Source organism: Microbacterium sp. MPR-TSA4 (assembly GCF_058792815.1).
In genome coordinates this window covers 23167-135023 of sequence record NZ_JBXAFF010000002.1, presented here as the reverse complement: position 1 = coordinate 135023, position 111857 = coordinate 23167, and the positions used below count along the sequence as shown (strand labels likewise).

The following is a 111857-nucleotide window of genomic DNA, read 5'->3' as shown; positions in this document are numbered from 1 at the left end:
CAAGTCGCTCGGCGGTATCCGCAACCTGCAGAAGACGCCGTCGGCCATCTGGGTCGTCGACGCCAAGCGCGAGCACCTCGCGATCGACGAGGCCAAGAAGCTCGGCATCCCCGTGATCGGCATCCTCGACACGAACGCCGACCCCGACGAGTTCCAGTTCCCGATCCCGGGCAACGACGACGCGATCCGCTCGGTGGGCCTGCTCACCCGCATCATCGCCGACGCCGCCGCGGAGGGCCTCATCCAGCGTCACCAGCCGACCGACGAGTCCGCCGACGCCGAGCCCCTCGCCGACTGGGAGCGCGAGCTGCTCGAGACGCCCGTCGTCACCGACGTGGCCGAGGTCGAGACCATCGCCACCGAGTCGGCCGCCGACGTCGAGGGCGCCGAGGCCAAGGCCGAGGGCGACGCCGCGGCGACTGCTGCCGAGTAAGACCACTTTCGCGCCGGTGCGAAGCCGCTCCTGAGGGACGGCTTCGCACCGGCATCCCACGAGAACTCACGACACGCAAGGAGCCACCACCCATGGCAAACTTCACCATCGCCGACATCAAGGCCCTGCGCGAGCAGCTCGGCACGGGCATGGTCGACACCAAGAAGGCGCTCGAGGAGGCCGACGGCGACCTCGAGAAGGCCGTCGAGATCCTCCGCCTCAAGGGCGCGAAGGGCAACGCGAAGCGTGCCGACCGCTCCACCAGCGAAGGCCTCGTCACCGCCGCGCTGAACGACGGCAAGGTCACCATCCTCGAGCTGAACACCGAGACCGACTTCGTCGCCAAGAACGAGCGCTTCATCGCCCTCGCCGACAAGGTGCTCGCCGCGGCCGCCGCCGTCGGCGCCGACTCCGTCGAGGCCGCGCTGGCCGCGGATGCCGACGGCACGTCCGTCGCCGACCTCATCTCCGACGAGGCCGCGATCATCGGCGAGAAGGTCGAACTGCGCCGCGTGCGCACGCTCTCGGGCGACAAGTTCGAGATCTACCTGCACAAGACGAGCAAGGACCTCCCCCCGCAGGTCGGCGTGGTGCTCGCCTACAGCGGTGACGACGCGGAGACCGCGCGCTCCATCGCGCAGCACATCTCGTTCGCCAACCCGACCTACCTCACGCGCGACGACGTCCCCGCCGACGAGGTCGAGAAGGAGCGCGAGATCGTCACCGAGATCTCCCGCAACGAGGGCAAGCCGGAGGCGGCCCTTCCGAAGATCGTCGAGGGCCGCGTGAACGCGTTCTTCAAGCAGGTCGCCCTGCTCGACCAGGACTACGCGAAGGACAACAAGCTGTCCGTCGCCAAGGTCGCCGGCGACGCCGGGATCACGATCACCGACTTCGCCCGCTTCAAGGTCGGCGCGTAAGTCGTTCGAAGGGGTCCGCATTCATCGAATGCGGACCCCTTTTCCATGCCCTGCCTTCGATAGTCTGCAACTCGACGAGAGGAACCCCCTGTGATCGATGAGAACACCGGACGCCGCCGCGTCCTCCTGAAGCTGTCCGGCGAAGCGTTCGGAGGGGGCCAGCTCGGCGTCAACCCCGACGTGGTCGGTCAGATCGCGCGTGAGATCGCCGCCGCCGTGGATCGTGTCGAGATCTCCATCGTCGTGGGCGGTGGCAACTTCTTCCGCGGAGCCGAGCTCAGCCAGCGGGGGATGGACCGCGGCCGCGCGGACTACATGGGCATGCTGGGAACGGTCATGAACGCCCTGGCGCTGCAGGACTTCCTCGAGCAGGCGGGGGCCGCCACGCGCGTCCAGTCGGCCATCTCCATGACCCAGGTCGCCGAGCCCTACATCCCGCGTCGCGCCGAGCGCCACATGGAGAAGGGTCGCGTCGTCATCTTCGGTGCCGGCGCCGGCCTGCCCTACTTCTCGACCGACACGGTCGCCGCCCAGCGCGCGCTGGAGATCGGCGCCGATGAGGTGCTCGTCGCCAAGAACGGCGTCGACGGCGTCTACACGGCCGACCCCAAGACGAACCCGGATGCCGAGCGCATCGACACGATCACGTACCGCGACGCGCTCCAGCGCGGGCTCAAGGTCGTCGACTCCACGGCGTTCAGCCTCTGCATGGACAACGGCATCGACATGCGCGTGTTCGGCATGGAGCCGGCCGGCAACGTCACGCGCGCGCTGCTGGGCGAATCGATCGGAACGCTCGTCACCGTCTGAGTCGGACGACGCCCCGCACTAGACTTTCCCTGACGTACCGAATGAATGGAGTGACCGTGATCGCCGAGATCCTGGCCGACACGTCCGCCCGCATGGACCGCGCCGTCGAGGCCGCGAAGGACGACTTCGCGACCGTGCGCACGGGCCGCGCGAACCCCCAGCTCTTCCAGAAGATCCTGGTCGACTACTACGGCTCCCCGACGCCGCTCGCGCAGCTCGCGTCGCTGAACACGCCCGAGGCCCGCACGCTCGTCGTGACGCCGTACGACAAGTCGGCGCTGAAGGCCATCGAGCAGGCGATCCGCGACATGCCGAACCTCGGCGCCAACCCGTCGAACGACGGCAACATCGTGCGCGTCTCGATGCCCGAGCTCACCGCCGAGCGCCGCAAGGAGTACGTCAAGCTCGTGCGCACCAAGGGCGAGGACGCGAAGGTGCACCTGCGCGGCATCCGTCGGAAGGCGAAGGACGAGCTGGATGCGCTCAAGAGCGAGGTCGGCGAAGACGATCTCGTGCGCGCTGAGAAGGAACTCGACGCCGTCACGCGCAGCCATGTCGACGACATCGACGAGGCCCTCAAGCGCAAAGAGGCCGAGCTTCTCGAGGTCTGAGGACGTGCCGACCACCGACTCCCCGGGGGATGCCGGGCCCGGAGGCGTTCCGGGGCCGGAGGGCGAGCGCGCCCGCCCCGGGACCTCGGCCGGTTTCCAGGCCCACGTGCGTGCGGCACGCAGCGAGTTCGAGCATCAGATCGATCGCGCGCGCGCCGATTTCGAAGAGGTCAACGACCGCATCAACGCGCGGACGGGGCGCAACCTGCTGATGGCGACCCTCATCGGGCTCGCCGTGGGCGCCGTCGTGCTGGGGTCGCTGCTGTTCATCAAGTGGCTGTTCCTGGTCTTCGCGATCCCGGTGTGCCTGCTGGGGGTCTTCGAGTTCAGCCGTGCCCTCCAGACCGCCGGTCGGCGCGTCGACGTCTGGCCGCAGGTCGTGGCCGGTGCCGTGATCATGCTGTCCGCCTTCTTCGCGGGACACCTCACGCATTGGGCGCTCACCTTCGGCGCCGTCGCCGCCGTCATCGTGTGGCGGCTGCTCGCCCAGATGATCGCCAGTGACGGTCGCCGCTACGGAGACGTGCTCGGCGACGTCTTGATCGCCGGCTTCCTGCCCCTCTACGTGCCCTTCCTCGCCAGCCTGGCGCTCGTGCTGCTGCGTCAGGAGCAGGGCGAGTACTGGGTGCTCGGCATGCTCATCGCCGTCGTCGCCGCCGACACCGGCGCGTACGCCTCCGGCCTCGCGTTCGGCGCGCACCCGATGGCGCCGCGGATCAGTCCGAAGAAGACCTGGGAGGGCTTCGCGGGCGGCGCCGTGGCCACGGTGATCGCGGCCGTGCTGTGGGGCATCTTCGCCCTCCACGTGCCGTGGTGGGCCGGAGCGGTGTTCGGCCTCCTGATCCTGGGCTGCGCCACGGTGGGCGACCTCGGCGAGTCGATGATCAAGCGCGACCTCGGCATTAAGGACATGAGCTCCTGGCTGCCGGGTCACGGCGGTGTGCTGGACCGGCTGGATTCGATCCTGCCGTCCGCGGCTGCCGCCCTCGCCCTCTACTTCCTCTTCTTCCCCCTGGTGACCCTATGAGCGACGTTTCCGAGACCCACGCCCCGGCGTTCCCCCACACGTCAGGCCGCACGCGCGGCTACCGGCCCGACGCGGTCGACGCGTTCCTCGCGCGGGCGCGCACAGCCTTCGAGGACGGTGAGGCGACCGACATCGACTCGACCGTCGTCCGCACGGCCGCCTTCCCGCTCGTGCGGCACGGCTATCAGGTGTCGGCCGTGGATGCGGCGTTGAGCCGGATCGAGGATGCCTTCGCCGCCCGCGAGCGCGAGCAGGCGCTGTCGCGACGGGGTGCGCGCGCCTGGGTCGGGCAGTCGCGCCAGCTCGCCCAGGAGGTGCTGGACCGCCTCACCCGTCCGCGGGGCCACCGGTTCCGCCGGGTGGGCGCCCTCCGCTTCGGCTACCGCGTCGACGAGGTCGACCTCGTCGCCGACAAGATCGCGCGGTTCCTCGAGAGCGGCGAGCCCGTCACGGTGGATCAGGTGCGGTCGGTCGCCTTCCGCATGCAGCGTCGCGGTTACAGCGAGGCGCAGGTGGACGCGGTGCTCGATGCGACCGTCGAGGTGATGCTGGCGGTCGTGTGACCGCCACTCGTGTGGGCGTCGCCGTCGCGAGGCTAGAATCGGAGCACTGTGACTTCTGACGCCGAGCTCACCGCCGCTCCCGCCGCCGCACCGGCGACCCGGGTCGATGGGCGTGCGGCTGCGAGATCCGGAGCGGGGCGACGCCCGGCGAAGGCCGCCCCCGTCAAGTGGACGCGGCGTCGCGGGGCGATGAGCGTGTTCGCGGTCGTCGCGGTGCTCGGCTTCGGCGTGGTGTACATCGCGCCGTTGACGGCCTCGACCCCCGAGGCGCACGCCGCGGAAGTCGCCCCCATCTCTCTCTACGCCTCGACCATCGCCGACGCACAGGCGTACCTCGCCGCATCCGATCAGACCACCGGGCTCGGCCGCGACGGCGTCGTCTACAGCGTGTACGTCACGCCGAAGCCCACGCCCACGCCCACGGCGACGGCGACCGGCACCTCGTCGTCGTCTGCCGCGTGGTCGCCGCCCTTCGTGGCCCCGGATCCCGGTACCGCGCAGGCGATCGCCTACTCGATGGTGCAGCAGCGCGGATGGGGCGACGACGAGTTCGCCTGTCTCGTCGCGCTGTGGAACAAGGAGTCGGGCTGGCGCGTCGGCGCCTACAACGCCGGAAGCGGCGCGTACGGCATCCCGCAGGCGCTCCCCGGAAGCAAGATGGCCTCCGCCGGTGCCGACTGGGAGACCAACCCGGCGACGCAGATCGCCTGGGGGCTCGGCTACATCGGCGGCCGCTACAGCACGCCGTGCGGTGCCTGGTCGCACTCGCAGTCCACGGGGTGGTACTGATCCGATGCCGCGCGCGAACCGACGGCAGCCGCAACCCGCCGACGATTCGTTCGATCGGCTCCTGAGCGGGTGGAAGCGCTCCGAGCACCGACGCGGCTCGGAGTGGACGGTGCAGCCGGTCAGCGCCGCGCAGGCGCAGAAGAGCTACACCTGTCCGGGGTGCTCTCGTGCGATCACGCCCGGCACCGCGCACCTCGTGGTCTGGCGCGCGGACGGCGTCCTGGGCGACGCGGCGGACCTCGCGGCTCGCAGACATTGGCACACGGCCTGTTGGAGGATTGCCTGACATGGAGATTCGCGGACCCGTCCAGCTTCCCGCGCGGCGCGAGGAGATCGAGCTCACGACACTCGACGGACTCACGCTGGTCGGGGAGTTGGCGCTGCCCGAGCATCGGGAGCCGGTCGCGACCCTGGTGACGCTGCATCCGCTTCCGACCGCGGGCGGCTTCATGGACTCGCACATCCTCCGGAAGGCCGCGGGGCGGCTGCCGGCGCTGGCCGATCTCGCCGTGCTCCGCTTCAACACGCGGGGCACGAGCTCGCCCCGTGGGACCAGTGAGGGCGCCTTCGACGGCGGACGCGCGGAGGCGTTCGACGTCGCGGCGGCGATGGACTTCGTCACCGCTCGAGGCCTCCCGCACCCCTGGTTGGTCGGCTGGTCGTTCGGCACGGAGCTCGCCCTCAAGTACGGCCGCGACCACGCCGTCGACGGCGTGATCCTGCTCTCGCCACCGCTGCACCGTGCCGGAGCCGACGAGATCGCGGCCTGGCGGGGCGATCCCCGTGCGGTGATCGTGCTCGTGCCGGAGTTCGACGACTACCTGCGACCGGACGAGGCGCGCGAGCGGTTCGCGCCGATCGCGCACGCCGAGCTGATCGCCGTCGAGGGCGGCAAGCACCTGTGGGTGGGGGAGAACCAGACCCGCCGTGTGCTCACCGAGATCGTGGCCGCGGTCAATCCCGACGCGCTGCCGCTGCCCACGCAGTGGGACGGCGACTGACGGCATCCGCCGCGCAGCGCGTCCCCGCCGCTCAGCGCTCGTTCTGCCGCGGAATGATCACCTGGCGGTAGATGATCAGCACGCTCGCCGCGACCGGGATGGCGATGAGCGCGCCGAGCAGGCCGAGGAGCGATCCGCCGGCCAGGGCGGCGATCACCACGACGGCGCCGGGCACGGAGACGGCGCGGTTCATGATGCGCGGCGACAGGACGTAGGCCTCCACCTGCATGTAGATCGCGTACCAGATGAGCGCGACGATCGCCGTCAGGGGCGAGCTGAGCCCGGGGATCAGGCAGGTCAGCACGATGATCGCCGAGCCGGTGAGCGTACCGACGAGCGGGATGAGCGAGAAGAAGAAGGCGACCACGGCCAGCACGGCGGGAAACGGTGCGCCGATGATCGACAGGAACACGGCGCTGAGCACACCGTTGATCGCGCCGAGCGTGACCTGCCCCATGACGTAGTGGCCCACGGATGCCGTGATCTGCTCCGACAGGTCGACGAACCGCGCGCGCTTCGAGGCCGGCACGAGCTGGGCGACCGACGCCTTCAGCGACGGCGTGGAGGCCGTGAAGTAGATCGTGAGGATCAGGATGATGATGGCCCCGGTGACCCCGGAGATGATCCCCGCGCCGATGCCGAGGATCACGTTGCCGGCGGAGGTGCCGATCTGACCGAAGTCGAGCGTGTTGAACCAGTCCGACACGTACGCGAACGCCTTGTCGACGTCGAGCGCCGGGAAGTTGCTGTGCAGCCACGCCGACAGGTCGTCGACGGGGTTCCAGGCGCCGTCCACGGCGCTCTGGATGAGCTGCTGGATCTGCGTCACCAGCTGCGCGATCTGCCCGACCAGGACGGGGATCACGATCAGGACGATGCCCGTGAACACCGCGAGCACGGCGGCGAAGGTGATCAGCAGCGCGGCCCAGCGGGGCAGCTTCCGCCGCTCCAGCCAGCTGACCAGCGGGTCGAGGCCGAGCGCGAGGAACAGTGCGGTGCCCACGTAGAGCAGGATCGTCGACAGGGTCTGCACGCTGGTGATGAGCAGGATGCCGACGCCGACGCCGAGGGTGGCGACGAGGGCCGTGCGGAACGGATGCTGGAGCTTCATGGTGTTGTCAGAATACGCACCGCGTCGGCGTTCCCGTGTCGACACGGCCGAAGCCCGTTCGACCCTCCCGGGCGACGCACAGCCGGATGTCGCTAGTCTGGAATGTCGATTGCGCGCCGTCATCCCGTCTTCGGTGCGCAGGGAGGTGTCTTTCGTGCGTTTCGTCTGGGCTGTAACGGCCTTCGTGCTGGCTGCCCTCATGATCGGGGCGGGGATCGCTCAGCGGACGGTCCTGCAAGGGCCGCGCACGGAGAGCCAGACCATCTCGGTGTCCGGGGATGCCCCCTACGTGTTGATCGACGGCGGCGTCCTCAACAGCCACACCGGCTCGCAGACCCTGCGCGTGAAGGAATCCGGCACGATCTTCGCCTCCTACGGCCGCACCGCCGATCTCGAGGCCTGGCTGACGCCGTCGTCGTACACCCACGTCACCCTGGACGGCGACGAGCTCGCCACCACCGCCGTCGCCGCGAAGACCCCGCCCGCGGAGGGGAGCGCCGCGATCACTCCCGTCGGCTCGGACCTCTGGCTCGACGAGTTCCAGCAGGACGATCTGCTGGTCACCCCCCTTCAGCTGCCGGCGGACATGAGCCTGCTCGTGGCGACCGACGGCATCAAGCCGGCACCGTCGAGCATGACCGTCACGTGGCCGACCGGCGCGACGACCCCCTGGGCCGGTCCGCTCATCGTCGGCGGCAGCATCCTGCTCCTCATCGGTCTCGTGCTGTACGTCCTGGGCGTCCGCCATGCCCGCCGGTCGCGGGGGCCCCGTCGCAAGGGGCTGCCCATGCCCGTCACCGAGCCGATCGATGTCGCGGTGGAGGGCGCCGACAAGGGAGTGATCAGCTCCACGCCGACACGTCGTCAGCTCAGCCGGGGAAAGCGCGTCCTGCTGGCCGCACCCGCCGTGGGCCTGTCAGCCCTCCTGTTCACCGGCTGCACCGCCGATGCGTGGCCTCAGCTGGCCGGCACCCCGACCCCCACGGCATCGGAGAGCGTCGTCGTGCCGCAGGACCAGGGCCGCCCCGCCGTCACGCAGGCCCAGGCCGAGCGCATCCTCACCCGGATCTCCGAGCAGGTGGCGAAGGCGGATGCCGCGAAGGATCCCGCCGCCGCCGCCGAGCGGCTCACCGACTCGGCACTGGCCGCACGCGAGACCGACTATCGCCTGCGCGACGTCGCCGGGCACACGGCACTGGGTGCCCTGCCCGACAAGCCGGTCAAGGTCATCCTGCCGGAGGCCTACGACGGGTGGCCGCGGACGTTCTTCGCCGTCATCGAGACCGGCGACGTCATCCTCAGCGTGACCCAGGAAGACCCGTGGTCGCCCTACAAGGTGACCAACCAGGCCGAGCTGGTGTCGCAGGCGAGCCTCAACCTCGCTCCCGCGTACGTGGGCGCCATCGCGATCGACCCCGACTCGCCGTTCCTCGCGCTCGCTCCGAACAAGGTCGCCGCCGCCTACGCGGACATCCTGACCAACGGCGACAGCAGCCCGTTCGCGGGACAGTTCGACGCCACGAACGATCCGTTCCGCAAGCTCGTCGCCGACAACCGCGCCGCGCGGCTGGAGTCGTTCAACCAGACCGGCGCCCAGACGGGCACGCTCAGCTTCGCCGCCTCGGCGGGGCCCGACGAGCCGATCTCCCTCGCGACACTCGACTCGGGGGCGATCGTCGCGGTCACGGTGCACGAGAGCGACACGGTGAAGCCCACGAACACCGACGCCGTCATCAAGCTCGACAACAACCCGATCGTGCAGACGCTCACCGGCGTGAACCAGTCCTCCAGCGGCTTCACGACGACCTTCGTCGATCAGCTGTTCTTCTTCGTGCCGTCGCAGAGCTCGAACAAGCGCATCCAGCTGCTGGGCTATTCCACCTCCATCCTCGACGCGAAAGTGGTCTCATAAGTGAGCGATCCCACCTCGGGCGCCGTGCTGCGCGGTGCCGTCGACCTGTCCTCTCTCCGATCGCGTGCCGCCGCGCCGGCCGGTGCGGCTGCCGCCGCGGGCGCGCCGACGGCCACGCCGCTCGTCTTCGACGCGACCGACGCGACCTTCGGCGAGGTCCTCGAGCTCTCGCGATCCGTGCCGGTCGTGGTGGACCTCTGGGCCGAATGGTGCGGCCCCTGCACGCAGCTCAGCCCGATCCTGGAGAAGGTCGTCGTCGAGCTCGGCGGACGCCTCGTGCTCGCCAAGGTCGACGTCGACGCGAACCCCCAGCTCGCCCAGGGGTTCCGCGCGCAGTCCATCCCGATGGTCGTGGCGCTCGTCGCGGGGCAGCCGGTGCCGCTGTTCACCGGCGCCGTCCCCGAGCAGCAGGTGCGCGAGGTGTTCGCCCAGCTCCTGCAGCTCGCGGCCCAGAACGGCGTGACCGGCACCGTGCCCGTGGACGGCGCCGGCGCGGATGCCGCCGATGATGCCGAGCCCGCTCTTCCGCCCCTCCATCAGGAGGCCTTCGACGCGATCGAGGCCGGCGACTACGGGCGTGCGGTCTCCGCTTACGAGGCCGCCCTGTCCGAGAACCCCCGCGACGAGCAGGCGCGCGCCGGTCTCGGTCAGGTGCGACTGCTTCAGCGCGTCCAGAGCCTCGATCTCGCCCAGGCCCGCGCCGCCGCGGCGGAGGCTCCCCGCGACATCGAGGCGCAGTTCGCCGTCGCCGACCTCGACATCGCCGGCGGGCACGTCGACGACGCCTTCGGCCGCCTGCTCGACCTCTTCGCCGCGCTGCCGTCGGACGAACGGGCGCCGGTGCGGGAGCGGCTCGTCGAGCTGTTCGCGCTCGTCGGCGACGGCGACGCGCGCGTCATCCGCGCCCGCGGACGGCTGACCTCACTGCTGTTCTGACCCCGCGTCCCGGCGCCGGCCCCGCCATACCGCCGCTCTAGGCGGATCGGCCGAGCCAGAGCACGCCCAGCGGCGGCAGCACGAGGGTCGCGCGCCCGTTGCCGTCGGCGTGCACCGTTCCGAGGTTGCCGACGCCGGAGCCGCCGTACGCCTCTGCATCCGAGTTGAGCAGCTCGGTCCACTCGCCGCCGGCAGGAAGATCCAGCGCGTAGTCGTGCAGCGGCACGCCGGAGAAGTTGCACACCACGGCGACGGCGTTGCCCTCGTGGTCGTACCGCGTGAAGGCGATCACGTTCGGGTTCCAGGTCGGGGCGCCGATGCGCGAGAACGCCGAGCCGTCGCTGTCGCGGGCCCACAGGGGGGGATTCTCCCGATAGACGCGGTTCAGCGCGCCGACGAAGTCCAGCAGTCGGCGGTGCGGCGGCTGATCGAGCATCCACCAGTCGAGGCCGCGTCCCTCCGACCACTCGGAGAGCTGGCCGAAATCCTGGCCCATGAACAGCAGCTGCTTACCCGGGTGTCCCCACATGTAGGCGAGGAAGGCGCGGGTGTTCGCCAGTTTCTGCCAGTGATCGCCCGGCATCCGGGTGAACAGCGTGCCCTTGCCGTGCACGACCTCGTCGTGGCTGATGGGCAGGATGAAGTGCTCGCTGAACGCGTAGACGAACGAGAACGACAGCTCGCCCTCGTGATGCGCGCGGTACATGGGGTCGCGCTTGATGTACTCCAGGGAGTCGTTCATCCAGCCCATGTTCCACTTGAAGCCGAAACCGAGCCCTCCGGCGCTGGTCGGGGCCGTCACGCCCGGGTAGCTCGTGGACTCCTCCGCGATCATCGCGATGCCCGGGTAGCGCTTGTAGGCCGTCGCGTTCACCTCTTGCAGGAACCGGATGGCCTCCAGGTTCTCCCGGCCGCCGTAGATGTTCGGCTCCCACTGGCCTTCCTCGCGCGAGTAGTCGAGGTAGAGCATGGAGGCCACGGCATCCACGCGGAGACCGTCGACGTGGAACTCCTCCAACCAGTACAGCGCGTTCGCGACGAGGAAGTTGCGCACCTCGTTGCGGCCGTAGTCGAAGATCAGCGTGCCCCAGTCCTTGTGCTCGCCACGCCGCGGGTCCGGGTGCTCGTAGAGGGGGTCGCCGTCGAAGCGGGCGAGGGCGAAGGCGTCCTTGGGGAAGTGTCCCGGCACCCAGTCCATGATCACGCCGAAGCCGGCCTGGTGCAGACGGTCGATCAGGTAGCGGAGGTCGTCGGGGCTTCCGAAGCGGCTGGTGGGCGCGTAGTAGCCGCTCACCTGGTAGCCCCAGGACCCGCCGAACGGGTGCTCCGCCAGCGGCAGGAACTCGACGTGCGTGTAGCCGACCTCCGTGAGGTAGTCGATCAGCGGCTCCGCCGCGTCGCGGTAGCCGAGACCGGGCCGCCACGATCCGAGGTGCAGCTCGTAGGTGGACATCGGCTGCGCGAGGACGTCGCGCTCGGCGCGGGCGCTCATCCATGCGCCGTCGCCCCACGTGTGCGCGCTCTCGGTGACGATCGACCCCGTCGCCGGCGGGACCTCCGCGCGTTGCGCCATCGGGTCGGCCTTCAGGATCCAGCCGCCGTGCCGCGTCAGGATCTCGTACTTGTACACCGTGCCGGCGCCGAGTCCCGGCACGAACAGCTCCCAGACACCGCTCGATCCCAGGCTGCGCAGCGCGTGGCCCTGACCGTCCCACGCGTTGAAGTCTCCGACGACGCGGACTGCGCGCGCGTTGGGCGCCCAGACGGCGAAGGACACGCCGGCGACGCCGTCGTAGTGGCGGACGTGGGCACCGAGCGCCTGCCAGAGCTGTTCGTGTCGGCCTTCCGCGATGAGGTGGCGATCGACGTCGCCGAGGGTGGGGAGGTGGCGATAGGGGTCGTCGGCGCGGAAGTCCGGCGCACCGTCGTACGCGGCGACGATCTCGTAGGCCCGCGGCTGCTCCGCGGCGGAGCCTTCCCAGATGCCGGAGCGCACATGGTCCAGGGGGATGCGGACGCCCTCGTCGGTGACCGCCGTGACCGACGACGCCATCGGGCGCCGGGCGCGGATCACCCAGGTGCCGTCGGCGCGGCGGTGCGGGCCCAGGACGTCGTGCGGTGCGTGGTAGGAGCCGGTGGCGACGGTGTCGAGCACCTCGTCGGATACGTCGCTCATCGGGACTCCTTCACGTGCAGGATGTGGACGGGTTCGTCGAACGCGTCCAGTCGGACGAAGTTGTCGCGGTTCCACGTCCAGGCGGCGCCCGTGATGAGGTCCTCCACGACGTAGTCGCTGCCGGGCGTCACCCCGAAGACGGAACTGTCGATGTGGACGGTCGTCTGCCGCGTGGAGTGCGGATCGACGTTGGCCACGACGATGATCGTGTCGGCCCGTCCGGTCTCGCTCAGGGCGGCGGGCAGGTGCTTGACGTACACCAGGATGGCGTCGTCGTCGCTCCAGTGGATGCTGAGGTCGCGCAGCTGACGAAGCGACGGGTGCGCCCTGCGGATCTCGTTGAGCCGCGTGAGGTAGGGAGCGATCGAGACCCCGGCGGATGCCGCGGCATCCCAGTCGCGCAGCTTGTACTCGTACTTCTCGTTGTCGATGTTCTCCTCGGACCCCGGCCGCGCGACGTTCTCGATGAGCTCGTAGCCGGCGTACACCCCGTACGAGGCGCCGGCCGTGGCGGCCAGGGCCGCACGGATCTTGTACGCCGGCCGGCCGCCGTACTGGAGGTACTCGGTGAGGATGTCGGGCGTGTTGACGAACAGGTTGGGACGCATGAAGTCCGCCGTGTCCTGCGAGATCCAGCGGAAGAACTCCTCGAGCTCGGCCTTGGTGTTGCGCCACGTGAAGTAGGAGTAGCTCTGCTGGAAACCCGCCTGCGCGAGGGCCTGCAGCGGGGCCGGCCGGGTGAACGCCTCGGCGAGGAAGACGACGTCGGGGTGCTCCGCGTTGACCGTCGCGATGAGCCATTCCCAGAACTGCAACGGCTTGGTGTGGGGGTTGTCGACGCGGAAGATCTTCACGCCCTGCGCGATCCAGTGCCGGACGATGCGCAGCACCTCGGCGCGGATGCCCTCGGGGTCGTTGTCGAAGTTGATCGGGTAGATGTCCTGATACTTCTTCGGCGGGTTCTCGGCGTACGCGATCGAGCCGTCGGGCAGGGTCGTGAACCACTCGGGGTGAGCGGCCACCCACGGGTGGTCGGGAGCGGCCTGCAGCGCGAGGTCGAGGGCGATCTCCAGGCCCTCCGCACGCGCGGCACGGACGAAGGCGCGGAAATCGGCGAGGGTGCCGAGATCGGGGTGCACGGTGTCGTGCCCGCCCGCCGCGGATCCGATCGCCCAGGGCGAGCCGGGGTCTCCCGGGCCGGCCGTGAGCGTGTTGTTGGGGCCCTTGCGGTTCCTCTCGCCGATCGGGTGGATCGGGGGGAGGTAGAGCACGTCGAAGCCCATCGCGGAGACCGCGGGGAGCCGCTTGGCGGCCGTGCGGAAGGTGCCGCTGCGGATCGTGCCGTCCTTGAGCCGCTTGGCGCCCTCCGAGCGCGGGAAGAACTCGTACCAGGCGCCCACACCGGCGCGCTCCCGCTCCACGAGGAGCTCCTGCTCGGCCCCCACCGTGAGGAGGGACTGCACGGGTCGTGCGCGGAAGAAGGACGCGAGCGCCGGATCGCGCACCACGACGAGAGCCGACTCGTCCGTGACGTCCCCGTCGCGCAGCGCCGCGGCCGCCGCCGTCAGCGCGCGCCGCTCCGCCGCCGGACGGTCCTTCTCCGCGGCGGCGGAGGTGAGCAGACGCGCGCCCGCCTCGCGCATGAGCGGGGCATCGACACCCGCCGCGATCTTCAGGGCGGCGGCGTGCTCCCACGTCGCGAAGTCGTCCGCGAACGCTTCGAACCGGAACCGCCACACCCCCTCCTCGACGGGCGCGAGCTGCACGCTCCAGCGGTCGAAGCCGTCGCCCACGGGCTCCAGCCGGTGCAGCGACTCGTCGCCCGCGGGGGAGAAGAGCCGCACGTGGACGCCGATGAGATCGTGCCCCTCGCGGAAGGCGGTGACCACGAACGGCACCGCCTCGCCCGCGAAGGCGGACGGCCGGAAGAGACCATCGGGGACGGACGGGTGGGCGCCGCCCATCGGGATGCGTCCGGTGCGCGTGTCGGCGACGGCGCGCCACGGCACGGCCGGGCGGACCGGCAGGGGCGCCGCGCTGCGCAGGGGCGCCGTGCGCGGGGGCGGCGTCGTCGCGCGGGGGAGGTCGGAAGGAACGGAGCGCGTCGTCGATGCCACGTCTCGAACCTACCGCCGAAGCGCAGCGGCGGACACCATCTGCCCGCGGGTCCGGCTCATCGTGCGCGGAACAGGTGCAGTGCCGTGCCGGGCAGCGTCACGACGTCGCCCGGCGCGAACACCGGCTCCGTCGTGTCGGGACGGTCGGGCACGCTCGACCACAGCGACACGTACCCCGTGATCCCGTCGATGCGGGGCAGGGTGACGTCGATGGGGCGTTCGGTGCCGTGCACGACGAGCAGGATGCGGTTGGGCGCCTCCTCCTCCGGCGTCGAGGCGGCGTCGTACTGCAGGGTGCGGTGCGCCGGGTCGGTCCACCGCTCGATCGACATGGTCTCGCCGTTCTCGTCGTACCAGTCGATGACCGATGCGCTGGGCACCACGTGCGCGTCGCGCGCGAAGCGGCGCGGACGCAGGGCCGGGTTCTCCCGTCGCAGGTGTACCAGTCGTCGTACATGGGCGAGGAGATCCTCCTGCCACGCGGCGTGCTCCCAGTTCAGCCAGGTCAGGGGCGAGTCGTGGCAGTAGGCGTTGTTGTTGCCGCGCTGGGAGCGCCCGAACTCGTCGCCGGCGGTGATCATGGGCACGCCGGCCGACAGCAGGAGCGTCCCGATCAGGTTGCGCATCGCCTTCCGGCGCGTCGCGAGGATGGCCTCGTCGTCGGTCGGTCCCTCCGCACCGTGGTTGAAGGACCGGTTGGTGTCGGCGCCGTCGCGGTTCTGCTCGCCGTTGCCGAGATTGTGCTTGACGTCGTACGAGACGAGATCGCGGAGGGTGAATCCGTCGTGGGCGGTCACGAAGTTCACGCTCGCCAGCGGCCCGCGCTCCGCGCTGAAGGTGTTGGACGATCCCGCCAGCCGCGTCGCGAACCCTCCCACGCCGACCGGCGAGATCGCGGCCCGGCGCGCGTAGTCGACGTCGCTGAGCCAGAAGTTGCGCACCCGGTCGCGGTAGCGGTCGTTCCACTCCGACCAGCCGGCGCCGAAGTTGCCGGTCTGCCAGCCGCCCATGCCCACGTCCCAGGGCTCGGCGATCTTCTTCAGGCCCGCCAGGGCGGGGTCTTCCACGATCGCGCGCAGCAGCGGATGCCGAGGATCGAACGTGTTCTGTGCGTCGCGCCCCAGCGTGACCGCGAGGTCGAAGCGGAACCCGTCGATCTGCACTTCTTGCGCCCAGTACCGCAACGAGTCCAGGACGAGGCGGGCGGCGGCATCCGTCGCGGTGTTCACCGCGTTGCCGCAGCCGGTGACGTCGATGTAGGCGCCGTCCTCCTGCTGGCGGTAGTAGCCGCGGTTGTCGATGCCGCGCAGACTCGAGCGCGGTCCGCCGAGCCCCAGTTCGGAGGTGTGGTTGTAGACGACGTCGAGGATCACCTCGATGCCCGCGGCGTGCAGATCGCGCACCATCGTCTTCACCTCGCGGAGCACGGCGTCCGGGCCGGCGGCGATCGCCTCCGCCGTCGCGTACGCGGCGTGGGGGGTGAAGAAGTTGAGCGTGTTGTAGCCCCAGTAGTTCGTCAGCCCCTGGTTGAGCAGGCGCGGCTCGGTCTCGAAGGCGTGGATCGGCAGCAGCTCGACGGCGGTCACGCCGAGCGCGGTCAGGTGGGCGATCATCGCGGGGTGACCGAGACCGGCGTACGTGCCGTGCAGCGCCGGCGGGATGTCCGGATGCCGCTTGGTGAGGCCCTTCACGTGGGCCTCGTAGATCACGGTCCGATCCAGCGGGACCGCGGGTCGCCCGACGCCCTGCCAGTCGAAGTCCCGGTCGACGACGGCCGAACGCCACTGGCCGATGCGGACCGGGACGAGCCCCCGCGCGTACGGATCGATCAGCAGGCTCTCCGGGTTGAACGTCTGGCCGGGGCCGGCGGGCCCGCTCACGCGCAGCGCGTAGCAGGCCCCGACGCGCAGTTCCGGTGTCGTGACCTCCCACACGTCGCCGGCCGTCGGCGCGAGGGGCAGGCTCGCAGTGATCCAGTCGAGGTCCTCGCCGTCGAACAGGACGAGCTCGATCGCGGTCGCGTCCTCCGCCCAGACGCGGAGGGTTCCGCCGTCCGGGCCGAGCGTCACCCCCAGGCGGTCGTACGGCGCACCGAGGAAGGCGGCGGGGGGTGCGGTCTCGGACGGCTTCGGGCTGGCCATGCGCTCTAGAGTAGTGACGCGGTGAGACCGCGTCGTCACGAGTGCGGGAGCGTCATGTCGATCTACTTCGACCATGCGGCGTCGGCGCCGCTGCGCGATTCGGCGCGCGACGCGTGGATCTCGGCATCCGCTCTCGTCGGCAATGCCTCGTCGGTCCACGGTGCCGGTCAGGCGGCCCGTCGGCTGCTGGAGGGGTCACGCGAGAGGATCGCGGCGGTGCTCGACTGCGACCCGATCGAGGTCGTGCTGACCTCGGGCGGCACCGAATCGGTGAACCTCGCGCTCAAGGGACTCTGGTGGGCGCGGCCGGCCGATACGGGGGCGATCGTCCTGCCCGACGGCGAGCACCACGCGACGCTGGACGCGGTCGGCTGGCTGCGATCGCAGGGGGCCGCGGTGCGCCCCGTCGGCCTCGACGACGTCGGCCGCATCCGGCAGGAGCACTTCCGCGACGCCCTGACGGCGCCCGAGCCCGCCGCCGTCGCCACCGCGCTCGTCGCGAACAACGAGGTCGGCACCGTCCAGGATGCCGCCGCCCTCGCCGGTGCCGCCGCCGCCGCGGGCGTCGCCCTGCACCTCGACGCGGTCGGCGCCCTGGGCCACGTACCGGTGTCGTTCTCGGCGTGGCGGGCCGACGCGTCCGGTGCCGGCGGCCTGGTCGCCCTCAGCATCTCGGGACACAAGGTGGGCGCGCCCGTCGGCACGGGAGCGCTGGTCGTCTCCCGCCACGCCCGGCTCTCGCCGCTCGTGCACGGCGGCGGCCAGCAGCGCGGTCTGCGCTCCGGCACGCCGGACGTCGCCGGAGCATCCGCGCTGGCGGTCGCGCTGGAGGAGGCGGAGTCGGAACGCGTCGAGGAGACCGCCCGGCTGCGCCGGCTCGGCGACCGTCTGGTCGCCGGCATCCGCGCGGCCGTGCCGGAGGCGGAGCTCCTGGGCGACGCCGACCACCGCATCGCGGGGAACGTGCACGTGCACCTGCCGGGCGCGGCGGGGGAGTCGATGCTGTTCCTGCTCGATCAGGCCGGCATCTCGGTCTCGACCGGCTCGGCCTGCCAGGCCGGCGTCGCAGAGCCGTCGCACGTCGTCCTCGCCCTCGGTCGCGACGAGCGGGTCGCGCGTTCCGTGCTGCGGCTCACCCTGGGGCGCACGTCCACGGAGGCGGACGTCGATGCCCTCCTCTCCGCCCTCCCCGGGGCCTATGCCCGGGCGACGGGAGCGGGACGCCTGCGCAGCGCCGGTGCCGCCGTCCCGGGGCGCTCGTAGACTGGAAGGATGCGGATCCTTGCGGCGATGAGCGGCGGCGTCGACTCCGCCGTCGCGGCGGCGCGCGCGGTCGATGCGGGACACGACGTCGTCGGCGTGCACCTGGCCCTGTCGCGCGCCGGCGGCACCCTGCGCACGGGCAGCCGCGGGTGCTGCACGATCGAGGACGCGATGGATGCCCGCCGCGCGGCCGACCTCCTCGGCATCCCGTTCTACGTCTGGGACTTCTCCGAACGCTTCCGCGACGACGTGATCGACGACTTCGTCGCCGAGTACCGCGCGGGCCGCACCCCCAACCCCTGCATGCGCTGCAACGAGAAGATCAAGTTCGCCGCGCTGCTCGAGCGGGCGCTGGAACTCGGGTTCGACGCCGTCTGCACCGGGCACTACGCCACCCTCGTCGACGGGCCCGACGGACGCGAGCTGCACCGCGCGAGCGACGAGGCGAAGGACCAGTCCTACGTCCTCGGCGTGCTGACGGCCGAGCAGCTGGCGCACACCTACTTCCCGCTCGGGTCGACGCCGTCGAAGGCGGTCGTGCGGGCGGAGGCGGCGGCACGCGGACTGACGGTCGCGCAGAAGCCCGACAGCCACGACATCTGCTTCATCCCCGACGGCGACACCCGCGGGTGGCTCGCCGAGCGGGTGGGGACCGCTCAGGGCGACATCGTCGATCGCACCGGCGCCGTCGTCGGCAGCCACGAGGGCGCCCACGCCTACACCGTCGGCCAGCGGCGCGGTCTGCAGCTGGGCACGCCCGCCGCGGACGGCAAGCCGCGGTTCGTACTGGAGGTCCGTCCGGTCAGCAACACCGTCGTCGTCGGCCCGAAGGAGGCGCTGGCGACCGCGGAGATCTCGGGCGAGCGCGTCACCTGGACGGGACGCGCGCCGGCATCCACGACGTTCGCGTGCCACGTGCAGATCCGCGCCCACGCCGAGCCCGTGGCCGCCCGCGCCGTGATCGAGGGCGGGATGCTGGCGGTGACGCCCGAGGTGCCGTTCGACGGCGTCGCGCCAGGCCAGACCGCGGTGCTCTACGACGGCACCCGCGTGATCGGGCAGTTCACGATCGACCGCACCGTCTCCGCCGTCCCCGTCTAGCGCTCTCTCGCGGCATCCCGTCGCGATTCGGTCGCTTCGCGCGCCCGATCGTGCGCCGGGGCGGGGTTCGGGCGCTCGAGGCGTCCGAAAGTCGCCTCGAGCGCCGGCGCCCCCGCGGTCCGGGGGATGTCGGAGGTGCCGCCTACACTGGCGGGGTGACGGACCACGCAGCACCCCTTCCGGCGAGTCTCGATGATGCGCATCGCGAGGCGCAGCGCCTCACCGACCTGATCGTCGGAGCGCGGGATGCCTACTACGGCCGCGACGCGGAGATCGTCGACGACGCGACGTACGACGGGTGGATGCAGCGACTGGAGGCCGTCGAGCGCGCGTTCCCCGAGGTGCAGGGTCAGGACTCGCCGACGCTGTCGGTCGGGGCGGCGGAGAGCACCATGTTCGCGCCCGTGGAGCATGCCGAGCGGATGCTGAGCCTCGACAACGTCTTCAGCACCGAGGAGCTGCGCGAGTGGTGCGCCAAGACGCAGGCCGCGGCCGGGCGCCCCGTGCGCTGGCTGCTGGAGCTGAAGATCGACGGTCTCGCCATCAATCTGCGGTACGAGCACGGCGTGCTCGTGTCGGCGGCGACCCGCGGCGACGGTCGGGTCGGCGAAGACGTCACCGTCAATGCGCTCCAGGTCGCGGGCATCCCGGCTCGTTTGGAGGGGACGGGCCACCCGCCCCTCGTCGAGGTCCGCGGCGAGGTGTACATCCCCGTCGCGGCGTTCGACGAGCTCAACGCCCTGCAGGCGCGTCTGCGTGAGCGGGTCATCGAGGAGGGCCGCGAGCGCGGCGGCGACGAGGAGAAGCTCACCCGCAGCGCAGCCCGTCGCTTCCCGGCCTTCGCGAACCCCCGCAACGCGGCCAGCGGCGGACTGCGTCAGCAGCTCGACAAGAAGAACGGCATGGAGCGGGAGGCGGGGCATGCGCGACTGAGCTCGCTCCGGCTCTTCGTCCACGGCATCGGCGCCTGGCCCGCCCCGCCGGTCGCATCCCAGAGCGAGGTCTACGCGCTGCTGTCGGCCTGGGGGCTGCCGACCAGCCCGTACTTCCGGACCGCCGACGACATCGACGGCGTCGTGGACTTCGTCGCGCACTACGGCGAGCATCGCCACGACGTCGAGCACGAGATCGACGGCGTCGTCGTCAAGATCGACGAACTGGCGCTGCACGACGAGCTCGGAGCGACCAGCCGGGCCCCGCGCTGGGCCATCGCCTACAAGTACCCTCCCGAGCAGGTCAACACGAAGCTCCTCGACATCGTGGTGTCGGTGGGCCGCACCGGTCGCGCGACACCGTTCGCCGTCATGGCGCCCGCGCGCGTCGCCGGCTCCGTCGTCCGTCAGGCCACCCTGCACAACCAGGAGGTCGTCGTCGCGAAAGGCGTCCTGATCGGCGACACCGTCGTCCTGCGCAAAGCCGGCGACGTCATCCCGGAGGTGCTCGGCCCCGTCGTCGAGCTCCGCGACGGCAGCGAGCGCGCCTTCGTGATGCCGACGCAGTGCCCCGAGTGCGGAGCGACGCTGGCCCCGGCGAAAGAGGGCGACATCGACCTGCGCTGCCCGAACACCCGCACCTGTCCCGCGCAGGTGCGCGGGCGCGTCGAGCACATCGGCTCGCGCGGCGCGCTGGACATCGAGGCGCTCGGCGAGGTGACCGCGGCCGCGCTCACGCAGCCGTCGGTGCCGGCCGAACCGCCCCTCGCCACCGAGGCCGGCCTGTTCGAGCTGACCCTCGCCCAGCTCGTGCCGATCGAGGTCGTGGTGCGCGACAGCGAGACCGGCGAGCCGAAGCTCGACGACGAGACGGGCGCGCCCGTGACGCGGTCCCCGTTCCGACGCCAGCCGTCCGCGGCGGAGAAGAAGCAGGGCCTCACCGGACCGCAGCCCTCCGCCCAGGCGCTGACGTTGCTGGAAGAGCTGGAGAAGGCCAAGACGAAGGACCTGTGGCGCTTCCTCGTGGCCCTCAGCATCCGCCATGTCGGACCCGTCGCGGCGCGCGCGCTGGCGCAGTGGTTCGGGTCGCTCGCGGCCATCCGCACGGCGTCGCGCGATGACCTCGCGGCGGTCGACGGCGTCGGCGGCATCATCGCGGACTCCCTCATCGAATGGTTCGCGGTCGACTGGCACCGCGAGATCGTCGACCGCTGGCAGGCCGCCGGAGCGCGGCTCGAGATCCCCGGGCACCCCGGACCGGGTGCGGCGGCCGCCGCAGGCGGCGTGCTCGACGGTCTCACCGTCGTCGCTACCGGCTCCCTCGAGGGCTACACGCGCGAGGGCGCTCAGGAGGCGATCATCGCGGCGGGCGGCAAGGCCGCGTCATCCGTGTCGAAGAAGACGGACTTCGTCGCGGCGGGCCCCGGCGCCGGCTCCAAGCTCGGCAAGGCCGAGGAGCTCGGCGTGCGGATCATCGACGCCGCGCAGTTCCGCATCCTCGTCGAACAGGGCCCGGCCGCGCTGGACGCCCTCGACCCGGATGCCGGGTGACGACGCTCAGTCCTCCGCGGGCTGGGTGAGGGCCAGCAGCGACTCCCGTACCTGGCGTCGCAGGACCTTGCCGATCAGCGAGGTGGGAAGCTCGTCGACGACGAAGAGGCGACGCGGGACCTTGTAGGGCGTGAGGATGCCGCGCACGAACGTGCGGATCGCCTCCGTGTCGGCATCCGTCGCGGCGGGATCCAGGACGACCGCGGCGACGACCTCCTCGCCGGAGTGCGCGCTGGGCAGCCCCACGACGGCGGCATCGACCACCTGCGGATGCTGGCGGAGGGCGTTCTCGACCTCGGTCGGCGCGACGTTGAAGCCGCCCGTGATGATCAGCTCCTTGATCCGGTCGACGATGCGCACGAAGCCGTCCTCGTCGATCTGGACGATGTCGCCGGTGCGGAACCAGCCGTCCACGAACACGGCCTCCGTCGCCTCCGGCTTGCCGTAGTAGCCCTGGAAGACCTGGGGGCCGCGGACGAGCAGCTCTCCGCGCTCACCCGCGGGGACGTCCCGCGTCGGCTCGTCGGGATCGACCACGCGGCACTCGGTGCCCGGAAGCGGGAGTCCGACGGTGCCCGCCTTGCGGTTGGCCGCGACGGGGTTCGCCATCAGCACCGGCGAGCACTCCGACAGTCCGTAGCCTTCGACGAGGTAGCCGCCGGTCGCCTCCTCGAAGGGCACGACGAGGTCATGGGGAAGCGCCATCGCGCCCGAGATCGCGACCTCGGTGCCCGCCAGGGAGATGCCCTCCGCCCGCGCCGCCGTGAGCAGGCGGTCCGCGATGGGGGGAACCAGCGGGAGGAAGGTCGCCGGGTGCTTCTTGGTGACCGCCAGGACCATCGCCGGCTCGAAGCGGGGGAACAGCACGAGGCGGGCCCCCATCGACATCGCGAAGGTGAGGCAGAGCGTGAGGCCGTAGGCGTGGAACATCGGCAGCACGGCGTAGACGACGCATCCGTTGCCGCGCGTGATCTGCGGCACCCAGGCCTGGGCCTGGCGCGCGTTGGAGAGCAGGTTGCGGTGCGTGAGGACCGCGCCCTTGGGGGTGCCGGTCGTACCGCTCGTGTACTGGATGATCGCGACGTCGTCGGTGGCGGGCTTCGGGAAGGATGCCGGCAGGGGCGCCGAGCGCGTCAGCTGCTCCCACGGCGTGGCTCCCGTGGTGCGCACCGTGAGCGCGGCCCTCGACTGGCGAGCCTTGGCCACCGGAAGATGCAGGGCGAGGCGGAGCGAGACGGGCATGGCGGTCGTGATGTCGACGCTGATGAGGGTGGACACCGCGAGGTCGGCGGGGAACTCCTGCACGGTCTTGACGACCTTGCTCCAGACGATCGCCGTCGTGGCCCCGTGGTCTTCGAACTGCTTGCGCAGCTCACGCGGGGTGTACAGCGGGTTGTGCTCGACGGCGATGGCGCCCAGTCGCAGGATCGCGTAGAACGCGATGATGTGCTGCGGGCAGTTCGGCAGCACGATGGCGACGGTGTCACCCTTGCCGACGCCGCGTTCGCGCAGCCCCGCGGCGACGCGGTCGACGGCGTCGACGAGCTCGCGGTAGGAGGTGGTGCGTCCGAAGAACTGCAGCGCGGGTGCGTCGGGGTAGTCGCGCGCCGAGGCCTCGACGATGTCGAGCAGCGTGCCCGAGACCGGCTCGAGATCGTCGGGCACCCCCGCGGCGTAGCTCGCGATCCAGGGGCGGGGCGGGTCGAAGGAGGTCGCACTGCTCACGCCGGTCAGCCTAGCGGCCGTGAGAACCCGGTCGAAGGGGGTGAAGAGGGGCCGACTAGAATCGAAGGGTGTCTGAAATCACCCCTGAACTCGTTCGCCATCTCGGCGTTCTGGCCCGGATTCAGCTCGACGAGCATGAGGTGGAGCGCCTGACGGGCCAGCTCTCCGTCATCGTCGACAACATCGCCAAGGTCTCCGAAGTGGCCACCCCCGATGTGCCCGCGACCAGCCACCCGATCCCGCTCGAGAACGTGTTCCGCGCCGACGTGGTCGGAGAGATGCTCACGGTCGACCAGGTCTTGCAGAATGCGCCGGATGCCGCCGACGGGCGCTTCCGGGTGACGGCGATCCTGGGGGAGGAGCAGTGAGCGACCTGACGCGTCTGACCGCCGCGGATCTCGCGTCGCGGCTCGCCGCCGGCGAGGTGTCGAGCGTGGAGGCCACGCGCGCCCACCTCGACCGCATCGCCGCCGTCGACGGCGACGTGCACGCGTTCCTGCACGTGAGCGACCACGCGCTCGACGTCGCCGCCGACATCGACCGTCGCCGGGCGGCGGGGGAGACGCTCGGCGAGCTGGCCGGGGTGCCGTTGGCCATCAAGGACGTGCTCGTCACGACGGACATGCCCTCCACCAGCGGGTCCAAGATCCTCGAGGGCTTCCTGTCGCCGTACGACGCGACCGTGGTCGCCCGTTCGCGTGCCGCCGGGCTGGTTCCGCTCGGCAAGACGAACATGGACGAGTTCGCCATGGGCTCCTCCACCGAGCACTCGGCGTACGGCCCGACCCACAACCCGTGGGACCTCGAGCGCATCCCGGGCGGATCGGGCGGTGGCTCCGCCGCCGCCGTGGCGGCGTTCGAAGCGCCGATCGCGCTCGGGTCCGACACCGGCGGCTCGATCCGCCAGCCCGCGCACGTCACCGGAACGGTCGGGATGAAGCCGACGTACGGCGGCGTCAGCCGGTTCGGTGCGATCGCGCTCGCCTCGTCCCTCGACCAGGTGGGCCCCGTGTCGCGTACGGTGCTCGACTCCGCACTGCTGCACGACGTCATCGGCGGCCACGACCCGCATGACGCGACGTCGCTCACCGACAGCTGGCCGTCCTTCGCCGCCGCGGCGCGCGAGGGCGCGTCCGGCGCCGGGCTCCGGGGCCTCAAGATCGGTGTCATCCGCGAACTGCCCGACAGCGGCTTCCAGGCCGGTGTGTCGGCGTCGTTCCGCAGCGCGCTCGCCCTCCTCGAAGGGCAGGGTGCGGAGATCGTGGAGATCAGCGCGCCCCACTTCGAGTACGGCGTGGCGGCGTATTACCTCATCCTGCCGGCGGAGGCGTCGAGCAACCTCGCGAAGTTCGACTCCGTGCGCTTCGGCCTCCGCGTGGACGTGCCCGGCGGTACCGTCGAGGACGTCATGGCGGCGACCCGTGACGCCGGGTTCGGCGACGAGGTCAAGCGCCGCATCATCCTCGGCACCTACGCCCTCTCGGCGGGTTACTACGACGCCTACTACGGCAGTGCGCAGAAGGTCCGCACGCTGATCCAACGCGACTTCGACGCGGCGTTCGCGCAGGTCGACGTGATCGCGACGCCGTCGGCTCCGACGACCGCGTTCAAGCTCGGCGAGAAGATCGACGACCCGTTGCAGATGTACCTCAACGACGTCACCACGATCCCGGTCAACCTGGCCGGTGTCCCGGGCATCTCCATCCCGTCGGGTCTGGCGGAGGAGGACGGGCTGCCCGTCGGCATCCAGTTCATCGCGCCGGCACGCGAGGACGCCCGGCTGTACCGTGTGGGCGCTGCCGCCGAGGCGCTGCTCGTCGATTCGTGGGGCGGCCCGCTGCTGGACCGCGCGCCGCTGCTGGGAGGAAACCGCTGATGGCCAAGGCCGCACTCATGGACTTCGACGAGGCCCTGACGCTGTACGAGCCGGTGCTCGGCTTCGAGGTGCACGTCGAGCTGAACACCGAGACCAAGATGTTCTCTCCGGCGGGAAACCCCGCTCACGCGTCGAACCACGACGCCGCCCCGAACACGCTCGTCGCACCCGTCGACATGGGCCTGCCCGGATCGCTCCCGGTCGTCAACGAGACGGCCGTGCGGTTCTCGATCAGCCTGGGTCTCGCGCTCGGCTGCCAGATCGCGCCGTCGAGCCGCTTCGCGCGCAAGAACTACTTCTACCCCGACCTGGGCAAGAACTATCAGATCTCGCAGTACGACGAGCCGATCGCCTTCGAGGGGCAGGTCGAGGTCGAGCTCACCGACGGCACCGTCTTCGAGGTGCCCATCGAACGCGCCCACATGGAGGAGGATGCCGGCAAGCTCACGCACGTCGGAGGCTCCACGGGGCGCATCCAGGGAGCCGAGTACTCGCTCGTGGACTACAACCGTGCCGGCGTGCCGCTCGTGGAGATCGTCACCAAGCCGATCTTCGGCGCCGAGCACCGCGCACCGGAGCTCGCCGCCGCCTATGTGCGGGCGATCCGCGACATCGTGCTGTCGCTCGGCATCTCCGAAGCGCGCATGGAACGCGGCAACCTGCGCTGCGACGCGAACGTCTCCCTGCGCCCGCGCGGCCAGGAGAAGCTCGGCACCCGCACGGAGACGAAGAACGTCAACTCCATGCGCTCCGTCGAGCGCGCGGTCCGCTACGAGATCCAGCGCCAGGCCGCGATCCTGGCCGCGGGTGGCAGCATCACGCAGGAGACGCGTCACTGGCACGAGGACACCGGTACCACCTCCCCGGGGCGGCCGAAGTCGGATGCCGACGACTACCGCTACTTCCCGGAGCCCGACCTGCTGCCGGTGGCGCCGTCCACGGAGCTCATCGAGTCGCTGCGCGCCGACCTCCCGGAGCCGCCCGCCGCACGCCGCCGCCGGCTGAAGGCGGACTGGGGCTTCGCCGACATCGACTTCCAGGGGATCGTGAATGCGGGGCTCCTCACCGAGGTCGACGCGACCGTCGCCGCCGGTGCGTCTCCCGCCGCGGCGCGGAAGTGGTGGATGAGCGAGATCTCGCGCCTCGCGAACGCGTCGGGCGTCGAGCCGTCCTCGCTCGTCGAGCCGGCCTCGGTCGCCGCGCTGCAGCAGCTCGTGGACGCCGGGACCCTCACCGACAAGCTCGCCCGCCAGGTGCTCGAGGGCGTCATCGCCGGGGAGGGGACCCCGCAGGAGGTCGTCGACGCCCGCGGCCTCGCCGTCGTCTCCGACGACGGCGCGCTGATCGCCGCGATCGATGAGGCGCTCACGGCGCAGCCCGATGTGCTCGAGAAGATCCGCGACGGCAAGGTCCAGGCCGCCGGCGCCGTCATCGGCGCCGTCATGAAGGCGATGAAGGGTCAGGCGGACGCTGCCCGCGTCCGCGAGCTCGTACTCGAGCGCGCCGCGAAGTAGCCCGGCCATCCTCGTGTCGGTGACGCCGCCGTGTCGGCGGTGTCACCGACAATGGACTCATGGGACGTGGCGACGGATCGGGACGGATCGTCTCCGCCGACGGCGCGGATGACACCGGCACCCGCATCCTCCACGTCGACATGGATGCCTTCTACGCCTCCGTCGAGGTGCTCGACGATCCGTCGCTCGCGGGAAAGCCGCTGATCGTCGGCGGAATGGAGGGGCGAGGCGTGGTGTCCAGCGCCTCCTACGAGGCACGACGGTTCGGCGTGCGCTCGGCGATGGGGGTCGCCCAGGCATTGCGTCTGTGTCCGCAGGCGGTCGTCGTCCCGCCGCACTTCGAGAGGTACGCCGCCCTGTCGCGCCAGGTGATGTCGATCTTCCACGACATCACGCCGCTGGTCGAGCCGCTGTCCATCGACGAGGCGTTCCTCGACGTGTCGGGCGCCCGGCGGCTCTGGGGCTCGCCCGGCGAGATCGCACGGATGCTGAGGGCGCGGGTGCGCAGCGAGACCGGTCTCGTGTGCAGCGTGGGGGTCGCGGCCACCAAGCATGTCGCGAAGATCGCCTCCACGCGTTCCAAACCCGACGGCCTGCTGATCGTCAGCGAGCCGGACACGGCCGCCTTCCTCGCCGGACTCCCCGTGTCCGCGCTGTGGGGCGTCGGCCCGAAGGCCGCGGAAGCCCTGGAGAGCCGGGGCCTGCGCACGGTGTCCGACATCCTCGCGGCGCCGCGCGGCGTGCTCGATCGCGCCCTGGGCGCTGCCGGCGGCGAGCGGATCTGGCAGCTGGCTCACGGCATCGATCCCCGCGCCGTCGAGACCCAGCGTGTCGAGAAGAGCATCGGCCACGAGGAGACGTTCCTGCACGATGTGGCCGACTCCGCCGTCCTGCGCAGCGAACTGCGGCGCCTGTCCGACCGCGTCGCCTCCCGGCTTCGCGCCGGCGGATGGCGAGCGGGCACCGTCGCGCTGAAGCTGCGCTACGCCGATTTCACGACGCTCTCGCGCTCACAGACGCTCACGGAGCCGTCGGACGTCGGCCAGCGCATCGGCGACGTCGCGATCGCCCTCTTCGACGCGGTCGAGCTGGCGCAGCCCGTGCGGCTGATCGGCGTGCGCGCCGAGAAGCTCCGCGGCGGCGACGGCGGCGCGCTGCCCCTGTGGGACGACGACGCGGAGTGGCGCCGCGTCGACGCAGCGCTCGACGATGCGCGCCAGCGCTTCGGCGGGGGAGCCGTCACCCGTGCCAGCGTGCTCGGCCCGCGCCGCGACGTGAATGCGCTGCCGACGAATCCGCGACTGCCTCGCACCGACTGACGTTCCGGGCTACGGTGGAGCCATGCCCAATCTCGCACTCGAACTCGGCAAGCAGTCCGCAGCGCTCGGCGTGAACAGCGTCTACGGCGAACAGCAGGACGTCGACGGCATCCGGCTCATCCCGGTCGCTCTGTCGTGGTCGGGCTTCGGCGCCGGCGAGGACGAGAGCGGGAACAACGGCGGGGGAGGCGGAGGTTTCGCCGTTCCTCTCGGCGCCTACATCCGCAAGGGCGACGACCTCCGTTTCGAGCCGAACCTGGTGTCGTTGGTGGCCGTGGCGATCCCCTTCGTGTGGGTCGCGGGGCGGACGCTCAGCCGCATCATCCGTGCACTCAAGCGCTGAGCACGCGCACAGCGACGAGGTCGACGCCGCCCTCGACGACGCGGTGACTCTCGTCGAACGGGCCGTGGTCGCGCTGCCTCCGGGCGTCCTTCCCATCGTGCTGATCGACGGGCGCTCCGGCGCGGGGAAGTCGACGGTCGCCGCGCGCGTGCGCGCCCGCTGGGCGGGCCCGGTCACGATGATCGGGCTCGACGAGCTCTACCCGGGGTGGGACGGGCTGGCGGAGGGCGCCGAGATCGCGCGCACCCGCATCCTGGAACCCCTCGCCTCCGGGCGCGCCGCGCACTGGAACCGCTGGGACTGGGTGCGAGACGCCCCCGGAGACGGCGTCGTGACCCCGGCCTTCGTGCCGCTGATCCTGGAGGGGTCGGGCGTGCTGACCCCCGCCTCCGCACCTCTCGCGCCGGTCCGGCTCTGGCTGGAGTCGGCGGAACCGGGCCGCCGCGATCGCGCGCTCGCTCGCGACGGCGACACCTATCGGCCGCACTGGCAGCGGTGGGCCCGCCAGGAGGACGCCCATCTGAGCGCGCACCATCCGCGCGACCTGGCCACCATCCGCGTCGACGTGCCGTAGCGGCCGGCAGCGCCGTCAGTCCTCCAGCGCCTGCAGCAGACCTTCGAGACGGAAACCCAGCCAGTTGTAGACCCCGAAACGGGGGTCGTCGTCGTCCTGATCGTCATCCGCGACGATCCCCAGGCGCGTCGCCATGACCAGGCGCACCGCGGTGAGCGTGCGCAGCCAGGCGGTGACGGCGGCGGCATCCAGCTCGACGACGAACGAGGTCTCCGCCTCGACGCGATCGAGGTCGGCGGCGCGCAGGACGGTTCCCTCGCGCTGCAGCGAGGTCAGCACCGTCTGCGCGTCGTCGCGGCGGCGGTCGAGCAGGTCGTCCTGCGTGAAGCGACGGAACTCCGCGGCCGCCTGCGGGTCGTCGCGGTACGCATCCGGCACGAGCCGCGCGATCGCCGGATCGTCCGCGTCGTCGAGCGCATCGGCCAGGAGCTGGGCGAACTGCGCGATCAGGTCGGTGAGGTGGGCGGCCTCGAGCGCCGAGAGCTCCATCCGCACCGCCGTCGTCACGAGTCGGCCTGTCGGACGGTGGCCCACAGGCCGAAGTCGTGCATGGCCTGCACGTGGAGCTCCATCTGCTCGCGGGCGCCTTCCGCCACGACCGCGTGCCCCTCGTGGTGGACGAGGAGCATCAGCTGCTCCGCACGCTCCCGGGAGTAGCCGAAGTAGGTTCGAAAGACGTGGACGACGTAGCTCATCAAGTTCACCGGGTCGTTCCACACGACCGCCTGCCACGGCCCCGCGGTCTCCGAGCGGATGTCGAGGCGGAGGTCCTCCAGAGGGATCGTCACGCCCACCCCAGCTCGTGCAGGCGGGCGTCGTCGATGCCGTAGAAGTGCGCGATCTCGTGGACGAGGGTCGTGTGCACCTCGTCGCGCAACTCTTCGATGCTCTCGCAGGCGTGCAGATGGGGCTCCCGGTAGACGATGATGCGGTCCGGGAGCTCGCCGGAGCCGTAGCGGTCGCGCTCGGTCAGGGCGAGGCCGTCATAGAGCCCGAGAAGGTCCAGCGAGTCGTCCTCCGGGCGATCCTCCACGACGAAGACCACGTTGTCGAGACCGACCAGCATGTCATCCGGCAACAGGTCGATCTCGTCGGACACGAGCTCGACGAAGCCGTCGGCATCCAGATCGATCATGAGGGACTCCCGACAGGGAAGTGAGTGGGGTGGCTAACGGGGCTTGAACCCGCGACCCCCGCGACCACAACGCGGTGCTCTACCAACTGAGCTATAGCCACCATGTGCCTGCTTCCAGGCAACCAGACGATTCTATTACACACCTGGCGCGAATGACGACACGGCGGCCGCAGCAGCCTCTCTGGCCTGATCGCTCGTCGGTCCCGGCTCGGGCACGAAGACCGCCTGACGGTAGTAGGCGAGCTCGCGGATCGACTCCTGGATGTCGGCCAGCGCCCGATGCCCGCCGTCCTTCGCCGGCGCGTTGAAGTACGCGCGCGGGTACCAGCGCCGAGAGAGCTCCTTGATGCTGGACACGTCGACGCTGCGATAGTGCAGCCACCGGTCCACGCGCGGCATGTACTTGGCCAGGAACATCCGATCGGTGCCGATGGTGTTCCCCGCCAGCGGGGCCTTGCCCTCGGGGGCGAACCGCTGGATGTACTCCAGGGCCTCGAACTCGGCCTCCGCCAGGCTCACGCCGTGGGGGATCTCCGCCAGCAGACCGGACGTCTCGTGCATCCGCGTGACGAAGTCGTTCATGTTCTCGAGCGCGGAGGCGTCGGGCCGGATGACGATCTGGAAGCCGGGATCGAGCGCGTTCAGCTCGAAGTCGGTGACGATGATCGCGATCTCGACCAGCTCGTCGACCTCCAGATCGAGCCCGGTCATCTCGCAGTCGATCCAGACGAGGCGGTCGTTCTCCGCGGCATTCACCATGCGTTCATCCTACTGAGCGCCGCCGACGTCGCGCCGCGTCGCGCCCGGCGCAGAGGCGCGACGCGACGCTGCGAAGACGTCCCTCCAGGAGGATTCGAACCCCCGACCTGGCGGGTAGAAACCGCTCGCTCTATCCACTGAGCTATGGAGGGGTGGGACGACATCTCCACCGTACCGGGTGCGCCGCGCTTCGCGCGCGAGCCGTGCGAGAGACGGCCGCCGCCCTCTCGCGCGGACGCGCCCGGGGGCGTAGCGTCGGATCCGACGAGAGGAGTCAGCATGAGCACCACATCGTCCACGCTCTGGGTCGCGTACGGCGCCGAAGGCAACGTCGTCGGCACGGTCCGCAAGTCGCCGGAGGGCTACACCTCCACGATCGCGGGGGCCTCCGCCAGTATCGGCACGTACCCCACCATGGACATCGCCAAGAACGCGCTGCACGGCCATCTTCCCCACGGATCCGACTGGCCGCGGTTCCGCGAGCACTGACACCCGCGCGACGCCTCGCTCACCGCGACGGCTCGGCCACGATCGCTCCCGTCCGGCGTCCCGCGGCCGCCCTGCCGTGCGCGCTGCGCGCGTCGGGGTCCAGCAGCGGGAGCGCCACGTGGACGAGCGGTCCGATGCCCGCCGCGAACAGCAGCGTGCCCAGTCCCACCGTGCCTCCGAGGAGCCAGCCCGCCAGCAGCACGGAGGCCTCGACGAGGAGGCGACAGGCCCAGATCGGCCAGCCGAGGCGCGTGTGCATCCCCGTCATCAGCCCGTCGCGTGGACCGGCGCCGAAGTGGGCGCCGATGTAGATGCCGGATGCCACCGCGACCAGGACCATGCCGAGGACGAACACGGCCAGCTGCGCTCCGAAGCCCGAGACCGCGGGAACGGTGCTGACCGTCACCTGCATGCTCGTCCCGACGATCAGGATGTTCGCGACGGTCCCGATACCCGGCTTCTGTCGCAGGGGGATCCACAGCAGCAGGACCAGCAGTCCGACGATGTTCGTGATCCAGCCGATGCCGACCCCGGTCTGCACCGACAGTCCCTGGGCGAACACGGTCCACGGGTCCAGCCCGATGCCGGCGCGAACCATGACGCCGCACCCCGCGCCGTACAGGGCGAGGCCGACGAGGAGACGGATGACGCGAATCGACATGACGACATCCAATCGCAGTATTGGACCTCTCAGACCAGTCCAATCGCGATACGGTGGACGTCATGGACTCCAGGATCACGGCGCGCGCCCTCTCCTCCGCACTCGGCGGATGGCGGACGCGTGAGCCCGCGTACGAGGCACTCGCCGACGGTATCCGGCTCCTGTGCCTCGACAACCGCATCGCCGCGCACACGGCGTTGCCGGCGGAGCGCGATCTCGCGGCGACCCTGCGGGTGAGTCGAACGACGGTGGCCGCGGCGTACCGCAGCCTGCGCGACAGCGGCCACATCGAGAGCCTCCGCGGCTCCGGAAGCGTGACCCGCCCGCGCCCCCGACGCGACGTGGGTCGCGTCGCCGCGGACGAGGGGGCGATCGACCTGCAACAGGCCAGTCCGGCGGCATGGCCCGGGCTGGCCGGCGTCATCAGCGAGGCGGCGGCCGATGCGGCCAGCATCGTGTCGCGCGCCGGCTACGACGTGCGCGGCTCCCTCGCGCTGCGGGAGGCGATCGCGGGCCGATACCGCCGCCTCGGCATCCCGACGTCGGCGGAGCAGATCGTCGTCACGACGGGAGCGCAGTCGGCCATCCACCTCCTGGCGACCGTGCTGATCGGTCGCGGAGATCGCGCGCTGATCGAGACCCCCACCTATCCGCATGCCGCGGAAGCCCTTCGTTCGGCCGGAGCGCGGCTCAGCGCCGTGCCCGTGACGACGGCCGGCGGATGGGACCTGGACAGAGCCGCCCAGGTGTTCGCGCGCACGCGGCCCCGGCTGGCGTACCTGATGCCGCGCTTCCAGAACCCGACCGGTCGCTCGATGAGCGCGTCGGAAGAAGCCCTCTTCTCCCGGTCGGCACGCGATGCCGGCACCACCCTGATCGTCGACGAGACCACGGCGGAGCTCGTGATCGACGGCCCGGCGACGCCGCCCGCTTTCGCATCGGAGCGCGTCATCCGCGTCGGATCGGTGGGCAAGTCGGTCTGGGGCGGACTGCGCGTGGGGTGGATCCGAGCCGAGGAGGAGCTCGTGCAGCGCATCGTGGCGGCGCGTCCGCCGCGCGAGCTCGGAACGCCCGAGTTCGAGCAGGTGGTCACGACGCGACTGATCGCACGGATGCCCGAGATCCTCGCGCAGCGGGCCGAGCTCCTACGCGTGGGTCGTGACACCGTCGTCGAGGCGCTCGGCGCCGCACTGCCGACGTGGCACGTGCCTGTCGTCGACGGTGGCGTCGCGCTCTGGGTGGAGCTCGACGCGCCCCTCAGCACCGGTCTGGTGCTGGCTGCTCGTGCCCACGGGGTGTATCTGTCCGCCGGATCGCGCTTCGGCGTGGACGGCCCGCACGATCGGCATCTGCGCATTCCCTTCACCGCCCCTCCCGAAGAGCTCCGGCGCGCCGTCGACGTGCTCGCGCGGGCGTGGCCGACGGTGCGGGCTGCTGCTCCGGTACACGGCGGCGAGTTGGTCGACGCCGTCGTCTGAGTCTCATCGGAGGGGGATCAGGGCCTCAGCGGAGGTAGATCAGGCAGTCGACGGCCTCCCGCGCCGTCCAGAAGGCGCCGAGCGGACGCAGTCGCGCACGCGCCAGGTCGAACCGCTCGGCGTGATAGCGCACGCCGTCGGCGCACTCCTCCCATCGCACATGGCCGATGACGCGTCCGGAGCGATCGAGCACGCGCCAGCGATGCGGGGAGACCGGGTGGAACGAGCAGCCGCGAACGGCCGCGGGGACGGGAGCGAGCGTACGTGTCATCGGAACTCCTGACTCTGTCGTGATCGAACATAGCTTCGACGTCCGACATCGAACGACGCGCGTCGTCCGAGCCTCCTGCACAGGTCGCGGCCCTGCGGAACTCTCCACGGATGGCGCGCGAGACGCCGATCGCGTCGGTGTGCGGAGGGACGCTGTTCGTGCTGCGGCGCCCGGCGGGCACCCGGGTGCCGCAGCGGCCCCGGAGAGTCCGGGGCGATGAGAGGAGTGGGAACCATGAGCGATCGCATCACCGTCGTCGGAAACGTGGCCTCGACCCCGGAACGGCGGGAGCTGCCCGGGGGGATCCCCGCCATCAGCTTCCGCCTCGCGAGCAGCGAGCGACGACACGAGAACGGGCAGTGGGTCGATGCGCACACGAACTGGTACTGGGTCTCGGCCTACCGGCGGCTCGCCGAGCACGCCCTCGCCTCGCTCGAGAAGGGGCAACGCGTCATCGTGACGGGGCGGTTCCGCATCAAGCAGTGGGAGTCGGGAGGAAAGAGCGGCTCGTCGGCCGAGATCGACGCCGACGGGCTCGGCCACGACCTGCTGTTCGGCACGACGACCTTCCACAAGCCGTCCGCGTCGCCCGCGCAGCTACCTGCACCCGCCGCCGACGCGACCGGGTGGTCGGTTCCCGGCGGTGTCGCGCACGACCCGCAGGCGATCGGCGCGGAGCAGCCGGTCGCGGCCGCCGACGCGTCGGGGGAGTCTGCGCAACTCGTCGGTGCGGGCGCGTGGTCGCCGGCGCGCGACGACGAGACACCGTTCTGATCACGACCCGCATCCGCCGGGTGTGACGAGGGCGCGGTCGTGCCGGGGCCGGTGTGGAGTGGGCGTCCAGTGACGCCGCCTAGACTCGAGGCGTGAGAAGAGACGTCCATCGCGCGGCCCCCGGCCTGCTCGCCGTCGGCCTCGCGGTGACGCTGGCTCTCGCCGGATGCGCGCCGTCGCCGACTCCCGCGCCGTCCCCGTCCGTCACCGCGACACCGTCGGCCACGGCCACGCCCACGCCGACGGGACCGGTGCTCGAGCCGGGCGGCACGGCGACGCAGAACCTGCCCTTCTTCAGCTCGATCGTCGACGCCGTCGCCGCCGGCCCCACCGCCCTGCAGGGCCGGGCCTACATCGATGCCCTCGTCGCGGCCGGCTTCGACAAGTCGGCGATGGAGGTCACGCAGGATCTGACGACGGTCGGCAACCAGGCCGACTCCATCCAGTTCTCGGTGCGATGGCAGGGGGAGTGCCTCGTGGGACAGGTCGGCCCCTCCGTCTCCGGCCCGCAGACCCGGGTGCTTCCGGAGGTGCCCGGCGGCACCTGCCTCGTGGGACAGACGCGTCCGATCGACTGGTGACCCGGCCGCCGGCCACGCCCCACGCCGCCGTCAGCCCCTCGGCTGTCGCCGTCCCCGCGCGAGCGGGCCGAGCGCACGACCCCGTCCGCGTAGACTTGGGCCGTTATGGCCGAATACATCTACTCCATGGTCCGTGCCCGCAAAGCGGTGGGCGAGAAGCTGATCCTCGATGACGTCACGATGGCGTTCCTCCCCGGCGCCAAGATCGGCATGGTCGGCCCCAACGGCGCCGGTAAGTCGACGATCCTGAAGATCATGGCGGGCCTCGACGCGCCGTCCAACGGCGAGGCCAAGCTCACCCCCGGCTTCAGCGTCGGCATCCTCATGCAGGAGCCCGAGCTCGACGACACCAAGACCGTGCTCGAGAACATCCAGGACGGCGTGGCGATCAAGGCGAAGCTCGACCGCTTCAACGAGATCTCCGCTCTCATGGCCGATCCCGACGCGGACTTCGATTCGCTGCTGGCCGAGATGGGCGTGCTCCAGGAGGAGATCGACGCCGCGGACGGCTGGGACCTCGACTCGCAGCTCGAGCAGGCGATGGATGCCCTCCGCACCCCGCCCGCCGACGAGCCGGTCACCAAGCTCTCCGGTGGTGAGCGGCGCCGCGTCGCCCTCGCCAAGCTCCTGCTGCAGAAGCCCGACCTGCTCCTGCTGGACGAGCCCACCAACCACCTCGACGCGGAGAGCGTGCTGTGGCTCGAGCAGCACCTCCAGTCGTACAAGGGTGCCGTCATCGCCATCACCCACGACCGGTACTTCCTCGACAACGTCGCGGAGTGGATCGCCGAGGTCGACCGCGGCCGGCTCATCGGCTACGAGGGCAACTACTCCACCTACCTGGAGAAGAAGGCCGAGCGCCTCGACATCCAGGGCAAGAAGGACGCCAAGCTCGCCAAGCGTCTGAAGGACGAGCTCGACTGGGTCCGTTCGTCGGCCAAGGGCCGTCAGACGAAGTCGAAGGCTCGTCTGGCCCGCTACGAAGAGATGGCGGCCGAGGCGGAGCGCACCCGCAAGCTCGACTTCGAGGAGATCCAGATCCCCGCCGGCCCGCGCCTCGGCACCGTCGTGATCGAGGCGAAGAAGCTGCAGAAGGGGTTCGGCGACCGCTCGCTCATCGACGGTCTCAGCTTCAGCCTGCCGCCCAACGGCATCGTGGGTGTCATCGGACCCAACGGCGTCGGAAAGACGACGCTGTTCAAGACGATCGTCGGCCTCGAGCCACTCGACGGCGGCGACCTGAAGATCGGTGAGACGGTCAAGATCAGCTACGTCGACCAGAGCCGCGCCAACATCGACCCGAACAAGACGCTGTGGGAGGTCGTGTCCGACGGGCTCGACATCATCACCGTCGGCAAGACGGAGATCCCTTCGCGGGCCTACGTCTCCAAGTTCGGCTTCAAGGGACCCGACCAGCAGAAGAAGGCGGGTGTGCTCTCGGGCGGTGAGCGCAACCGGCTGAACCTCGCTCTCACGCTGAAGGAGGGCGGCAACCTGCTCCTCCTCGACGAGCCCACGAACGACCTCGACGTCGAGACGCTGAGCTCGCTGGAGAACGCCCTGCTCGAGTTCCCCGGCTGCGCGGTGGTCATCACGCACGACCGGTGGTTCCTCGATCGCATCGCGACACACATCCTCGCCTACGAGGGCACCGACGAGCAGCCGGACAAGTGGTACTGGTTCGAGGGCAACTTCGAGGCGTACGAGGCGAACAAGATCGAGCGCCTCGGCCCGGACGCCGCGAACCCGCACCGCTCCACGCACCGCAAGCTCACCCGTGACTGAGCGCCTCCACGTTCCCATCCATCTGAGATGGGGTGACCTCGACGCGTTCAACCACGTGAACAACGCGACGATGTTGAAGCTGCTCGAAGAGGCGCGCGTGCGGGTGTTCTGGACACCGGTGTTCGGTGACTCGGCGCCCGACACCGCCGTCATCGACGCGGGCGTGGATGCCGGGGTGCTGACGCTCATCGCGCGTCAGGAGATCGAGTACCTCGCGCCGGTCCCGTACCGCCGCGAGCCCGTCGACATCCAGATGTGGTTCGGCAAGCTCGGCGGCTCGAGCATCGAGGTCTGCTACGAGGTGTACAGCCCGCGCAGCGACGGCGACCAGACGCTGTACGCGCGCGCCTCCTCGTCGGTCGTCCTCGTCGACGCACAGACCTTCCGCCCCGTGCGGCTGACCGACACGATGCGCGACGCCTGGAGCCCCTACGTGGGGGAGCCGGTCGCGTTCCGGCGGCACTGACCGCGACGACTGCGGCGCGGGTCAGGTGCGATCCGGTACCCGCACCATGATCTCCTGACCGACCGACGCGACCAGATCGCCGTCGCGGGTGAAGATGCGTCCGGAGGACAGTCCTCTCCCGGCGCGCGCACTGGGGGAGTTCTGCGCGTACAGGAGCCATTCGTCGACCCGTGCCGGGCGGTGCCACCACATCGCGTGGTCCAGGCTGGCGACTTTGAGCCCCGGTTGCGACCACGCGATGCCGTGCGCGCGCAGCACGGACTCCTGGATGGTCAGATCGCTCATGTAAGCCAGGACGGCGCGGTGCAGGGCGGGATCGTCGCCGATGGGCCGCTTCGCGCGCATCCACACGTTCTGCTGCGCGCTGCGCTGCGGGGCCACGGCGTCGTAGATCGCTCCCTCGGCGTGGACGACCTCGATGGGGCTGCTGGCGAGGAGGCGTTGCGACAGCGGATGCCGTCCGGCGGCCGGCCACTGCCGGATCGCCTCCTCGGGCGTGAGGATCCCCGTCGGCATCCCGCTCTGATGATCCAGGCCCGGGTCCTCGCGTTCGAACGAGGCGATCATGGAGAAGATGGGCACGCCGTCCTGGAAGACCTGCGTGCGGCGCGTCGAGAACGAGCGTCCGTCGTGGATCCGATCCACCGACAGCGTCACGCCGCGCCCCGCGTCGCCGGGACGGAGGAAGTACCCGTGCATCGAGTGCGGGACGCGGTGGTCGTCGGTCGTCCGGTCGGCCGCGATGATCGCCTGCGCGAGCACCTGTCCGCCGAAGATCCGTCCGGTCGGCATCGGATGCGAGGCTCCGGTGAAGATGTCCTCGGTCGTGCGCGCGTCTCCCGAGGAGAGGTCGAGCACGTCCAGCATCTCCGCGACGGGATCCTCGCCGCTCACCCTGCCGTCTCCACGTGCTCTCCGTCCGTCTCCACTGCCGCTTGATAGTTTAGGTGGGATGTCCGCCCACCTCCTGTTCCCCGACGCCCCGAGCGCCGCCGACGTGCTCGTCTTCGCCCAGCGCGCCGCCCGCCTCGGCGATGGGACGGTGCGTCTGCGCGCATCGGGAGGCACCCTCGCCGTGACCTCGGCGCCGCTGGCTCCGCAGACGCTCTTGGAGGCGACGCCGACCGTCCTCGGCATGCGTTTCGTGCGCGTGGATCCCGAGCTGGAGTGCGATCTCGTCGTGGATGCCGCCGCGCTGGCACCCGGCGACGCCCCGAACGCGATCGCCCTGCCGGACTCCGCGGTGACGGCGCCCTGGGCCGGAGTCTCCCCGCCGCGCTCCGGGTGGGAGCGCGCCGCCTCCCTCGATGCGGCGACCCTCGCCGCTCGCGCGCAGTGGGGCATCGCCGCCGTTGCGGAGGCCGTCCCGGACGCGGCGGGCGAAGACGTCGTACGACTGGTGCGGGCGCAGGTGTGGGGGGAGCCCGACGGCGAGGTCGTGGACCTGCCGCGCGGCGTGGCGTTCGCCGCCTTCGCCCTCGGCTTCATCGGGGGCGAGGAGACGGCGACCGTCCATCGCAGCGGACCGTGGACCCGCGTGAGCCTGCGCCGGGGACACGTCCTCACGCGCACCCGGGTGCACTCGGGGCTCACCGAGGTCCGGACGACGGGCGCCGCCTGACCCCCGGTCCGCCCCGTCGACGCGGTGGTCGCGCTCAGAGCGCGGCGGCGGCCGCCCGTCCGGCGATCCTGCCCGAGAACAGGCATCCACCGACGAAGGTGCCCTCCAGCGCGCGGTAGCCGTGCACGCCGCCGCCGCCGAAGCCCGCAGCCTCGCCGGCCGCGTACAGTCCGCCGACCGGAGCCCCGTCGGTGCCGAGGGCACGACCCGACAGGTCGGTCTCGATCCCGCCGAGCGACTTGCGGGTGAGCACGTGGAGCTTCACGGCGATGAGGGGCCCGTTCTGCGGATCGAGGATGCGATGCGGCTTCGCGCTGCGGATGAGCCGGTCGCCGCGGTAGGCACGGGCTGCGCGCAGCATCGCGATCTGCGCATCCTTCGTGAAGTCGTTCTCGATCTCGCGGTCGCGCGCTTCGAGCTCGCGTCGCACGGTGGACGCGTCCAGTGCTTCACCGCCCGGCAGCGCGCGCATGCCGTCGATCAGCTCGTCCAGCGTCCGGCGCACCACGAAGTCCGCACCGTGGTCGAGGAAGTCCTGCACGGGCCCGGCGGCCCCCGCACCGAGCCGCGAGCGCACCAGCAGGGGCACGTCCTTGCCGGTGAGGTCCGGGTTCTGCTCGCTTCCCGAGAGGGTGAACTCCTTCTCGATGATCTTCTGCGAGAGGACGAACCACGAATGGTCGTGGCCGGTGGCGCGCAGGTGCGCGAGGGTTCCCAGGGTGTCGAAGCCGGGGTAGAGCGGAACGGGAAGCCGCGCGCCGGTGGCGTCCAGCCACACCGACGACGGCCCGGGCAGGATCCGGATGCCGTGGTTCGGCCAGATCGGATTCCAGTTCTGGATCCCCTCGACGTAGTGCCACATGCGGTCGCCGTTGATGAGGTGGGCGCCGGCGGCGGCGGATACCGGCTGCATCGATCCGTCGACGTAGGCGGGAACCCCGGTGATCATCGTGTCGGGGGCGGTCCCGAGGCGGGCGGGCCACTGGGCGCGCACGAGGTCGTGGTTGCCGCCGATCCCGCCCGACGCGACGATCGTGGCGCCCGCCGTGACCTCGAAGGCTCCCACGATCTCGCGCGAGCTGACGGCGCCCCGTGGTGCGCCGGAGGGGGCGAGGATGTCGCCGCGTGCGCCGGTGACGCCGGCCCCGCCGGTGGTCAGGGCCGTCACGCGGTGCCGGGGGAGCACCGTGAGCCGCCCCGTCGCCTCCGCCTGCTCGACGGCCGCCTGGAAAGGGGCGACGAGCCCGGGGCCGGTACCCCAGGTGATGTGGAAGCGCGGGACGGAGTTTCCCGGTCCGGTGGCGTTGTAGCCTCCGCGCTCGGCCCAGCCGACCACGGGGAAGAAGCCCACGCCCTTCTCGCGGAGCCAGGCGCGCTTCTCGCCGCTGGCGAACTGCAGGTAGGCCTCCGCCCACTGGCGCGGCCAGAGATCCTCGTCGCGGTCGAACCCGGCGGTGGCGAACCAGTCCTGCCGAGCGAGCTCGAGGGAGTCCGCGATCCCCATCCGTCGCTGTTCGGGGGAATCGACGAAGAACAGGCCGCCGAACGACCAGAACGCCTGCCCGCCCAGGTTGGGGCGCGGCTCCTGGTCGAGGAGGGCGACGGTCTTTCCGGCGGCGGCCGCTTCCGTCGCCGCGACGAGACCGGCGAGGCCCCATCCGATGACGAGGACGTCGACCTCGCGTGTCGTGGTGGTGCTCATCGTCGACTCCTTCGTCGTCTCGTCGCTGAGATTCGGACCGTCAGCGCTCGGGGGATGCCGCGGCATCCTCCGTCGGGCGCGGGTGCACGGGCAGGTGCGCGGCGCTGGACGGACGATCGGGACCGATGCCGCTGGGCTCGAACGTGTTCACCATGGCATGCGCGGCCCGCTGCAGGTAGTCCCAGAGCGTCGCTTCGTGCAGCGGCGAGAGGTCGAGCTCGTCGACGGCGGTGCGCATGTGCGCGAGCCAGCGGTCGCGGGCGTCGGGATTGACGTGGAAGGGGATGTGCCGCATGCGCAGCCGGGGGTGCCCGCGGCGCTCGCTGTAGGTGGTCGGCCCGCCCCAGTACTGCTCCAGGAACAGCGTCAGCCGCTCCGCCGCCGGGCCGAGGTCGGCCTCGGGGTACATCGGCCGCAGCACCTCGTCGTCGGCCACGCCCCGGTAGAAGGCGTCGACCAGTCGGACGAACGTGTCATGCCCGCCGATCTCGTCGTAGAAGCTCCCGCTCTGCGCGCTCATGAGTCCTCGCCCTTCGTCTGCGGAGCCGGAGCGCCGTCCGTCGCAGCCGACGGGTTCTCCTCCGCGCCGGTCCGCTTCGATGCGGCGCCTCCGCGCTTGGGCTTCCAGATGCCCTTGCCGTCGGCGGTCGCCACCGGGGTCGGCCGGGTGCGCGGCGGGTTCGCGCCCCGCACGCGCTGGGCTCCCTCGAGCCCGGCGAGCATGACGGTGTTCATCGACGGCAGCGTCACACCGAGGTCGTCCATCGCGCGCTTGAGCCGCATGCGCAGCTCGCGCGCGACGTCGTCCTTCGCATTGGCGCGCGTCTTCATCACGAGACGGATCACGAGGGCATCGCCGGTGATCGACTCGAGTCCCCACACCTCGGGCTGCTCGATCACGCGCGTGCGCCACTTCGGATCCTTCGCGAGAGACTTCGCGGTGGCGAGCATCGACTTCTCGACCTGATCGATGTCGACGTCGACCGGCAGCGCGAGGTCGATGATGACGCGCGACCAGCCCTGCGACATGTTTCCGATGCGCGTGATCTCCCCGTTGCGCACGTACCAGAGCGTGCCGTTGACGTCGCGGACGTGCGTGATCCGCACGCTGACGTACTCGACGATGCCCGTCGCCAGGCCGAGGTCGACGACGTCGCCGATCCCCACCTGGTCCTCCGCGACGATGAAGATGCCGTTGAGCACGTCCTTGACGATGTTCTGGGCACCGAAGCCGAGGCCGGCGCCGATCGCCGCCGACAGCAGCGCGAACGAGCCGAGCGCGTCGGGGGCGACCGTTCCGAAGATCAACAGGATCGCGATGATCACGATGGCGACGTTGACGATGTTCTGGAGGATCGAACCCAGTGTGCGGGTGCGTTGGACCAGACGCATCGCGGCGAGGGGCGAGCGCTCGAGGGCCTGCGTGTCGTCGACGTTCGCCTTGCTCTTCGCCCCGGACACGATGCGGTTGACGATGCGGCGGATGACGAGGCGAAGGATCCAGGAGGCGAAGAAGGCGCCGACGGCGATGCCGATGCTCGCGAGCACGTTCATGCCCGCCTGGCCGAGGAAGACCAGCACGTTCTCCCACAGCTTCGGATCGATGACGGGGGCGGCGGGATCCCCACCGGTGTCTTGGAAGTACAGCATCGTTCCGATCCTAACGAGCACGCCCTGGGGAGTGATCGTGAGGAGCGTGCGCATCCGGGTCGCGCGGTGCCGGGAGACGATCGAGGAGCGCCTCGCCCCGGTGGGCGAGGATCACCGCCTGGATGCGGTCGCGCGCGCCGAGCTTCGCCAGGATGCGGCCGACGTGCGTCTTCACGGTGGTCTCGCCGAGGTAGAGCTCGGCGGCGATCTCGGCATTCGTGAGGCCGCGCGCGATCGCGTGGAACACCTCGCGTTCGCGGGGCGTGAGCTCGGTGAGCCGCGCCGCGAGCTCCGATGCGGCGCCGTCCGCATCCGTCGCGTGGGCGTTCGCCGCGTTGCGGCGCCGGAGAACCTCACGGGTGACGCGGGGAGAGAGCACGGCGTCGCCGGCGGCGACGGCACGGACGGCGCCGACCAACGCCGCGCGATCGACGTCCTTGAGCAGGAAGCCGCTGGCTCCGGCATCCAGCGCACCGAAGGCGTACTCGTCGAGATCGAAGGTGGTCAGCACCAGCACGCGCGTGCGCGGGACGGTGCCGACGATCCGCGCGGTGGCGGCGACACCGTCGAGCCTCGGCATCCGCACGTCCATCAACACGACGTCGGGATCGAGCGCGACGCAGAGCTCGACCGCTTCCTCGCCGTCGGAGGCCTCGCCCACGACGACGATGTCGTCCTCGGCCCCCAGCACGAGTCCGAATCCCAGTCGGATCAGTTGCTGGTCGTCGGCGACGACGACACGGATCGGCCCCGCCGCGGTCGTCACCTCGCCACCGCCGCGTCCTGCGGCACCGTCAGGCGCACGCGCCACCGGCCGCCCCCGATGGGTCCGGCCTCGGCTGTGCCGCCCACGCGTGCGGCGCGCTCGTGCAGTCCACGGATGCCGTAGCCACCGGTGGCGGGGGAAGCCCCTGCGACCACGCCGTCGTTGACGACCTCGACCTCCACTCCGCCGCGGTCGGTCGAGATGGTCACCGCCACGCGGGTCGCCGACGGGGCGTGTCGCATCACGTTCGTCAGTCCCTCCTGTACGACGCGCGCAACGGCCAGTCTGAGGTGGCGGTCATCGATGGGGGGACCCGAGGTCTCCACGGTGACGGGAAGCCCGGCGCTGCGGGCCGCCGCGACCGCGGCACGCACGGTGTCGCCGTCGAGGGGGACGAACGGTGCGTCGTCCTCGGCATCCCCGTCGCGGAGCAGCCCCAGCATCGCGCGCATCTCGTCGAGCGCACTGCGCGCCGTGACGGCGATCTGCGCCGTCGCGGCCCGACCGCGCTCCGCGTCGGAGGTCGCGCTGGCCGCGAGCCGCGCGTGCCGTTCCCGCTCGGCCCAGAGCTGGCGCGACGTGTCCATCAGCGCGGCGAGGTAGCGGGCGCGGTTGCCGACGTTGACGCCGATGAGAGTGCCGAGCAGAAGGCTCACGATGAGTGCCGCACAGCCGTTGAGTGCGGCGACGAGGTCGGTGGCGCCGCTCAGCACCATCACCCCCGCGCACGCGAGCGCTGCTCCGACGGCGACGGCCCCGGCACGCCACGCCGCGGCCGACCCCGTGTACACGGCGACCGCGAAGACCGCGACGGCCACCGCCGCGCCTCCCACGCCGGCGCCGGACGAGACGGCGAGCACGGCCCCCGCCGTCGCGAAGGCGAACGCGACCATCGGCCTCCGCCGCCGCCAGAGGAGGGCGACGCAGGCGACGGCCAGCAGGACGACCGCGAACGGTCGCGCGCTCTCCCAGAGCACGCCCACGTCTCGCGCCTCGGTGCGTCCCGGTGCGGAGAAGGTGAGAGTCGCCGTCGCGAGCGCGATCAGAACGTCGGCGGTGCGCCGGTGCCGCGCCCAGAAGCGCCGGATGACTCCCGGCGGACGCGGAAGCCGCAGCTCGCTCGACGCAGGGTCGGACGAGCCGCGGCTTCCGGCAGACACCATGGCGGTGTCAGGCGTCGCGGCCGCGCAGTGCCGCCCACGCGCCGAGCAGCAGTGCCGCAGGCCAGGCGGCCAGCGTCAGCAGGCCACGGACGACCTCGTCCCCGCCGGCCGTCGTCGCGGACTGGGCTCCGGACATCGGCAGGTACTGACTCGCATCGACGATCCACTTCCAGCCCTCCCCGGCGAAGGAGAACATCGACAGGACGATGGGCAGCACGAACAGCACACCGACCGTCGCGGCGATGGCACCGGCGCCGTTGCGGACGATGAAGCCGAAGCCGAGTCCGATCAGCGCGAACGTCGCCATCGCGAAGACGCCCGCCAGCAGCGGCGACCACGACTGCGCCGGGTCGGCCCAGTCGATCGCCGTCGTGAGGATCGGCGCCGTCGCCAGCACGGAGATCGCATAGGTGGCGGCGGTGGCGAGGGCCAGGAGCACCGTCACGACGAGCGCCTTGGCCAGCAGGACCGCGCCGCGACGCGGCTCGGCCGTCAGCGTCGAGCGGATCATGCCCGTCGAATACTCGCCCGTGATCGCGATCGCGCCGAGGATGCCCGCGACGAGCATCGTGAACTGCATCGGCATGACGACCACCATGACGGGCGCGAAGCCCGAGTCGAAGTCGCGCAGGGCGGCGGCCATCATGAGGGAGATGCCCACCGACAGCACGACCGTGATGGCGAGCGACCACCACGTCGAGCGCAGCGACAGGAGCTTGATCCACTCGCTGCGCACGACGCGGACGAACGACAGGTGGTAGGGCGACCCGGGGCGGGCCGAGACGGAGCCCGCGGCAGCGGCGGGGACGGTCGCGGTGGTCATGCGATCTCCTTGGTCTTGTACTGGACGGCGCCTTCGGTGAGGGCCATGTAGGCCTCTTCCAGCGAGCCGCTGCGCGGGGTCAGCTCGTGCAGCGGGATGCCGCGCTGCGCGGCGATGTCGCCGATGGCGCTCGCGGCGATGCCGGCGACGACGAGCCTGCCCTCGCCGGTGTCGGTCACGGTGACGTCGGGCGAGCCGAGCGCGGCGGCGAGGTCGGCGGCACGCGGAGTGCGCACGAGCACCTCGTTGCGCGTCCACGCGCTGACGAGCTCGGCCAGCGGCGCGTCGGCGAGCACGCGTCCGCGTCCGAGCACGATCACGTGGTCGGCGGTCTGCGACATCTCGCTCATGAGGTGGCTGGACAGCAGGACCGTCCGTCCCTCACCGGCGAGGTGGCGCACGAACTGGCGCACCCAGCGCACGCCCTCGGGATCGAGGCCGTTGACGGGCTCGTCGAGGATGAGCGTCTGCGGGTCTCCGAGCAGCGCGGCGGCGATGCCGAGGCGCTGCCCCATGCCGAGCGAGAACTTGCCGGCGCGCTTGTTCGCGACGGCCTCGAGCCCTGTCAGCGCGATGACCTCGTCGACGCGGGAGGTGGGGATGCCGTGCGTCGCCGCCATCGCCCGCAGGTGCCCGCGCGCCGATCGCCCCGTGTGCACGGCCTTCGCGTCGAGCAGCACCCCGACCTCGGTGAGCGGAGAGCGGCTGTGGGTGTAGAGGTGCCCGCCGACCGTCACGCGCCCCGAGGAGGGCGCGTCGAGGCCCACGATCATGCGCATGGTGGTCGACTTGCCGGCTCCGTTGGGGCCGAGGAACCCGGTGACCTGCCCGGGCTGCACGGCGAACGAGACGTCGTCGACGGCGGTGGTGCTTCCGTATCTCTTCGTGAGGTTCTCAGCAACGATCATGCTTCGACGCTACGGGGCCTGCGGTCGGGGCCGCATCCTGCGAGAGGATGAGATCGCGCTGACCGGAAGTCGTTCCCCGGAACGACCCCGATCGCGCCCGGGCGCGATCGCCGGCGGCGTCGTCCCCGCGCATCGGGTCGCGCGCCGCCGCGCGCGCACGACCCGACCGCGTGGCCGACGTCAGCTGTCCGCGTCGCGCTCCTGAACCGCGAGGGCGCGCTCGACTCCCGCGAGGTTCTCGTTCACGAGGCGACGCAGCGCCGCCGGCGCATCCGCGTGGTCCGCGAGCCACCGCCGCGTCGCGTCCCGCAGCACCACGGACGCCAGGGGAGCGGGGTAGAGCCCCGTGATCAGGTAGTTCGCGATCTGGTAGGTCCGCGATTCCCAGACCGGCAGCAGCATGTCGAAGTAGGCGTCCACGAACGACGCCAGCGCCTGGACGCCGGCCGGGTGCACGAACCCGAGTGCGGCGGAGCGCACGACGGTGTTCGGCAGGTCGGCGCTGTCGACGAGCGAGGCCCAGGCCGCACGCTTGGCGTCGACCGTCGGCAGCGCGGCCTTGGCCTGCGCGGCGAACTCGCCGCCCTTCGCCGTGTTGTCCGCGGCCAGCGCGGCGTCGATCTGCTCCGCGGTGACCACACCGCCGGCCGCGAGCGACACCAGCAGCGCCCAGGACAGGTCGGCGTCGATGTCGAGACCCGGAAGCGTCACGTCACCGTCCCGCAGGGCGCGCACGGTCTCCCACTGGGCGTCGGTCGCCGCCGCCGATGCGAAGGCGGTCACGAACTGGAGCTGGCTGTCACTGCCGCCCTCGGCGCCCTGCGCGAGCTCCCAGAGACCCTCGGCCACCCGTACGCGCGCGGCCTCGCGCTTCTCGGGCGCGACGTAGGCGTTCGCGGCGAGCTGCAGCTGAGCGAGGGTAGTGCGCACCGTCGTGGACTCGGTCTCGGAGCCGATGTTGCGCAGCACCAGATCGATGTAGTCGGATGCCGAGGCCTCGGCATCCCGCGTCTGATCCCAGGCCGCACCCCAGACGAGCGACCGCGCCAGCGGATCGCTGATGCGGGCCAGGTGGTCGATGGCCGTGGTGAGCGATCGCGGGTCGAGACGGATCTTCGCGTACGCGAGGTCCTCGTCGTTGAGCAGGATCAGATCGGGCTGACGCTCGCCCACCAGCTCGGGCACCTCGGTGAGATCGCCGTCGACGTCGAGCTCGACGTGGCGCGTGCGCACCAGCGCGTCGCCCTCCAGCGCGTAGAAGCCGACGCCGAGGCGGTGCGGACGGATCGTCGGGTAGTCCGCCGGAGCGGTCTGCACGATCGCGAACCGCGCGATCACGCCGTCGTCGCCGACGCGCAGCTCGGGTGCGAGCGTGTTGACGCCCGCCGTCTCGAGCCACTTCTTCGACCACCCGGACAGATCGCGACCGCTGGTGGCCTCCAGCTCGACGAGCAGGTCGGACAGCTCGGTGTTGCCGAAGGCGTGCTTCTGGAAGTACTGGCCGACGCCCGCGAAGAAGGCGTCGATACCGACCCACGCCGCGAGCTGCTTGAGGACGGAGCCGCCCTTCGCGTAGGTGATGCCGTCGAAGTTGACCTGCACGTCCTCCAGGTCGTTGATGGTCGCGACGACGGGGTGGGTCGAGGGCAGCTGGTCCTGACGGTAGGCCCAGGTCTTCTCCATGGCGTTGAACGTCGTCCACGCCTCGGTCCACTCGGTGGCCTCGGCCGTCGCGATCGTCGACGCCCACTCGGCGAACGACTCGTTGAGCCACAGGTCGTTCCACCACTTCATGGTGACCAGGTCGCCGAACCACATGTGTGCGAGCTCGTGGAGGATCGTGACGACCCGGCGCTCCTTCACGGCATCCGTCACCTTGCTGCGGAAGACGTAGGTCTCGGTGAAGGTCACCGCGCCCGCGTTCTCCATCGCGCCCGCGTTGAACTCCGGGACGAAGAGCTGGTCGTACTTGGCGAACGGGTACGGGACCCCGAACTTCTGCTCGTAGTAGGCGAAGCCCTCGCGCGTCTTGTCGAAGATGTAGTCCGCGTCGAGGTGCTGCCAGAGGCTCTTGCGTCCGTACACGCCGAGCGGGATGACGGTGCCGGAGGCGCTGGTGAGCTCGCTGAAGGTGGCCTCGTAGGGACCGGCGACGATCGCCGTGATGTACGACGAGATCCGCGGCGTCGGCTCGAAGGCCCAGATCGCGGACCCCTCGTCGGCGGGCACGGGCTCGGGAGTGGGGGAGTTGGAGACGACCTTCCATGCGGACGGCGCCGTCACGGTGAAGCGGAAGGTGGCCTTGAGGTCGGGCTGCTCGAAGACCGCGAACACACGACGCGAGTCGGGCACCTCGAACTGCGAGTACAGGTACACCTCGCCGTCGACCGGGTCGACGAACCGGTGCAGGCCTTCGCCCGTGTTCGTGTAGAGGCAGTCGGCGTCGACGATCAGCTCGTTCTGCGCGCGGAGCCCGTCCAGGGCGATCCGCGAGTCGGCGAACGCCGCCGCGTCGACCGCGACGCCGTTCAACGTGATCTCGCGGACATCGCGCGCGATCAGATCGATGAACGTCGAGGCGCCCTCGGTCGCGGCGAAACGCACCACCGTGCGCGAGCCGAACACCTCCGGTCCCCGGGTGAGATCGAGGGCGATGTCGTACGAGTGGGTCTCGACGATCGCGCGGCGCTCCTGCGCTTCGATGCGGGTGAGGTTCTCTCCAGGCACTGCGGTACTCCCGTGGGTGAGGGGCGTGGTCTGAACCGTCCGGCACTGCTGGCGCCGACGGCAACCCACCCAGCCTACGCGCTCGCGGTTTCGCGGCGCACGTGGCTGCGGGCGTGCGCGATGGCGGCCGGCAGCTCGGTGAACAGGTGGTTGTGATGACGCAGCGCAGCCAGGACGCCGACCGTGCGGAACAGGTCTTCATGACGCGGCTGCACCCCCTTGATGAGGACGGTGATGCCGCGGCGTTCGAGCGACTGCACGACCTCGCCCAGCATGTGCGCGCCGGTCGCATCCACCAGTTCGAGCTGGCTCATCCGCATGATGACGACGGAGACGCCCCGCACGGCGTCGACCTCGGCGAAGATGCGGTCGGACGAGGTGAACGACAGCGGGCCGTCGAAGCGCAGGATCGCGATGCGCTCGTCGCCCGGTTGCGCGTCGCCGCGGAGGTCCTCCCGGCGCACCCGCGACGCGCGCGACATCCCGCGCAGCGCGAAGAAGCCCGCGAAGGCGACCCCGATGAGCACGGCCACGATCAGGTCGAACGAGACGGTGATCACCGCGGTGGCGAGGAACGCGACCGCGTCCGCGCGCGTCGACCGGAGGATCGCCCGCACCGTGTCGGCGTGCACCATCCGCACGGCGGTGACCATGAGTACGCCCGCCAGGGCCGCCATCGGGATCTGGCCGACCGGGCCGGCGGCCACGAGGACGACGACGAGCAGCACGGCGGCATGCGTGACGGCGGCCAGGCGACTGCGCCCTCCGGAGCGGACGTTCACCGCGGTGCGCGCGATGGCGCCGGTGGCCGGCATGCCGCCGAACAGCGACGAGCCGATGGAGGCGAGCCCCTGACCCACGAGCTCACGGTCGGGATCGTAGGGCCCCGTGTCGGCGAGGCTCGCCGCGACCCGGGCCGACAGGAGCGACTCGATCGCCGCGAGGGCGGCGACCGTCACGGCGGGCACGACGAGCGAACCGAGGGTCGCGGCATCCACCGCGGGCAGAGCCGGGACCGGGAGCGAGGCGGGCAGGGCGCCGATGCGCGCCAGAGGGCTGCCCACGAGCAGGCACACCACGGAGACGACCACGATGCCGACGAGGGAGCCGGGAATCGCCCGGTGCAGCCGCGGTGCGCCGAGCATGCAGACCGCGACGACGACGACCGCGCCCAGCGCCCACAGCGCGTAGCCGGGGTCGAGCCGGGCGAACGACTGCACGGCCGCCACGAGGGCGTTGGAGCTGTGCTCACCGGCGCCCGCCGTGTGGGCGGAGACGAGGGAGGGGATCTGCTGGGCGAAGATGATGACGCCGATGCCGAGCGTGAATCCCTCGATGACGGGCCAGGGGATGAAGGAGACGGCGCGACCGAGACGCAGGGCTCCCGCCGCGATGACGAGGACGCCGGCCATGAGGCTGACGACGGCCACCGCACCGACGCCGTGGGTGGCGACGATGGGGACGAGCACGACGACCATGGCCCCCGTGGGCCCGGAGACCTGCACGTTCGAGCCGCCGAAGACGGCCGCGATCACTCCGGCGATCACGGCGGTGATCAGGCCCGCCTCGGCGCTGAGGCCGGAGCTGACTCCGAAGCCGAGCGCGAGGGGGAGGGCGACGATCCCGACCGTGAGCCCGGCGAGCAGGTCGCCGCGCCACGTCCGCCCGACCTGCGCGTAGTCGGCGCGGGAGGGCAGCAGCGAGCGCACGCCCGCGCTCATGAGCGGGCGCCCGGCACGGGCAGCGCCGGCAGCGCCTGCGCATCGAGCAGGAGGTCGCCGTCGGCGCTCAGGATGCCGAGAAGCAGTTCGCGCGCCGCCGAGAGCAGATCGGCGACCTTGGGGTCGGACAGCCGGTAATACACATGACTCGCACGGCGCTCCGACTCGACCAGCCGGTGCCGGCGGAGCACCGAGAGATGGTGCGACAGATGCGAGGCCTCCAGGCCCGTCTGGCGCTGCAGGTCGGCGACGCTCACCTCCGGCGCCCCCGCGAGCAGTTCGAGCAGCCGGATCCGGAACGGGTGGGCGAGTCCTTTGAACAGGTTGGCCTTGACCTCGTACAACGGTCGTTGCGTCTGGGTGAATGGCATGATGGAGTCATCATATCGCCGCCGCCGCGCGGTCGCGGCCGTCCCTAGGATGGTGACCATGCGCATCCACATCGCCACCGATCACGCGGGGCTCGAGTTCTCGACGCAGCTGCAGCACCACCTCGCCGAACAGGGCCACGACGTCGTGGACCACGGCCCCATCGAGTACGACCCCCTCGACGACTACCCGGCGTTCTGCATCCGCGCGGCCGAAGCCGTCGTGCGCGACCAGGCCGCGGGCATCGAGACGCTCGGCGTCGTCTTCGGCGGCTCCGGCAACGGCGAGCAGATCGCCGCGAACAAGGTGCGCGGCATCCGCGCCGCCCTCGTCTGGAACCTCGCGACCGCCGAACTCGCCCGCGAGCACAACGACGCCAACGTCATCTCGATCGGTGCGCGCCAGCACACGGTCACCGAGGCCATCGCGTTCATCGACCGCTTCATCGCCACGCCGTTCTCGGGGGAGGAACGGCACGCGCGCCGCATCGCCCAGCTCGCGGCGTTCGAGACCGACGGCTCCCTGCTCCCCGACCCCCGCGCGACGGCCGGCGTCCCGGTCGGTGGAGAGTCGGCCGACGCGTTGGACCCCGAAGCCGGCTGATGCCCGAGGGTCACTCCGTCCACCGCATCGCGCGGCAGTTCGAGCGCAACATCGTCGGCCGCGAGGTCGCGGCATCCAGCCCGCAGGGCCGCTTCGCCGAGGGGGCCGCCGTCATCGACGGACGCGAAGCCGTCGAGGTGCGCGCCGTCGGCAAGCAGATGTTCCTCGCCTTCGACGGCGACGTCTGGCTGCGGGTGCACCTCGGCATGTACGGCGCGTGGGACTTCGCCGGCGAGATCGAGGTCGATCCGACGATCGCGTCCGCCAACGGCCGGATGGGTCAGACCAACCAGCGCGGCACCGATCTCGACGCCGTCTTCGACGACGCCGGCGAGAACTCGCTGAGCTCGATCGGAGCGCCGCGTCGCACCCGTGTGCACGTGCGGATGAGCGAGCAGACGCGCGGGCTCGAGAGCGCCGACGACGACCAGTGGCCGCCGCCGGTGGTCGGGCAGGTGCGGCTGCGGCTGCTCACCGCCGTGACCTCGGCCGATCTGCGCGGACCGACGGCGTGCGAGCTGCAGACGCCGGACGAGGTGCAGGCGACGATCGCAAAGCTCGGACCCGATCCGCTGGTCGACGACCTCGGCGAGGGCGAAGAGCGTTTCGTGACGACCGTCCGCCGCAAGCCCACTCCCATCGGGCTGCTGCTGATGGATCAGTCGGTCGTCAGCGGCATCGGCAACGTCTACCGCGCCGAACTCCTCTACCGGGCGCTGCTCGACCCGCACATGCCGGGCAAGCTCGTGCCCGAGGAGGTCGTCCGGGAACTGTGGCGGGATTGGGCCCGCCTGCTCGTGATCGGCGTCGAGACCGGCCAGATGATGACGATGGACGACCTCGACCCGGAGGCGTACCGCCGGGCTATGGCGAGCCGAGACGACCGGCACTGGGTGTATCACCGGGCCGGCCTGCCCTGCCGAGTGTGCGGCACGGAGATCGTGCTGGAGGAGATGGGCGCACGCAAGCTGTACTGGTGCCCGAGCTGCCAGAAGTGACGACGGCGGCCCAGGCCGCCGGGGTGGAGGAGAGCGGATGAGACAGAACCCCAGCTTCGCGATGACGGATGTCGGGGAGCTTCGCCGCGTCCTCGAGCTGAATCCCTGGATGACGCTGGTCAGCGCCTCCGACGGAGGGCTCGTCGCCTCCCACTACGCCGTCCTGCTGGACGAGGAGCGCGATGACCTCACGGTCGTCGGACACGTCGGCAAGCCCGACGATGCGGTGCACGGGCTGGGGGAGCGCGAACTGCTCATCGTCGCCCAGGGCCCGCACGGCTACATCTCGCCCGGCTGGTACCCGCCGGGGCCCAACGTGCCGACCTGGAACTATGTGGCGGTGCACCTGTCCGGCATCCCCGAGATCCTCACGCCGGACGAGAACCTGCGCGTGCTCGACCGCCTCGTCGCGCGGTTCGAGAGCGGACTCCCGCAGCCGCGACTGATGTGGCAGCCGCCCAACGACGAGGAGTACGTGCGGCGGCTGGAGCGGGGCACGGTCGGCTTCCGGCTCACGCCGACGCGCGTGGTGGCCAAACGCAAGCTCAGTCAGAACCGGCCGGACGAGACCGTGGACGAGATCGTGGTGCAGCTGGAGGCCGGCAACAGCCCGTACGCCGATCACCGACTGGCGGGCGAGATGCGCCGTGCCCACGCGGCGATCCGCGCGGGCCGAACCGCGCAACTCCGCCACAACACGGCGGCAGACGCCGCGGCCACACCCCGCAGCGCCGCCGAGGAGGAGTTGTGAGCGGGATGCCCTCGCGCGGCGAGTCGGTCGACGTCATCGCCGACGTGCGCCTCACCGGCGCTGACCGCCTCGACCCGTTCGGAGCGGATGCGGTGGACATCCATCTGTCCCACGGCCGCATCGTCGACATCGCACCCGCCCGTGCCCTGCCGCGGCAGGGGACAGTCCTCGACGCCGACGGCGGCTGGGTGATCCCCGGCCTCTGGGACCACCACGTCCACACCGTCCAGTGGGCGCTCGTGGCGCAGCGCGAGCCTCTCGGCGACGCGACATCGGCCGCCGACGCGGCCTCACGGATGGGCCGGGCCGCCGTGCTCGCCGATGGTCGCCGGGTCGGAAGCGGCTTCCGCGACGCGCTCTGGGCCGACGAGATGACCCTCGCGGCCCTCGACGCGGCGACCGGGACGGTGCCCACCTACCTCATCAACGCCGACGTGCACAGCGTCTGGCTCAACACCGCCGCCCTCCAGCGTGAGGGCTTCCCCGTCGACGACACGGGTGTGCTCCGCGAGGAGCCCGCCTTCGAGATCTCGCGGCGCCTCAACGCCGCCGACCCCGCGATCGGCGACCGCCTCGTCCGGTCGGCGCTGCAGACGGCGGCGGCGCGCGGCATTGTCGGCGTCGTCGACCTCGACATGGCCTGGAACGCCGAGGCGTGGGCCCGCCGGCTGGATGCCGGTTTCGACACGACCCGCATCCGCTTCGGGGTCTACCCCGGGCAGCTGGAGCGCGCGCTCGCCGAGGGCCTGGCCTCCGGCGACGCGCTCGACCCCGCCGGACTCGTGTGCGTCGGCCCGCTGAAGGTCATCACCGACGGCTCACTCGGCACCCGCACCGCCGCATGCTCGCACGCGTACCCGGGTGACCCGCACAACCACGGCGTGCTCACCGTGCCGCCCGATGCCCTGGTCGAGCTGATGGTGCGCGCGACCGGCGGCGGTCTGGAATGCGCCGTCCATGCGATCGGCGACGTCGCGAACTCCCACGCGCTCGACGCGTTCGCCGCCAGCGGCGCCACCGGGACGATCGAGCATGCGCAGCTCGTGGCCCACGCCGATGTTCCGCGCTTCGCGCGCCTGGGGGTGGGCGCGAGCGTTCAGCCTGAGCATGCCATCGACGACCGCGACATCACCGACACGGTCTGGGCGACGCAGACGGGTCTGCCGTACGGGCTGCGCTCGCTCGCCGCCGCCGGCACGAACCTGCTGTTCGGCTCGGACGCGCCCGTCGCGCCGCTCGATCCGTGGGCCGCGATGGCCGCCGCGGTCTTCCGCACCCGCGATGGCCGGCCCGCCTGGCACCCCGAGGAAGGCGTGGATGCCGCGACCGCGCTGGCCGCCTCGACGTGGGGCGGATCGCTCTCGGGCTCGGCGCTCTTCCCGGGCGACCGGGCGGATCTCGTGGTCGTCGACCGCGACCCCCTCGACGCGTCGGAGACCGAGCTGAGGGCGACGGCGGCGCGCGCCACGATGATCGAAGGTCGCCTCACCCACGTCGCGTGAGGCGCCGTGCAACGACGGAAGCCCCGGGCGACAGGCCCGGGGCTTCCGTTCTGCGTCGAAGACGCGGTTACGCGGCGAGGTGAGCCGAGAGGAACCAACGGTCCTTCTCGAGGCCGGCCTTGATCGCGATGGCGACATCCTGGCTGGTGAGGTCGGTCTCGTCGAGTCCGTCGATCGCGGCCTGGACGTCGGCGATGACGGCATCCATGTCGGCGACGACGGCGACGATCTCGTCCTGCCACTGCGCGAAGCCGGCGGGAACGGCGGTGGTGCCGGTCTTCTCGGCCACCGTCGACACGCGGGCGTCGAGCGGCAGGCCGAGGGCGACGATCCGCTCGGCGGCGAGGTCGGCGAAGCCCTGAGCGTTGCTGACGACCTGGTCGAGCAGTTCGTGGATCGCGATGAAGTTCGCTCCGCGCACGTTCCAGTGCGCCTGCTTGCCGTTGACGGCGAGAGCCTGCAGGCCGAGCACGACGGGCGTCAGGAACTGGGCGGTGCCGGCGGCCGCCTCGGGGCCGGCAGCGGTCATGGAAATGTTCTGCGTCTTGGTCATGTTCTCGTCTCCGTTCGTCGGGGTTGTCCCCCGTTGCTGTCAACGCTACTCAGCCCCGTTCATTCCGCAAGGAAGAGAAGGCTGGGCTTACGCACGAGCCGTGAATTTGGTAGGGCGACTATCGTCGGCGTCATGACGATCGCCGTAGACGCCTCGATCCTGTCGATTCCCGCCGGTACGCCGCGGGTACACGAGAGCGCGTTCGTCGCGGCCGGCGCGCGCCTGGTCGGCGCCGTGACCCTCGAAGAGGGTGCGAGCGTCTGGTACAACGCCGTCGTCCGCGGCGACAGCGCCGCCATCACGGTGGGAGCCGGAAGCAACCTGCAGGACAACGTCTCGGTCCACGTGGATGCCGGCCACCCCGTGGTCATCGGACGCGACGTCTCGGTGGGTCACAACGCGGTCGTGCACGGCTGCCGGATCGGCGACGGCTCGCTCATCGGGATGGGCAGCGTGATCCTGTCGGGCGCGGTCATCGGCTCGGGGTGCCTGATCGCCGGGGGAGCGGTCGTCCTCGAAGGCGCCGTCATCCCGGACGGATCGCTCGTCGCCGGCGTCCCGGCCAAGGTGCGCCGAGAGCTGACCGACGAGGAGAAGGCCGGGATCCTCCGCAACGCCCAGATCTACCGGGCGCATTCGGCATCCCACGCCGCGGCGTCGGACGCGCGGTGAGCGCAGGTCGCGAAGTGAAGCTGTGGAGGGGATGACGGGAATCGAACCCGCACCATCAGTTTGGAAGTGAGCCCGGAGCCCCAGCGGAGGTGTTGACTTTTCAAGGGATATGCCTGGTCAGGCAGGCTTTCATTCTATCATCCGTGATCGTGGATTGTCGCCGATAATCGTGTCCTGAGTCCCAATCTCGTCCCCAGAGGGACGTTTCTGAGGCCGTGCGAGCTGCTAGCCGAAACCACTCAGGCGCCGTCCGACCAGGAAGGGCCGGCGGGTCCTGGGCTATGCCCTGGTGTGAACGGGCGAGTTGAGGCACAAACCACTCTGGCTCTGCCTCCTCTTCGTTCATCACGCCCGCACAGCTTTCTATCCCGTCGCGCGCCCGACCGGTGCTGGCCAGGCACTTCGCTAGTCTCATGCGCATGGGGAACTCCGCACGTGAACTCGCCGACCTGCTTACAGAGTGGCGGGTCGTGCCTCAGACTCGTAGCGTTCATCTGACCAGGGGAACACATACAAACGCGGTGGACGACTGGCGCGTCCAGGCGCACGCGGCCGGCCTGCTGGGCGACATCGATCGGTTTCTACAGTCGATGCAGGATACGGGCGCGAGGGTGGATCACTACTTGAGATTCATGCCGGCCTGGACCGCGGCAGTGTTCGTGCCAGATCGTCACTGGGGTGAAGGCGCCCAGGGCCAGGTCGATCTCTACGATCAGACGGTTGTCGACATGCTTTACGCGACAGCAGACTTGATGGACTCGACCAACATTGGCGTCCGGTTGAATGAAGATCGCAAGCAGACCAGCATCGAAGCACTTGACGAGTTGGTCGAGACTTTGCAGTCAGATTCGGTGCGCTTGAAGGAGTCTGAGCAACGTTACATTTTCGAGCTCATCAACTCCTGTCGCACGGTGTTCCAAGAATCGCAGTCGCTCGGAACCGTCGACCTCCTTCGCCGAGTTCACGAACTGCTTGGCGTGCTCGCTATGCTCGCTGAGACGCTGAGCGAGGACCCGAAGACCAAGTCTGTTGCCACCAAGATTATGAAGGCCGCGCGACGGGTGGTCCCCTACGTCGCGTTCGGCGCGCAAGTGACCGCCGGCAGCCTGGGCGCAGGAGCCGATCTACTTCAGATAACCCAAGGGTTAAGCTGAACGATGCGATCGTGACGGCTCATTTCGCACTAAGAAGTCCGCGAGGTCGCTGCGTTGCTTCCGCTTACCGTCCGTGCGAGCTGCTTCCCGTCGGCGAACAGAATCGCTGGGCGGTCGGAGATTGCATCGGCGATTCCCTGGATTGTGCTCTGTGAGAGGGTGATCGGGCCGCCGCCCATTAGAAGTCCGCCCAGGCCAACGCCGGGAGCACCCCCGCCGATGCCGCCGTCGGAGTAGCCGCGCTTTGCGACCTTGTGCATCCAGGCCATCGTGTCGACGCCCCAGAAGCGCACCGACTCCTGCGGCTGGATGTACTCGCCGCGGTGCACGATGCCCGCCGGCTCGAACTTGCCTCCGTCGCCGGAGTAGCCGCCCTCGGCGAAGCCGCCACCAAAGAGGCTCTGGAAGAAGTCGACGGCCCATCCGGCGCCGGCGCTGCGCGCTGCACCGGCGGCGTTGAACCACGTCTGCTCCCAGAGATTGTTGCCCCAGGAGCCGCCGCCCTTGCGGGCGCGCGTGCCCGCTGCCGCGCCGTCACGGAGGCCGCTGACGAGGGCCTCACCAGCGCCGGTCCCAGAGGCGTAGGCCTGGTTCTGGTCTGCCTGGACGTCGATCTTGATGGTGTTGTCGCGGTACTTCGCGAGGAACTCGTCGAGTGCCGTGCGGGCGGGATTGACGTCGGCTTCGAGGGTGACGTTGCGGGGGAAGTTCTGGATGATCGTCGTGAAGTCGTCGAATGCCTGGGCGAACTGGTCGACCTCGCCGCGGTTGAAGCCCATCTGTGTGAGCTGCTCGACGAACTCGCCGCGCAGGCGCTCGGACTCGGCCTTGATCTGCTCCTGACCGGCGCCGCTGTTGGCGAGTGCAACGAGGTAGTCCTGGTACGACTTGACCAGGCTCTCGATGTCGGCGCGGTTCTTGATGGCGGCGTCCGAGACGCCGACGAGCGATCGCGAGACGGAGTCCTGCGCATCGGTGAGCTGGCCGCCGAGGTCGGAGACCTTGGTGCGGTCGGTCTGCTCCTGGGCGTTGAGCTTCGCGATCTCGGATGCGATTTGCGCGCTACGGATCTGGTCACCGTACTGGCCGGCGATCGACAGGCCGTACTCCAGCCCCTTGCGGCTCGCCCCGATGCCGGCAATCTCCGCTTCGGTCTCACGGATCTGGTTGCGCAGGTCGGCGACCTTGTCGGAGGCGTCCTTGGCCTCCTTGCGCATCGAGCTGTACTTGCTGAGGATGCCGTCGTAGGCGTTCTGCGAGCCAAAGCGGATCTCGATGGAGCGGCCGAAGATGCTGCTGAGGTCGCTCGCGTAGTCCGAGACGGTGCGGACTTCCTTGATGAGCTCGCCCATCGAGTTGCGCGCGCCGTCGGCAGATTTGTCGACGTTCTGCAGACCCACCGCGAGCGAGTTGCTCGTGACAGTGGCTTCGTTGGCGGAGACCCCCGTTGCAGCCATGGCACGGTCGACCATCTCCAGCGCCTCGGCGCCGGCTCCTGCCGAGATGAGCTGCTGCTTGAGGCCGAGGAGGGTGTTCGCGAGAGCCTGGGTGTCGTTGCCGGCAAGCTTCGTGAGCGAGGAGACCGTGCTCTGCAGCGCTCGCATGTTGGCTCGGCCGCCCTCGGAGTAGGCCGTGAACGACGAGCCGTTCTTACCCATCGACTGGCCGAGCGAGTAGAGCGAACCCTCCACGTCGCTGTATTGGAGTGCGAGCTCATTGGCGGCGTCGACGGCCTTCTGGAGGTCCTCTGCGGTCTCCACGGAGACAGTGCCCTGGTTGCTGAGAGCCGCGGTGGCCGCGTTGGTGGCCTCGGCCGCGGCCTTCTGCGCGTCATCGAGGCCGAAGAGCTTCTCCGCGATCCAACCGATACCGGCGATCACAGCGCCCACGAGGGTGCCGACGAGGAAGGCTTTCAAGGCGAAGCGGAGCACGTTGGTCGCGACCGCAGTCGCAGTCAGGCCGGCCGCTGCCTCGTTTGCGGCGATGTTGACCCCGATGATGCCGAGGCGAGCGTTGATCAGGTTCGCGATCGCGGGCGGCAGGAGGCCACTCAGCCCGTTGAAGGCCGTCTTCATAGCGAGGATCGAAGCCCCCGCGGCCGCGCCCGCGCCGACGATAAGAAGGAGGCCTCCTGCTGCGGCGGCCATCGGGGTGAGGATGATCGAGAGCGCTTGGCCTATGGGTGAGTTCGCGAAGTCTGCCGCCATCTGCACGGCCCTCGTGAGCATCTGGACGAAGCCGGACAAGGAGGCGAGTGTCGGCCCGCCGACCGCATCCCCGAGCTCACCGAAAGCGTTGACAAGAAGTTGGATCTGCGCCGCGACAGTCTCTACGGTCGCGGCGAACGCCGCATCCAGGAAGCCGTTGGACAGGCCGCGGTTGGCGGTTTCGAATGAGGCCGCGACGAGGTCGGCGTTGTTCGCGAGCGACAGGAGGGTGGGCGCAACCCGCTCACCGTCGAGCCCGAGGATACGAAGGGTTCTCGACGCATCAGCGACCCGCCCGAACCCTGCCGTGAAGGCGCGGAATGTCTCGGCGGGAGCCGTCTTCCAGCCAGCGGCGAACTGCTCGGCGGACATGCCGGAGATCTGCGCGAAGTTGGTGAGCTGCTCACCGCCGACCGACACCGCCGCGCTGATCGACCGCGACAAATCCTGGAACGCCGATCGAGCACGCTCCGGCGGCACCTGGAGGCCCGCCAGGGCCGTGGCGAGGCCGACCGTCTCCGTCGCGGCGAAGCCCATCTGCGTGGCGTAGGGCGCGATCTCCTCGGCCACGGCGATGATCTGCGGCGCGGACGCGGCCGATTCGACACCGGCGTAGGCGATCGACTTCGCGAGACCGTCGTAGCCGATAGATGCTCGGCCGAGGATGTTGTCGAGTTTGAGGAGCTTTTCGCCTGCGGCATCCGCGCTCATACCCGCGACTGTCGAGAAGCGAGTGACAGCCTCGACATAGTTCGCGAGGTTTTCCTTCGACACTCCGCCCTGACCGCCCGCCACCGCGGTGGCGTTCAGCTGTCCGAAGCCCTGGGGGATCTCGCGTGTGAGCGCGGTGATCTGGTCCTTGAGGCCGGTGAGCTGCTCGATCTGGCCGGTGACCTCGTTGAAGCCCGACGCGGCGCGCGTCTCGGCGAACGCCTTCTCACGAGCGACCGCGACTGCCTCGTACGCGGTCGCGAGCCCAAGAACCGATACCCCTGTGACCGTGGCCGTCGACGCAACATCGTAAAGCGCGTAGCGCTCCGTGACGAGATCCGCGCGCGCGTTGTGCGCCCTGGGCGAGCGCGCGGTGCATGTCGTCCGTCGCGCGCTTCGCCTTGCCCGCGGCGTCCGCGAGTCCGTCTCCGACGGTGCGATTCAGCTCGTTAAGGTCGCGCTTGGCCTGCGCGTCGTCGACGGTTACCTTGATTTTGACTTGCGCTTGGCGCCTGAGTTGCACATCCACGCGCGCGGAGTCTAAGACCGCAACCGCCCTCGCAAGCGTTCGTCCTGCGAGGGCGGCGGGGTTTGTGGACGACGCAAAGCCTATGCGACGGAATAGGCGCTCTGGCCTTCCGATACGAAGCGCAAATGCTGGGAACAGCCGGTATTCTTGAAGCGCCCTGGTACGGCAAATACTCTCATCGAAACCCCCTCACGGTCTGGTCCCCGGCGAGGGGGTTTCGGCCGTCCGCGCCGCCTAGACTGCGCGGCCGAGAGGAACCGCGGCTGACTACCGCACCCATTTGCCGTACCTGACCATGAAGGGCCGACCACATCATGACCACCCCCAGCGCGGGGACGCTCGACGCACCCGCGCACCCCTACACCCGCTACACGACCGTCGACGGCGACACCCTGACCGAGATCGACGGCAGTGCTTTCGACCAGCGAAACCTTCGACAGGCGTTCGATGCAATCGCTGCGCAGATCGACGCCGACAGCACCGGCGACTGCGACTGTTGCGGCTTCCTGAGCGAGCAATGCGTCATAGCCGAAGCGCTGGGTGAACACGACGGGCAGACGAGTGCGATGTGTGCCTCGAGCCGCGGTTGCGCCCTCTGCGACCCGAGCCGTGTCCCCGCTCTGACCGCCGCACAGGAGCGCGAGATCGACGCCTTCCAAGCTGCGGCCTCGCGGCGCGTGGACGAGATCTTCGGACCACGCGAGGCGGTCGCACCTATCGCGCTGAGCCCTGTGCCGACGAATAGCGAATCTCCCTCCGTGGCGCCGTCTGGCATCGAGCTGCCGTCGTCGCCGTTCGTGGATGTTGCTGCGCTGCTCGCCGGCGACCTCGAAGCTCCGTCCCCGTCGATCGGTCGGCGCTCCGACGGTGCACACCTCTTCTACGCCAACGCAACAAATGTCCTTGTCGGCGATCCCGAGTCGGGAAAGTCGCTCATCGCGGCCTCCGTCGCGGCCGAGACGCTCGCGGGCGGAGGCTGTGTCCTATGGCTCGACCTTGATCACAATGGCGCGCCATCAATCCTCGCCCGCCTGCGAGCATTCGGAGTCCCTGACGCGGTGCTCGCCGACCCGATGCGCTTTCGGCTCGCCGTCGTGGACGACCGGCACCAACTTGACACGATCGTCGCGATGTCATCCCGTGAAGGAGGCGTGCCCGAGCTTGCTGTGGTCGACTCCGTCGGCGAGCTCGTTGGTCTGTACGGCGGCGACCAGAATTCAGACGCCGACTACACGGCGATCAACCGCGCCACTCTCGCGCGCCTCGCATCCGCGGGGGCATGTGTCATCGCGATCGATCACCTGGCAAAGGGCACCGACTCGCGCGCGTACGGCGCGGCAGGCTCCGTTGCGAAGAAGCGCGCCGTCGACGGCGTGATGCTCCGGGTTGAGCTCGTGCGACCGTTCGCACCGGGTCAGGGTGGACGAGCACGCCTCCTCGTCGTGAAGGACCGCCACGGTGGCGTGCGGGAGGTTTCTGCGCCGGGCAAGGCGTCACTCGCCGCCTCCTTCGAGATCACGCCGGGTGTTGCTCTGCGCTGGCGTTTCTGGGCGCCGAATTCGGCTGAAGCGGGGCGTGATGGCAAAGACTTGACCGTCGATCCGACGGCGTCAAGAGTCTCGGTCGATGTTGCAACCCTGGCGGCGATGACCCCGCCCCCGGCAAGTCGCCGCGACGTTCAAGAACGGTGCGGATGGGGCACGAGCCGCGCACAGGCAGCACTCGCTGCTTGGCGAACCGCCTTTTAGTCGAGGGTTCGCAGTGGTCCTGGTCCTCCTACCTAAGGGTAGGAGGACCATCAGGACCACGCTCACGAGATCCCTGGAATCGTTGAAAAGACGCGGAAATCGGTGGTCCTGAGTGGTCCTCTGGATGGTCCTCGGGACCAGTACCGGAACCTGCGTCCTACGTGGATAGTCTGACCTCGTGGAAGCTCTGATGCCTGCAACTGTTGGCGCACTGATCGCCTTTGTCGGCGGCCTCATTGGCGCCTGGATTCAGGGACGCCGGGAGCATGCGCGTTGGGTGCGCGATCGACGATTTGAGACCTATGTTGAACTGCTCCGTGGCCTCGACTATCTCAAGCGCCAGATCGCTATCGGCGCCCCTTTGTCCCAGGAGGAGATCGCGCGGATAGACGATGAAGTTGCCGCCTTCTATGTCCTGGGGCCGAGATCAGTCGACGAGGCCGCCGAAGCCGTAATCAAGGCCGTGATTGGCGGCGACGCAACAGCAGCGGATGCGGCGATGGACAAGCTTGTCCGCGAAGCCACATCCGCTCTTGGAGTCAAGGAGCGTCGACAATCTCGACCCCGGCTGACTCGTCAGTAGCGGGTGGAGCCCCCGACATTGATGCCGAGGGCTCCCGCCGCGTGGATACCTTCAAGTTCAAGTTGAAGATTAGGTGACTCTATGCGGGTGAATCCGGATTAGCGAACCACAGCACGCGCCGCCCGTTCTGCACGCGCCGCACGAGACCGCGTTCGACGGCCAGCCGCAGGATGGGACGCACAGAGTTGTGCGAAAGACCGGGCCGGCGCAGAGCCTCGATCTCGCCGCCTGTGAGCGGCCCACGCTCCCGCAGGAGATCGACGACCCGCTGCACGGTCGCGTCCTCCCGAGCCGTGAGAGCGGCCCGTTCGCGCTCGACTGCCTCCGTCTCACGGCGCTCCTTCGCGAACGCCTCCTGATCAGCCAGGGCCGCCTGAAACCATCGCTCCAGCGCCGCTGAGTGCCGCTCCTGCGCCTCGTTGATGTCCCAGCGATCGGCACCCGCTGCGCGGAGTTCGGTCACGCGAGCCGCCGCGTTGTCGATCGCGACGCGGAGCCCGCGCGTGGCCTCGGTGTGCTCGGCCTCCCGGATCAGCGGCTCATCCGAGGTCCGCGCGCGCACCATCTGGATCGAGTCCGCGAGTAGCCGATCGGTGCTCGTCATGACGCCTCGTCCGCCCCATCGCGCCCCACAAGTACTCCTGCTGCCCGTTCGAGGTACGTAGACAGCGCGTCCGCGAGGCCGAGCAACTCGGCGCCCTGCCGCTGGAGGTGCTCTCCGGCGGAGGCGATCGCGAAACGCGTGCTGCTGAGCACGTTGAGCGCGCCGGGAAGTAGCCGCGCCGCCGTCTCGTCCCGCGCTGTGGTCACCGCAGTAGCCCTGCGACGCGACGGTACTCGGGGTCGAGGTCAATCGGACCACGCTCGGCTTGCTCCGCGGCGACGGCCTGCTGGAGCTGTCGCGTGTCGCGGTAGCCGAGCGCGGAGGCAATCTGGTTGAAGCCGATATCGAGGCGCGACGCGATGCCCGCGACGCGAATCGCGCGGCGCACGACTGCCGCGAAGATTCGCTCGGTATCGTCCGGCGCCGACCACCGTCCCCGGCTCGCGATCGTCGCGCCGAAGTCCGCACGCGGTGTCGCCGCGATGGCATACCCGAGCCTCTGCAGAAGGGGCAACGCATCGCCGCTGTCACGCAGCGTCACCAGCGTGAGCGCCTCAGCCTCAGCAACGGCCAGTGCGTGCGCTCCGGCGTCGTTGAGGGCGCGGTCGAGGGCCTCCGCGGCTGTCTCGCCGTGCTTGTTGCGAATCGGCTCGACGGGAACTGCGGCCGCGCGGTCGGCATCCTCCGCCTCTCGTGCCGCAGCCTCGTTGCGGGCCGTGATTTCGGCCATGTTCGGGACAGCATCGGGGCTTTCGGCCGCTGTGTTCGCCTCCGGCGCAGCTGGTGGAGCGGCGGAGTCATCTTCGTCCACGACATCAGGCGCGTCCAGAAACTCGGTCACAGCAGCGGCGAGGCCGTCGATCGTCGACGCCACGGATCGAAGAGCATCCCGAAGTGCGGCGAGGATCTCCGTTGCACCCACGGTCGCATCTGCGGCCAATTCGGGCGAGGGCGCCGACGTTTCGGGGGAGCCGAAGTGGAGCACGGCCCCACTCATCGGGCGACCTCAGTCAGGAGGCGAGCAACGCGGCCCGCGGCCTCTGTGACGACACCGACCGCCTCGTCCTGACTCTGGACGGGTGGGGCATCCTCGGCTGCCGCTGGGCGGCCGCGCGTCAGTTGCGCAAGGGCTGCCGCCGCCGCTTCGGCGGACACCGGCAGGACGGTCGCGGGCGGCTCTACCCATTCACCGAGGTTCGCCCGCAGTGGTCGGCCGAGGTCGAGAAGTTCGTCCGTGTCGATGGATTCGCTGGGCTCGTAAGTGCTCACGCGGCGGCTCCTTCCGGGGCGGTGCTGGACATGCGTCGAGCGCCGAGAGACCATGCAGCACGCCGCAGTTCATCCCGGGTGAGGCGTACGCCGAGTTGCCCCAGCGGCGTCGCTTGGAGAACGGCGTCTACCTCATGTCGCACGATGCGTGCGCCGACGTGGCCAGATGCCAGCTCGCGGCGAGCGTCGGGCGACAGGTGGGGGAGCGCTGCGATCAGGAGGCGAGAGGTCAGGGGGGCGCTCATGCAGCAACCTCCGCGTCCGACGCTCGGAGGCGTCCGGCGGCGTTTTCGACGTCGACTAGCGGCGTCTGCAGCGTGGCCGCAAGGTCGGCGAGGCGGACACGCACGCGCCCGCGGATGCGGACGGCCGGGAGCTCTCGCGCGAGCACGAGCCGGCGCACCGCGGGCAGGGTCAGGCCGGAGATCGCTGCCACTTCGCTGAGGTCGAGTGTCAGGGGCGGCGGGGGAGTGGTGTGTATCATTTTCATCCTTTCGCGATACACTTTTGCCTGATCAAGTCAGGATTCACTCCAATTCTCCCAGGTCATTGTCGCCAAATCGCTTCCGTGATCGTGGGTTGTCGCCGGTATGCGAAATTCGCTTCCGAGCTACCGCCCGTTTACTCTCCGAACATCGCGTTCAGGCGTGCCGCGAGAGCTTGGTCGCCCGATTCGAATGCATGCGCATAGATCTGTGCGGCACGCATGGTGGTGTGTCCGAGCCTCCGTTGAACGTCTGGTGCGCCGCCGCCTGCCGCATACGCCAGGCTCGCCCCGGTGTGGCGGAGGTCATGCCAGCGCAGAGCGGTACCCAAGCCGGCCCGCTCCTGTGCTGCACGGAATGCCGCCGAGAGATAGGCGGTCCCCAGGATGCCGCCGGAGGACGTGCCGAACACGAGTGCGTCGGGATCGTCGGGAATGAACGCATCCAGATGAGCGCGCAGGGCGTCCGTGGCGAACTCGGGCAGTGCAACGACGCGGCGGCTGCCGCGGGTCTTGGGCGACCCGAACCGGCGCGGCTCGCCCTTTAGCTCGATCACGGCCCGTTCAACCCGCAGCGTCCCCGCATCGAGGTCGACGTGTCGACGCGCGAGTGCTCGCAATTCGCCCGAACGCAGGCCCGACCACGCCGCTATGACGACCGCCGCTCGGTAGCGCTCTGGCATGGCCGCCGCGAGCGCCCTGATCTGCTCCGGGGTCGCGGGAGTGCGCTCCGGCGACTGCACCTGACCAGCCCCGATGACCTGGCAGACCTGACGCGCAATGAGTCCGTCACGGTGCGCGGCGTTCGTCACGGTGCGCAGCACTCGATAGGCGCCCGCCACCGCCGCGGAGCCGTCCGTCTGGCGCCTTCCCGGAGCCGGGCTACCTGCGGCCCCCCAGGCCTCCAGGAGAGCCCGGGAGGGGCGCCCCGTCTGTGGTATCGGCATCTGCTGCCTTTGCGCCCACAGGCGCGCCGGGTGCCCTCCTGAGCGCCGCCCACCGCCCGTGTGGGCCTGCGCCGCACGCCGCGTGATCTCCGCGTACCATTCCCGGACACGGCGCGGCGTGATCGCGTCGAGGCGCTCATCCCCGAGATCCGGGAGTATCCATCGGTCGAGGGAGTGCCGATAGTTCGCGCGCGTGCGCGGTGCGAGATCGGCCCGTGAGGCGAGCCAGGTGTCAGCGTAGGCACGCAGTGTCTCCGCTCCTGCGCGAGGATCGATCCATGACCCGTCCGCCTGCGCCGTCGCCTGGGCGGCTAGCCAGACGGAGGCCTCCCTCTGGCTAGCAAAGGTCTTCGGTGCGCGAATGACCTCGCCCTCACGTCTGTAGAGGGCACGAAAGCGATCTCCCCGGCGTTCAATCGAGCCGAAGGAGGCGGGATTGCGTCGTGAGATGCCGGTCTTTCGACTCGTCATTGGTTACCTCGCGCGATCGAGTGCGGCCGCGAGTTCATTTACGGCAACGATGATTCCGGCCGTGCGTTCGGGGGTGACCAGCACCTCGCTGCCAATGCGCGCCAGGTGCAAGCTCCTCTCGCCGCAGATGGCGGTGAGTTCCGCCGCGCCTTCGTCTTCCACGAGTGCATCGAGCGCCGCCAGCGTGTCGAGTACGGGAAACTCGATGCAGCAGTCGTGCCACCAGAGCCAGACAGAGCCACCGCCCATCTGAACGTGGAGGGCTCGGCGCCTTCCGGTGTCGGGCTCAAGGGCGCGTGCACGCGCGATAGGGCCTCTGTATGGCCTGGTGGGGAGTGTGATGGACATGCGATCCTCCAGTGATAGCGGGACCGCGAACCCCAAGAGTGGGACTCGCGATAGTTTCCGCCGGAGGTCTGGACTCGTCCGGTGTCACAGGAATGGCCTTTGATCAGGCATTTTCCAGGAGAGGGGATGACGGGAATCGAACCCGCACCATCAGTTTGGAAGACTGAGGCTCTACCATTGAGCTACATCCCCGAGGCCGCGCGGAAGCGGCATCCCGAAGAGTCTACAAGGTCTTGTCGGCTAGACTGACCAACGGCCGTTAGACGGCGCACGCGACCTGCAACGGTGAGTGCGCGCCCGGGGCGTAGCTCAGCTTGGTAGAGCGCCCGCTTTGGGAGCGGGAGGCCGCAGGTTCAAATCCTGTCGCCCCGACAGAACGACCCCAAGACCTAAGAAACCACGGACGCGCACGTGCGCGTCCGGACACGAGGAGAACAACAGGCATGGTCACCAGCACCGTCGAGAAGCTCAGCCCGACGCGGGTCAAGCTGCACATCACGGTCACCCCGGACGAGCTCAAGCCGAGCATCTCGCACGCGTACGAGCACATCGCCCAGGACATCCAGATCCCCGGTTTCCGCAAGGGCAAGGTCCCCGCGCCGATCATCGATCAGCGCGTCGGGCGCGGCGCCGTGATCGAGCACGCCGTGAGCGAAGGCCTCGACAACTTCTACCGCGAAGCCGTCACCGCCAACGAGATCCGCATCGTCGGCCGTCCGTCCGCCGAGGTCATCGAGTGGCCCAGCGACAAGGACTTCTCGGGTGACCTCAAGGTCGAGGTCGAGGTGGACGTCCGCCCCGAGTTCGACCTGCCCGCCCTCGACGACGTCACGGTCGAGGTGGATGCCGTCGAGACCGACGACGCCGCCGTCGACGCCGAGCTCGACCGCCTCCGCGGCCGCTTCGGCACCCTCGTGACCGTCGACCGTCCCGCGGCGAAGGGCGACTTCGTCGAGCTCAACCTCGTCGCCACCATCGACGGTGCCGAGATCGACCGCGCCGAGGGCGTCTCGTACGAGGTCGGTTCGGGCGAGCTGCTCGAGGGCATCGACGAGGCCGTCGAGTCGCTCACCGCCGGTGAGGACACGACGTTCCGCAGCAAGCTCGTCGGCGGCGACCACGCCGGCGACGAGGCCGAGGTGTCCGTCACCGTCACCGCCGTGAAGGAGCGCGAGCTTCCCGAGGCCGACGACGACTTCGCCCAGATGGCCAGCGAGTTCGACACCATCGCCGAGCTGCGCGACAGCCTCGCCGAGCGCGTCTCCGAGCAGTCGGTGTACGTCCAGGGCGCCGCGGCGCGCGACAAGCTCATCGAGGCCCTCCTCGCCAAGGTCGAGATCCCCGTTCCCGCGCAGCTCGTCGAGGATGAGGTGCACGCGCACCTCGAGGGCGAGGGACGCCTCGAGGACGACGAGCACCGCGCCGAGGTCACCGAGGCCAGCGAGAAGCAGTTCCGCACCCAGATGATCCTCGACAAGCTCGCCGAGGCGCACGACGTGCAGGTCTCGCAGGAGGAGCTGACCCAGTACCTCATCCAGTCCGCCGCGCAGTACGGCATGGCGCCCCAGGAGTTCGTCGACGCGCTCCAGCAGGGCAACCAGCTCCCGGCGATGGTCGGCGAGGTCGCCCGCAACAAGGCCCTCGCGATCGCGCTCGGCAAGGTGTCGGTCGTCGACACCAACGGCAAGACGGTCAACCTGACCGGCTTCATCGTCGAGGACGAGGCGGAGGCCGAGGAAGAGGTCGTCGCCGAGGCGCAGGAGATCGCCGACGAGGCCGCCGACGCCGAGGCGAAGCCCGCCAAGAAGGCCCCGGCCCGCAAGCCGGCCGCCAAGAAGGCCGACGCGGATGCCGCCGAGAAGCCGGCCGCGAAGAAGCCCGCCGCCAAGAAGGCTCCGGCCAAGAAGGCGGACGCCGAGTAAAGCTCGCGGCGCGGAGCGTTTCGACTCGCTGCGCTCGCTCAACGACCGGTCGCGGCGGGGGAGCGTTTCGACTCGCTGCGCTCGCTCAACGACCGGGCGCGGCGGGGGAGCGTTCGACTCGCTCCGCTCGCTCAACGACCGGGTACCCCGGTGCGAAGGGTCGGATGCCACGGCATCCGGCCCTTCGTCGTCCCCGAGACGGCGCGCCCGACACGGTGCTCCGCCGACGGCGAACACGGGCGAGGCGGACGGCGCGCGCAGATAGATTCAATGGCGTACGGAAACCCGGAATCAGGAGTATCCATGGCTGAACCACTTGTCGCTACGAGCGTCTTCGACAGGCTGCTGAGAGACCGCATCATCTGGCTCGGGTCGGAGGTGCGTGACGAGAACGCGAACGAGATCTGCGCCAAGATCCTGCTCCTCGCGGCCGAGGACAGCGAGAAGGACATCTACCTCTACATCAACTCGCCCGGCGGATCGATCACGGCCGGCATGGCGATCTACGACACGATGCAGTTCGTGCCGAACGACATCGTCACCGTCGGCATCGGCATGGCCGCATCGATGGGCCAGCTGCTGCTCACCGCCGGCACGAAGGGCAAGCGCTACATCACGCCCAACGCTCGTGTGCTGCTGCACCAGCCCCACGGCGGCTTCGGCGGAACCGCGAGCGACATCCAGACCCAGGCGCAGCTCATCCTCGACATGAAGAAGCGTCTCGCGGAGATCACGGCGGCGCAGACGGGCAAGTCCGTCGAGCAGGTCAACGCCGACGGCGACCGCGACCGCTGGTTCTCCGCCGAGGAGGCCCTCGCCTACGGCTTCGTCGACCACATCCGCGAATCGGCCACCGATGTCATCGGCGGCGGCGGCACCAAGAACTGAAGGACCCGATCATGAACATGCCCACCGCCGGCATCCCGCAGGGCTTCCAGATGCCCTCCAGCCGCTACATCCTGCCCCAGTTCGAGGAGCGCACCGCCTACGGCTACAAGCGCCAGGACCCGTACAACAAGCTGTTCGAAGACCGCGTGATCTTCCTCGGCGTGCAGGTCGACGACGCCTCGGCCGACGACGTCATGGCTCAGCTGCTCGTGCTCGAGTCCCAGGACCCCGACCGCGACATCGTCATGTACATCAACTCGCCGGGCGGCTCGTTCACGGCCATGACCGCGATCTACGACACCATGCAGTACGTGTCGCCGCAGATCCAGACCGTCGTACTGGGCCAGGCCGCCTCGGCCGCCTCGGTGCTGCTGGCCGCCGGCGCCCCCGGCAAGCGCCTCGCACTGCCGAACGCCCGCATCCTGATGCACCAGCCCGCCGTCGGCGAGGCCGGACACGGCCAGGCGTCGGACATCGAGATCCAGGCCGCGGAGATCATGCGCATGCGCACGTGGCTGGAGGAGACGATGGCCCGGCACACCAACCGCACGCAGGAGCAGGTCAACAAGGACATCGACCGCGACAAGATCCTCTCGGCGTCCGAGGCGCTCGAGTACGGCATCGTCGACCAGGTGCTGACCTCGCGCAAGCGGGTTCCCGCGGCGCTGACCGCCTGATCCCGCGGCATCCGCCGACCGAGGCCCCGTCGTCCCGCCGACGACGGGGCCTCGTCATACGTCGAGACGTTCACTTCCGTGTCGCAATCCGCCGAGATGTCGGTCTCAGCGGTTAGGCTCGAAACGCATCCCTGAGAGTTTTCTGGAGGAGGGGCATCATGGCTCGCATCGGTGAGAGCGCCGACCTGTTCAAATGCTCCTTCTGCGGCAAGAGCCAGAAGCAGGTGCAGCAGCTGATCGCCGGTCCCGGCGTGTACATCTGCGACGAGTGCGTCGAGCTGTGCAACGAGATCATCGAAGAGCGCATGGCGGAGTCTTCCGACGGCGTCGTCAGCGACTTCGACCTCCCCAAGCCGCGCGAGATCTTCTCGTTCCTCGAGGAGTACGTCGTCGGCCAGGATGCCGCCAAGAAGGCCCTCTCGGTCGCCGTCTACAACCACTACAAGCGCGTCCGCGCCCACGGCACCCTGCAGAGCGCCGAGCAGCGGGCCGATGAGGTCGAGATCGCGAAGAGCAACATCCTGCTCCTCGGCCCCACCGGATGCGGCAAGACCTATCTGGCGCAGACGCTCGCGAAGCGGTTGAACGTCCCCTTCGCGGTGGCCGACGCGACGGCACTGACCGAGGCGGGCTACGTCGGCGAAGACGTCGAGAACATCCTCCTGAAGCTCCTGCAGGCCGCCGACTTCGACGTCAAGCGGGCCGAGACGGGCATCATCTACATCGACGAGGTCGACAAGATCGCCCGGAAGGCCGAGAACCCCTCCATCACCCGCGACGTGTCGGGCGAGGGCGTCCAGCAGGCGCTGCTGAAGATCCTCGAGGGGACCGTGGCCTCGGTGCCCCCGCAGGGCGGCCGCAAGCATCCCCACCAGGAGTTCATCCAGATCGACACGACGAACGTGCTGTTCATCGTGGCCGGTGCGTTCGCCGGTCTCGAGGACATCATCTCGTCGCGGGTGGGCAAGCACGGCGTCGGCTTCGGCGCCCCCCTGCAGGAGAAGGGCAAGGAGCTCGACCTGTTCAGCGAGGTCGAGCCGGAGGACCTGCACAAGTTCGGCCTGATCCCCGAGTTCATCGGCCGCCTGCCCGTGGTCACCTCCGTCGCTCCGCTGGACCAGACCGCGCTGATCGAGATCCTCACCGGACCGAAGAACGCGTTCGTCAAGCAGTACCAGCGCATGTTCGAGCTCGACGGCGCCGAGCTCGAGTTCGAGGAGGACGCGCTCCGCGCGATCGCCGATCTCGCCGTGGCCCGCAAGACCGGCGCCCGCGGCCTGCGCGCGATCCTCGAAGACGTCCTCGGTCCGATCATGTTCGAGATCCCCTCGACAGAAGACGTCGCCAAGGTGATCGTCACCCGCGCCGCCGTGACCGAAGGTGCTCCGCCGACCCTCGTGCTGGAGCACAAGCGCAAGAGCGCCTGACCCCGGTGACGGCACCGGATCCGGCCCGCACGCCGCAGAGCACGGGTCTTCGCGTCCTCCGCGTCGCACTCGCGACGATCATGGCCGCCCTCATCGTCGCCGGCGTCGGCGCCGTGACCTTCATGCACGCCTTCGGACCGCGCGACGGGGAGTCGATCGCGCACGATCGTGTGGATGCCGCGGCGCGTGCGCTCGAACACCGCCTGTCGGCGCCCCACACGGCCACGGATGCCGAGACTCTCGCCGCCACGCAGTTCGGCGACATCGGGGGCGCCCACATCGACCCCTACGCCTGGCGCGGCACGACCTCCGACGCGGACGGCGCCCGCGTCGACGTCGCGATCCGTGTCGACGTCGGCTCCCAGCCGTCGAGGGAGCTGTTCCAGCCCGGGGTCGCGGCGGGCAGCGCTCAGGAGTGCTTCCGCTTCCACGTGCGAGAGAGCCGCGCGTGGTACCGCCCGATCGACTGCCCCGCCAGCATCCCCCCGGCGACCCCGTCCGCATCGCCGACCGCTTCGGCGTCTCCGGCGCCGGCGACACCGACATCCACCCCGTGATGTGCGGGCGGCCGGGGCACGGTGCCCGGCCGCCCGCACGCACGCGCGTCAGCCGGCGAGACCCCGGCGGGCGAGCAGCGGCGCGATGACCGCGTCGCGACCGCGGAAGTCCCGGTAGGCCTCGAGCGGATCCTTCGAGCCTCCGACGCCCAGCAGACGCTCGCGGAAGCGGTCGCCTCCCGCACGTGTGAGCCCGCCGTTCTCCTTGAACCACTCGACGGTGTCGGCGTCGAGCACCTCGCTCCAGATGTACGAGTAGTAGCCGGCGCTGTACCCGCCCGAGAAGACGTGGGCGAAGTAGGTGGAGGAGTAGCGGGTGGGGACGACGGGGTTGTCCAGACCGATGTCCGCGAGGGCGGAGGCCTCGAAGCCCGCCACGTCCTCGACGGCGTCCGCGGCCGCGAGGTCGAGGGAGTGCCAGGCCTGATCGAGCCAGGCGGCGGCGAGGTACTCACTGGTCGCGAAGCCCTGGTTGAAGGCTTCGGAGGCGTGGAGCTTGTCGACGACGTCCTGGGGGAGCGGCTCGCCCGTGTCCACGTGCCGAGCGTAGGCCGAGAGGATCTCGGGCCAGAGGATCCACATCTCGTTCACCTGGCTCGGGAACTCCACGAAGTCGCGGAAGACCGCCGTCCCCGCGAAGTGGGGGAAGGTGACGGTCGCGAACAGGCCGTGCAGCGCGTGGCCGAACTCGTGGAAGAGGGTGGTGACCTCGTCGAGGGTCAGCAGCGTCGGCATCCCCGGGGCGGGCTTGGGCACATTGAGGTTGTTGACGACGATGGGACGCGTGCCGCGCAGACGCGACTGCGTGACGATGGAGTTCATCCACGCACCGCCCCGCTTGGTGTCGCGCGTGTACAGATCGAACAGGAACAGCCCCAGCTCCGACCCGTCGGCGTTGTGGACCTCGAAGACCCGCACGTCGGGGTGGTACGCGGGAAGGTCGGGGCGCTCGGTGAACGTGATGCCGTACAGGGCCGTGGCCGCATGGAACACGCCGTCGATGAGGACCCGTTCGGCCTCGAACCACGGACGCAGCGCGGTGCGGTCGAGGTCGTACTCGGCCGCCCGCACCCGCTCGGTGTAGAAGGCCCAGTCGTGTGCCTCGAGCGGGAAGGGTGCGGACTCGGCATCCACCATCGCCTGCAGCGCCGCCTGCTCGGAGCGGGCGTTCGCCGCCGCCGGTGCCGCCAGCTCCCGCAGCAGCGCGTGCACGGCTCCGGGCGAGCCCGCGGTCTCGTCACTCGTGACGTAGGCCGCGTGGTTTTCGTAGCCCAGCAATGCCGCCCGCTGGGCACGCAGGCGCACGATCCGGCGTAGCACGTCGCGGTTGTCGTGGGCGTTTCCCCGAGACCCCCGGGCGCGCGATGCCTCCAGTAGCCGGCGACGGCTGTCGCGCCGGGTGAGGCTGGACAGATAGGGATGCCCGGTGAACAGCGTGAGCGTCACGACATACCGCCCGGGGAGGCCGCGATCCACCGCGTTCTGCGCGGCGGCGGACAGCTCACCGTCGGTGAGACCGTCGAGCTCGTCCGCGTCGTCGAAGACCACCGCGAGCTCGTTCGTGTCGGCCAGGAGGTTCTTCTCGAACGTCGTCGTCAGCACCGAGAGGTGCTGGTTCAGCTCGGTGAGCTGCGCCTTCTGGGCATCGTCCAGGCCGGCGCCGGCGTGCGTCATCTCGCGGAACCGGCGTTCCACGAGATAGCGCTCCTCCGGTGACAGGTCGAGGCCCTCGCGGCTCTCGTACACGGCGCGCACGCGCGCGTAGAGGGCGCTGTCCAGCTGCACGGCATCGTGGTGCGCGGCCATCAGCGGCGCCAGGGTCTCTTCGATCTGCTGGATCTCGGGCGTCGCGTCGGCGGAGGAGACGGTGTAGAAGGTCCGCGAGACCTGACCGAGCAGGTCGCCGGCACGCTCGAGCGCCACGATCGTGCTCTCGAACGTCGGGGCGGACTCATCGCCGATGATCGCGTCGATCTCCGCACGGTGGCGGGCGAACGCCTCGGTGAAGGCGGGGAGATAGTGCGCGGGCGAGATCGAGGGGTAGTCGGGGAGTCCGTAGGGCAGGGAGGAGGGCGTCAGCAGGGGGTGGGGATCGACGTCGGTCATGACACCAGCGTAGGCCGGTTCCGTGCAAAGATTCACTTGCAAAGCAATCTTTGCAACGCTATCTTTGCACCATGACCACAGACGACGCGGCCCCTGCCGTCCCGAACGCGCGCGAGGAGGAGCGCCGGCTCGATGCCGGCGCCCTGCGCGCGCTCGCGCACCCGCTCCGCATCGAGATCTACGACATCCTCAACCAGTACGGCCCCCAGACGGCGAGCTCCCTGGCGGCGATGACGGGGGAGTCCTCCGGCGCGACGAGCTATCACCTGCGCGCCCTCGCGAAGCACGATCTCATCCGCGAAGTCAGCGACCGCGGCACGGGGCGGGAGCGCTGGTGGGAGCGCCCCAAGGGCGGCATCTCCTTCACGAACCCGGAGGCGATGAAGACGCCCGCGGGCAAGGCCGCGACCCAGCTCGTCATGAGCGAGTTCCTCACCCGCCGCCATCAGCAGCTGATGCGCTACGTCAACGAGACGCTCATCTCCGCCGAGAGTCTCGACGAGGCCGAGGCCATGATCGCCACCTCCACGCTGCGGCTCACGTCCGCGCAGATGGAGGCCTTGGCGACCGAGATCCACGAGGTCGTGCTGCGCTACGTCGACCTCTACCGCGACCAGACCGGCGAGGGCCTGCGCCCGGTCAGCATCCGCACCGACCTGTTCCCCCTCCCCGACGAAGGACTCAGCTCATGACCGTTCCCACCGCTTCTCCGGATGCCGCCGCGCCGGCATCCGCACCGGACGTGCCCGTGCACAAGCGTCCGCTGGGCCGGGGCTTCCGCACCCTCTGGTCGGCCGCCGTCTTCAGCAACCTCGCCGACGGCATCGGCCGCACGGCCGTGCCGCTGATCGCCATCACGCTCAGCTCCGACCCCCTGGTGATCTCGGTGCTGACCGCGCTCGCCTTCCTGCCCTGGCTGGTCTTCGGGTTGCCGGCCGGCATGATCGTCGACCGGCTCGACCGTCGCTACGTCATGGCGCTGGCCAACGTGATCCGCGGCGGCGTCGCACTGTGGCTCGCGATCCTCGCCGCCTCCGGAGGACTCACCCTCTGGGCGTTGTTCGCCGCGACCCTGATCTTCGGCCTCGGCGAGACCCTGTTCGACAACGCCACGAACGCGGTCATTCCCGGTGTCGTGGAGCGGGATCAGCTGGATCGCGCCAACGGGTGGGTCCAAGCCGCCCAGGTCACCGTGGACAGCTTCATCGCGACGCCGATCTCGGGTGTGCTGTTCGCCGTCTCGCTCGCCCTTCCGCTGTGGATCGGCTCGGCGGGCTACCTCGTGCCGGTCGTGCTCGCCCTGCTGCTGCCGCTGTCGGCGGCGCGCTCGCTCCGCGGCGACACGGCCGCGACCGCCACCGCGGACACGACACCCGCGCCGCGGACCGGCACGCGCGACGCCCTCGCCTATCTCTGGCACCACCGGTATCTGCGCACCATGGTGATGTTCACGGCCTTCACCGGAAGCGCCCTCGCCTTCGCGCAGGCCGTCCTCGTGCTGTTCTTCATCGACGCCATGGCCGTGCCCGCGGCCGCGATCGGATTCGTCACGGCGGGCATCGGCGTCGGCGCCCTCTGCGGCTCCCTCGTCTCACCGCGCCTGGTCGCGCGCTGGGGTCGCGGGCCGGTCATGTTCTGGGCGATCTTCAGCGGCGGCATCGCCATGCTCCTCACGGGGCTCGCTCCGTCGATCTGGACCGCCATCATCGCGTTCGCCCTCGCGGCGTGCGCCGTGTCGATCTGGAACGTGCCGTGGGGCAGTCTCCGCCAGCAGATCGTGCCCCCCGAGATCTTCGGCCGCGTGCTCGGAGTGGCCCGCACCGTGACGTGGGGGCTGTTCCCGATCGCGACGATCCTCGGCGGCTTGGTCGCCCGTGTCGATCTGCGTCTGCCGTTCCTCGTGGGCGGCGCCGCGACGGCCATCGTCGCCCTGCTCGGCGTGCGGCTGCTCATCGTGGGAACCCGCGAGGCGGGAGCCGAACTGCCGTGAGACGGGCGCGGCCCCCGCGTCGGAGGGGCGTCGGTGTCGGTGACCGCCGCTAGCGTCGTCGGCATGGCACGAATCATCTACGACACCGCCGCCTCGCTCGACGGGTTCATCGCCGACGCCGACAACGCGCTCGCGTGGCTGTTCGCCGCGGCGGGTGACGCGGAACCCGACCCGGAGCTGCTGCCGTCGGATGCGGGGGTCCTCGTGGAGGGATCGACCACCTACGAGTGGGTGCTCGCCGCCGAAGACCTGCTCTCGCACCCCGAACGCTGGCAACAGCTCTACGCGGACAAGCCGACCTTCGTCTTCACCACGCGTGCACTCCCGGTCCCCGTCGGTGCGGACGTCACCCTGGTGTCCGGCTCGGTCGCCGAGGCGCTGCCGCAGATCCGTGCGGCCGCAGGCGATCGCGACATCTGGGTCGTCGGCGGCGGCGACCTGGCCGGCCAGTTCTTCGACGCCGGCGCCCTCGACGAGATCGCCGTGTCGATCGCACCCGTGACACTCGGCGGCGGCGCGCCGGTGCTGCCGCGACGCATCGAGTCCGACCGCCTCACCCTGCGCCGTGCCGACGCGGTCGGTCCGTTCGCCCGCCTCGTCTACCGCGTCGAGGCCGCAGCCGGGCACACCGACTGACGGCCGTTCCCGCAGTCAGGCGAAGTCGTCCTCGTCGTCGTGCCGCACGACCACCTCGCCGGATGCCGTGGCCTCCACGATCACACCGGTATCGAGTTCCGCGATCGGGCGGCCTTCGAGGAACGTGAGGGTCCACCGCGGACGCGGCTGTCCCAGCTCGTCGCGGGGGAGCGCACGATCGACGGCGTGGATCTGCCCTCGCAGCACCGCCGGAACGGCCGCGGGCGGCTCGTCGCCGCTCGTCCATCGGGTTCCGAGCTGCATCTCAGGCCTCCGGCGCGAGCTCGACGGCATCCACGACGAGGGCCTCGCCGCCGCCGACCAGCTGCAGGTCGGAGATCCGACCGACGGCCTTGAGATCGCCCTCGGCGAGGCGCAGTGCGGCGATCGTCGCGTCATCCCCGCGCAGGACGAGGCGCGCGACCGGCGTCTTCTGCGACGCCTTGGCCTCCGTCTTCGCACGGCGGATGCCGATGAGCGCGGCGCTCGCGGCGACGAGGATCGCGGGGTCGCCGTCGATGCCCGCCGGCTCGGGCCAGGGCGCGGTGTGCACCGAACCGTCCTCGAACCACGACCACGCCTCCTCCGCGGCGAACGCGAGCACCGGCGCGAGCAGGCGCAGCAGCGTCGAGAGGGCCAGCCGCAGTGCGAGCGCGGCCGAGGCCTGGCCCACATCGGTCTGGTTGTAGGCGCGCTCCTTCACGAGCTCGAGGTAGTCGTCGCAGAAGGTCCAGAAGAAGGCCTCGGTGATCTCCAGCGCGCGGGCGTGGTCGTAGGCCTCGAACGCCTTCGTCGCGTCGCGCACGACCTGGTCGAGGGTCGCGAGCATCGCGGCATCCAGGGCGTGCGTCACCTCGGCGCCCGCGGGCACGGGGAACGACAGCACGAACTTCGCCGCGTTCAGGACCTTGATCGCGAGCCGACGGCCGATCTTGACCTGCGTCGGGTTCTGGGGGTCGAAGGCGGCGTCGGCGCCCAGCCGGCTCGAAGCCGCCCAGTAGCGCACCGCGTCGGTGCCGTGCTGATCGAGGATGTCGGCGGGCGTGACGACGTTGCCCTTCGACTTCGACATCTTCTTGCGGTCGGGATCGACGATGAAGCCGCTGATGGCGGCATCCGTCCACGGAGCCCTGTCGTCCTCGAGCGCGGAGCGCACCATCGTGGAGAACAGCCACGTGCGGATGATGTCCTGGCCCTGCGGGCGCAGGTCGAACGGCGCGACGAGGTTCCACAGCTCGTCGTCACGCTGCCACCCGCCCGCGAGCTGCGGCGTGAGCGACGACGTGGCCCACGTGTCGAAGATGTCCTTCTCGCCCTCGAACCCGCCGGGGACGCCGCGCTGGTCCTCCGTGAACCCGGGCGGCACGTCGGTCGTCGGATCCACCGGCAGGCTCGCGGCCGCGGCCGTGATCACGCCGCCCTCGACGCGGTCGCCGTTCTCGTCCAGCGGGTACCAGACCGGGATCGGCACGCCGAAGAAACGCTGACGGCTGATGAGCCAGTCTCCGGTGAGGCCGTTGGTCCAGTTCTCGTAGCGCACGCGCATGAAGTCGGGATGCCAGTTCATGCCCTGGCCGAGCGCGATGAGCTTGTCGCGGAACGCCTCGTCGCGGGCGCCGTTTCGCAGGTACCACTGGCGCGTCGAGACGATCTCGAGGGCGCGGTCGCCCTTCTCGTAGAACTTCACCGGGTGGCTGAACGGGGTCGAGACCCCGAGCAGCTCGCCCGACGCCTCGAGGAGCTCGACCATCTTCTTCTTCGCGCTGAAGACCGTGAGGCCGGCGATCTCGGCGTACGCGCTCTTGGCGGCATCCGTCACGAGCGCGTCGGGCGCCTCGGCGAGGATGCGGCCGTCCTGGCCGAGGATCGTGCGGTTGGGCAGGTCGAGTTCACGCCACCAGATGATGTCGGTGACGTCGCCGAAGGTGCAGACCATCGCGATGCCCGAGCCCTTGTCCTGCTGCGCGAGGGGGTGGGCGAGCACCGGGACCTCGACGTCGAAGACGGGCGTGCGCACCGTCGTGCCGAAGTACGGCTGGTAGCGCTCGTCCGCGGGGTTCGCGACGAGCGCGACGCACGCGGCGAGGAGCTCGGGGCGGGTGGTCTCGATGTGGATGTCGCCCGAGCCGTCGCCCTTGTGGAAGGCGAGGCGGTGGTAGGAGGCCTGCTGCTCGCGATCCTCCAGCTCAGCCTGCGCGATCGCCGAGCGGAAGTCGATGTCCCACAGCGTCGGCGCGAGCGCCTGGTAGGCCTCTCCGCGCTCGAGGTTGCGCAGGAACGCGAGCTGGCTCGTGCGGATCGTGTCGTCGGAGATCGTGCGGTAGGTCTGCGTCCAGTCCACCGACAGTCCGAGCTGGCGGAAGACGTCCTCGAACGCCTTCTCGTCCTCCAGGGTCAGCTCTTCGCAGAGCTCGATGAAGTTGCGGCGACTGATGGGCACCTGGTCGGCGGGCTTGAGGCTCTTCGCGTCGCCGCGGAACGGGGGAGTGAAGTCGGGGTCATAGGGCAGCGACGTGTCGCAGCGGACGCCGTAGAAGTTCTGCACGCGGCGCTCGGTCGGCAGACCGTTGTCGTCCCAGCCCATCGGGTAGAAGACGGTCTTGCCGCGCATGCGCTCGAAGCGCACCTTCACGTCGGTGTGCGTGTAGCTGAACACGTGGCCGATGTGCAGCGATCCGGATGCGGTCGGCGGCGGCGTGTCGATCGAGAAGACTCCGGCACGGCCCTTGGCCTTGGCGGCGTCGCGGTCGAACAGGTAGGTGCCGGCCGCGCTCCACGCGGCATCCCACTTCTGCTCGAGGCCTTCCAGGGCGGGCTTGTCGGGAATCTGCGCGTTCGACATGGAGGTCTCCTCGAGCGATATGTGCGGCACTGTGTGAGCGTGCCTGAGTGTGGATGTCCGCCCAGTCTACCGGCCGGGTGCGGATGCCGAGGAGCTGGCGGATGCCGAGGAGCTTGCACCGGCATCCCGTCCTCGGTTCTCGACATCTCCTCGGGATCGGGCGGTGTCCGGCCGCGCCGCCGGCCCCTCCACAGCCCCGGGGGGCCGCACCGATCGTCCACGGAGCCGTCGACGGCGCCACCTGAGGCGCCGCACCGCGGCACGGTGGTCGCATGGGGATCGAAGACGACGTGCGCGGTGCGGGCGGCATCGTGCGCGTGCGGCGGCTGCGCGAACGCGGCTGGAGCGAGCGGCAGCTGCGCGCGGCCGTCGAGACCCGACGACTGTCGCGTCCGCGCAAGGGCTGGGTCGCGCTCCCCGACGCGGACCCACATCTCACGGCGGCGGCCCGCGCCGGGGTGGTGATCTCGTGCGTGACCCAGGCGGAACGACTCGGCCTGTGGCTGCTCGAACGCACCGCCCAGCCGCACGTGGCGGCGTCGCCGCGATCGGGCGCGGTCCGCGCGCCCCGCGCACACGTGCACTGGGCGCAGCCGATCGTGCCCCGACATCCCGACGCCCTCGTCGACGAGATCGAGAACGTCCTGGCTCTCGTCGCGCAGTGCCTCCCGTTCGAGGAGGCGCTGATCGTGTGGGAATCGGCACTCGACCACAAGTTCGTGACGCTCGACGAGCTCCGCCGCCTGCCCTTTCGCGGCGCCGCCCGGGAACTGCTCGATCGGGCGAGCCCGTACTCGGGATCGGGACTCGAGACCCTCTTCATCGCTCGCCTGAGCTGGCTGGGCGTGCCGATCGTTCCGCAGGTGTGGATCGCCGGCCACCGCGTGGATTTCCTCATCGGCGCACGGCTGGTGTTCCAGATCGACGGCGGAACGCACGTCGGCGCGCAGCGCACGAGCGACATCGCCCACGACGCCGAGCTCATGCTGCTCGGCTATCACGTCATCCGTGTCGGCTACGGCCAGGTCGTCCACCGCTGGCACGAGGTGCAGGCGCTGGTCATGAGGGCGGTCGCGCAAGGGCTGCACATCGCCCGCTGAGCGCACCACCCGGACGCCGGTTCCTCGCCGGACGCCGGTCCCTCGCCGGATGCCGAGGAGCCGCCGGATGCCGAGGAGATGGCGGATGCTGAGGAGCACCCACCGGCATCCCGTCCTCAGCTCTCGACATCTCCTCGCGATCGGTCGGCGCGTGACGGCGCGACCGCGCCGCGCCTCCAGCTCGCGCGATCGACGGCGAAGGCGAGGTGCGGCATGTCGACGCCCCGGTAGTGCGTCGTGAAGGTGCGCCGGACCGTCATGCCCAACCGGATCGCGACGTTCATGGAGGCCACGTTCGTCGCCCCGCACCTTCGCGTACAGCTCGACGATCGGCAGGGTGGCGAAGGCCCAGTCGCGGCATGCCGAGGCCGCCTCGACGGCATACCCGCGGTGCCAGTGCGCCCGTTCGAAGAGGTAACCGACCTCCACGACCTCGTCCAGGTCGATGCGCTGACGCGTGATGCCGCACTGGCCGATCATCTCGCCGGAATCGCGGTGGACGACGGCCCACAGGCCGTGACCGTCGTCGTGGTAGCGCTGCACCTGGCGATCGAGCCACTGCCTCGTCTCCTCCTCGGAGAACGCGCCCTCGTACGCGCGCATGGCCTGCCGATCCTGGAGAATCCGGCGAAGGGCCGGCAGATCGTCGACCGTCATCTCGCGGAGCTCCAGGCGCGAGATCGCGAGGATCACGTCGCGATCCGGATGCCGAGGGCCTGGGCGAACGTCGCCGCGTGCAGTTCCGCCTGTCGGGGTTCGAGCCAGGCACCCGTCAGGGAGCGCGCATCTGTGAACGACAACGCCTCGAGGCCGCGCAGGTCGAGATCCGCCGCGCGGAGACCGCGGGTGTCGACCTCGTCGGCCCGGCATCCCTGGAACGCGACGCGCGTCAGCCGGCCCTCGGGGAGGTCGATCGTCCCGAACCGGCAGTCGACGAAGAGCACGTCCGTCACCTCCGCCGAGGGAAGCGACAGGTAATCGACGTGCACACCGCGCAGCACCACGCTGTCCCAGCGCGCACGGAGTCCGTCGAGCGTCGCGATGCGGCCGCCGGAGATCTCGACGTTGCGCCAGGTGCCGTCGCGGGCGATGACTTCGACGGCCCGCAGGTCGTCGACGGCCACATCGACGAGCGTCGTGCCGGTGAGATCGAGATGACCCACCGTCGCCCCGGCCAGACGCGACTCGCCGATGCGGGCGTGCGCGGCATCCACGTCGCCGCCGAGGCCGACCAGCGCGACGCCGAGCAGGTCGTCGCGGGCGTGGACGGCGGAGACCTCCTCGAGCACCGCCGGCAGGTCGGGGGCTCCCGTGCGAGGGGCGAGAGGGGTGCGGGAGCGCGCGGCCATGCCTCGAGCCTACGCGGACGGTATGATGGGCTGATCAGCAACGATCCGGCCATCACCGGGGAGCTCGCGGAAGAAAGTCCCTCACGGGGCCGCTAGAACCGCGCGGGGCAGGCCCGTCACAGCCGCAGTACGAGTGGCCGCCGCCTCGCGCGCCGGCAAGCGGGGTGGTACCGCGGTCGCACGATCGTCCTCGCAGGAAGACTGCACGATTCACACGATGCACGAGCCCCTGCTGGAGTGACATGACCTACCCCCGCCCTTCGACGAGCGCCCCCACCGCCGACGGCGCGAGCGCCTTCGGGCCCGCCGCCGAGGTGTCGCCGAGCCCGCGATTCCCCGAGATCGAGCGCGACATCCTCGACTTCTGGTCGCGCGACGACACGTTCCGGGCGTCGATCGCCCGCCGTGAAGGCGCCGAGGAGTGGGTCTTCTACGACGGCCCGCCCTTCGCCAACGGCCTTCCGCACTACGGGCACCTGCTCACCGGGTACGCCAAGGACCTCTTCCCGCGCTTCCAGACGATGCGCGGCAAGAAGGTCGACCGCGTCTTCGGGTGGGACACGCACGGCCTTCCCGCCGAGCTCGAGGCCATGAAGCAGCTCGGCATCACCGAGAAGAGCGAGATCGAGCAGATGGGGATCGCCGCTTTCAACGCGAAGGCACGCGAGTCGGTGCTCGAGTACACGCAGCAGTGGGAGGACTACGTCACCCGCCAGGCGCGCTGGGTCGACTTCGAGCGCGGCTACAAGACGCTCGACACGGGCTACATGGAGTCGGTGCTGTGGGCCTTCAAGGGTCTGTGGGACAAGGGGCTCGCCTACGAGGGCCACCGCGTGCTGCCCTACTGCTGGCGCGACGAGACACCGCTGTCCAACCACGAGCTGCGGATGGACGACGACGTCTACAAGATGCGTCAGGACCCGTCGGTCACCGTCACCTTCCCGCTCGTCGGGGTGAAGGCGGAGAGCCTCGGGCTCACCGGCGTCCGCGCCCTCGCGTGGACGACCACCCCCTGGACCCTCCCGACCAACCTCGCTCTGGCCGTCGGGCCCGAGATCGAGTACGTCGTGGTCCCCGGCGGGCCGCAGGGCGCCGCCGACGTCCCGGCATCCGGCGACGACGAAGGCGCCACGGCGCACCGCTACCTGCTCGCCTCCGACCTCCTCGGCGGCTACGCGAAGGACCTCGGCTACGAGAACGCCGCCGATGCGGCCGAAGCGGTGGAGCGGACGATCCGGGGCGCGGAGCTCGCGGACGTGCACTACGACCGCCTGTTCGACTACTACGCGGATGCCGAGGTGTGGGGGACCGGCACGGCCTGGCGCATCCTCGTCGACGACTATGTGAGCACCACCGACGGCACGGGCATCGTGCACCAGGCGCCCGCCTACGGCGAGGACGACCAGCGGATCACCGAGGCCGCCGGCATCCCGCTCATCATGAGCCTGGACGACGGCGGACGCTTCCTGCCCCAGGTCGCGGACGTGGCCGGCGAGCTCTGGATGGACGCGAACCGTCCGCTGATCCGGCTGCTGCGCGCGGAGGGACGACTGCTGCGCGAGGCTTCCTACGAGCACTCCTACCCGCACTGCTGGCGGTGCCGGAACCCTCTGATCTACAAGGCCGTCTCCAGCTGGTTCGTGCGCGTGACCGCGATCAAGGACCGGCTCATCGAGCTCAACGAGCAGATCACCTGGGCACCGGAGAACGTCAAGCACGGCCAGTTCGGCAAGTGGCTCGAGGGGGCGCGCGACTGGTCCATCAGCCGCAACCGCTTCTGGGGCTCGCCGATCCCGGTCTGGCGCAGCGATGACCCGGAGTACCCGCGGGTCGACGTCTACGGGTCTCTGGCCGAGCTGGAGCAGGACTTCGGACGCCTTCCGCGCAATGCGCAGGGCGACGTCGACCTGCACCGTCCGTACATCGATGAGCTGACCCGGCCCAACCCCGACGACCCGACCGGACAGAGCACGATGCGCCGCATCGAGGACGTGTTCGACGTGTGGTTCGACTCGGGCTCGATGCCCTACGCGCAGGTGCACTATCCGTTCGAGAACCGCGAGTGGTTCGACGAGCACGCGCCGGCCGACTTCATCGTGGAGTACATCGGTCAGACGCGCGGCTGGTTCTACGTCATGCACGTGCTCTCCGGCGCGCTGTTCGACCGGCCCGCCTTCACGGGCGTCGCCTGCCACGGCATCGTGCTCGGCAGCGACGGCCAGAAGATGAGCAAGTCGCTGCGCAACTACCCCGACGTCAGCGAGGTGTTCGATCGCGACGGCTCCGACGCGATGCGCTGGTTCCTCATGGCCTCGTCGGTGCTGCGCGGCGGCAACCTGATCGTCACGGAGGAGGGCATCCGCGCGGGCGTCCGCGAGTTCCTGCTGCCGCTGTGGAACACGTGGTACTTCTTCGCGACCTATGCGAACGCCGCGACCGCCGACGGATACGAGGCGCGCTGGCGCACCGACTCGACGAACGTGCTGGACCGCTACATCCTCGCCCTCACCGGCGACCTCGTGCGCGGTGTCGCCGCCGACCTCGAACAGCTCGACTCGACGACGGCCGCGGCGAAGCTCCGCGACTTCGCGGAGGCGCTCACCAACTGGTACGTGCGTCGCTCGCGCGACCGGTTCTGGGTCGGGGTGACCGACGACGAGACGTCGACCGAGGCCTTCGACACCCTGTACACGGTGCTCGAGACGCTCACGCGCGTCGCCGCACCGCTGATCCCGCTCGTCTCCGAGCGCGTCTGGCAGGGGCTCACCGGGGGCCGCAGCGTGCACCTGGAGGACTGGCCCGACCCCGACGCCTTCCCCGCCGCCGCCGACATCCGCACGGCGATGGACGCCGTGCGCGAGGTGTCCAGCGTCGCGAACGCGCTCCGGAAGAAGGAGGGCAAGCGCGTGCGCCTGCCGCTCCCGCGTCTCACGGTCGTCGTGCCCGACGCGCGCGCCCTGGCGCAGTTCGAGGACATCGTCCGCGAGGAGCTGAACGTCAAGGCCGTGGAACTGGTGGAGCTGGAGGCCGGTACCGCCGCGGAGTTCGGCATCACGCACCGCCTCTCGGTGAACGCGCGTGCCGCCGGCCCCCGCCTCGGCAAGCAGGTGCAGCAGGTCATCGGCGCCGCGCGCGCCGGCGAGTGGAGCGAGCACGACGGTGTCGTGACGGTCGGCGGCATCGCCCTCGAGCGGGGCGAGTACGACCTGGTGCTCGAGACGGCGGGGCGTCCCGAGGGGGAGGCGCTCGCCGTGCTTCCGGGCGCGGCCGACCGCCAGGGCGGGTTCGTGCTGCTGGATACGACGACCACGCCCGAGCTGGAGGCCGAAGGGCTCGCCCGCGACACGATCCGCGCCGTGCAGGACACCCGCAAGGCGGCCGGGTTCGACGTGAGCGACCGCATCCGCCTGCAGCTGCTGTTCGAGGCGCGCGAGGATGCCGACGCGGTGGCGTCGGCGTTCGGGGCGGCGGATGTCGCGGGGGAGACGCTCGCCCTCGACTACGCCGTGGTCGATCCCGACGGCACGGCGCTGCTCGGCGAGGGGTCGGTGCTCGCCGCGGCCGAGACGATCGACGCCGACCACACCGCGCTGATCGCCGCGGGCACCTATGCCAACACCGGCGCCTTCACAGTGGCCGTCACCCGGATCGGAGCAGACTCGTGAGCGACCGCAACCGCGCCGACGCCGTCTACCGCGCACTGCTCACCCGACAGGGCGAGCAGTGGGTGCAGCCGCGCGTCGAACGCACGCGTCGGGTCCTCGAGCTGCTCGACGACCCGCAGCGCACCTACCGCGTCGTCCACGTGACGGGCACCAACGGCAAGACCTCCACGAGCCGGATCATCGAGTCCATCGTCCGCGCGCACGGCCTGCGGACCGGCCTGTTCACGAGCCCGCACCTGGAGCGCTTCACGGAGCGCATCATGATCGACGGCGAGCCCATCGACGACGGACTCATCGCCGACGCGTGGGACGAGATCGCTCCCATCGTCGATCTCGTGGATGCGGAGCTCGCGGCATCCGGCGACGCCGCCCTCACCTTCTTCGAGCTGCTCACGGTGCTGGCCTTCGTCGCGTTCGCCGACGCCCCGGTCGACGTCGCGGTCGTCGAAGTCGGCATGGGCGGCACGTGGGACTCCACTAACACGGCGGACGGCGACGTCGCGGTGATCGCCCCGATCGACCTCGATCACGCCGACAAGCTCGGCCACACCATCGCCGAGATCGCGACGGTCAAGGCGGGCATCATCAAGCCCGGCGCCGCCGTGGTGTCCGCGCAGCAGGAGGCCTCGGCACTGGCCGTCCTCACCGACGCCGCCGCCGCGCGCGACGCCTCGCTCGCGGTGGAGGGGTCGGCGTTCGGGCTGACGAGTCAGCGCCTGGCGGTCGGCGGCCAGCAGCTCGCCGTCCGCGGCCTCGCCGCCGCCTACGACGACCTCTACCTGCCGCTGTACGGCGCCCACCAGGGACACAACGCCGCGCTGGCGATCGCCGCGGTCGAGTCGCTCATCGGCGCCGGCGTACAGCCGATCGCCCCCGACGTGCTCACCGACGGACTCGCGCAGGTGACCTCGCCCGGTCGCCTGCAGCTGATCGGGGTCGCTCCCACGGTGCTCGTCGACAGCGCGCACAACCCGCACGGCGCCCGCGCGCTGGTCGCGGCGCTGGGCGACTCGTTCGACTTCGACGAGTGGGGGATTGTGTTCGGCGCCTTCGGCGACAAGGACACGGCCGGAATCGTGTCGACGCTCGCCCCCGCGGCCGCGCATGTCTTCGTCACCGCGCCGGATTCCGAGCGCGCCGCCGACCCGGAGGCGCTGGCCGATCTGGTCGAGGCCGTCGGCATCCCCGTCACGGTCCACCCCGCCCTGGCGGACGCGGCCGAGGCGGCACGCGAGTGGGCATCGGGTTCGGAGCGGCGTGCCGTGGTCATCGCCGGCAGCGTCGTGCTCGCCGGTGAGGCCCTGCAGCTCGCTGCGGATGAGGACTGGAAGAGCGGATGGCGCGCGTGAGCGGGCGCGTGCGCCGCGCTCGGGGCGCCGAGGAGTCGCTCGCGCAGGTGGTGCTCGGGTTCGAGTCGATCATCGTCTTCCTCGGCGGCCTCGCCGTCTACGGCTTGAACGCCCTTCCTGCCGGCATCGCCTCGTGGTGGGGGATCGTCGCGGGTTCCGTGCTGGCGGTGCTCATGATCGCGACGACCGGCGTCGTCCGCTTCCGGTGGGGTATCGCGCTCGGCTGGCTCTGGCAGGCGCTCATCGTGCTGGGCGGGTTCATCGTGCCGGCCCTCGTGATCGTCGGCGTCATTTTCGGTGGGATGTACGCGTATGCGACGATCAAGGGCAGAGCGCTCGATCGCCGCAACGCCTCGCGCGCGCACGCTTCCTCCCCGCACGCCCCGAACGGAGAATGACATGCCCACCGAAGAAACCCTCGTCCTCGTCAAGCCGGACGGCGTCGCACGCGGTCTCACCGGCGCGATCCTCGCCCGCATCGAGGCGAAGGGCTACGCCCTCGTCGACATCAAACTCGTCGAGCCCGACCGCGACGTGCTCGAGCAGCACTACGCGGAGCACGCCGGCAAGCCCTTCTACGAGCCCCTGCTCGAGTTCATGCTGTCCGGGCCGTCGGTCGCCATCCGCCTCGCCGGCAACCGCGTGATCGAGGGCTTCCGTTCGCTGGCGGGCACGACCGATCCCACGACGGCCGCCCCGGGCACCATCCGCGGTGACTTCGGACGCGACTGGGGCCTGAAGGTTCAGCAGAACCTCGTGCACGGCAGCGACAGCCCCGAGTCCGCCGCACGCGAGCTCGCGATCTGGTTCTGAGCCGGGGGCCGGCGCTGCCGGCCACCGCTTTCGGCGTCGATCAGAAGATGACGTCGATCAGCTGAGGGATCGCGTCGAGGCGCAGCTGCGCCAACAGCAGCACGACGGCGTAGGTGACGAACGCCATCAGCGGCACCCACGCGCTCAGCGCCGTGCCGACGGCGCGGACACGGGCGTTGTCGGAGACCACTCCCGATCGCAGGAGATGGACGGCGACCGCGTAGAACGTCGGGATCGTCACGAGCCATGTGACCATGCACCACGGGCAGAGCGTGCCCAGGATGTAGATGCTCTGGCTGATGAGCCAGATGACGAATCCGAACGCGAAGGTGATTCCCGCGAAGAAGGTCCACCAGAACCATCGGGCGAAGCGGGCGCCCGCGAGGATCGCCATCCCCACGACGATGGGCGCCATCCATCCCGTCAGCCCGATGATCGGGTTCGGGAACCCGAACGCGCTGCCCTGCGGCGAGTTCAGGTTCGCGCTGCACTGCACCACGATGCTGAAGTCGCAGGATGCCGCGACCGTCGAGTCCGCGACCTTGTCGAACTTCTCGAGCGTCAGGGCGAAGGCGGCGATCCATCCGATCGCTCCGGCGATCACCAGCCAGATCGCGAGGATTCTCGGGCGACTGTCGATCGTGCGTGAGGCCATGACGGCGATTATCGCATCCATGTGCATGAGGTTCGCTGGGTCCACTCCGACGGAACGCGCGATGCTCGGCGGCGCCTCTGCTCAATCCTCACGAGAAGATGCGATAATGGGGGCCGATGCATCGCGGCCGCGCCGCAACCGGCATCACCGAAGACTTCGGGCGATGAACGCCCTTGGCAGCACGAGCCCCGCCGACGAGCGGGTGAGGCTGCAGACCGAGTGAGTACGCGGTTCCCCGGCATCCGGGTGAGGCCGCCAGAGTTCACCCGACGGCACGCGGAGCCGGCGGCGAGGAGTAAGCCAGAGATGGCCGATGACAACAACGATCAGTCCACCATCGCCGCGGACGGGGCGCTGAACGCCCCCGAATCCACCGCTGCGACCGCCCACGAGCCGGCCGACGTCGAGGTGGCCCCCGCGGCGACCGAACCGGCCGTCGAGACGTCCGCGGAGCCCGAGACGTCCGCCGAGCCCGAGACGTCCGCTGCAGACACCGCACCCGAGCCTGCTCCTGCGGACGCGGCTCCCGCAGAGGCCGCTCCTGCGGAGGCCGACGCGGCGTCGGCAGAGGCCGAGGCGCCCGAGACCCCCGCGTCCGACACGCCCTCGGCGGAGACCGATGCCGCCGCGGCCGAGGAGCCCGCCAAGGACGAGCCTCTCACCGCGGTCAGCTTGGGGCTGCTGCCCGCCGACTTCGTCTCGGCGGTCTCCACCCAGCTCGTCTTCTACGCGCCCGCCATCGCGCCGCTCCCGCCGCGCCCGGGTGCGCGGCCCGAGAGCCGCGACGAGCGCGAGGAGCAGGGGCCCGACAGCGGCTCCAGCGCACGCCGGCGCAACCGTCGCCGCGGGGGAGGCGGCTCGGCATCCGACGCCGACGACGCGCCCCGCGAGCAGAACCAGCCGCGCCGCCGCGCCGTCGAGCTCATCACCGAGCCCCAGCGCATCAAGGGCTCGACGCGCCTGGAGGCGAAGAAGCAGCGCCGTCGCGACGGCCGCGAGGCCGGCCGCCGTCGCACCGTCGTCACGGAGGCGGAGTTCCTCGCCCGGCGCGAAGCCGTCGACCGCGACATGATCGTCCGCTCCAAGAACGGTCGCATCCAGATCGCCGTCCTGGAGGACAACGTGCTCGTCGAGCACTACGTCGCCCGCAGCCAGGAGTCGTCGCTCATCGGCAACGTCTACCTCGGTCGCGTGCAGAACGTGCTCCCGAGCATGGAGGCGGCCTTCGTCGACATCGGCCGCGGCCGCAACGCCGTGCTGTACTCGGGCGAGGTGGACTGGGACGCCGTCGAGACCGGCAACCAGCCGCGACGCATCGAGCTCGCCCTCAAGAGCGGCGACCGTGTGCTCGTGCAGGTCACGAAGGACCCGGTGGGCCACAAGGGCGCCCGCCTGACGAGCCAGATCTCCCTTCCCGGCCGCTACCTCGTGTACGTCCCGGGCGGCGCGATGAACGGCATCTCCCGCAAGCTCCCCGACACGGAGCGGGCCCGCCTCAAGCGCATCCTGAAGGAGGTCCTTCCGGAGTCGAGCGGCGTCATCGTGCGGACGGCGGCCGAGGGCGCCACCGAGGAGCAGCTGACCCGCGACGTCCAGCGCCTCACCGCGCAGTGGGAGCACATCTCCACGCAGGTCGAGACGATCGGCGCCCCCGCCCTGCTGCACTCCGAGCCGGACCTGCTGGTGAAGATCGTCCGCGACGTCTTCAACGAGGACTTCTCGAAGATGCTCATCCAGGGCGAGGACGCCTACCAGACCATCACGGCCTACCTCGCGGGTGTCGCGCCCGACCTGCTGGAGCGCGTCGAGAAGTACGAGGACGACCAGGATCCCTTCGACCGGTTCCGCGTGACCGAGCAGATCGAGAAGGCTCTCGACCGCAAGGTGTGGCTGCCGTCGGGCGGTTCGCTCGTCATCGACCGCACCGAGGCGATGACGGTCGTCGACGTCAACACCGGCAAGTTCGTCGGCTCCGGCGGCAACCTCGAAGAGACCGTCACCAAGAACAACCTCGAAGCGGCCGAGGAGATCGTCCGACAGCTCCGGCTGCGCGACATCGGCGGCATCATCGTCGTGGACTTCATCGACATGGTGCTCGAGTCCAACCGCGATCTCGTGCTCCGCCGCCTCGTGGAGTGCCTCAGCCGCGACCGGACCAAGCACCAGGTCGCCGAGGTCACCTCGCTCGGCCTCGTGCAGATGACCCGCAAGAAGCTGGGGCTGGGTCTGCTCGAGACCTTCAGCGAGCCCTGCGAGGTCTGCGCCGGCCGTGGCGTGATCGTGCACCACGACCCGGTGGTCAAGCACCGCGGCTCGCAGGCTCCGTCCTCCAACGGCGGTCGCCGCTCGCGTCAGAGCGCGCCCGCCGGCGGCAGCGGCGCCAGCGCCAACGGAGGCACGCACGTGATCACGGAGAGCGCGAAGTCCGCGCTCGCGCAGATCGCCGCCTCCACGATCCACACGACGGCCGAGGATGCCGCGGCGCAGGCCGACGCGACGCCCGTGATCACGCTGCCCGACCCGGAGAACGACGCCGCCGCCGAGCGCCCCAAGCGCCCGCGCAAGAAGCGCGAGCCTTCCACGCGCGCGACGGCCGAGAAGAAGACCGAGAAGGACATCCTCCTCGACTCGGTCCTCAGCGCCCTTCCCGAGCCGAAGGCGCCGGGACAGGGACGCGGCCGACGCCGCGTGACCACGGCTGCACTCACCGGCACGCCGGTGGCGGCGACGCCCGCGGGGGAGTCCACGGAGGCCGCGTCGGGCGAGTGAGCCTCAGCTCTCGCGGCGCTCGCGGGCGGTGATCCGCAAGCCCGACGCGATGAGGCGCTTGACCAGCTCGTGGCCGCTGACGTGCTCCGCACCGGCGGCCACGAGACGGTCGAGCGCGTCCTCCGGGACGTCATAGTGATCGCGGTCGAATCCGCGACGGGGGATGCCGTTGGCCGCGGCGAAGGCGTGGAGCTCCTCCAGGTCGCTGTCGCTGACCAGATGCGCCCAGAGCCGCCCATGGGCCGGCCAGCGGGGGTCATCGATGAGGATCGCCATGCCCGCAGTCTAGGTCGACGCGCGACACGCCTCGCTCTGCTTTTGCCGATGTCCCCGGCATCCGGTAAAGTAGACCCTTGGTGCGTCGAGTTCCGCCTCCGCACTGGATGTTTGGGCACGACCTTCCCGGGACGTGCTCGTCCCATGAAGACAGCCGGAGCCGCAGGTTCCGCAGAAGAAAAACAGGTGTGAAGTGGTTTACGCAGTTGTGCGCGCCGGTGGCCGTCAGGAGAAGGTCGAGGTCGGCACGATCGTCGTCCTCGATCGTCAGCAGGCCAAGGTCGGCGAGAAGCTCGAGCTGCCCGCGGTGCTGCTCGTCGATGGCGACGCCGTGACGACCGACGCCGACAAGCTCGCGAAGGTGACCGTCACCGCCGAGGTCCTCGGCGAGGAGCGCGGTCCGAAGATCGTCATCCAGAAGTTCAAGAACAAGACCGGCTACAAGAAGCGCCAGGGCCACCGTCAGGACCTCACGCGCGTCAAGATCACCGGCATCAAGTAAGCGGAAGAGGCAGACGAGATGGCACACAAGAAGGGCGCAAGCTCTACCCGTAACGGTCGTGACTCCAACGCCCAGCGACTGGGCGTGAAGCGCTTCGGCGGCCAGCAGGTCCTCGCCGGCGAGATCCTCGTCCGCCAGCGCGGCACGCACTTCCACCCGGGCGCCAACGTCGGCCGCGGTGGAGACGACACGCTGTTCGCCCTCGCCGCGGGTGCGGTCGAGTTCGGCAGCAAGGGCGGCCGCAAGGTCGTCAACATCGTCGCCGCAGCGGAGTGACCGCGCGGTCGACCACAGACATGAGGTGAGGGGCGGGCTTCGGCTCGCCCCTCCTTCTTTACCACCGAGATCCATCCCCACCTCGACCCATCCCGTCAGGAGACCGACATGGTGACCTTCGTCGATCGAGTGACGCTCCATCTGCGAGCCGGCAAGGGCGGCAACGGCTGCGTGTCCGTCCGCCGCGAGAAGTTCAAGCCGCTCGCCGGTCCCGACGGCGGCAACGGCGGCCACGGCGGCGACATCGTGCTCGTCGCCGATCCGCAGGTGACCACGCTGCTCTCGTACCACCACTCGCCGCACCGCTCCGCGGGCAACGGCGGCTTCGGCATGGGCGACAACCGCTCCGGCGCCGCGGGGGAGAGCCTCGAGCTCGCCGTCCCCGTCGGCACCGTGGTGAAGGATGCCGACGGCGAGACCCTGACGGATCTCATCGTCCCCGGCACCCGCTTCGTCGTCGCCCCGGGCGGCCAGGGCGGTCTCGGCAACGCCGCCCTCGCCAACCCCAAGCGCAAGGCGCCGGGGTTCGCGCTGCTCGGAACACCGGGCTGGGAGGGCGACGTCCTCCTCGAGCTGAAGACGGTGGCCGACGTGGCCCTGGTCGGCTTCCCGTCTGCGGGAAAGTCGAGCCTCATCGCCGCGGTGTCCGCAGCACGGCCGAAGATCGCGGACTACCCGTTCACGACCCTGCATCCGAACCTCGGCGTCGTCCAGGCGGGGGAGAACCGCTACACCGTCGCCGACGTGCCCGGCCTCATCGAAGGGGCCAGCGAGGGCAAGGGGCTCGGACTGGAGTTCCTGCGCCACGTGGAGCGCTGCACCGCCCTGGTGCACGTGCTCGACTGCGCGACCCTCGAGCCGGGTCGTGACCCGCTGAGCGACCTGGACGTCATCCTCGAGGAGCTCGGCAACTATCCGGTGCCCGAGGGGCAGACGCCCCTGCTCGAGCGCCCGCAGCTCATCGCGCTGAACAAGGTCGACGTGCCCGAGGCGAAGGATCTCGCCGACCTCGTCCGCCCCGAGCTCGAGGAGCGTGGCTACCGCGTGTTCGAGATCTCGACCGTGAGCCACGAGGGTCTGCGTCAGCTCACCTTCGCCCTCGGCGACATCGTCGCCGCGCACCGCGCGCACCTGGCCGAGACCCCGGTGGCGGAGCGGATCGTCATCCGACCGAAGGGCGCCGACAAGGACTTCGAGATCCGGGTCGAAGGCGGCACCTACGGCAACGTCTACCGCATCCTCGGCGACAAGCCGCTGCGCTGGGTGCAGCAGACCGACTTCCAGAACGAGGAGGCCGTCGGCTTCCTCGCGGACCGCCTCGAGAAGCTCGGTGTCGAGGACGAGCTCTACCGCGTCGGCGCGGTCGCCGGCTCGACCGTCGTCATCGGCCCCGGCGACGGGATCGTTTTCGACTGGCATCCGTCGCTCTCGTCGGCGGCCGAGCTCATGACGGCGCCCCGCGGCACCGACCCGCGTCTGGACCTGAACCCGCGACGCACCACGTCGCAGCGACGCGAGCGGTATCACGAGCGCATGGACGCCAAGGCGGAAGCGCGCGCCGACCTCGAGGCCGAGCGCCTCGGCGGCGCCGCGGACGCATACCAGTGGGAGGACGACGAGGAAGCGTGAGCGTGCAGGACCGGTCACAGATCGCAGGAGCGCAGCGGGTCGTCGTGAAGGTCGGCTCGTCGTCGATCAGCGGCGAGAACCACTACCGCATCGAGTCCATCGTCGACGCCCTGGCCGCGGCGCGCGCGCGGGGCACGCAGGTCGTGCTGGTCTCCTCCGGCGCGATCGCGACCGCGCTGCCCTTCCTGCACCTCGAAGGGCGGCCGTCCGACCTCGCGACCCAGCAGGCCGCCGCGGCGGTCGGCCAGAACGTGCTGATGTGGCGTTATCAGACCTCGCTCGACCGGCACGGGATGCTGGCGGGGCAGGTGCTGCTGACCGCCGGCGACCTGGAGAACCCGGCTCACCGCGCCAACGCGCGCCGTGCCGTCGACCGGCTCCTCGGGCTGGGCGTGCTCCCGATCGTCAACGAGAACGACACGGTCGCCACCCACGAGATCCGCTTCGGCGACAACGACCGGCTCGCTGCACTCGTCGCCGAGCTGATCGGCGCCGACGCGCTGGTGCTGCTCAGCGACATCGAGTCGCTGTACACGCGACCGCCGTCCGAGCCCGGCGCCGAGGCCATCTCCACCGTCGACTTCGGCGACGATCTCAGCCGGTACGAATTCGGCTCGGTGGTCGTCAACAGCGTCGGTACCGGCGGTGCGGCGACGAAGGTCTCGGCCGCGCGTCTGGCCGCCGCTGCCGGGGTGGGCGTGCTCGTCACGAGCGCCGACCTCGTCTCGTCCGCGCTGTCGGGTGCCGACGTCGGCACCTGGTTCGCCCCCAATCCGGTCGCCCCGGTGCGTAGCGGCACGACGCCGATGCCGACCGTCCCCTCGGCGTGACCCGGCATCCGCGCGATGCCGGACGACCGAGACGGCTGGTCGTCCTCGATACACTGAGCGGATGACCACTCCCACCGTCTCTGTCGCCGCCGGCGCCCGCGAGCGCATCGAGCGTGCGCACGACGCCGCGCGGAGCATCGGACTGCTGACCGACGTCGAGAAGGCCGATGCTCTCCGGGCCATCGCCGCGGCGATCGAGGCCGCCTCGGCGGACATCGTCGCCGCGAACGCCGACGACCTCGAACGGGGCATCCGCGACGGTCTGACGGACGGCCTGCGCGACCGCCTCCGGCTCGACGCCTCGCGTGTGCAGGCCCTGGCCGACGCGGTGCGCGACGTCGCCGAGCTGCCCGATCCCGTCGGACGCGTGCTCGACGAGCGCACGCTGCCGAACGGGGTGCACCTGCAGAAGGTCTCCGTCCCCTTCGGCGTGGTGGGATCCATCTATGAGGCGCGTCCCAACGTCACCGTCGACATCGCGGCGCTCGCGCTGCGGTCGGGCAACGCCGTCGTCCTGCGCGGCGGCACGGCGGCGCTGGCCACCAACGCCGCCCTCGTCGCGGCCATGAGATCGGCCCTCGCCGACCGAGGCATCGATCCCGAGGCCATCCAGACGGTCGACGAATTCGGCCGCGACGGCGCCCACGCCCTCATGCAGGCCCGCGGACTCGTGGACGTGCTGGTTCCTCGGGGGAGCGCCCAGCTCATCGAGACCGTCGTCACGCAGTCGGCGGTGCCCGTCATCGAGACGGGAGCGGGCGTCGTCCACGTCGTGCTCGACTCGTCCGCGCCGCTGGAGTGGGCCCAGCAGATCGTCGTCAACGCGAAGGCGCAGCGGCCCAGCGTGTGCAACGCCGTCGAGACGGTCCTCGTCGTCCGCGACGCCGCCGACCGGCTCGTACCGCCGGTCGCCGCCGCACTGCAGGATGCCGGTGTCACCATCCACGGCGACGACGCGGTCCGCGCCCTCGTCGCGGATGCCGTGGCGGCCACCGACGCGGATTGGTCGACGGAGCACATGAGCCTCGACCTGTCGATGCGCGTCGTCGACGACCTCGACGAGGCCCTGGAGCACATCCGCCGTTACTCGACGCACCACACCGAGTCGATCGTGACGGCGGACGACGCGCACGCCGAGCGCTTCCTGGCCGAGGTCGACTCCGCGGTCGTCATGGCCAACGCCTCGACGCGGTTCACCGACGGCGGCGAGTTCGGCTTCGGAGCGGAAGTCGGCATCTCCACGCAGAAGCTCCACGCGCGCGGGCCCATGGGCCTTCCCGAGCTCACCAGCACCAAGTGGCTGGCGCGTGGGTCCGGGCAGATCCGCGCCTGACCGCCTAAACTGGGAAGACCCGACTTTCGAAGGAGTCCGAATGACCCTCGCCACGATCCTCGCCCTCGCCTCGGCGGAGGCGGAGCACCACGGCAACGTCCAGGCCGAGACGTTCATCTTCGGCCTGATCGCGTTCATCGTGTTCTTGGCGCTCGGACTGGTGACGCTGTCGTACCGCAACGTCGCCAACCGTCACTCGCACAAGGCCGAGGCCTACGCCAAGGCGCACCCCGTCGACCAGGCGCAGGTGGGACACGGCCACCACTAGGACGGCAGGATGACTTCGACGCGCGCCCCACGCATCGGGGTCATGGGTGGAACCTTCGACCCGATCCACCATGGACACCTCGTGGCAGCGAGCGAAGTCGCGCAGTCCTTCGACCTCGACGAGGTCGTCTTCGTGCCCACGGGGATGCCGTGGCAGAAGGCAGACGTGACGGCGGGGGAGCACCGCTATCTGATGACCGTCATCGCGACGGCATCCAATCCGCAGTTCACCGTCAGCCGCGTCGACATCGACCGCGGCGGACCCACCTTCACCATCGACACGCTTCGCGACCTCAAGGCCGCACGCCCCGACGCCGAGCTCTTCTTCATCACGGGAGCGGACGCGATCGCGCAGATCCTCGGATGGCGCGACCACGACGGCCTGTGGGACCTCGCCCACTTCGTCGCGGTCTCGCGGCCGGGACACGTGCTGTCCACGGAAGGACTGCCCGAGGAGGTCGTCAGCCGGCTCGAGATCCCCGCCCTGTCGATCTCGTCGACGGACTGCCGCGCACGCGTCAGGAAGGGACACCCCGTGTGGTACCTCGTCCCCGACGGCGTCGTCCAATACATTGCGAAGCACCACCTTTACCGGAGCGAGGCATGAGCACACCCGACCAGCCCGAAACTCCCCAGCTGACCCGGCGGCAGCTGCGCGAGATGCGCAACACCGCCTCGACGCCGGTGATCACCCCCGAAGAGGCCGACAAGGCCGCGCACGCCGCGGAGCCGGCCCCCGCGGTCGTCGCGCCGTTGCCGCGCGCCGCTGAGCCCGCAGACGTGCCCGAGGCGCCCCCGGCGGCAGCCGACATCGACCTCGACGCCCAGCCCGTCACCCGCCGGGCCTCGAGGCGGCAGGAGCGCCTGCGCACGGCATCCGTGACCGTCGCCGACGACACAGCGACCGACGAGGGCGACGGATCCGCCGCGCCCGCCGAGCCCGCCGCGTCACACGATGCCGAGGCAGGTTCCGGTGTCGAGGCTCCCGCATCGCCGGAGGAGACCCCCGCAGTGACCCGCGAGCCCTTCGCGGAGGCGCCCGAGTCTCGCGAGACCGATGAGCAGGAGCGGCCGATCGTCGCGCCGACCTTCGGGTCGGGCCTCCTCGCCGGCGAGAACGTCGACCTGGAGCTGCCCGCATCGTTCGATCAGCTCCTGACCCGCGGCAGCACCGCGACGGGGGCGCTCTCGGCGCCCAACGCGCTCATCCTGTCGCAGACGCCCGAGACGGGCGCGCTCGTCTCGCCCATCACGGCCACCGGGGAAGTGCTCATCACCGGCACCTTCTCGCTGCCCGAGTCCTTCGGCTCGACCGGCACGCTGCCCGGCCTCGCCGACAACAAGGAGACGGATGCCGTCCTCGTCGACGGTGAGCTTCCGGCCTCGTCCTCACCCACCCCGATCGCGGCGAGTTCCGCGATCAGCACGATCAAGAGCGCAGAAGACATCATCAAGCCGCCGGCGCCGGAGAAGGGGAGCCGGCTCATGCTGGCCCTCGTCATCACCGCCGGCGCGCTCGCCCTCGCCCTGACCGGCGTGCTGATCGTCGCACTCGTGACAGGAGCCTTCCGATGACCGCCGCCGACAGCACCCGCGACCTGGTCGCGATCGCCGCGGCCGCGGCAGAGAGCAAGGGCGCCGAGGATCTCCTCGCGTTCGATGTGTCCGAGCCGCTGCCCCTCGTGGACGTGTTCCTTCTCGCGACCGGATCGAGTGAGCGTAACGTCGCGGCGATCGCCGACGCGGTGGAGGAGGCCATGCTCGAACAGGGCGTCAAGCGGCTGCGCCGCGAGGGCCGCCAGGAGTCGCGCTGGATCCTCCTGGACTTCGGCGATCTCGTCGTGCATGTCTTCCACGAGCAGGAGCGGGTGTTCTACGGTCTGGAACGGCTGTGGAAGGACTGCCCGATCGTTCCCATCGAGGTCGCCACGCCGGCCGCCGCGGAGTGACACGTGTTCGTTGCACCCCGCGAGATGTAGTAAGGTAGAGGGGTTGCCGCGAGCGGCAGACAACTGAAAATGGGCCTGTGGCGCAGCTGGTAGCGCACCTGCATGGCATGCAGGGGGTCAGGGGTTCGAGTCCCCTCAGGTCCACCAATATTGCTGATCAAAGGCTGTTCTCGGCATCCCTCGAAGGTCCGCGTGAGCTTCTGTTGAAGCTGATTCGTCGTCGTGTTTCGAGTATTACGGCTCCGTCGAGCCAGCATCACAGATGGAGCCGACCCCGGAGTGTGTGGAGCACTTCTCGCGCGCACACCAGAAGGCGGCACAGAAGAGGCGGCACTGCGTTTCGTCGTGCCGCCTCTTCGTCGAGATTCAGTGGCCCTCGACCGTGCGCAATCTGCCGTTGTGGAAGGCGATGAGCTTCACTCGCCGCCAGTACGGCTCGCCGATGAGTCCGGGCTCTGCAGAACGCGCGACTGCAGCAACGAGCAGCGCAGACAGTCCTGCCGTAACTGCGAAAAGCGGCCCCATCCACGGAGCTTCGGGACCGATGACGACGGCGCCAATGACAATGGCGACGGTAGACATTACTCCGGCCGTCGTGGTGATCACGCGCAGCGGGCTAGCGGGAACTGCGCCAAAGGTCACACCCGTGCTCACGGCGATAAGGGCCGTGATCGTGTAGACGAGCATCTCGTTCATCTTGTCTCCTCGTTCGTCAGCAACCCACGCGCCAGATGCTACCCGGTGCGGGGACGACGTTGAAGAAGAGACACGACTTGGGCTTGTCACTCTGGGCGAGATTCGCCTGTAGCTGGATGTATGAACCCCATACTGCGCACCCCACCGACAGTCCGGGAGCCCTTCTGGAGAACACGCTGCACATGCCGACCGCCGCCGCGTAGTTTCGTACATTCGAAGTCTCGGAGCGAGTGAGTTTCATGCCCCATCCAGCGCCGTCTTGAATCGATGTGTCATCGGTGGCCTTCCAGTTCATGCCAACATTCGTCGGCCGCTTCACACTGACATCCCAGGAGAGGAGATGTCTCTAGTCTTTGGGGGACACGTATACGACTTTCGCCTACTGCCGGTGCATTAATCGTGGGCGCATTGGGTTGCCCTCCGATTGTGCAGATGTTGCGCGCCCGCGCTGTCGGATTCGGCGGCCTCAACATCGAGATACGACGTACAATTGCTCCTCGCCTGAAAAGCCACGCGCGCATGACAATCCGGACTATTTCGGGCTGTCCGAGGTCGTCGGGATAGGACGCGCGGCGAACGAGCTGGGTGTTTCGACGAGCTAGGACGAGGAGGAGAGCTGCGGCGCAGGCGAGTGCGAATGCGCGTCCGCGGCGAACTGAGATCCGCGAACGAGTCACATATGCTCTGACACGAAGGGGCTGATGCCATGACGCGAGTGCCTCAAAGTGGGTGCTTTCGTCTACATCGGCCGCCGACAAGGCACACTCGCTCTCGTCGGCGGTCCCGCATGGTCAGCCGTTCGGATGACGGAGAGGAACGGCATGGTTGCGGCGGTCGACCTGGCATATCCGTTCGCGGGTCGCTGGCTCGTTGGCAACAGCCCGGCAGATCGGGTGCCGAGTCACGGCACGACTCTTTTCGCCACGTCCTACGCCATCGACTTCGTTCCCGTCGACGACGCGGGGCGCACGGCACCGATCACGGCCCGTTCGCTCGTGCGCGCGGAGCCGCCGTCGGTGTTCCCCGGGTTCGGACGCCCTCTGCTGGCGCCCGTCGACGGCGTGGTCGTCGCCGCCCATGACACCGAGTCCGATCACCTCGCCCATCGCGGTCTGCCCTCGGTCGCCTACGCGCTCACTCAGCGACGACGCGTCCGCGGCGGATGGGTGGCACTGGCCGGCAACCACGTCCTCATCGACCGGGACGGCGTCATCGTGGCGCTGTGCCACCTTCAGCGGGGGAGCCTCGTCGTGCGCCCAGGTCAGCGCGTGCGGACCGGCGACGTCGTCGGCCGCTGCGGCAACTCCGGCAACAGCACCGAGCCGCACCTTCACCTGCAGGCCATGGATTCTCTCGACGCCGATCGCGCTCGCGCCGTGCGCCTCCGCGTCAACGGCGCGCTTCCGCGTCGCGGGGAGGTCATCGACGCGATCGCAGGAGGGCGTGCGGAGGGGTCAGGTCGCAGCGGAATTAGCTGAATGAATGCTGTGCGCGACCATTGATCAGCGGTAGCGTCCCCTCAGTGGTCCGCAGCGACGCGCGACCCGATTCCCTCAGGGACGGAGTTCACCGATGAAGTTCTTCCAACGACTCGGCCGATCGATCATGCTCCCGGTCGCGGTGCTGCCGGTCGCCGCGATCCTCTCCGGCATCTCCTACTGGATCAGTTCTGCCGCCGGCGGCTCGAACATCGTGTCCGCCTTCCTCGGCGCCGCCGGTGGCGCCCTGCTCGACAACATGCCGCTCCTGTTCGCCGTCGGCGTCTCGATCGGCATGGCGAACAAGACGGACGGCACCTCGGCTCTCGCCGGCCTGGTCTCCTGGTTGACGATCACCACCCTCCTGGCCCCTGCCACGATGCAGAAGCTGCTCGGCATCGAAGACCTCGCGAACGTCAATCCGGCGTTCGGCAAGGTGCAGAACGTGTTCGTGGGCATCGTCGCCGGTCTGATCGGCGCCTGGTGCTACAACAGGTTCAAAGACACGAAGCTGCCCGATGCGCTCTCGTTCTTCTCCGGGAAGCGCTCGGTCGCGATCGTCACGGCCGGGCTCTCCCTGGTGGTGGCCGTGGTCCTGATGTTCGTCTGGCCCGTCGTCTACGGCGCCCTCGTCACCTTCGGCGAGTGGATCTCCACGCTCGGCCCGTTCGGCGCCGGCCTCTACGGCTTCATGAACCGGCTGCTGATCCCCACCGGCCTGCACCACGCGCTCAACTCGGTGTTCTGGTTCGACGTCGCCGGTATCAACGATCTCGTCAACTTCCTCAACGGCACCGGGACCTACGGCGTCACCGGGCAGTACATGGCGGGGTTCTTCCCGATCATGATGTTCGGTCTTCCGGGCGCCGCCCTGGCGATGTATATGACCGCCGACTCACGACGCAAGAAGGTCACCTACGGCATCATGCTCTCGGGCGCGATCGCCTCCTTCTTCGTCGGCGTCACGGAGCCGCTCGAGTTCGCCTTCATGTTCGTCGCTCCCTGGCTCTACCTCATCCATGCCGTCTTCACCGGCATCTCCGTCATGATCGCGGCGATGCTCCCGACGCGACTGGGCTTCGGCTTCTCCGCCGGATTCATCGACATGTTCCTGCAGTGGACGAATCCGATGGCAGAGAACCCGTGGATCCTCCTGCTGCTGGGCGTCGCCTGGTTCTTCATCTACTTCTTCACGTTCTACTTCCTGATCAAGCGGTTCAAGCTGAAGACTCCGGGCCGCGGCGACGAGCTCGACGAACAGGATGCCGACAACGTCGGCACGAGCCTCACGGGCTATCACGGCACGGCGGAGAAGTTCATCGCGGCGCTGGGCGGGAAGCAGAACATCATCGACGTCGACAACTGCGCGACGCGGCTGCGCATGGAGATCGCCGACACCTCTCAGGTCGACGAGCACGCGCTGAAGCGTGCCGGCGCTGCGGGCACCATCAAGCCGGGCGGGCATTCCGTGCAGGTCGTGTACGGCCTCAACGTGCAGTTCGTCAAAGACGCGATGGAGGACATCCTCAACGACCGCAACATCGAGGCCTTCCGCGGTGCGGATGCGGGCCAGACCGGCGCGGCGGCGGGCTTCGTGGGCGGCGTCGGGGGCGCGGCGGTGGCGGCGGGCGCCGCCGCCGAACAGCGACTGCGGGCGCGGACCGTGCCCGCGGCGACGCTGCAGCTGCGTCAGCCCGTCGCCGGCACCGTGCTCCCGCTGTCCGAGGTGCCCGACGCCATGTTCGCCGAGGGCACGATGGGTCCCGGACTCGCGATCGACCCCGCGGGCGACACGATCGTGGCGCCCGCGGCAGGAACCGTCGCCTCGGTGTTCCCGACCGGCCACGCGATCGGACTGGCTCTGGCCGACGGCACCGAACTGCTGATCCACATCGGCATCGACACCGTGGACATGAAGGGCGACGGATTCGAGACCCTCGTGAAGACCGGAGACGCCGTGAGCGCCGGCACGCCGCTCCTCCGCTTCGACGCCGACAAGATCCGCGCCGCGGGACATTCCGCGATCACACCGGTCATCGTGCTGAACAACGAGAACGCCACCGTCGAGTTCGTCTGACCGACGGCGATCCGCGCGAGGAGCGGGCGGAAAAGCCCGCTCCTCGCCGTGTCAGGAGACGGGTTCGATCAGTTCCGGACCGTTGTTGCGCACGTTGCCGACCTCGCGACCCACCTGACGCATCATCAGCCCGTCGACGAGCGCCGGAGCGGCGTCGATCGTCGCGTCGAGCAGGTCGCCGACGTTCTCGGTCGTCGGGTCGAGCCACACATCCGCGTAGTCGGCGTCGATGAACAGCGGCATCCGATCATGGATCGACCCCAGCTGACCGACCGCGCCACGCGTCATCACCGTGAAGCTCAGCATCCACCGCGTGGGATCGTCCGGAGCCTTCGCCGGATCCTTCCACCACTCGTAGAGCCCCGCGAAGAACAGCGGCTCATCACCGGCCGGGTGGATGTAGTACGGCGTCTTGACGCCGTCCTCGGTCTTCCATTCGTAGTACCCGGATGCCGGGACGATCGCGCGCCGCGCGATCAGCGCCTGACGGAACATCGGTTTGTCCTCGACCTCCTCGGAGCGCGCGTTGATCGCCTTCGCACCGATGCCGGGATCCTTCGACCAGGAGGGCACGAGCCCCCACCGGGCGGCCTCGAGCCGTCGCGTGGGCGGCTCGGTCTTCGCCGAGTCGAGGACGATCGCGACACGATCGGTGGGTGCGACATTGTAGGAGGGCGCCGGCAGATCGTCACCGATCACGTCCACCCGGAGGACGCCGACGAGCTCGGACCCGGAACTGCCCACGACGAAACGACCGCACATGCGGCCAGCCTACGCGGGGCCCCCGACGCCGTCGGCGTCGAGCACGCCGATCTCCGCGAGACGATCCAGAAGCGCGGCGCCGTCGTCACCCGTCACCCACGGCACCGCCGCGGCCGAGTGATCGTCGACGGCGGTCCGGCCTCCGGCGAGGACCGCCTCCGCGGAGGACAGCCGGCGGATCGCCACCGCCCGCACACGCTCGGGGTTCTCGCTCGTGAAAGCCGTGTACAGCGCATCGTCGTGCTGGCCGTCGTCACCGATGAGCACCCAGGACACCTGCGGGAACTCCCGGGCGAGGCGCCGCAGGTTCTCCTCTTTGTGGGCGCGACCGCTGCGGAACCACCGGTCGTGCGTGGGCCCCCAGTCCGTCAGCAGCAGCGCACCCGGCGGGAAGAGGTGTCGTCGCAGGAAGCGCTGCAGGGTGGGCGCGACGTTCCATGCGCCGGTGGACAGGTAGACGACCGGAGCCCCGGGGCTCTCGCGCACCAGGCGTTCGAGGAGCACCGCCATGCCGGGCACCGGCTGACGGGCGTGCTCGTCCAGGACGAAGGAGTTCCACGCCGCGACGAGAGGACGGGGCAGGGCGGTGACCATCACGGTGTCGTCGACGTCGGAGATGACGCCGAAGCGCACGTCGGCGCCGACGACGAACACGCGCGTCTCGAAGGGCTCGGAGCCTTCGACGGTCATCGTCAGGGGTTGCCATCCCGGTTGGAGGCGCGCGGGCAGCACGGTGTCGACCACGCCGCCGCGGTCGGCCACGACGTCATGGCTCACACCGTCGACCGTGACCGTCACGTGGGCGTATCCGACGGGCACCGCCGCGAAGCTCCGCCAGCCGCGCACGCCGATGTCTTCGCCGCGATGACGCGTGCGGCGGCGTGTGCGCACGGGCGGCACGATGAGCACCCGGCCCAGCACCCGCACCCAGTCCTCGCCGCCGTAACCCGGATAGGCGGACACGCTCGGCCGCAGCCCGCGGGCGCGGGAGCGACGCTCGCGCCAGGCGTGGAATCTGTACTCCAGACGAGCGATCCAGAGCACCTTGACACGCGGTGCGGGTTCGGCGTGCATCGCTTCAGTCTTTCATGTCCTCGGTCGGACGGGTGTCCGCGTCGTCGAGGCGCATGTGCCGCGCCTCCCGCGCGACGATCACGCGCTTGGCGATGTACGCGAGCACGAGGAAGACGGCGATGACGGCCACGAAGAGGTATCCGGCGACGTGCAGGCGGTCGGCGAGTTCGCGGTAGGTGCCCGCCGCCGCCGCCGCGACGCTGACGTACGCCACCGCCCAGACGGTACAGGCCGGCGCGGTCCACGCCAGGAAGCGGCGGTAGGAGAAGCCGCTCATCCCGACCGTGAGCGGCACCAGCGAGTGCAGCACGGGCAGGAAGCGGGACAGGAAGATGGCGGGGCCGCCGCGGCGACGCAGGTAGAGCTCCGCGCGGGTCCAGTTGTCCTCGCCGATGCGACGCCCCAGCCGCGAGAAGCGGATGCGCGGGCCGAGCCACCGGCCCAGCCAGAAGCCGATGCTCTCGCCCACCAGCGCCCCGACGACCACGACGATCATCAGCACCGCGGCCTCCGCGACCGACCCGACCGCCGTCGCGGCGACGATGACGACGGTGTCGCCGGGGACGATCAGTCCGACGAGGACGCTCGTCTCCAGCAGGATGGCGATCCCGGCGAGAACCGTGCGCAGCACGGGGTCGACATTCTGCACGGCATCGAGCAGCCACGAGAGGAACTCGTTCACGCGACCAGCCTATGCGGCACCTGGGTGTGCGTATGCCGCGCGGCGGGTCCCGGTCGGCGCGGCGCCGCCGTCTAGCCTGGGAGGATGCCCGCGCGCCTCGTCGCACATCCGCTCGCCTGGACCGATCCCGCGGCACTGTTCCGCGGCGGTCTCGGCGACCACGAGCACGCGTTTTGGCTGGATGCCGGGCCGCACGCGACGACCGGGTACAGCTGGATGGGCGTCGGCGTCCCCGACGAGATCGGTCCTTCCGACGTCGTGCTGGCAGCGGACGGCGGCGCGGGCGATCCCGTCCCGCCGGGACCGTTCCGCGGCGGGTGGGTCGGATGGTCGGGCTTCGATGCCGCCGCACGGGCGGCGGGGGCACCGGCCACCGTCGACGACCGGGACGGACCGCAGGAGGCGTGGCTGCGCGTGCGCTGGTTCGTCACCGTCGACCACGCCGCGCGCGCGATGTGGCTGGTCGCCGAGCCGGCGGAGCTGGTCGCGGCGCTCGCGCTCCTCGACGCGCGCCGGGATGCGCCGCCGCGGACGGATGCCGGGGGCGTCGTCGCCACGGCATCCGCTCGCCAGCGACCCTCGGAGTACCGCGCGCTGATCGAACGCTGCCGGGCGGCGATCCGCGCGGGGGACGCCTACCAGCTGTGCCTGACGACGCGCTTCGACGTCGCCGCATCCGACCCGCTCGACCCCGTCGACACCTATCTGCGCCTGCGCGCGGCGCTGCCCGCGCACCACGGCGGCATCATCCGCAGCGGTGCGTTCGCCCTGCTCAGCGCGAGTCCCGAACGGTTCCTCGAGGTGGCCGACGGTATGGTCCGCACCCGCCCGATCAAGGGGACGCGTCCGCGCGGCGGCGACAGCGCCGAGGACGCGGCCCTTGCCCGCGAGCTGGCGGAGAGCGTCAAAGAGCGCGCGGAGAACGTGATGATCGTCGACCTCATGCGCAACGACCTCCAGCGCGTGTGCACACCCGGCACCGTGAGCGCGGAACGCCTGCTCGAGGTGGAGTCGTACTCGGCGGTGCACCAGTTGGTCAGCACCGTCGCGGGACGGCTCAGGCCGGGGACGACGTGGGCGCAGCTGCTCGCGGCGACCTTTCCCGCCGGCAGCATGACCGGGGCGCCGAAGCTGTCGGCGATGCGGATCCTGCACGGGCTCGAGGCCGGACCGCGCGGACTCTACTCCGGCTGCTTCGGCTGGGTCGGCGACGACGGACGCGCCGATCTCGCGATGACCATCCGCTCGATCGTGCTGCATCCGGGAGGCGCCTACGTGGGGGCCGGGGGCGGCATCACCTGGCTCTCCGACCCCGATGCCGAGGTGGCCGAGGTGGGCGTCAAGGCCCGGGGTCCGCTCGGTGCGCTCGGCGCCACCCTCCCGCCGGGATGGTAGGGCGGGTCCGCTAACCTGGAAGCACGCGTCTCGCGCGTTCCCCAGCTTTCAGATTGGTCTTCCCCTTCCCATGAGCAGCCCCACAGACATCGCCACCGCCGCCGAGAACGGACCGTACGACGTGCACGCCGTCCAGGAGAAGTGGCAGCGCATCTGGGCCGAGAAGGACCCGTTCCGCGCCGGTGGCGACGACGACACGCGCCCCCGCAAGTACGTGCTCGCGATGTTCCCCTACCCCTCGGGTGATCTGCACATGGGTCACGCGGAGAACTACCTGTACTCCGACATCGTCGCGCGCTTCTGGCGGCACCGCGGCTACAACGTGCTCAACCCCATCGGCTGGGACAGCTTCGGCCTGCCCGCCGAGAACGCCGCCATCAAGCGCGGTGTCGAGCCGCGCGGCTGGACCTACGGCAACATCGCGCAGCAGCGCTCGAGCATGCAGCAGTACGGCGTCTCGTTCGACTGGTCGCGCGTGCTGCACACCTCCGACCCCGAGTACTACCGCTGGAACCAGTGGCTGTTCCAGCGCCTGTACGAGAAGGGGCTCGCGTACCGCAAGGACGCGCTGGTCAACTGGGACCCGGTGGACCAGACGGTGCTGGCGAACGAGCAGGTGCTCCCCGACGGCACGTCCGAGCGCAGCGGCGCCGTCGTGGTGAAGAAGAAGCTCACGCAGTGGTTCTTCCGCATCACCGAATACGCCGACCGTCTGCTCGACGACCTCAACCAGCTCGAGGGCTTCTGGCCGCACAAGGTGCTGCAGATGCAGCGCAACTGGATCGGCCGCTCCGTCGGCGCCGACATCGACTTCGAGATCGAGGGTCGCACCGAGAAGATCACGGTGTTCTCGACGCGCCCCGACACCCTCTACGGCGCCACGTTCATGGTCGTCGCCCCCGACTCCGACCTGGCCGCGGAGCTGGTGGCCTCGGCATCCCCGGAGGCGCGCATGCGCTTCCAGGACTACCTCGACACCGTGCAGAAGACGAGCGAGATCGACCGGCAGACGGCCGACCGCCCGAAGACCGGCGTCTTCCTGGAGCGGTATGCGATCAACCCGGTCACGGGGGAGCGGCTGCCCATCTGGGCCGCCGACTACGTGCTCGCCGGCTACGGCCACGGCGCCGTCATGGCGGTGCCCGCCCACGACCAGCGCGACCTCGACTTCGCGCGCGCGTTCGACCTGCCCGTGAAGGTGGTCGTCGACACGACGGCGCCGGTCACCGGCGCGATCCCCGTCATCGAGCTGGATGCCGAGGGCGTGCCGATCGATCCGGGTGCCCCGGGCCTGGACGAGATCGATCCCGCCGTGACGGGCGTGGCGCTCACGGGCGACGGCCGGATGATGAACTCCGGCCCGCTCGACGGACTGAGCAAGCGCAACGCCATCGCCCGGGCCATCGAGCACCTCGAGGCCGCCGGCACCGGTCGCGCCGCGAAGACCTATCGCCTCCGCGACTGGCTCATCTCGCGTCAGCGCTACTGGGGCACGCCGATCCCGATGGTGCACACCGCCGACGGTCGCATCGTCCCGGTGCCGGACGATCAGCTCCCCGTCGAGCTCCCGGCGATGGAGGGCCTGGATCTCACGCCCAAGGGCTCCTCGCCCCTCGGCGCGGCGACCGGCTGGGTCGAGACCGTCGACCCCGAGACGGGCGAGCCGGCCCTCCGCGACCCCGACACGATGGACACGTTCGTCGACAGCTCGTGGTACTTCCTGCGCTTCCTGTCGCCGGGGGACGCCGCACGGGCGTTCTCGTCGAAGGAAGCCGACCGCTGGGGTCCGGTGGACTTCTACATCGGCGGCGTGGAGCACGCGATCCTCCACCTCCTGTATGCCCGCTTCATCACGAAGGCGCTGTTCGACATGGGCCTGGTGGAGTTCACCGAGCCCTTCTCGAACCTCATCAACCAGGGCATGGTCATCCTCGACGGCGCCAAGATGAGCAAGAGCAAGGGCAACCTCGTGCTCTTCCAGGACGAGCTCAACGCCCACGGCGCCGACGCGCTGCGCGTCGCGCTCGCCTTCGCGGGCCCCGTGGAGGACGACAAGGACTGGAGCGACGTCTCGACCACCGGCGCCGCCAAGTTCCTCGCCCGCGCCTGGCGCATCGCGCACGACGTGTCGAGCGCCCCGCACGTCGTGTGGGCCGAGGGAGACACGGCCCTGCGCCGCGTGACCCACCGCCTGTGGGCGGATGCCCCGGCGCTGATCGAGCAGACCAAGTTCAACGTCGTCGTCGCCCGCCTCATGGAGCTCGTCAACGCGACGCGCAAGACGATCGACGGCCCCGCGGGCCCCTCCGATCCGGCCGTTCGCGAAGCCGCCGAGGCCGTGGCGATGATCCTCGACCTCTTCGCCCCGCACACGGCGGAGGAGATGTGGGAGCAGCTCGGGTATGAGCCGTTCGTGGGTCTCGCGACGTGGCGCCAGGCCGACCCCACCCTCCTGGTCGAGGAGTCGGTGACCGCGGTCGTCCAGATCGACGGCAAGGTGCGCGGCACTCTGACGGTGCCCGCTCGCATCTCGTCCGACGAGCTCGAGGCGCTCGCGCGCGCGGACGAGAAGGTCGTGCGCTCCCTCGCCGGCCGCGAGATCGCCCGGGTCGTCGTGCGCGCGCCGAAGGTCGTCAGCTTCACCACGGCTTGACCCCGCGAGGGGGAGAGCCCTCCTCCCCAGGACGCTCGCCCCGCCGGCTCTCCACGAACAGCCGCCGGAAGGGATCGTCGCCGCGCTGAGGGTGTGAGCGTGGGCGGGTGAGTTCTCCCGAGGAGATGGCCGCGGCATCCGCCGACGCCGCCCTGGCCCGTGTGCGGCGACGCCGCCTCGGCACCGGCGCGGCGATCGTGCTGGTGCTCGCGATCGCGGCGATCGCGGTCGTCATCGGGTTGGTGCGCTCGGCCGCGGCGCCCGCCGCCTCGGTTCCCGTGGCGGTTGCGGACCCGACGCCGCCGCCCGTGTACGTGCACGTGTCCGGCGCGGTGGCTCACCCCGGGCTGTACCGGCTCGACGACGGCGCGCGCGTGGTCGACGTCGTGGCCGCCGCCGGCGGAATGGCCGACGACGCGGATGCCGCGGCCATCAACCTCGCGCGCCCGCTCAGCGACGGCGAGCAGCTGCACGTCCCGCGCGTGGGGGAGAGCGCGCCACCGGCCGCAGCCGCGACCGGGGAGGGACGGGTGAACCTGAACACCGCCGATGCCACCGCTCTCGACGCGCTGCCCCGCGTCGGCCCGGCGATCGCGGAGCGCATCATCGCGTGGCGCACCGAGAACGGACGGTTCACGAGCGTCGACGACCTGCTCTCGGTGCCCGGGATCGGCGAGAAGATGCTGGCGGGGCTGCGCGATCGGGTGACGGTGTGAGGGTCGGCGCGCGGACGGAGCGGGCGATCGGCGGACGCCGCCTCCGGCGACGCGACGCCCGGCTGGTGCCGGTCGCGGCCGCCGCGTGGCTCGTCGCGGGCCTGCTGACCGCCCAGGCCGAGGTCTCCGGCGTCGTCGCGACGGCGCTGTGGGCGGCATCCGCGGCCGTGCTGCTCTGCGCGGTGCGCCGCGGCCGTGCGGCGCCCGCGTGCGCACTGATCGCGGTCGCCCTCGCCGCGAGCGGCGCGGTGGCGATGCAGGTCGCCGCAGCCCAGCCGACGCGCGCGGTCGTCGCCGCCGCCGACACGACCGGCGGCCGCGCCCTGTCGGTGATGGCGACCGCGGTCGGCAAGATCGAGCGCAACGCGACCGGGTGGCGCTTCGAGGCGATCCTGGAGCGGCTCGAGTACGGCGACACCGTGATCTCCGCGGCGGCGCCCGTCCTCGTGCGGACGGCCGAGGTGCCCACCGGCCTCGACCTCGGCGCGCGGGTGCGACTGCGGGGCACGGGCTGGCGACCGGAGGCGGGCGACCGGGCGGTGCTGGTCATCGACGCCGCGTCCGTACCCACGCTGCTGTCGGGGCCGACAGGAGCGCTGTCCGTCGCGTCGGAGCTCCGCCGCGGCCTCGTCGAGGTCACGGCCGGACTGCCCGATCCCGGGCGCGGACTCATCGCGGGACTCGCCGTCGGTGACACCTCCACCGTCGACCCGGGGCTGGACACCGCGATGAAGGCGTCATCGCTCTCGCACCTGACTGCCGTCAGCGGCGCGAACTGCGCGCTGGTCGTGGGGATGGCGTTCGCGGGCGCCGCGGTCTGCGGCGCCCGTCGCGGCATCCGGGTCGGGGCGGGCCTCGCCGCACTGGTGGCGTTCGTCGTGCTCGTCTCGCCCGAGCCGAGCGTCGTCCGCGCCGCAACCATGGCTGCGGTGGCGATGCTCGGCGTGCTCCTCGGACGCACCGGCGCGGGACTGTCTCTGCTCGCCGTCTCGGTCGCGGTGCTCGTCATCATGGATCCGTGGCTGGCGCGCTCGCTCGGCTTCGCCCTGTCCGTCACGGCGACGGCCGCTCTGCTCGTCGTAGCCGGCCCCCTGGCAGACGGGTTGGCGCGGTGGATGCCGCATCCGCTCGCCCTGGCCCTGTCGGTGCCGCTGGCCGCCCAGCTCGCCTGCGCCCCGCTCATCGTGCTCATCTCGCCGCAGGTCTCGCTCTACGGGGTGCTCGCGAACGTCCTCGCCGCACCGGCCGCTCCGCTCGGCACGGTTCTCGGTCTCGCCGCGTGCGTATGCGCCGGAATCCCCGTCCTCGGAGCGGGGATGGCCGTGCTCGCCTGGCTTCCCGCGGCCTGGATCGCCGCGACGGCCACCGTCGTCGCGCAGCTTCCGGGCAGCGTCGTGTGGTGGCCGCAGGGTCCGGTCGGGCTCCTCGCCCTCGCCGTGGTGGTCCTCGCGGTCGGGCTCCTTCTCGTACGGACGCGCCGGGTCTGGCGCATCGCCTCGCTGCTCGTGCTGGCGGTCACCGCCGCGGTGGCGCTGGGCGTGGGACCGGTCACGGAGATCGGGGAGCGCGCCCGGATCCCGTCGGACTGGACGATCGCGGCGTGCGATGTCGGCCAGGGCGACGCGCTCGTCGTGCGGTCGACGGCGCACGTGGCGCTGGTCGACACCGGTCCCGACCCGGCAGCGCTGGAGCGCTGTCTGCGCACGCTCGGCGTCGACCGCATAGAGCTGCTCGTGCTGACCCATTTCGACCACGACCACGACGGCGGCGTGGCGGGCGGGGGGGGGGG

General features: G+C 70.3%; 106 protein-coding genes, 5 tRNA genes and 2 pseudogenes (1 of these 113 running past the window's edge). 66 read left to right on the top strand and 47 right to left on the bottom strand.

Annotated elements, in window-relative coordinates; all coding sequences use genetic code 11:
• The 9 genes from rpsB to AC1Q49_RS01880 all read left to right on the top strand — a co-directional run.
• Positions 1-433 carry the 3' end of a 30S ribosomal protein S2 gene (gene rpsB, locus AC1Q49_RS01920; protein ID WP_060958492.1) on the top strand. The gene continues 437 nt to the left of window position 1, outside the view, so only the last 433 of its 870 coding nucleotides appear in the window; its start codon lies beyond the left edge, outside the window; it ends in the stop codon at positions 431-433.
• Positions 434-525: 92 nt separating this feature from the next.
• Positions 526-1353, top strand: a complete 828-nt coding sequence (tsf, locus tag AC1Q49_RS01915; protein WP_191008514.1) for a translation elongation factor Ts — start codon at positions 526-528, stop codon at positions 1351-1353.
• A gap of 90 nt (positions 1354-1443) precedes the next feature.
• Positions 1444-2163, top strand: a complete 720-nt coding sequence (gene pyrH, locus AC1Q49_RS01910) for a UMP kinase (protein WP_060958494.1) — start codon at positions 1444-1446, stop codon at positions 2161-2163.
• Positions 2164-2219: 56 nt separating this feature from the next.
• Entirely contained in the window at positions 2220-2774 is a 555-nt protein-coding gene (gene frr / locus AC1Q49_RS01905) for a ribosome recycling factor (protein WP_060958581.1), read from the top strand.
• A gap of 4 nt (positions 2775-2778) precedes the next feature.
• Complete coding sequence (locus AC1Q49_RS01900; protein WP_101306246.1) at positions 2779-3801, top strand: phosphatidate cytidylyltransferase; 1023 nt, start codon at positions 2779-2781, stop codon at positions 3799-3801.
• The gene (locus AC1Q49_RS01895; protein WP_492490781.1) at positions 3798-4364 is read left to right on the top strand and encodes a DivIVA domain-containing protein; all 567 of its coding nucleotides are present in this window, start codon (positions 3798-3800) and stop codon (positions 4362-4364) included. Before AC1Q49_RS01900 ends, AC1Q49_RS01895 begins: the two co-directional genes overlap by 4 nt.
• A 48-nt stretch (positions 4365-4412) precedes the next feature.
• Positions 4413-5153: an aggregation-promoting factor C-terminal-like domain-containing protein gene (locus tag AC1Q49_RS01890; protein WP_375140948.1), complete on the top strand. Its 741-nt coding sequence runs from the start codon at positions 4413-4415 to the stop codon at positions 5151-5153.
• A 4-nt stretch (positions 5154-5157) separates the two neighbouring features.
• The gene (locus AC1Q49_RS01885) at positions 5158-5439 is read left to right on the top strand and encodes an Rv1322 family protein (RefSeq protein WP_060958498.1); all 282 of its coding nucleotides are present in this window, start codon (positions 5158-5160) and stop codon (positions 5437-5439) included.
• Position 5440: 1 nt separating this feature from the next.
• Entirely contained in the window at positions 5441-6154 is a 714-nt protein-coding gene (locus AC1Q49_RS01880) for an alpha/beta hydrolase (RefSeq protein ID WP_101306247.1), read from the top strand.
• A gap of 31 nt (positions 6155-6185) precedes the next feature.
• Here the strand turns inward: AC1Q49_RS01880 and AC1Q49_RS01875 are convergent, their stop codons facing one another.
• Positions 6186-7265: an AI-2E family transporter gene (locus AC1Q49_RS01875; RefSeq protein ID WP_492490780.1), complete on the bottom strand. Its 1080-nt coding sequence runs from the start codon at positions 7263-7265 to the stop codon at positions 6186-6188.
• Positions 7266-7419: 154 nt separating this feature from the next.
• On the opposite strand from AC1Q49_RS01875, the gene AC1Q49_RS01870 reads away from it, so the two are divergent.
• Positions 7420-9177, top strand: coding sequence for a DUF8094 domain-containing protein (locus AC1Q49_RS01870; RefSeq protein ID WP_492490779.1), 1758 nt, complete (start codon positions 7420-7422; stop codon positions 9175-9177).
• The gene (locus AC1Q49_RS01865) at positions 9178-10113 is read left to right on the top strand and encodes a tetratricopeptide repeat protein (protein WP_492490778.1); all 936 of its coding nucleotides are present in this window, start codon (positions 9178-9180) and stop codon (positions 10111-10113) included.
• Between the two features lie 37 nt (positions 10114-10150).
• Here the strand turns inward: AC1Q49_RS01865 and glgB are convergent, their stop codons facing one another.
• From glgB to glgX, 3 genes are all read right to left on the bottom strand, one after another.
• Positions 10151-12289, bottom strand: coding sequence for a 1,4-alpha-glucan branching protein GlgB (gene glgB, locus AC1Q49_RS01860; RefSeq protein ID WP_191008517.1), 2139 nt, complete (start codon positions 12287-12289; stop codon positions 10151-10153).
• Positions 12286-14253 carry an alpha-1,4-glucan--maltose-1-phosphate maltosyltransferase gene (locus tag AC1Q49_RS01855; RefSeq protein ID WP_492490836.1) on the bottom strand — a complete coding sequence of 656 codons (1968 nt, stop codon included), beginning with the start codon at positions 14251-14253 and terminating at the stop codon, positions 12286-12288. The genes glgB and AC1Q49_RS01855 overlap by 4 nt, the downstream gene beginning before the upstream one ends.
• A 209-nt stretch (positions 14254-14462) precedes the next feature.
• The gene (gene glgX / locus AC1Q49_RS01850; protein ID WP_492490777.1) at positions 14463-16547 is read right to left on the bottom strand and encodes a glycogen debranching protein GlgX; all 2085 of its coding nucleotides are present in this window, start codon (positions 16545-16547) and stop codon (positions 14463-14465) included.
• A gap of 54 nt (positions 16548-16601) precedes the next feature.
• On the opposite strand from glgX, the gene AC1Q49_RS01845 reads away from it, so the two are divergent.
• The 3 genes from AC1Q49_RS01845 (at position 16602) to ligA (ending at position 21394) form a co-directional block, all read left to right on the top strand.
• A complete protein-coding gene (locus AC1Q49_RS01845; protein ID WP_492490776.1) occupies positions 16602-17810 on the top strand; it encodes a cysteine desulfurase family protein in 1209 nt (402 codons plus the stop codon).
• A 9-nt stretch (positions 17811-17819) separates the two neighbouring features.
• A complete protein-coding gene (mnmA, locus tag AC1Q49_RS01840; RefSeq protein WP_492490775.1) occupies positions 17820-18911 on the top strand; it encodes a tRNA 2-thiouridine(34) synthase MnmA in 1092 nt (363 codons plus the stop codon).
• Between the two features lie 155 nt (positions 18912-19066).
• Positions 19067-21394 carry an NAD-dependent DNA ligase LigA gene (ligA, locus tag AC1Q49_RS01835; protein ID WP_492490774.1) on the top strand — a complete coding sequence of 776 codons (2328 nt, stop codon included), beginning with the start codon at positions 19067-19069 and terminating at the stop codon, positions 21392-21394.
• A gap of 6 nt (positions 21395-21400) precedes the next feature.
• Here the strand turns inward: ligA and AC1Q49_RS01830 are convergent, their stop codons facing one another.
• Positions 21401-23119: a long-chain-fatty-acid--CoA ligase gene (locus AC1Q49_RS01830; protein ID WP_492490773.1), complete on the bottom strand. Its 1719-nt coding sequence runs from the start codon at positions 23117-23119 to the stop codon at positions 21401-21403.
• A 68-nt stretch (positions 23120-23187) separates the two neighbouring features.
• Here AC1Q49_RS01830 and gatC point away from each other — a divergent pair, with 68 nt between their 5' ends.
• Genes gatC through AC1Q49_RS01800 form a run of 6 tightly spaced genes read left to right on the top strand, consistent with a single transcriptional unit; the run spans position 23188 to position 28745 of the window.
• Entirely contained in the window at positions 23188-23487 is a 300-nt protein-coding gene (gatC, locus tag AC1Q49_RS01825; protein WP_060958507.1) for an Asp-tRNA(Asn)/Glu-tRNA(Gln) amidotransferase subunit GatC, read from the top strand.
• A complete protein-coding gene (gene gatA, locus AC1Q49_RS01820) occupies positions 23484-24995 on the top strand; it encodes an Asp-tRNA(Asn)/Glu-tRNA(Gln) amidotransferase subunit GatA (protein ID WP_060958508.1) in 1512 nt (503 codons plus the stop codon). Before gatC ends, gatA begins: the two co-directional genes overlap by 4 nt.
• The gene (gatB, locus tag AC1Q49_RS01815) at positions 24995-26509 is read left to right on the top strand and encodes an Asp-tRNA(Asn)/Glu-tRNA(Gln) amidotransferase subunit GatB (protein WP_061781792.1); all 1515 of its coding nucleotides are present in this window, start codon (positions 24995-24997) and stop codon (positions 26507-26509) included. Before gatA ends, gatB begins: the two co-directional genes overlap by 1 nt.
• A 59-nt stretch (positions 26510-26568) precedes the next feature.
• Positions 26569-27828 (top strand): DNA polymerase IV, encoded by a 1260-nt coding sequence (locus AC1Q49_RS01810; protein WP_492490772.1) that lies wholly within the window; start codon positions 26569-26571, stop codon positions 27826-27828.
• A 22-nt stretch (positions 27829-27850) separates the two neighbouring features.
• On the top strand, positions 27851-28171 hold the full coding sequence (locus AC1Q49_RS01805) for a hypothetical protein (RefSeq protein ID WP_060958511.1): 321 nt from the start codon (positions 27851-27853) through the stop codon (positions 28169-28171).
• Positions 28155-28745: a nucleoside/nucleotide kinase family protein gene (locus AC1Q49_RS01800; RefSeq protein ID WP_060958512.1), complete on the top strand. Its 591-nt coding sequence runs from the start codon at positions 28155-28157 to the stop codon at positions 28743-28745. The genes AC1Q49_RS01805 and AC1Q49_RS01800 overlap by 17 nt, the downstream gene beginning before the upstream one ends.
• Positions 28746-28760: 15 nt before the next feature.
• Here the strand turns inward: AC1Q49_RS01800 and AC1Q49_RS01795 are convergent, their stop codons facing one another.
• The 6 genes from AC1Q49_RS01795 to AC1Q49_RS01770 all read right to left on the bottom strand — a co-directional run bounded on the left by AC1Q49_RS01795 (position 28761) and on the right by AC1Q49_RS01770 (position 30791).
• Positions 28761-29252, bottom strand: a complete 492-nt coding sequence (locus tag AC1Q49_RS01795; RefSeq protein WP_492490771.1) for a DUF2017 family protein — start codon at positions 29250-29252, stop codon at positions 28761-28763.
• A complete protein-coding gene (gene clpS, locus AC1Q49_RS01790) occupies positions 29249-29533 on the bottom strand; it encodes an ATP-dependent Clp protease adapter ClpS (RefSeq protein ID WP_060958584.1) in 285 nt (94 codons plus the stop codon). The genes AC1Q49_RS01795 and clpS overlap by 4 nt, the downstream gene beginning before the upstream one ends.
• On the bottom strand, positions 29530-29880 hold the full coding sequence (locus tag AC1Q49_RS01785) for a metallopeptidase family protein (RefSeq protein ID WP_492490770.1): 351 nt from the start codon (positions 29878-29880) through the stop codon (positions 29530-29532). Before AC1Q49_RS01785 ends, clpS begins: the two co-directional genes overlap by 4 nt.
• Before the next feature lie 25 nt (positions 29881-29905).
• Positions 29906-29981 (bottom strand) — tRNA-His (locus AC1Q49_RS01780).
• 34 nt (positions 29982-30015) lie between these two features.
• A complete protein-coding gene (orn, locus tag AC1Q49_RS01775) occupies positions 30016-30639 on the bottom strand; it encodes an oligoribonuclease (RefSeq protein WP_060958514.1) in 624 nt (207 codons plus the stop codon).
• Between the two features lie 79 nt (positions 30640-30718).
• A tRNA-Arg gene (locus tag AC1Q49_RS01770) sits at positions 30719-30791 on the bottom strand.
• Positions 30792-30918: 127 nt separating this feature from the next.
• Between AC1Q49_RS01770 and AC1Q49_RS01765 the strand changes: the two genes are divergently transcribed.
• On the top strand, positions 30919-31128 hold the full coding sequence (locus AC1Q49_RS01765; RefSeq protein ID WP_060958515.1) for a hypothetical protein: 210 nt from the start codon (positions 30919-30921) through the stop codon (positions 31126-31128).
• Between the two features lie 19 nt (positions 31129-31147).
• Here AC1Q49_RS01765 and yczE read toward each other — a convergent pair whose 3' ends face one another.
• Positions 31148-31789 carry a membrane protein YczE gene (gene yczE, locus AC1Q49_RS01760; protein ID WP_223848921.1) on the bottom strand — a complete coding sequence of 214 codons (642 nt, stop codon included), beginning with the start codon at positions 31787-31789 and terminating at the stop codon, positions 31148-31150.
• Between the two features lie 62 nt (positions 31790-31851).
• Between yczE and yczR the strand changes: the two genes are divergently transcribed.
• On the top strand, positions 31852-33267 hold the full coding sequence (gene yczR / locus AC1Q49_RS01755; protein ID WP_492490769.1) for a MocR-like transcription factor YczR: 1416 nt from the start codon (positions 31852-31854) through the stop codon (positions 33265-33267).
• A 25-nt stretch (positions 33268-33292) separates the two neighbouring features.
• On the opposite strand, the gene AC1Q49_RS01750 is transcribed toward yczR, so the two are convergent.
• Positions 33293-33538, bottom strand: a complete 246-nt coding sequence (locus tag AC1Q49_RS01750) for a DNA mismatch repair protein (RefSeq protein ID WP_492490768.1) — start codon at positions 33536-33538, stop codon at positions 33293-33295.
• Between the two features lie 234 nt (positions 33539-33772).
• Here AC1Q49_RS01750 and AC1Q49_RS01745 point away from each other — a divergent pair, with 234 nt between their 5' ends.
• The 4 genes from AC1Q49_RS01745 to AC1Q49_RS01730 all read left to right on the top strand — a co-directional run bounded on the left by AC1Q49_RS01745 (position 33773) and on the right by AC1Q49_RS01730 (position 37144).
• Entirely contained in the window at positions 33773-34312 is a 540-nt protein-coding gene (locus AC1Q49_RS01745; protein ID WP_492490767.1) for a single-stranded DNA-binding protein, read from the top strand.
• 92 nt (positions 34313-34404) lie between these two features.
• A complete protein-coding gene (locus tag AC1Q49_RS01740) occupies positions 34405-34893 on the top strand; it encodes a DUF6993 domain-containing protein (RefSeq protein WP_191008525.1) in 489 nt (162 codons plus the stop codon).
• 105 nt (positions 34894-34998) lie between these two features.
• A complete protein-coding gene (ettA, locus tag AC1Q49_RS01735; RefSeq protein WP_060958520.1) occupies positions 34999-36678 on the top strand; it encodes an energy-dependent translational throttle protein EttA in 1680 nt (559 codons plus the stop codon).
• Positions 36671-37144 (top strand): acyl-CoA thioesterase, encoded by a 474-nt coding sequence (locus AC1Q49_RS01730; RefSeq protein WP_492490766.1) that lies wholly within the window; start codon positions 36671-36673, stop codon positions 37142-37144. The genes ettA and AC1Q49_RS01730 overlap by 8 nt, the downstream gene beginning before the upstream one ends.
• Positions 37145-37165: 21 nt before the next feature.
• Here AC1Q49_RS01730 and AC1Q49_RS01725 read toward each other — a convergent pair whose 3' ends face one another.
• Positions 37166-38038, bottom strand: a complete 873-nt coding sequence (locus AC1Q49_RS01725) for an acyl-CoA thioesterase (RefSeq protein ID WP_492490765.1) — start codon at positions 38036-38038, stop codon at positions 37166-37168.
• Between the two features lie 58 nt (positions 38039-38096).
• Between AC1Q49_RS01725 and AC1Q49_RS01720 the strand changes: the two genes are divergently transcribed.
• Positions 38097-38765: a DUF8185 domain-containing protein gene (locus tag AC1Q49_RS01720; protein WP_191008526.1), complete on the top strand. Its 669-nt coding sequence runs from the start codon at positions 38097-38099 to the stop codon at positions 38763-38765.
• 34 nt (positions 38766-38799) lie between these two features.
• Here the strand turns inward: AC1Q49_RS01720 and AC1Q49_RS01715 are convergent, their stop codons facing one another.
• The 10 genes from AC1Q49_RS01715 to AC1Q49_RS01670 form a co-directional block, all read right to left on the bottom strand.
• A complete protein-coding gene (locus AC1Q49_RS01715) occupies positions 38800-40467 on the bottom strand; it encodes an FAD-binding dehydrogenase (RefSeq protein ID WP_492490764.1) in 1668 nt (555 codons plus the stop codon).
• Positions 40468-40507: 40 nt separating this feature from the next.
• Positions 40508-40987, bottom strand: a complete 480-nt coding sequence (locus tag AC1Q49_RS01710; protein WP_492490763.1) for a globin — start codon at positions 40985-40987, stop codon at positions 40508-40510.
• The gene (locus tag AC1Q49_RS01705; RefSeq protein ID WP_101306265.1) at positions 40984-42117 is read right to left on the bottom strand and encodes a mechanosensitive ion channel family protein; all 1134 of its coding nucleotides are present in this window, start codon (positions 42115-42117) and stop codon (positions 40984-40986) included. The genes AC1Q49_RS01710 and AC1Q49_RS01705 overlap by 4 nt, the downstream gene beginning before the upstream one ends.
• Before the next feature lie 10 nt (positions 42118-42127).
• Positions 42128-42883 carry a response regulator gene (locus tag AC1Q49_RS01700; protein WP_492490762.1) on the bottom strand — a complete coding sequence of 252 codons (756 nt, stop codon included), beginning with the start codon at positions 42881-42883 and terminating at the stop codon, positions 42128-42130.
• Complete coding sequence (locus AC1Q49_RS01695; RefSeq protein ID WP_492490761.1) at positions 42880-44046, bottom strand: sensor histidine kinase; 1167 nt, start codon at positions 44044-44046, stop codon at positions 42880-42882. Before AC1Q49_RS01695 ends, AC1Q49_RS01700 begins: the two co-directional genes overlap by 4 nt.
• Before the next feature lie 7 nt (positions 44047-44053).
• Positions 44054-44869 carry an ABC transporter permease gene (locus AC1Q49_RS01690; protein ID WP_060958527.1) on the bottom strand — a complete coding sequence of 272 codons (816 nt, stop codon included), beginning with the start codon at positions 44867-44869 and terminating at the stop codon, positions 44054-44056.
• A complete protein-coding gene (locus AC1Q49_RS01685) occupies positions 44866-45777 on the bottom strand; it encodes an ABC transporter ATP-binding protein (RefSeq protein ID WP_061781789.1) in 912 nt (303 codons plus the stop codon). Before AC1Q49_RS01685 ends, AC1Q49_RS01690 begins: the two co-directional genes overlap by 4 nt.
• Before the next feature lie 180 nt (positions 45778-45957).
• Positions 45958-48504, bottom strand: coding sequence for an aminopeptidase N (pepN, locus tag AC1Q49_RS01680; RefSeq protein ID WP_492490760.1), 2547 nt, complete (start codon positions 48502-48504; stop codon positions 45958-45960).
• A 74-nt stretch (positions 48505-48578) separates the two neighbouring features.
• Positions 48579-50225: a SulP family inorganic anion transporter gene (locus AC1Q49_RS01675; RefSeq protein ID WP_492490759.1), complete on the bottom strand. Its 1647-nt coding sequence runs from the start codon at positions 50223-50225 to the stop codon at positions 48579-48581.
• Positions 50222-50596, bottom strand: a complete 375-nt coding sequence (locus tag AC1Q49_RS01670) for an ArsR/SmtB family transcription factor (RefSeq protein WP_492490758.1) — start codon at positions 50594-50596, stop codon at positions 50222-50224. Before AC1Q49_RS01670 ends, AC1Q49_RS01675 begins: the two co-directional genes overlap by 4 nt.
• A 58-nt stretch (positions 50597-50654) precedes the next feature.
• Between AC1Q49_RS01670 and AC1Q49_RS01665 the strand changes: the two genes are divergently transcribed.
• Genes AC1Q49_RS01665 through AC1Q49_RS01650 form a run of 4 tightly spaced genes read left to right on the top strand, consistent with a single transcriptional unit; the run spans position 50655 to position 54448 of the window.
• Complete coding sequence (locus tag AC1Q49_RS01665; protein WP_101306270.1) at positions 50655-51197, top strand: ribose-5-phosphate isomerase; 543 nt, start codon at positions 50655-50657, stop codon at positions 51195-51197.
• Positions 51197-52195: an Fpg/Nei family DNA glycosylase gene (locus tag AC1Q49_RS01660; protein WP_492490757.1), complete on the top strand. Its 999-nt coding sequence runs from the start codon at positions 51197-51199 to the stop codon at positions 52193-52195. The genes AC1Q49_RS01665 and AC1Q49_RS01660 overlap by 1 nt, the downstream gene beginning before the upstream one ends.
• A gap of 37 nt (positions 52196-52232) precedes the next feature.
• Positions 52233-52946 carry an FMN-binding negative transcriptional regulator gene (locus AC1Q49_RS01655; protein WP_492490756.1) on the top strand — a complete coding sequence of 238 codons (714 nt, stop codon included), beginning with the start codon at positions 52233-52235 and terminating at the stop codon, positions 52944-52946.
• Between the two features lie 5 nt (positions 52947-52951).
• The gene (locus AC1Q49_RS01650; protein ID WP_492490835.1) at positions 52952-54448 is read left to right on the top strand and encodes an amidohydrolase; all 1497 of its coding nucleotides are present in this window, start codon (positions 52952-52954) and stop codon (positions 54446-54448) included.
• Between the two features lie 67 nt (positions 54449-54515).
• Here AC1Q49_RS01650 and AC1Q49_RS01645 read toward each other — a convergent pair whose 3' ends face one another.
• The gene (locus tag AC1Q49_RS01645; RefSeq protein ID WP_060958536.1) at positions 54516-55001 is read right to left on the bottom strand and encodes a Dps family protein; all 486 of its coding nucleotides are present in this window, start codon (positions 54999-55001) and stop codon (positions 54516-54518) included.
• A 132-nt stretch (positions 55002-55133) separates the two neighbouring features.
• Between AC1Q49_RS01645 and AC1Q49_RS01640 the strand changes: the two genes are divergently transcribed.
• Together AC1Q49_RS01640 and AC1Q49_RS01635 are read left to right on the top strand one after the other, a co-directional pair.
• Positions 55134-55673 (top strand): gamma carbonic anhydrase family protein, encoded by a 540-nt coding sequence (locus AC1Q49_RS01640; RefSeq protein ID WP_492490755.1) that lies wholly within the window; start codon positions 55134-55136, stop codon positions 55671-55673.
• 521 nt (positions 55674-56194) lie between these two features.
• Positions 56195-56827, top strand: coding sequence for a hypothetical protein (locus tag AC1Q49_RS01635; RefSeq protein WP_492490753.1), 633 nt, complete (start codon positions 56195-56197; stop codon positions 56825-56827).
• Positions 56828-56856: 29 nt separating this feature from the next.
• Here AC1Q49_RS01635 and AC1Q49_RS01630 read toward each other — a convergent pair whose 3' ends face one another.
• Positions 56857-60186, bottom strand: coding sequence for a phage tail tape measure protein (locus AC1Q49_RS01630; protein WP_492490834.1), 3330 nt, complete (start codon positions 60184-60186; stop codon positions 56857-56859).
• Positions 60187-60588: 402 nt separating this feature from the next.
• Between AC1Q49_RS01630 and AC1Q49_RS01625 the strand changes: the two genes are divergently transcribed.
• Complete coding sequence (locus tag AC1Q49_RS01625; RefSeq protein WP_492490751.1) at positions 60589-62022, top strand: AAA family ATPase; 1434 nt, start codon at positions 60589-60591, stop codon at positions 62020-62022.
• A 178-nt stretch (positions 62023-62200) separates the two neighbouring features.
• Positions 62201-62605, top strand: coding sequence for a hypothetical protein (locus tag AC1Q49_RS01620; protein ID WP_492490749.1), 405 nt, complete (start codon positions 62201-62203; stop codon positions 62603-62605).
• A gap of 79 nt (positions 62606-62684) precedes the next feature.
• Here AC1Q49_RS01620 and AC1Q49_RS01615 read toward each other — a convergent pair whose 3' ends face one another.
• The 9 genes and pseudogenes from AC1Q49_RS01615 to AC1Q49_RS01575 form a co-directional block, all read right to left on the bottom strand.
• Positions 62685-63209, bottom strand: coding sequence for a hypothetical protein (locus AC1Q49_RS01615; RefSeq protein ID WP_492490748.1), 525 nt, complete (start codon positions 63207-63209; stop codon positions 62685-62687).
• A complete protein-coding gene (locus AC1Q49_RS01610) occupies positions 63206-63415 on the bottom strand; it encodes a hypothetical protein (protein ID WP_492490747.1) in 210 nt (69 codons plus the stop codon). Before AC1Q49_RS01610 ends, AC1Q49_RS01615 begins: the two co-directional genes overlap by 4 nt.
• On the bottom strand, positions 63412-64194 hold the full coding sequence (locus AC1Q49_RS01605) for a hypothetical protein (protein WP_492490746.1): 783 nt from the start codon (positions 64192-64194) through the stop codon (positions 63412-63414). Before AC1Q49_RS01605 ends, AC1Q49_RS01610 begins: the two co-directional genes overlap by 4 nt.
• Positions 64195-64202: 8 nt before the next feature.
• Positions 64203-64478 carry a hypothetical protein gene (locus AC1Q49_RS01600; RefSeq protein WP_492490744.1) on the bottom strand — a complete coding sequence of 92 codons (276 nt, stop codon included), beginning with the start codon at positions 64476-64478 and terminating at the stop codon, positions 64203-64205.
• A 241-nt stretch (positions 64479-64719) separates the two neighbouring features.
• Positions 64720-64962, bottom strand: a complete 243-nt coding sequence (locus AC1Q49_RS01595; RefSeq protein ID WP_492490742.1) for a helix-turn-helix domain-containing protein — start codon at positions 64960-64962, stop codon at positions 64720-64722.
• Positions 64963-65099: 137 nt separating this feature from the next.
• Positions 65100-65804, bottom strand: coding sequence for a tyrosine-type recombinase/integrase (locus AC1Q49_RS01590; RefSeq protein ID WP_492490833.1), 705 nt, complete (start codon positions 65802-65804; stop codon positions 65100-65102).
• Positions 65805-66011: 207 nt separating this feature from the next.
• Positions 66012-66380, bottom strand: a pseudogene (locus AC1Q49_RS01585) (tyrosine-type recombinase/integrase); the annotation flags it as partial.
• A gap of 3 nt (positions 66381-66383) precedes the next feature.
• Entirely contained in the window at positions 66384-66728 is a 345-nt protein-coding gene (locus AC1Q49_RS01580; RefSeq protein ID WP_492490740.1) for a hypothetical protein, read from the bottom strand.
• Between the two features lie 121 nt (positions 66729-66849).
• Positions 66850-66920, bottom strand: a tRNA-Gly gene (locus AC1Q49_RS01575).
• Between the two features lie 106 nt (positions 66921-67026).
• Here AC1Q49_RS01575 and AC1Q49_RS01570 point away from each other — a divergent pair.
• From AC1Q49_RS01570 to AC1Q49_RS01545, 6 genes are all read left to right on the top strand, one after another.
• A tRNA-Pro gene (locus AC1Q49_RS01570) sits at positions 67027-67100 on the top strand.
• Positions 67101-67171: 71 nt separating this feature from the next.
• Entirely contained in the window at positions 67172-68650 is a 1479-nt protein-coding gene (gene tig / locus AC1Q49_RS01565; protein WP_101306276.1) for a trigger factor, read from the top strand.
• 303 nt (positions 68651-68953) lie between these two features.
• Positions 68954-69538, top strand: coding sequence for an ATP-dependent Clp protease proteolytic subunit (locus tag AC1Q49_RS01560; protein ID WP_060958539.1), 585 nt, complete (start codon positions 68954-68956; stop codon positions 69536-69538).
• An 11-nt stretch (positions 69539-69549) separates the two neighbouring features.
• Positions 69550-70215 carry an ATP-dependent Clp protease proteolytic subunit gene (locus tag AC1Q49_RS01555; RefSeq protein WP_060958540.1) on the top strand — a complete coding sequence of 222 codons (666 nt, stop codon included), beginning with the start codon at positions 69550-69552 and terminating at the stop codon, positions 70213-70215.
• Positions 70216-70373: 158 nt separating this feature from the next.
• Positions 70374-71642: an ATP-dependent Clp protease ATP-binding subunit ClpX gene (gene clpX / locus AC1Q49_RS01550; protein ID WP_060958541.1), complete on the top strand. Its 1269-nt coding sequence runs from the start codon at positions 70374-70376 to the stop codon at positions 71640-71642.
• Between the two features lie 5 nt (positions 71643-71647).
• Positions 71648-72199: a hypothetical protein gene (locus AC1Q49_RS01545; RefSeq protein WP_492490737.1), complete on the top strand. Its 552-nt coding sequence runs from the start codon at positions 71648-71650 to the stop codon at positions 72197-72199.
• 48 nt (positions 72200-72247) lie between these two features.
• On the opposite strand, the gene AC1Q49_RS01540 is transcribed toward AC1Q49_RS01545, so the two are convergent.
• The gene (locus tag AC1Q49_RS01540) at positions 72248-74305 is read right to left on the bottom strand and encodes a M3 family metallopeptidase (protein WP_492490735.1); all 2058 of its coding nucleotides are present in this window, start codon (positions 74303-74305) and stop codon (positions 72248-72250) included.
• A 71-nt stretch (positions 74306-74376) separates the two neighbouring features.
• Here AC1Q49_RS01540 and AC1Q49_RS01535 point away from each other — a divergent pair, with 71 nt between their 5' ends.
• The 3 genes from AC1Q49_RS01535 to AC1Q49_RS01525 all read left to right on the top strand — a co-directional run bounded on the left by AC1Q49_RS01535 (position 74377) and on the right by AC1Q49_RS01525 (position 76931).
• The gene (locus AC1Q49_RS01535) at positions 74377-74997 is read left to right on the top strand and encodes a winged helix-turn-helix domain-containing protein (protein WP_061781786.1); all 621 of its coding nucleotides are present in this window, start codon (positions 74377-74379) and stop codon (positions 74995-74997) included.
• The gene (locus AC1Q49_RS01530; protein WP_492490734.1) at positions 74994-76295 is read left to right on the top strand and encodes an MFS transporter; all 1302 of its coding nucleotides are present in this window, start codon (positions 74994-74996) and stop codon (positions 76293-76295) included. Before AC1Q49_RS01535 ends, AC1Q49_RS01530 begins: the two co-directional genes overlap by 4 nt.
• 63 nt (positions 76296-76358) lie before the next feature.
• Complete coding sequence (locus AC1Q49_RS01525) at positions 76359-76931, top strand: dihydrofolate reductase family protein (RefSeq protein ID WP_492490732.1); 573 nt, start codon at positions 76359-76361, stop codon at positions 76929-76931.
• Positions 76932-76946: 15 nt separating this feature from the next.
• Here AC1Q49_RS01525 and AC1Q49_RS01520 read toward each other — a convergent pair whose 3' ends face one another.
• Positions 76947-77195, bottom strand: coding sequence for a hypothetical protein (locus AC1Q49_RS01520; RefSeq protein WP_060958545.1), 249 nt, complete (start codon positions 77193-77195; stop codon positions 76947-76949).
• A gap of 1 nt (position 77196) precedes the next feature.
• Positions 77197-79773, bottom strand: a complete 2577-nt coding sequence (gene valS / locus AC1Q49_RS01515) for a valine--tRNA ligase (RefSeq protein WP_492490731.1) — start codon at positions 79771-79773, stop codon at positions 77197-77199.
• Positions 79774-80045: 272 nt separating this feature from the next.
• Between valS and AC1Q49_RS01510 the strand changes: the two genes are divergently transcribed.
• Positions 80046-80873, top strand: a complete 828-nt coding sequence (locus tag AC1Q49_RS01510) for an endonuclease domain-containing protein (RefSeq protein WP_492490730.1) — start codon at positions 80046-80048, stop codon at positions 80871-80873.
• A 116-nt stretch (positions 80874-80989) separates the two neighbouring features.
• Here AC1Q49_RS01510 and AC1Q49_RS01505 read toward each other — a convergent pair whose 3' ends face one another.
• From AC1Q49_RS01505 to AC1Q49_RS01495, 3 genes and pseudogenes are all read right to left on the bottom strand, one after another.
• Positions 80990-81157, bottom strand: coding sequence for a hypothetical protein (locus tag AC1Q49_RS01505; protein WP_492490729.1), 168 nt, complete (start codon positions 81155-81157; stop codon positions 80990-80992).
• Between the two features lie 79 nt (positions 81158-81236).
• Positions 81237-81530, bottom strand: a pseudogene (locus tag AC1Q49_RS01500) (GNAT family N-acetyltransferase); the annotation flags it as partial.
• Positions 81531-81562: 32 nt separating this feature from the next.
• Positions 81563-82222: a pentapeptide repeat-containing protein gene (locus AC1Q49_RS01495; protein WP_060958548.1), complete on the bottom strand. Its 660-nt coding sequence runs from the start codon at positions 82220-82222 to the stop codon at positions 81563-81565.
• 242 nt (positions 82223-82464) lie between these two features.
• Here AC1Q49_RS01495 and ileS point away from each other — a divergent pair, with 242 nt between their 5' ends.
• The 4 genes from ileS to ndk are packed head-to-tail and all read left to right on the top strand — an operon-like array spanning position 82465 to position 88049.
• A complete protein-coding gene (ileS, locus tag AC1Q49_RS01490; protein ID WP_492490728.1) occupies positions 82465-85887 on the top strand; it encodes an isoleucine--tRNA ligase in 3423 nt (1140 codons plus the stop codon).
• Positions 85884-87236: a bifunctional folylpolyglutamate synthase/dihydrofolate synthase gene (locus tag AC1Q49_RS01485; protein ID WP_101306284.1), complete on the top strand. Its 1353-nt coding sequence runs from the start codon at positions 85884-85886 to the stop codon at positions 87234-87236. Before ileS ends, AC1Q49_RS01485 begins: the two co-directional genes overlap by 4 nt.
• Entirely contained in the window at positions 87224-87634 is a 411-nt protein-coding gene (locus tag AC1Q49_RS01480; protein ID WP_060958551.1) for a DUF4233 domain-containing protein, read from the top strand. The genes AC1Q49_RS01485 and AC1Q49_RS01480 overlap by 13 nt, the downstream gene beginning before the upstream one ends.
• Before the next feature lies 1 nt (position 87635).
• A complete protein-coding gene (ndk, locus tag AC1Q49_RS01475; protein ID WP_005053482.1) occupies positions 87636-88049 on the top strand; it encodes a nucleoside-diphosphate kinase in 414 nt (137 codons plus the stop codon).
• 40 nt (positions 88050-88089) lie between these two features.
• Here ndk and AC1Q49_RS01470 read toward each other — a convergent pair whose 3' ends face one another.
• Positions 88090-88704 carry a vitamin K epoxide reductase family protein gene (locus AC1Q49_RS01470; protein ID WP_060958552.1) on the bottom strand — a complete coding sequence of 205 codons (615 nt, stop codon included), beginning with the start codon at positions 88702-88704 and terminating at the stop codon, positions 88090-88092.
• 306 nt (positions 88705-89010) lie between these two features.
• On the opposite strand from AC1Q49_RS01470, the gene AC1Q49_RS01465 reads away from it, so the two are divergent.
• On the top strand, positions 89011-91473 hold the full coding sequence (locus tag AC1Q49_RS01465; protein WP_492490726.1) for an Rne/Rng family ribonuclease: 2463 nt from the start codon (positions 89011-89013) through the stop codon (positions 91471-91473).
• A gap of 3 nt (positions 91474-91476) precedes the next feature.
• Here AC1Q49_RS01465 and AC1Q49_RS01460 read toward each other — a convergent pair whose 3' ends face one another.
• Entirely contained in the window at positions 91477-91749 is a 273-nt protein-coding gene (locus AC1Q49_RS01460; RefSeq protein WP_060958554.1) for a DUF4031 domain-containing protein, read from the bottom strand.
• Positions 91750-91942: 193 nt separating this feature from the next.
• On the opposite strand from AC1Q49_RS01460, the gene rplU reads away from it, so the two are divergent.
• From rplU to AC1Q49_RS01410, 10 genes are all read left to right on the top strand, one after another.
• Positions 91943-92251, top strand: a complete 309-nt coding sequence (gene rplU, locus AC1Q49_RS01455) for a 50S ribosomal protein L21 (protein WP_060958555.1) — start codon at positions 91943-91945, stop codon at positions 92249-92251.
• A gap of 18 nt (positions 92252-92269) precedes the next feature.
• Positions 92270-92527 carry a 50S ribosomal protein L27 gene (gene rpmA, locus AC1Q49_RS01450; RefSeq protein WP_060958556.1) on the top strand — a complete coding sequence of 86 codons (258 nt, stop codon included), beginning with the start codon at positions 92270-92272 and terminating at the stop codon, positions 92525-92527.
• A 108-nt stretch (positions 92528-92635) separates the two neighbouring features.
• Entirely contained in the window at positions 92636-94156 is a 1521-nt protein-coding gene (gene obgE / locus AC1Q49_RS01445) for a GTPase ObgE (RefSeq protein ID WP_492490725.1), read from the top strand.
• On the top strand, positions 94153-94986 hold the full coding sequence (proB, locus tag AC1Q49_RS01440; protein WP_060958558.1) for a glutamate 5-kinase: 834 nt from the start codon (positions 94153-94155) through the stop codon (positions 94984-94986). The genes obgE and proB overlap by 4 nt, the downstream gene beginning before the upstream one ends.
• A 61-nt stretch (positions 94987-95047) precedes the next feature.
• The gene (locus AC1Q49_RS01435) at positions 95048-96319 is read left to right on the top strand and encodes a glutamate-5-semialdehyde dehydrogenase (RefSeq protein WP_492490724.1); all 1272 of its coding nucleotides are present in this window, start codon (positions 95048-95050) and stop codon (positions 96317-96319) included.
• 40 nt (positions 96320-96359) lie between these two features.
• Positions 96360-96587, top strand: a complete 228-nt coding sequence (locus tag AC1Q49_RS01430) for a hypothetical protein (RefSeq protein ID WP_060958560.1) — start codon at positions 96360-96362, stop codon at positions 96585-96587.
• Positions 96588-96596: 9 nt separating this feature from the next.
• Positions 96597-97193 carry a nicotinate-nucleotide adenylyltransferase gene (gene nadD / locus AC1Q49_RS01425; RefSeq protein WP_060958561.1) on the top strand — a complete coding sequence of 199 codons (597 nt, stop codon included), beginning with the start codon at positions 96597-96599 and terminating at the stop codon, positions 97191-97193.
• Positions 97190-98161 carry a hypothetical protein gene (locus tag AC1Q49_RS01420; RefSeq protein WP_191008550.1) on the top strand — a complete coding sequence of 324 codons (972 nt, stop codon included), beginning with the start codon at positions 97190-97192 and terminating at the stop codon, positions 98159-98161. The genes nadD and AC1Q49_RS01420 overlap by 4 nt, the downstream gene beginning before the upstream one ends.
• Positions 98158-98535, top strand: coding sequence for a ribosome silencing factor (gene rsfS / locus AC1Q49_RS01415; protein ID WP_492490723.1), 378 nt, complete (start codon positions 98158-98160; stop codon positions 98533-98535). The genes AC1Q49_RS01420 and rsfS overlap by 4 nt, the downstream gene beginning before the upstream one ends.
• A 71-nt stretch (positions 98536-98606) precedes the next feature.
• A tRNA-Ala gene (locus AC1Q49_RS01410) sits at positions 98607-98682 on the top strand.
• 219 nt (positions 98683-98901) lie between these two features.
• Here AC1Q49_RS01410 and AC1Q49_RS01405 read toward each other — a convergent pair.
• On the bottom strand, positions 98902-99231 hold the full coding sequence (locus AC1Q49_RS01405; RefSeq protein ID WP_492490722.1) for a hypothetical protein: 330 nt from the start codon (positions 99229-99231) through the stop codon (positions 98902-98904).
• Between the two features lie 821 nt (positions 99232-100052).
• On the opposite strand from AC1Q49_RS01405, the gene AC1Q49_RS01400 reads away from it, so the two are divergent.
• Entirely contained in the window at positions 100053-100709 is a 657-nt protein-coding gene (locus AC1Q49_RS01400; RefSeq protein ID WP_492490721.1) for a M23 family metallopeptidase, read from the top strand.
• 94 nt (positions 100710-100803) lie between these two features.
• Positions 100804-102786, top strand: a complete 1983-nt coding sequence (gene nagE, locus AC1Q49_RS01395; protein ID WP_101306292.1) for an N-acetylglucosamine-specific PTS transporter subunit IIBC — start codon at positions 100804-100806, stop codon at positions 102784-102786.
• A gap of 51 nt (positions 102787-102837) precedes the next feature.
• Here the strand turns inward: nagE and AC1Q49_RS01390 are convergent, their stop codons facing one another.
• Genes AC1Q49_RS01390 through AC1Q49_RS01380 form a run of 3 tightly spaced genes read right to left on the bottom strand, consistent with a single transcriptional unit; the run spans position 102838 to position 105304 of the window.
• A complete protein-coding gene (locus AC1Q49_RS01390) occupies positions 102838-103548 on the bottom strand; it encodes an SOS response-associated peptidase (RefSeq protein ID WP_492490719.1) in 711 nt (236 codons plus the stop codon).
• Positions 103549-103557: 9 nt separating this feature from the next.
• Positions 103558-104622, bottom strand: a complete 1065-nt coding sequence (locus AC1Q49_RS01385; protein ID WP_492490717.1) for an App1 family protein phosphatidate phosphatase — start codon at positions 104620-104622, stop codon at positions 103558-103560.
• Positions 104623-104626: 4 nt separating this feature from the next.
• Positions 104627-105304 (bottom strand): DedA family protein, encoded by a 678-nt coding sequence (locus AC1Q49_RS01380; protein WP_205282922.1) that lies wholly within the window; start codon positions 105302-105304, stop codon positions 104627-104629.
• An 84-nt stretch (positions 105305-105388) separates the two neighbouring features.
• On the opposite strand from AC1Q49_RS01380, the gene AC1Q49_RS01375 reads away from it, so the two are divergent.
• The 4 genes from AC1Q49_RS01375 to AC1Q49_RS01360 form a co-directional block, all read left to right on the top strand.
• Positions 105389-106699: an anthranilate synthase component I family protein gene (locus AC1Q49_RS01375; RefSeq protein ID WP_492490715.1), complete on the top strand. Its 1311-nt coding sequence runs from the start codon at positions 105389-105391 to the stop codon at positions 106697-106699.
• A 70-nt stretch (positions 106700-106769) separates the two neighbouring features.
• Positions 106770-109352: a leucine--tRNA ligase gene (gene leuS, locus AC1Q49_RS01370; protein ID WP_492490714.1), complete on the top strand. Its 2583-nt coding sequence runs from the start codon at positions 106770-106772 to the stop codon at positions 109350-109352.
• Between the two features lie 125 nt (positions 109353-109477).
• On the top strand, positions 109478-110068 hold the full coding sequence (locus AC1Q49_RS01365; protein ID WP_492490832.1) for a ComEA family DNA-binding protein: 591 nt from the start codon (positions 109478-109480) through the stop codon (positions 110066-110068).
• Positions 110065-111857: ComEC/Rec2 family competence protein (locus AC1Q49_RS01360; protein ID WP_492490713.1), on the top strand; the 1793-nt coding region annotated here is incomplete at its 3' end. The genes AC1Q49_RS01365 and AC1Q49_RS01360, both read left to right, overlap by 4 nt.

Bases quoted from the DNA above. Each gene is read 5' to 3' on its own strand.
- tsf (WP_191008514.1), top strand. From the start codon at position 526: ATGGCAAACTTCACCATCGCCGACATCAAGGCCCTGCGCGAGCAGCTC.
- AC1Q49_RS01895 (WP_492490781.1), top strand. From the start codon at position 3,798: ATGAGCGACGTTTCCGAGACCCACGCCCCGGCGTTCCCCCACACGTCA.
- AC1Q49_RS01885 (WP_060958498.1), top strand. From the start codon at position 5,158: ATGCCGCGCGCGAACCGACGGCAGCCGCAACCCGCCGACGATTCGTTC.
- AC1Q49_RS01880 (WP_101306247.1), top strand. From the start codon at position 5,441: ATGGAGATTCGCGGACCCGTCCAGCTTCCCGCGCGGCGCGAGGAGATC.
- AC1Q49_RS01875 (WP_492490780.1), bottom strand. From the start codon at position 7,265: ATGAAGCTCCAGCATCCGTTCCGCACGGCCCTCGTCGCCACCCTCGGC.
- glgB (WP_191008517.1), bottom strand. From the start codon at position 12,289: ATGAGCGACGTATCCGACGAGGTGCTCGACACCGTCGCCACCGGCTCC.
- AC1Q49_RS01855 (WP_492490836.1), bottom strand. From the start codon at position 14,253: ATGGGCGGCGCCCACCCGTCCGTCCCCGATGGTCTCTTCCGGCCGTCC.
- glgX (WP_492490777.1), bottom strand. From the start codon at position 16,547: ATGGCCAGCCCGAAGCCGTCCGAGACCGCACCCCCCGCCGCCTTCCTC.
- AC1Q49_RS01845 (WP_492490776.1), top strand. From the start codon at position 16,602: ATGTCGATCTACTTCGACCATGCGGCGTCGGCGCCGCTGCGCGATTCG.
- mnmA (WP_492490775.1), top strand. From the start codon at position 17,820: ATGCGGATCCTTGCGGCGATGAGCGGCGGCGTCGACTCCGCCGTCGCG.
- gatB (WP_061781792.1), top strand. From the start codon at position 24,995: ATGGCCAAGGCCGCACTCATGGACTTCGACGAGGCCCTGACGCTGTAC.
- AC1Q49_RS01810 (WP_492490772.1), top strand. From the start codon at position 26,569: ATGGGACGTGGCGACGGATCGGGACGGATCGTCTCCGCCGACGGCGCG.
- AC1Q49_RS01805 (WP_060958511.1), top strand. From the start codon at position 27,851: ATGCCCAATCTCGCACTCGAACTCGGCAAGCAGTCCGCAGCGCTCGGC.
- AC1Q49_RS01785 (WP_492490770.1), bottom strand. From the start codon at position 29,880: ATGATCGATCTGGATGCCGACGGCTTCGTCGAGCTCGTGTCCGACGAG.
- orn (WP_060958514.1), bottom strand. From the start codon at position 30,639: ATGGTGAATGCCGCGGAGAACGACCGCCTCGTCTGGATCGACTGCGAG.
- AC1Q49_RS01765 (WP_060958515.1), top strand. From the start codon at position 30,919: ATGAGCACCACATCGTCCACGCTCTGGGTCGCGTACGGCGCCGAAGGC.
- yczE (WP_223848921.1), bottom strand. From the start codon at position 31,789: ATGTCGATTCGCGTCATCCGTCTCCTCGTCGGCCTCGCCCTGTACGGC.
- yczR (WP_492490769.1), top strand. From the start codon at position 31,852: ATGGACTCCAGGATCACGGCGCGCGCCCTCTCCTCCGCACTCGGCGGA.
- AC1Q49_RS01750 (WP_492490768.1), bottom strand. From the start codon at position 33,538: ATGACACGTACGCTCGCTCCCGTCCCCGCGGCCGTTCGCGGCTGCTCG.
- AC1Q49_RS01745 (WP_492490767.1), top strand. From the start codon at position 33,773: ATGAGCGATCGCATCACCGTCGTCGGAAACGTGGCCTCGACCCCGGAA.
- ettA (WP_060958520.1), top strand. From the start codon at position 34,999: ATGGCCGAATACATCTACTCCATGGTCCGTGCCCGCAAAGCGGTGGGC.
- AC1Q49_RS01720 (WP_191008526.1), top strand. From the start codon at position 38,097: ATGTCCGCCCACCTCCTGTTCCCCGACGCCCCGAGCGCCGCCGACGTG.
- AC1Q49_RS01715 (WP_492490764.1), bottom strand. From the start codon at position 40,467: ATGAGCACCACCACGACACGCGAGGTCGACGTCCTCGTCATCGGATGG.
- AC1Q49_RS01710 (WP_492490763.1), bottom strand. From the start codon at position 40,987: ATGAGCGCGCAGAGCGGGAGCTTCTACGACGAGATCGGCGGGCATGAC.
- AC1Q49_RS01705 (WP_101306265.1), bottom strand. From the start codon at position 42,117: ATGCTGTACTTCCAAGACACCGGTGGGGATCCCGCCGCCCCCGTCATC.
- AC1Q49_RS01695 (WP_492490761.1), bottom strand. From the start codon at position 44,046: ATGGTGTCTGCCGGAAGCCGCGGCTCGTCCGACCCTGCGTCGAGCGAG.
- AC1Q49_RS01690 (WP_060958527.1), bottom strand. From the start codon at position 44,869: ATGACCACCGCGACCGTCCCCGCCGCTGCCGCGGGCTCCGTCTCGGCC.
- AC1Q49_RS01685 (WP_061781789.1), bottom strand. From the start codon at position 45,777: ATGATCGTTGCTGAGAACCTCACGAAGAGATACGGAAGCACCACCGCC.
- AC1Q49_RS01675 (WP_492490759.1), bottom strand. From the start codon at position 50,225: ATGAGCGCGGGCGTGCGCTCGCTGCTGCCCTCCCGCGCCGACTACGCG.
- AC1Q49_RS01670 (WP_492490758.1), bottom strand. From the start codon at position 50,596: ATGCCATTCACCCAGACGCAACGACCGTTGTACGAGGTCAAGGCCAAC.
- AC1Q49_RS01665 (WP_101306270.1), top strand. From the start codon at position 50,655: ATGCGCATCCACATCGCCACCGATCACGCGGGGCTCGAGTTCTCGACG.
- AC1Q49_RS01660 (WP_492490757.1), top strand. From the start codon at position 51,197: ATGCCCGAGGGTCACTCCGTCCACCGCATCGCGCGGCAGTTCGAGCGC.
- AC1Q49_RS01655 (WP_492490756.1), top strand. From the start codon at position 52,233: ATGAGACAGAACCCCAGCTTCGCGATGACGGATGTCGGGGAGCTTCGC.
- AC1Q49_RS01650 (WP_492490835.1), top strand. From the start codon at position 52,952: ATGCCCTCGCGCGGCGAGTCGGTCGACGTCATCGCCGACGTGCGCCTC.
- AC1Q49_RS01645 (WP_060958536.1), bottom strand. From the start codon at position 55,001: ATGACCAAGACGCAGAACATTTCCATGACCGCTGCCGGCCCCGAGGCG.
- AC1Q49_RS01640 (WP_492490755.1), top strand. From the start codon at position 55,134: ATGACGATCGCCGTAGACGCCTCGATCCTGTCGATTCCCGCCGGTACG.
- AC1Q49_RS01625 (WP_492490751.1), top strand. From the start codon at position 60,589: ATGACCACCCCCAGCGCGGGGACGCTCGACGCACCCGCGCACCCCTAC.
- AC1Q49_RS01615 (WP_492490748.1), bottom strand. From the start codon at position 63,209: ATGACGAGCACCGATCGGCTACTCGCGGACTCGATCCAGATGGTGCGC.
- AC1Q49_RS01595 (WP_492490742.1), bottom strand. From the start codon at position 64,962: ATGATACACACCACTCCCCCGCCGCCCCTGACACTCGACCTCAGCGAA.
- AC1Q49_RS01580 (WP_492490740.1), bottom strand. From the start codon at position 66,728: ATGTCCATCACACTCCCCACCAGGCCATACAGAGGCCCTATCGCGCGT.
- tig (WP_101306276.1), top strand. From the start codon at position 67,172: ATGGTCACCAGCACCGTCGAGAAGCTCAGCCCGACGCGGGTCAAGCTG.
- AC1Q49_RS01560 (WP_060958539.1), top strand. From the start codon at position 68,954: ATGGCTGAACCACTTGTCGCTACGAGCGTCTTCGACAGGCTGCTGAGA.
- AC1Q49_RS01555 (WP_060958540.1), top strand. From the start codon at position 69,550: ATGAACATGCCCACCGCCGGCATCCCGCAGGGCTTCCAGATGCCCTCC.
- clpX (WP_060958541.1), top strand. From the start codon at position 70,374: ATGGCTCGCATCGGTGAGAGCGCCGACCTGTTCAAATGCTCCTTCTGC.
- AC1Q49_RS01540 (WP_492490735.1), bottom strand. From the start codon at position 74,305: ATGACCGACGTCGATCCCCACCCCCTGCTGACGCCCTCCTCCCTGCCC.
- AC1Q49_RS01535 (WP_061781786.1), top strand. From the start codon at position 74,377: ATGACCACAGACGACGCGGCCCCTGCCGTCCCGAACGCGCGCGAGGAG.
- AC1Q49_RS01530 (WP_492490734.1), top strand. From the start codon at position 74,994: ATGACCGTTCCCACCGCTTCTCCGGATGCCGCCGCGCCGGCATCCGCA.
- AC1Q49_RS01525 (WP_492490732.1), top strand. From the start codon at position 76,359: ATGGCACGAATCATCTACGACACCGCCGCCTCGCTCGACGGGTTCATC.
- AC1Q49_RS01520 (WP_060958545.1), bottom strand. From the start codon at position 77,195: ATGCAGCTCGGAACCCGATGGACGAGCGGCGACGAGCCGCCCGCGGCC.
- valS (WP_492490731.1), bottom strand. From the start codon at position 79,773: ATGTCGAACGCGCAGATTCCCGACAAGCCCGCCCTGGAAGGCCTCGAG.
- AC1Q49_RS01510 (WP_492490730.1), top strand. From the start codon at position 80,046: ATGGGGATCGAAGACGACGTGCGCGGTGCGGGCGGCATCGTGCGCGTG.
- AC1Q49_RS01505 (WP_492490729.1), bottom strand. From the start codon at position 81,157: ATGAACGTCGCGATCCGGTTGGGCATGACGGTCCGGCGCACCTTCACG.
- AC1Q49_RS01495 (WP_060958548.1), bottom strand. From the start codon at position 82,222: ATGGCCGCGCGCTCCCGCACCCCTCTCGCCCCTCGCACGGGAGCCCCC.
- ileS (WP_492490728.1), top strand. From the start codon at position 82,465: ATGACCTACCCCCGCCCTTCGACGAGCGCCCCCACCGCCGACGGCGCG.
- AC1Q49_RS01480 (WP_060958551.1), top strand. From the start codon at position 87,224: ATGGCGCGCGTGAGCGGGCGCGTGCGCCGCGCTCGGGGCGCCGAGGAG.
- ndk (WP_005053482.1), top strand. From the start codon at position 87,636: ATGCCCACCGAAGAAACCCTCGTCCTCGTCAAGCCGGACGGCGTCGCA.
- AC1Q49_RS01470 (WP_060958552.1), bottom strand. From the start codon at position 88,704: ATGGCCTCACGCACGATCGACAGTCGCCCGAGAATCCTCGCGATCTGG.
- AC1Q49_RS01465 (WP_492490726.1), top strand. From the start codon at position 89,011: ATGGCCGATGACAACAACGATCAGTCCACCATCGCCGCGGACGGGGCG.
- AC1Q49_RS01460 (WP_060958554.1), bottom strand. From the start codon at position 91,749: ATGGCGATCCTCATCGATGACCCCCGCTGGCCGGCCCATGGGCGGCTC.
- rpmA (WP_060958556.1), top strand. From the start codon at position 92,270: ATGGCACACAAGAAGGGCGCAAGCTCTACCCGTAACGGTCGTGACTCC.
- obgE (WP_492490725.1), top strand. From the start codon at position 92,636: ATGGTGACCTTCGTCGATCGAGTGACGCTCCATCTGCGAGCCGGCAAG.
- AC1Q49_RS01435 (WP_492490724.1), top strand. From the start codon at position 95,048: ATGACCACTCCCACCGTCTCTGTCGCCGCCGGCGCCCGCGAGCGCATC.
- AC1Q49_RS01430 (WP_060958560.1), top strand. From the start codon at position 96,360: ATGACCCTCGCCACGATCCTCGCCCTCGCCTCGGCGGAGGCGGAGCAC.
- nadD (WP_060958561.1), top strand. From the start codon at position 96,597: ATGACTTCGACGCGCGCCCCACGCATCGGGGTCATGGGTGGAACCTTC.
- AC1Q49_RS01420 (WP_191008550.1), top strand. From the start codon at position 97,190: ATGAGCACACCCGACCAGCCCGAAACTCCCCAGCTGACCCGGCGGCAG.
- rsfS (WP_492490723.1), top strand. From the start codon at position 98,158: ATGACCGCCGCCGACAGCACCCGCGACCTGGTCGCGATCGCCGCGGCC.
- AC1Q49_RS01405 (WP_492490722.1), bottom strand. From the start codon at position 99,231: ATGAACGAGATGCTCGTCTACACGATCACGGCCCTTATCGCCGTGAGC.
- AC1Q49_RS01400 (WP_492490721.1), top strand. From the start codon at position 100,053: ATGGTTGCGGCGGTCGACCTGGCATATCCGTTCGCGGGTCGCTGGCTC.
- nagE (WP_101306292.1), top strand. From the start codon at position 100,804: ATGAAGTTCTTCCAACGACTCGGCCGATCGATCATGCTCCCGGTCGCG.
- AC1Q49_RS01390 (WP_492490719.1), bottom strand. From the start codon at position 103,548: ATGTGCGGTCGTTTCGTCGTGGGCAGTTCCGGGTCCGAGCTCGTCGGC.
- AC1Q49_RS01385 (WP_492490717.1), bottom strand. From the start codon at position 104,622: ATGCACGCCGAACCCGCACCGCGTGTCAAGGTGCTCTGGATCGCTCGT.
- AC1Q49_RS01375 (WP_492490715.1), top strand. From the start codon at position 105,389: ATGCCCGCGCGCCTCGTCGCACATCCGCTCGCCTGGACCGATCCCGCG.
- leuS (WP_492490714.1), top strand. From the start codon at position 106,770: ATGAGCAGCCCCACAGACATCGCCACCGCCGCCGAGAACGGACCGTAC.
- AC1Q49_RS01365 (WP_492490832.1), top strand. From the start codon at position 109,478: ATGGCCGCGGCATCCGCCGACGCCGCCCTGGCCCGTGTGCGGCGACGC.